The organism is Xenorhabdus cabanillasii, assembly GCF_003386665.1.
GTDB lineage: Bacteria > Pseudomonadota > Gammaproteobacteria > Enterobacterales > Enterobacteriaceae > Xenorhabdus > Xenorhabdus cabanillasii.
Window position 1 is genome coordinate 979,670 of record NZ_QTUB01000001.1, and the last position, 115,343, is coordinate 1,095,012.

107 protein-coding genes and 10 pseudogenes (2 of these 117 running past the window's edge) are annotated in these 115,343 nt (G+C 45.6%); 77 read left to right on the forward strand and 40 right to left on the reverse strand.

Translation table 11 applies throughout. From position 1 onward, the window contains the following. The 6 genes from BDD26_RS04865 to BDD26_RS04890 all read right to left on the reverse strand — a co-directional run. Positions 1-1,383, reverse strand: the 5' portion of a protein-coding gene (locus tag BDD26_RS04865) for an NAD-dependent succinate-semialdehyde dehydrogenase (RefSeq protein ID WP_115825687.1). 90 nt of this gene lie to the left of the window's left edge; 1,383 of the gene's 1,473 nt are visible here — the first part of the coding sequence; its start codon is at positions 1,381-1,383; the stop codon falls past the left edge of the window. 66 nt (positions 1,384-1,449) lie between these two features. Next, on the reverse strand, positions 1,450-1,848 hold the full coding sequence (locus BDD26_RS04870; RefSeq protein ID WP_038261978.1) for a 5-carboxymethyl-2-hydroxymuconate Delta-isomerase: 399 nt from the start codon (positions 1,846-1,848) through the stop codon (positions 1,450-1,452). A 12-nt stretch (positions 1,849-1,860) separates the two neighbouring features. After that, a complete protein-coding gene (hpaD, locus tag BDD26_RS04875; protein ID WP_115825688.1) occupies positions 1,861-2,736 on the reverse strand; it encodes a 3,4-dihydroxyphenylacetate 2,3-dioxygenase in 876 nt (291 codons plus the stop codon). 106 nt (positions 2,737-2,842) lie between these two features. Next, a complete protein-coding gene (gene hpaE / locus BDD26_RS04880; protein WP_038261983.1) occupies positions 2,843-4,309 on the reverse strand; it encodes a 5-carboxymethyl-2-hydroxymuconate semialdehyde dehydrogenase in 1,467 nt (488 codons plus the stop codon). Continuing rightward, positions 4,306-5,070: a fumarylacetoacetate hydrolase family protein gene (locus tag BDD26_RS04885; protein ID WP_115825689.1), complete on the reverse strand. Its 765-nt coding sequence runs from the start codon at positions 5,068-5,070 to the stop codon at positions 4,306-4,308. The genes hpaE and BDD26_RS04885 overlap by 4 nt, the downstream gene beginning before the upstream one ends. Continuing rightward, positions 5,067-5,714, reverse strand: a complete 648-nt coding sequence (locus BDD26_RS04890) for a fumarylacetoacetate hydrolase family protein (protein ID WP_115825690.1) — start codon at positions 5,712-5,714, stop codon at positions 5,067-5,069. Before BDD26_RS04890 ends, BDD26_RS04885 begins: the two co-directional genes overlap by 4 nt. 395 nt (positions 5,715-6,109) lie before the next feature. Here BDD26_RS04890 and hpaR point away from each other — a divergent pair, with 395 nt between their 5' ends. After that, positions 6,110-6,559 (forward strand): homoprotocatechuate degradation operon regulator HpaR, encoded by a 450-nt coding sequence (gene hpaR / locus BDD26_RS04895; RefSeq protein WP_038261992.1) that lies wholly within the window; start codon positions 6,110-6,112, stop codon positions 6,557-6,559. Positions 6,560-6,868: 309 nt separating this feature from the next. On the opposite strand, the gene BDD26_RS04900 is transcribed toward hpaR, so the two are convergent. Then, positions 6,869-8,044: an MFS transporter gene (locus tag BDD26_RS04900; RefSeq protein ID WP_115825691.1), complete on the reverse strand. Its 1,176-nt coding sequence runs from the start codon at positions 8,042-8,044 to the stop codon at positions 6,869-6,871. Between the two features lie 207 nt (positions 8,045-8,251). Further along, the gene (locus BDD26_RS04905) at positions 8,252-9,085 is read right to left on the reverse strand and encodes a MurR/RpiR family transcriptional regulator (protein WP_038260550.1); all 834 of its coding nucleotides are present in this window, start codon (positions 9,083-9,085) and stop codon (positions 8,252-8,254) included. 271 nt (positions 9,086-9,356) lie between these two features. Between BDD26_RS04905 and BDD26_RS04910 the strand changes: the two genes are divergently transcribed. The 8 genes from BDD26_RS04910 to iolB all read left to right on the forward strand — a co-directional run bounded on the left by BDD26_RS04910 (position 9,357) and on the right by iolB (position 20,998). Beyond that, the gene (locus tag BDD26_RS04910) at positions 9,357-10,868 is read left to right on the forward strand and encodes a CoA-acylating methylmalonate-semialdehyde dehydrogenase (protein WP_115825692.1); all 1,512 of its coding nucleotides are present in this window, start codon (positions 9,357-9,359) and stop codon (positions 10,866-10,868) included. Between the two features lie 4 nt (positions 10,869-10,872). Beyond that, the gene (gene iolD, locus BDD26_RS04915) at positions 10,873-12,837 is read left to right on the forward strand and encodes a 3D-(3,5/4)-trihydroxycyclohexane-1,2-dione acylhydrolase (decyclizing) (RefSeq protein ID WP_211305453.1); all 1,965 of its coding nucleotides are present in this window, start codon (positions 10,873-10,875) and stop codon (positions 12,835-12,837) included. A 403-nt stretch (positions 12,838-13,240) separates the two neighbouring features. Then, complete coding sequence (gene iolG, locus BDD26_RS04920) at positions 13,241-14,227, forward strand: inositol 2-dehydrogenase (RefSeq protein ID WP_115825693.1); 987 nt, start codon at positions 13,241-13,243, stop codon at positions 14,225-14,227. Positions 14,228-14,328: 101 nt separating this feature from the next. Next, positions 14,329-16,017, forward strand: a complete 1,689-nt coding sequence (locus tag BDD26_RS04925; RefSeq protein WP_115827495.1) for a solute:sodium symporter family transporter — start codon at positions 14,329-14,331, stop codon at positions 16,015-16,017. A 65-nt stretch (positions 16,018-16,082) separates the two neighbouring features. Further along, entirely contained in the window at positions 16,083-17,216 is a 1,134-nt protein-coding gene (locus BDD26_RS04930; protein WP_115825694.1) for a Gfo/Idh/MocA family protein, read from the forward strand. A 56-nt stretch (positions 17,217-17,272) separates the two neighbouring features. Continuing rightward, positions 17,273-19,213: a bifunctional 5-dehydro-2-deoxygluconokinase/5-dehydro-2-deoxyphosphogluconate aldolase gene (locus tag BDD26_RS04935; protein ID WP_115825695.1), complete on the forward strand. Its 1,941-nt coding sequence runs from the start codon at positions 17,273-17,275 to the stop codon at positions 19,211-19,213. Between the two features lie 28 nt (positions 19,214-19,241). After that, a complete protein-coding gene (gene iolE / locus BDD26_RS04940; protein ID WP_115825696.1) occupies positions 19,242-20,132 on the forward strand; it encodes a myo-inosose-2 dehydratase in 891 nt (296 codons plus the stop codon). 35 nt (positions 20,133-20,167) lie between these two features. Further along, positions 20,168-20,998, forward strand: a complete 831-nt coding sequence (iolB, locus tag BDD26_RS04945; RefSeq protein WP_038260539.1) for a 5-deoxy-glucuronate isomerase — start codon at positions 20,168-20,170, stop codon at positions 20,996-20,998. Between the two features lie 56 nt (positions 20,999-21,054). On the opposite strand, the gene BDD26_RS04950 is transcribed toward iolB, so the two are convergent. Continuing rightward, positions 21,055-22,338: a cytosine permease gene (locus BDD26_RS04950; RefSeq protein ID WP_115825697.1), complete on the reverse strand. Its 1,284-nt coding sequence runs from the start codon at positions 22,336-22,338 to the stop codon at positions 21,055-21,057. Between the two features lie 21 nt (positions 22,339-22,359). After that, complete coding sequence (locus BDD26_RS04955; RefSeq protein ID WP_115825698.1) at positions 22,360-23,055, reverse strand: helix-turn-helix transcriptional regulator; 696 nt, start codon at positions 23,053-23,055, stop codon at positions 22,360-22,362. Positions 23,056-23,466: 411 nt separating this feature from the next. Between BDD26_RS04955 and BDD26_RS04960 the strand changes: the two genes are divergently transcribed. Together BDD26_RS04960 and BDD26_RS04965 are read left to right on the forward strand one after the other, a co-directional pair. Further along, positions 23,467-24,081: a helix-turn-helix domain-containing protein gene (locus BDD26_RS04960; RefSeq protein WP_038260533.1), complete on the forward strand. Its 615-nt coding sequence runs from the start codon at positions 23,467-23,469 to the stop codon at positions 24,079-24,081. Further along, on the forward strand, positions 24,065-24,922 hold the full coding sequence (locus tag BDD26_RS04965; protein WP_038260531.1) for a queuosine precursor transporter: 858 nt from the start codon (positions 24,065-24,067) through the stop codon (positions 24,920-24,922). The genes BDD26_RS04960 and BDD26_RS04965 overlap by 17 nt, the downstream gene beginning before the upstream one ends. A 628-nt stretch (positions 24,923-25,550) precedes the next feature. Here the strand turns inward: BDD26_RS04965 and BDD26_RS04970 are convergent. Further along, positions 25,551-26,087, reverse strand: a complete 537-nt coding sequence (locus tag BDD26_RS04970; RefSeq protein WP_115825699.1) for a TetR/AcrR family transcriptional regulator — start codon at positions 26,085-26,087, stop codon at positions 25,551-25,553. 254 nt (positions 26,088-26,341) lie between these two features. On the opposite strand from BDD26_RS04970, the gene BDD26_RS04975 reads away from it, so the two are divergent. The 3 genes and pseudogenes from BDD26_RS04975 to BDD26_RS04985 form a co-directional block, all read left to right on the forward strand. After that, positions 26,342-26,821 (forward strand): nuclear transport factor 2 family protein, encoded by a 480-nt coding sequence (locus BDD26_RS04975; RefSeq protein ID WP_038260527.1) that lies wholly within the window; start codon positions 26,342-26,344, stop codon positions 26,819-26,821. A 291-nt stretch (positions 26,822-27,112) separates the two neighbouring features. After that, positions 27,113-28,276 carry a TonB-dependent receptor plug domain-containing protein gene (locus tag BDD26_RS04980; RefSeq protein ID WP_115825700.1) on the forward strand — a complete coding sequence of 388 codons (1,164 nt, stop codon included), beginning with the start codon at positions 27,113-27,115 and terminating at the stop codon, positions 28,274-28,276. A 19-nt stretch (positions 28,277-28,295) separates the two neighbouring features. Beyond that, a pseudogene (locus BDD26_RS04985) lies at positions 28,296-29,366 on the forward strand (TonB-dependent receptor domain-containing protein); the annotation flags it as partial. A 165-nt stretch (positions 29,367-29,531) separates the two neighbouring features. On the opposite strand, the gene yegD reads toward BDD26_RS04985, so the two are convergent. The 4 genes and pseudogenes from yegD to BDD26_RS05005 all read right to left on the reverse strand — a co-directional run bounded on the left by yegD (position 29,532) and on the right by BDD26_RS05005 (position 33,902). After that, positions 29,532-30,884 carry a molecular chaperone gene (gene yegD / locus BDD26_RS04990; protein ID WP_115825702.1) on the reverse strand — a complete coding sequence of 451 codons (1,353 nt, stop codon included), beginning with the start codon at positions 30,882-30,884 and terminating at the stop codon, positions 29,532-29,534. Between the two features lie 229 nt (positions 30,885-31,113). Next, complete coding sequence (gene fghA / locus BDD26_RS04995) at positions 31,114-31,965, reverse strand: S-formylglutathione hydrolase (RefSeq protein WP_115825703.1); 852 nt, start codon at positions 31,963-31,965, stop codon at positions 31,114-31,116. 96 nt (positions 31,966-32,061) lie between these two features. Further along, entirely contained in the window at positions 32,062-33,171 is a 1,110-nt protein-coding gene (locus BDD26_RS05000; protein ID WP_115825704.1) for an S-(hydroxymethyl)glutathione dehydrogenase/class III alcohol dehydrogenase, read from the reverse strand. A 33-nt stretch (positions 33,172-33,204) separates the two neighbouring features. Then, a pseudogene (locus tag BDD26_RS05005) lies at positions 33,205-33,902 on the reverse strand (IS1 family transposase). A 98-nt stretch (positions 33,903-34,000) separates the two neighbouring features. On the opposite strand from BDD26_RS05005, the gene BDD26_RS05010 reads away from it, so the two are divergent. Beyond that, positions 34,001-34,333 carry an NUDIX domain-containing protein gene (locus tag BDD26_RS05010; RefSeq protein WP_115825705.1) on the forward strand — a complete coding sequence of 111 codons (333 nt, stop codon included), beginning with the start codon at positions 34,001-34,003 and terminating at the stop codon, positions 34,331-34,333. Between the two features lie 72 nt (positions 34,334-34,405). Here the strand turns inward: BDD26_RS05010 and BDD26_RS20770 are convergent. Beyond that, positions 34,406-34,549, reverse strand: a pseudogene (locus tag BDD26_RS20770) (IS3 family transposase); the annotation flags it as partial. Positions 34,550-34,613: 64 nt separating this feature from the next. Between BDD26_RS20770 and BDD26_RS05020 the strand changes: the two are divergent. Beyond that, positions 34,614-34,951: pseudogene (locus BDD26_RS05020) on the forward strand (IS1 family transposase); the annotation flags it as partial. A 275-nt stretch (positions 34,952-35,226) separates the two neighbouring features. Here the strand turns inward: BDD26_RS05020 and BDD26_RS05025 are convergent. Continuing rightward, positions 35,227-35,792, reverse strand: a pseudogene (locus tag BDD26_RS05025) (transposase); the annotation flags it as partial. Between the two features lie 20 nt (positions 35,793-35,812). Between BDD26_RS05025 and BDD26_RS05030 the strand changes: the two are divergent. The 6 genes and pseudogenes from BDD26_RS05030 to BDD26_RS05055 all read left to right on the forward strand — a co-directional run. Then, positions 35,813-36,031, forward strand: a pseudogene (locus BDD26_RS05030) (IS110 family transposase); the annotation flags it as partial. A gap of 857 nt (positions 36,032-36,888) precedes the next feature. Further along, entirely contained in the window at positions 36,889-37,116 is a 228-nt protein-coding gene (locus BDD26_RS05035; RefSeq protein WP_115825707.1) for a hypothetical protein, read from the forward strand. 173 nt (positions 37,117-37,289) lie between these two features. Continuing rightward, entirely contained in the window at positions 37,290-38,975 is a 1,686-nt protein-coding gene (locus BDD26_RS05040) for a type VI secretion system baseplate subunit TssF (RefSeq protein ID WP_244922653.1), read from the forward strand. Between the two features lie 33 nt (positions 38,976-39,008). Next, positions 39,009-41,072: a type VI secretion system Vgr family protein gene (locus BDD26_RS05045; RefSeq protein WP_115825708.1), complete on the forward strand. Its 2,064-nt coding sequence runs from the start codon at positions 39,009-39,011 to the stop codon at positions 41,070-41,072. Beyond that, positions 41,072-41,851: a DUF4123 domain-containing protein gene (locus tag BDD26_RS05050; RefSeq protein WP_244922654.1), complete on the forward strand. Its 780-nt coding sequence runs from the start codon at positions 41,072-41,074 to the stop codon at positions 41,849-41,851. Before BDD26_RS05045 ends, BDD26_RS05050 begins: the two co-directional genes overlap by 1 nt. Before the next feature lie 21 nt (positions 41,852-41,872). Beyond that, on the forward strand, positions 41,873-42,790 hold the full coding sequence (locus BDD26_RS05055) for a glycoside hydrolase family 19 protein (RefSeq protein WP_115825710.1): 918 nt from the start codon (positions 41,873-41,875) through the stop codon (positions 42,788-42,790). On the opposite strand, the gene BDD26_RS05060 is transcribed toward BDD26_RS05055, so the two are convergent. From BDD26_RS05060 to BDD26_RS05095, 9 genes are all read right to left on the reverse strand, one after another. Then, on the reverse strand, positions 42,746-43,282 hold the full coding sequence (locus BDD26_RS05060) for an IS630 family transposase (protein ID WP_084766466.1): 537 nt from the start codon (positions 43,280-43,282) through the stop codon (positions 42,746-42,748). The genes BDD26_RS05055 and BDD26_RS05060 overlap by 45 nt on opposite strands. Further along, positions 43,276-43,749 carry a helix-turn-helix domain-containing protein gene (locus BDD26_RS05065; protein WP_051502334.1) on the reverse strand — a complete coding sequence of 158 codons (474 nt, stop codon included), beginning with the start codon at positions 43,747-43,749 and terminating at the stop codon, positions 43,276-43,278. Before BDD26_RS05065 ends, BDD26_RS05060 begins: the two co-directional genes overlap by 7 nt. Positions 43,750-43,873: 124 nt before the next feature. Further along, positions 43,874-44,410 carry an IS630 family transposase gene (locus tag BDD26_RS05070; protein ID WP_099119571.1) on the reverse strand — a complete coding sequence of 179 codons (537 nt, stop codon included), beginning with the start codon at positions 44,408-44,410 and terminating at the stop codon, positions 43,874-43,876. Next, the gene (locus tag BDD26_RS05075) at positions 44,400-44,741 is read right to left on the reverse strand and encodes a helix-turn-helix domain-containing protein (protein ID WP_244922655.1); all 342 of its coding nucleotides are present in this window, start codon (positions 44,739-44,741) and stop codon (positions 44,400-44,402) included. The genes BDD26_RS05070 and BDD26_RS05075 overlap by 11 nt, the downstream gene beginning before the upstream one ends. Next, positions 44,701-44,877, reverse strand: a complete 177-nt coding sequence (locus BDD26_RS19980) for a hypothetical protein (RefSeq protein ID WP_244922656.1) — start codon at positions 44,875-44,877, stop codon at positions 44,701-44,703. Before BDD26_RS19980 ends, BDD26_RS05075 begins: the two co-directional genes overlap by 41 nt. Positions 44,878-44,934: 57 nt before the next feature. After that, positions 44,935-45,087: a histidine phosphatase family protein gene (locus tag BDD26_RS20775; RefSeq protein WP_115825712.1), complete on the reverse strand. Its 153-nt coding sequence runs from the start codon at positions 45,085-45,087 to the stop codon at positions 44,935-44,937. Further along, positions 45,084-45,329 (reverse strand): acyl carrier protein, encoded by a 246-nt coding sequence (locus BDD26_RS05085; protein ID WP_115825713.1) that lies wholly within the window; start codon positions 45,327-45,329, stop codon positions 45,084-45,086. Before BDD26_RS05085 ends, BDD26_RS20775 begins: the two co-directional genes overlap by 4 nt. A 16-nt stretch (positions 45,330-45,345) precedes the next feature. After that, positions 45,346-46,359 carry a beta-ketoacyl-ACP synthase III gene (locus BDD26_RS05090; RefSeq protein ID WP_115825714.1) on the reverse strand — a complete coding sequence of 338 codons (1,014 nt, stop codon included), beginning with the start codon at positions 46,357-46,359 and terminating at the stop codon, positions 45,346-45,348. 7 nt (positions 46,360-46,366) lie between these two features. After that, the gene (locus tag BDD26_RS05095) at positions 46,367-47,224 is read right to left on the reverse strand and encodes an AvrD family protein (RefSeq protein ID WP_170140373.1); all 858 of its coding nucleotides are present in this window, start codon (positions 47,222-47,224) and stop codon (positions 46,367-46,369) included. A 98-nt stretch (positions 47,225-47,322) separates the two neighbouring features. Here BDD26_RS05095 and BDD26_RS05100 point away from each other — a divergent pair, with 98 nt between their 5' ends. The 3 genes and pseudogenes from BDD26_RS05100 to BDD26_RS05110 all read left to right on the forward strand — a co-directional run bounded on the left by BDD26_RS05100 (position 47,323) and on the right by BDD26_RS05110 (position 50,429). Next, positions 47,323-48,360: an IS5 family transposase gene (locus BDD26_RS05100; protein ID WP_099119548.1), complete on the forward strand. Its 1,038-nt coding sequence runs from the start codon at positions 47,323-47,325 to the stop codon at positions 48,358-48,360. Positions 48,361-48,519: 159 nt separating this feature from the next. Continuing rightward, complete coding sequence (locus tag BDD26_RS05105) at positions 48,520-49,146, forward strand: LysR substrate-binding domain-containing protein (protein ID WP_115825716.1); 627 nt, start codon at positions 48,520-48,522, stop codon at positions 49,144-49,146. A gap of 56 nt (positions 49,147-49,202) precedes the next feature. Beyond that, positions 49,203-50,429 (forward strand): annotated as a pseudogene (locus BDD26_RS05110) (IS256 family transposase). Between the two features lie 406 nt (positions 50,430-50,835). Here BDD26_RS05110 and BDD26_RS05120 read toward each other — a convergent pair. Beyond that, the gene (locus BDD26_RS05120) at positions 50,836-51,639 is read right to left on the reverse strand and encodes a glutaminyl-peptide cyclotransferase (protein WP_244922658.1); all 804 of its coding nucleotides are present in this window, start codon (positions 51,637-51,639) and stop codon (positions 50,836-50,838) included. A 355-nt stretch (positions 51,640-51,994) separates the two neighbouring features. Here BDD26_RS05120 and BDD26_RS05125 point away from each other — a divergent pair, with 355 nt between their 5' ends. The 6 genes from BDD26_RS05125 to BDD26_RS05150 are packed head-to-tail and all read left to right on the forward strand — an operon-like array spanning position 51,995 to position 62,287. Beyond that, a complete protein-coding gene (locus BDD26_RS05125; RefSeq protein WP_115825718.1) occupies positions 51,995-53,713 on the forward strand; it encodes a non-ribosomal peptide synthetase in 1,719 nt (572 codons plus the stop codon). A gap of 32 nt (positions 53,714-53,745) precedes the next feature. Further along, positions 53,746-54,180, forward strand: a complete 435-nt coding sequence (locus tag BDD26_RS20470; protein ID WP_115825719.1) for a condensation domain-containing protein — start codon at positions 53,746-53,748, stop codon at positions 54,178-54,180. Then, positions 54,152-59,806 carry a non-ribosomal peptide synthetase gene (locus tag BDD26_RS20475; protein WP_115825720.1) on the forward strand — a complete coding sequence of 1,885 codons (5,655 nt, stop codon included), beginning with the start codon at positions 54,152-54,154 and terminating at the stop codon, positions 59,804-59,806. Before BDD26_RS20470 ends, BDD26_RS20475 begins: the two co-directional genes overlap by 29 nt. Then, complete coding sequence (locus BDD26_RS05140) at positions 59,793-60,188, forward strand: RidA family protein (protein WP_115825721.1); 396 nt, start codon at positions 59,793-59,795, stop codon at positions 60,186-60,188. Before BDD26_RS20475 ends, BDD26_RS05140 begins: the two co-directional genes overlap by 14 nt. Further along, positions 60,181-61,059: an alpha/beta hydrolase gene (locus BDD26_RS05145; RefSeq protein ID WP_115825722.1), complete on the forward strand. Its 879-nt coding sequence runs from the start codon at positions 60,181-60,183 to the stop codon at positions 61,057-61,059. The genes BDD26_RS05140 and BDD26_RS05145 overlap by 8 nt, the downstream gene beginning before the upstream one ends. Positions 61,060-61,108: 49 nt before the next feature. Beyond that, positions 61,109-62,287 (forward strand): MFS transporter, encoded by a 1,179-nt coding sequence (locus tag BDD26_RS05150; protein ID WP_115825723.1) that lies wholly within the window; start codon positions 61,109-61,111, stop codon positions 62,285-62,287. Positions 62,288-62,289: 2 nt separating this feature from the next. Here the strand turns inward: BDD26_RS05150 and BDD26_RS05155 are convergent, their stop codons facing one another. After that, positions 62,290-62,475 carry a hypothetical protein gene (locus BDD26_RS05155; RefSeq protein ID WP_115825724.1) on the reverse strand — a complete coding sequence of 62 codons (186 nt, stop codon included), beginning with the start codon at positions 62,473-62,475 and terminating at the stop codon, positions 62,290-62,292. A gap of 1,055 nt (positions 62,476-63,530) precedes the next feature. Here BDD26_RS05155 and BDD26_RS19360 point away from each other — a divergent pair. From BDD26_RS19360 to BDD26_RS05180, 5 genes are all read left to right on the forward strand, one after another. After that, on the forward strand, positions 63,531-63,728 hold the full coding sequence (locus BDD26_RS19360; RefSeq protein WP_147298998.1) for a hypothetical protein: 198 nt from the start codon (positions 63,531-63,533) through the stop codon (positions 63,726-63,728). A 456-nt stretch (positions 63,729-64,184) separates the two neighbouring features. Then, positions 64,185-65,102 (forward strand): integrase domain-containing protein, encoded by a 918-nt coding sequence (locus BDD26_RS05165; RefSeq protein WP_115825725.1) that lies wholly within the window; start codon positions 64,185-64,187, stop codon positions 65,100-65,102. Positions 65,103-65,347: 245 nt separating this feature from the next. After that, entirely contained in the window at positions 65,348-65,758 is a 411-nt protein-coding gene (locus BDD26_RS05170; RefSeq protein WP_115825726.1) for a hypothetical protein, read from the forward strand. Positions 65,759-66,232: 474 nt separating this feature from the next. Then, on the forward strand, positions 66,233-68,167 hold the full coding sequence (locus tag BDD26_RS05175) for an SIR2 family protein (RefSeq protein ID WP_115825727.1): 1,935 nt from the start codon (positions 66,233-66,235) through the stop codon (positions 68,165-68,167). A 422-nt stretch (positions 68,168-68,589) separates the two neighbouring features. After that, complete coding sequence (locus tag BDD26_RS05180) at positions 68,590-69,093, forward strand: glutathione peroxidase (protein WP_115825728.1); 504 nt, start codon at positions 68,590-68,592, stop codon at positions 69,091-69,093. Between the two features lie 708 nt (positions 69,094-69,801). Here the strand turns inward: BDD26_RS05180 and BDD26_RS05190 are convergent. Both BDD26_RS05190 and BDD26_RS05195 read right to left on the reverse strand, forming a co-directional pair. Continuing rightward, positions 69,802-70,269, reverse strand: coding sequence for a hypothetical protein (locus BDD26_RS05190; RefSeq protein ID WP_170140374.1), 468 nt, complete (start codon positions 70,267-70,269; stop codon positions 69,802-69,804). Next, positions 70,251-71,000, reverse strand: coding sequence for a hypothetical protein (locus tag BDD26_RS05195; RefSeq protein ID WP_115825731.1), 750 nt, complete (start codon positions 70,998-71,000; stop codon positions 70,251-70,253). The genes BDD26_RS05190 and BDD26_RS05195 overlap by 19 nt, the downstream gene beginning before the upstream one ends. 677 nt (positions 71,001-71,677) lie before the next feature. Here BDD26_RS05195 and BDD26_RS05200 point away from each other — a divergent pair. The 17 genes and pseudogenes from BDD26_RS05200 (at position 71,678) to BDD26_RS05270 (ending at position 84,580) form a co-directional block, all read left to right on the forward strand. After that, positions 71,678-72,127: an antirestriction protein gene (locus tag BDD26_RS05200; protein ID WP_115825732.1), complete on the forward strand. Its 450-nt coding sequence runs from the start codon at positions 71,678-71,680 to the stop codon at positions 72,125-72,127. Beyond that, positions 72,117-72,395, forward strand: coding sequence for an antirestriction protein (locus BDD26_RS19995; protein WP_244922660.1), 279 nt, complete (start codon positions 72,117-72,119; stop codon positions 72,393-72,395). Before BDD26_RS05200 ends, BDD26_RS19995 begins: the two co-directional genes overlap by 11 nt. 6 nt (positions 72,396-72,401) lie before the next feature. Then, on the forward strand, positions 72,402-72,578 hold the full coding sequence (locus BDD26_RS20000) for an antirestriction protein (RefSeq protein ID WP_244922661.1): 177 nt from the start codon (positions 72,402-72,404) through the stop codon (positions 72,576-72,578). A 161-nt stretch (positions 72,579-72,739) separates the two neighbouring features. After that, positions 72,740-72,952, forward strand: a complete 213-nt coding sequence (locus tag BDD26_RS20005; protein WP_244922662.1) for a hypothetical protein — start codon at positions 72,740-72,742, stop codon at positions 72,950-72,952. Beyond that, entirely contained in the window at positions 72,942-73,238 is a 297-nt protein-coding gene (locus tag BDD26_RS20010) for a hypothetical protein (protein WP_244922663.1), read from the forward strand. The genes BDD26_RS20005 and BDD26_RS20010 overlap by 11 nt, the downstream gene beginning before the upstream one ends. Next, positions 73,238-73,534: a TA system toxin CbtA family protein gene (locus tag BDD26_RS05215; RefSeq protein ID WP_115825733.1), complete on the forward strand. Its 297-nt coding sequence runs from the start codon at positions 73,238-73,240 to the stop codon at positions 73,532-73,534. Before BDD26_RS20010 ends, BDD26_RS05215 begins: the two co-directional genes overlap by 1 nt. 92 nt (positions 73,535-73,626) lie before the next feature. Then, a complete protein-coding gene (locus BDD26_RS05220; protein WP_115825734.1) occupies positions 73,627-74,550 on the forward strand; it encodes a DUF1281 domain-containing protein in 924 nt (307 codons plus the stop codon). Positions 74,551-74,669: 119 nt separating this feature from the next. Further along, the gene (locus BDD26_RS05225) at positions 74,670-75,356 is read left to right on the forward strand and encodes an N-6 DNA methylase (protein WP_115825735.1); all 687 of its coding nucleotides are present in this window, start codon (positions 74,670-74,672) and stop codon (positions 75,354-75,356) included. 214 nt (positions 75,357-75,570) lie between these two features. After that, positions 75,571-76,482 (forward strand): TraI domain-containing protein, encoded by a 912-nt coding sequence (locus tag BDD26_RS05230; RefSeq protein ID WP_115825736.1) that lies wholly within the window; start codon positions 75,571-75,573, stop codon positions 76,480-76,482. Positions 76,483-76,672: 190 nt separating this feature from the next. Further along, complete coding sequence (locus tag BDD26_RS05235) at positions 76,673-77,680, forward strand: tyrosine-type recombinase/integrase (protein WP_115825737.1); 1,008 nt, start codon at positions 76,673-76,675, stop codon at positions 77,678-77,680. A 486-nt stretch (positions 77,681-78,166) separates the two neighbouring features. Beyond that, entirely contained in the window at positions 78,167-79,054 is an 888-nt protein-coding gene (locus BDD26_RS05240) for a ParA family protein (protein WP_115825738.1), read from the forward strand. After that, complete coding sequence (locus BDD26_RS05245) at positions 79,051-79,440, forward strand: hypothetical protein (protein WP_115825739.1); 390 nt, start codon at positions 79,051-79,053, stop codon at positions 79,438-79,440. Before BDD26_RS05240 ends, BDD26_RS05245 begins: the two co-directional genes overlap by 4 nt. Next, on the forward strand, positions 79,424-80,800 hold the full coding sequence (gene dnaB-PI, locus BDD26_RS05250) for an SPI-7-type island replicative DNA helicase (RefSeq protein ID WP_115825740.1): 1,377 nt from the start codon (positions 79,424-79,426) through the stop codon (positions 80,798-80,800). The genes BDD26_RS05245 and dnaB-PI overlap by 17 nt, the downstream gene beginning before the upstream one ends. A gap of 3 nt (positions 80,801-80,803) precedes the next feature. Further along, positions 80,804-82,390, forward strand: coding sequence for a ParB family protein (locus tag BDD26_RS05255; protein WP_115827497.1), 1,587 nt, complete (start codon positions 80,804-80,806; stop codon positions 82,388-82,390). A gap of 59 nt (positions 82,391-82,449) precedes the next feature. Beyond that, positions 82,450-82,964: pseudogene (locus BDD26_RS05260) on the forward strand (DUF2857 domain-containing protein). Position 82,965: 1 nt separating this feature from the next. Next, on the forward strand, positions 82,966-83,247 hold the full coding sequence (locus BDD26_RS05265) for a ParE family toxin-like protein (RefSeq protein WP_230585819.1): 282 nt from the start codon (positions 82,966-82,968) through the stop codon (positions 83,245-83,247). A 100-nt stretch (positions 83,248-83,347) separates the two neighbouring features. Continuing rightward, on the forward strand, positions 83,348-84,580 hold the full coding sequence (locus BDD26_RS05270) for an STY4528 family pathogenicity island replication protein (RefSeq protein ID WP_115825741.1): 1,233 nt from the start codon (positions 83,348-83,350) through the stop codon (positions 84,578-84,580). Between the two features lie 193 nt (positions 84,581-84,773). Here the strand turns inward: BDD26_RS05270 and BDD26_RS05275 are convergent, their stop codons facing one another. Continuing rightward, on the reverse strand, positions 84,774-85,415 hold the full coding sequence (locus BDD26_RS05275; RefSeq protein ID WP_038265553.1) for a hypothetical protein: 642 nt from the start codon (positions 85,413-85,415) through the stop codon (positions 84,774-84,776). A 259-nt stretch (positions 85,416-85,674) separates the two neighbouring features. Here BDD26_RS05275 and BDD26_RS05280 point away from each other — a divergent pair. The 6 genes and pseudogenes from BDD26_RS05280 to ssb all read left to right on the forward strand — a co-directional run bounded on the left by BDD26_RS05280 (position 85,675) and on the right by ssb (position 89,954). Continuing rightward, positions 85,675-86,399, forward strand: a pseudogene (locus BDD26_RS05280) (PFL_4669 family integrating conjugative element protein). Position 86,400: 1 nt separating this feature from the next. After that, on the forward strand, positions 86,401-88,395 hold the full coding sequence (locus BDD26_RS05285; protein WP_115825742.1) for a DNA topoisomerase III: 1,995 nt from the start codon (positions 86,401-86,403) through the stop codon (positions 88,393-88,395). Between the two features lie 92 nt (positions 88,396-88,487). Then, a complete protein-coding gene (locus tag BDD26_RS05290) occupies positions 88,488-88,679 on the forward strand; it encodes a hypothetical protein (protein WP_115825743.1) in 192 nt (63 codons plus the stop codon). Beyond that, positions 88,672-89,136, forward strand: coding sequence for an STY4534 family ICE replication protein (locus BDD26_RS05295; protein ID WP_115825744.1), 465 nt, complete (start codon positions 88,672-88,674; stop codon positions 89,134-89,136). The genes BDD26_RS05290 and BDD26_RS05295 overlap by 8 nt, the downstream gene beginning before the upstream one ends. Positions 89,137-89,214: 78 nt before the next feature. Continuing rightward, a complete protein-coding gene (locus tag BDD26_RS05300) occupies positions 89,215-89,424 on the forward strand; it encodes a hypothetical protein (protein ID WP_115825745.1) in 210 nt (69 codons plus the stop codon). 17 nt (positions 89,425-89,441) lie between these two features. Next, a complete protein-coding gene (gene ssb / locus BDD26_RS05305) occupies positions 89,442-89,954 on the forward strand; it encodes a single-stranded DNA-binding protein (protein ID WP_115825746.1) in 513 nt (170 codons plus the stop codon). 120 nt (positions 89,955-90,074) lie between these two features. On the opposite strand, the gene BDD26_RS05310 is transcribed toward ssb, so the two are convergent. Beyond that, the gene (locus BDD26_RS05310) at positions 90,075-92,564 is read right to left on the reverse strand and encodes a BsuBI/PstI family type II restriction endonuclease (RefSeq protein WP_244922664.1); all 2,490 of its coding nucleotides are present in this window, start codon (positions 92,562-92,564) and stop codon (positions 90,075-90,077) included. A 504-nt stretch (positions 92,565-93,068) separates the two neighbouring features. On the opposite strand from BDD26_RS05310, the gene BDD26_RS05315 reads away from it, so the two are divergent. The 7 genes and pseudogenes from BDD26_RS05315 to BDD26_RS05345 all read left to right on the forward strand — a co-directional run bounded on the left by BDD26_RS05315 (position 93,069) and on the right by BDD26_RS05345 (position 99,071). Beyond that, the gene (locus BDD26_RS05315) at positions 93,069-93,350 is read left to right on the forward strand and encodes a helix-turn-helix domain-containing protein (RefSeq protein WP_115825747.1); all 282 of its coding nucleotides are present in this window, start codon (positions 93,069-93,071) and stop codon (positions 93,348-93,350) included. A 108-nt stretch (positions 93,351-93,458) separates the two neighbouring features. Then, on the forward strand, positions 93,459-93,989 hold the full coding sequence (gene pilL2, locus BDD26_RS05320; protein WP_115825748.1) for a PFGI-1 class ICE element type IV pilus protein PilL2: 531 nt from the start codon (positions 93,459-93,461) through the stop codon (positions 93,987-93,989). After that, positions 93,986-94,684 (forward strand): TIGR03759 family integrating conjugative element protein, encoded by a 699-nt coding sequence (locus BDD26_RS05325; RefSeq protein WP_115825749.1) that lies wholly within the window; start codon positions 93,986-93,988, stop codon positions 94,682-94,684. Before pilL2 ends, BDD26_RS05325 begins: the two co-directional genes overlap by 4 nt. Next, positions 94,663-95,202 carry an integrating conjugative element protein gene (locus tag BDD26_RS05330; protein WP_115825750.1) on the forward strand — a complete coding sequence of 180 codons (540 nt, stop codon included), beginning with the start codon at positions 94,663-94,665 and terminating at the stop codon, positions 95,200-95,202. Before BDD26_RS05325 ends, BDD26_RS05330 begins: the two co-directional genes overlap by 22 nt. After that, positions 95,199-97,262: pseudogene (traD, locus tag BDD26_RS05335) on the forward strand (type IV conjugative transfer system coupling protein TraD). The gene BDD26_RS05330 and the pseudogene traD overlap by 4 nt, the downstream one beginning before the upstream one ends. Positions 97,263-97,271: 9 nt before the next feature. Continuing rightward, on the forward strand, positions 97,272-98,030 hold the full coding sequence (locus BDD26_RS05340; RefSeq protein ID WP_115825751.1) for a TIGR03747 family integrating conjugative element membrane protein: 759 nt from the start codon (positions 97,272-97,274) through the stop codon (positions 98,028-98,030). A gap of 186 nt (positions 98,031-98,216) precedes the next feature. Beyond that, a complete protein-coding gene (locus BDD26_RS05345) occupies positions 98,217-99,071 on the forward strand; it encodes a hypothetical protein (RefSeq protein WP_147299000.1) in 855 nt (284 codons plus the stop codon). Positions 99,072-99,188: 117 nt separating this feature from the next. Here BDD26_RS05345 and BDD26_RS05350 read toward each other — a convergent pair whose 3' ends face one another. Then, positions 99,189-99,881 (reverse strand): DUF5710 domain-containing protein, encoded by a 693-nt coding sequence (locus tag BDD26_RS05350; RefSeq protein WP_115825753.1) that lies wholly within the window; start codon positions 99,879-99,881, stop codon positions 99,189-99,191. A 148-nt stretch (positions 99,882-100,029) separates the two neighbouring features. Between BDD26_RS05350 and BDD26_RS05355 the strand changes: the two genes are divergently transcribed. From BDD26_RS05355 to BDD26_RS05400, 10 genes are read left to right on the forward strand one after another with little or no spacing between them, the layout of a single operon-like run. Continuing rightward, a complete protein-coding gene (locus BDD26_RS05355; protein WP_115825754.1) occupies positions 100,030-100,359 on the forward strand; it encodes an integrative conjugative element protein, RAQPRD family in 330 nt (109 codons plus the stop codon). Next, positions 100,356-100,592, forward strand: coding sequence for a TIGR03758 family integrating conjugative element protein (locus BDD26_RS05360; RefSeq protein WP_012989740.1), 237 nt, complete (start codon positions 100,356-100,358; stop codon positions 100,590-100,592). The genes BDD26_RS05355 and BDD26_RS05360 overlap by 4 nt, the downstream gene beginning before the upstream one ends. 35 nt (positions 100,593-100,627) lie before the next feature. Continuing rightward, the gene (locus tag BDD26_RS05365; protein WP_115825755.1) at positions 100,628-101,005 is read left to right on the forward strand and encodes a TIGR03745 family integrating conjugative element membrane protein; all 378 of its coding nucleotides are present in this window, start codon (positions 100,628-100,630) and stop codon (positions 101,003-101,005) included. Between the two features lie 9 nt (positions 101,006-101,014). Then, positions 101,015-101,371, forward strand: coding sequence for a TIGR03750 family conjugal transfer protein (locus tag BDD26_RS05370; RefSeq protein WP_115825756.1), 357 nt, complete (start codon positions 101,015-101,017; stop codon positions 101,369-101,371). Then, the gene (locus BDD26_RS05375) at positions 101,368-102,024 is read left to right on the forward strand and encodes a PFL_4703 family integrating conjugative element protein (RefSeq protein ID WP_115825757.1); all 657 of its coding nucleotides are present in this window, start codon (positions 101,368-101,370) and stop codon (positions 102,022-102,024) included. The genes BDD26_RS05370 and BDD26_RS05375 overlap by 4 nt, the downstream gene beginning before the upstream one ends. After that, positions 102,021-102,854, forward strand: a complete 834-nt coding sequence (locus BDD26_RS05380; RefSeq protein WP_115825758.1) for a TIGR03749 family integrating conjugative element protein — start codon at positions 102,021-102,023, stop codon at positions 102,852-102,854. Before BDD26_RS05375 ends, BDD26_RS05380 begins: the two co-directional genes overlap by 4 nt. After that, entirely contained in the window at positions 102,844-104,274 is a 1,431-nt protein-coding gene (locus BDD26_RS05385; RefSeq protein WP_115825759.1) for a TIGR03752 family integrating conjugative element protein, read from the forward strand. Before BDD26_RS05380 ends, BDD26_RS05385 begins: the two co-directional genes overlap by 11 nt. Beyond that, on the forward strand, positions 104,274-104,630 hold the full coding sequence (locus tag BDD26_RS05390) for a hypothetical protein (protein WP_115825760.1): 357 nt from the start codon (positions 104,274-104,276) through the stop codon (positions 104,628-104,630). The genes BDD26_RS05385 and BDD26_RS05390 overlap by 1 nt, the downstream gene beginning before the upstream one ends. Beyond that, on the forward strand, positions 104,618-105,019 hold the full coding sequence (locus BDD26_RS05395) for a TIGR03751 family conjugal transfer lipoprotein (RefSeq protein ID WP_115825761.1): 402 nt from the start codon (positions 104,618-104,620) through the stop codon (positions 105,017-105,019). The genes BDD26_RS05390 and BDD26_RS05395 overlap by 13 nt, the downstream gene beginning before the upstream one ends. Next, positions 105,019-107,784, forward strand: coding sequence for a conjugative transfer ATPase (locus BDD26_RS05400; RefSeq protein ID WP_115825762.1), 2,766 nt, complete (start codon positions 105,019-105,021; stop codon positions 107,782-107,784). The genes BDD26_RS05395 and BDD26_RS05400 overlap by 1 nt, the downstream gene beginning before the upstream one ends. A gap of 155 nt (positions 107,785-107,939) precedes the next feature. Here BDD26_RS05400 and BDD26_RS05405 read toward each other — a convergent pair whose 3' ends face one another. The 7 genes from BDD26_RS05405 to BDD26_RS20020 form a co-directional block, all read right to left on the reverse strand. Continuing rightward, positions 107,940-108,575 carry a GAD-like domain-containing protein gene (locus BDD26_RS05405; RefSeq protein ID WP_115825763.1) on the reverse strand — a complete coding sequence of 212 codons (636 nt, stop codon included), beginning with the start codon at positions 108,573-108,575 and terminating at the stop codon, positions 107,940-107,942. Beyond that, positions 108,575-109,945, reverse strand: a complete 1,371-nt coding sequence (locus BDD26_RS05410) for a polymorphic toxin type 15 domain-containing protein (protein ID WP_115825764.1) — start codon at positions 109,943-109,945, stop codon at positions 108,575-108,577. Before BDD26_RS05410 ends, BDD26_RS05405 begins: the two co-directional genes overlap by 1 nt. Before the next feature lie 10 nt (positions 109,946-109,955). Beyond that, a complete protein-coding gene (locus BDD26_RS05415) occupies positions 109,956-110,312 on the reverse strand; it encodes a DUF4150 domain-containing protein (RefSeq protein ID WP_115825765.1) in 357 nt (118 codons plus the stop codon). After that, positions 110,305-111,531, reverse strand: a complete 1,227-nt coding sequence (locus BDD26_RS05420; protein ID WP_115825766.1) for a DUF2169 family type VI secretion system accessory protein — start codon at positions 111,529-111,531, stop codon at positions 110,305-110,307. The genes BDD26_RS05415 and BDD26_RS05420 overlap by 8 nt, the downstream gene beginning before the upstream one ends. Positions 111,532-111,542: 11 nt before the next feature. Next, on the reverse strand, positions 111,543-113,384 hold the full coding sequence (tssI, locus tag BDD26_RS05425; RefSeq protein WP_244922665.1) for a type VI secretion system tip protein TssI/VgrG: 1,842 nt from the start codon (positions 113,382-113,384) through the stop codon (positions 111,543-111,545). 36 nt (positions 113,385-113,420) lie between these two features. Then, the gene (locus tag BDD26_RS20015) at positions 113,421-113,939 is read right to left on the reverse strand and encodes a type VI secretion system baseplate subunit TssF (RefSeq protein ID WP_244922666.1); all 519 of its coding nucleotides are present in this window, start codon (positions 113,937-113,939) and stop codon (positions 113,421-113,423) included. A 76-nt stretch (positions 113,940-114,015) separates the two neighbouring features. Next, positions 114,016-115,179 (reverse strand): type VI secretion system baseplate subunit TssF, encoded by a 1,164-nt coding sequence (locus BDD26_RS20020; protein WP_342353458.1) that lies wholly within the window; start codon positions 115,177-115,179, stop codon positions 114,016-114,018. 77 nt (positions 115,180-115,256) lie between these two features. On the opposite strand from BDD26_RS20020, the gene BDD26_RS20780 reads away from it, so the two are divergent. Then, positions 115,257-115,343, forward strand: the start of a protein-coding gene (locus tag BDD26_RS20780; protein WP_425330421.1) for a hypothetical protein. It continues 210 nt past the right edge of the window; the window shows 87 of its 297 coding nt (coding positions 1-87); its start codon is at positions 115,257-115,259; the stop codon falls past the right edge of the window.

The window sequence follows — 115,343 nt, forward strand, 5'->3', positions numbered from 1 at the left end:
GCCTCCGAATGGCACAACTTCGTTAGAAATCAAACCTTCGTTAATACCGACCATGCCGCTTTCCAGGGCTTCCGCCACCCGATAGATCCTGCCAAGATCGCGGGAGTAAAAGTAAGCGGCCAGACCAAATTCCGTATTGTTGGCAAGGCGGATAGCTTCTTCTTCATTACGGAATTTGAATAGGGCGGCCAAAGGGCCGAATGTTTCTTCATGAGTGATTAGCATTGTTTCGTCAACATCAGCCAGCACGGTTGGTTCGAAGAACAATCCACCCAGTTTGTGTGAGCCACCACCAGTAAGGAGTCGTGCACCACGGGAAACCGCATCATTAACATGAGCCTGTACTTTATCTACCGCTGCCTGATTAATCAGAGGCCCTTGTTGTGAGGTGCTGTCATTAGCCGGCCCGACCCGTAGTTGTTTAACTGCCTGAGTCAGACGTTCAGCAAATGCCTCATAAATACTTTCCTGCACTAAAATCCGGTTGGCACAGATACAGGTCTGCCCGCTATTACGGAATTTTGTAGTCATGGCACCTTCTATCGCAGCATCCAAATCGGCATCATCAAAGACGATGAAAGGTGCATTGCCACCTAATTCAAGAGAGAGTTTTTTCACCGTATCGGCACTTTGTGCCATCAGTAATTTACCTACGCGAGTTGAGCCGGTGAAAGAGAGTTTGCGCACGATAGGGCTAGAAGTCAGCACTTCACCAATGGCTTTGGCATCCATCCCCGTGACAATGTTAAAAACACCAGCCGGAACACCCGCTTGCTCTGCCAGTGCAGCCAGTGCCAGTGCAGAAAGCGGAGTTTCTGCCGCAGGTTTCAATACAATAGTACAACCTGCTGCCAGTGCCGGGCCGACTTTACGAGTGATCATGGCATTGGGGAAATTCCACGGCGTGATAGCCGCGACAACTCCGATAGGTTGTTTGATGGTAGAAAGACGACGTCCTGGTATCGGGGAAGGGATAGTCTCCCCATAAATCCGCTTACCTTCTTCTGCAAACCATTCGATAAAACTGGCACCATAAGCTATTTCTCCCATTGCTTCAGCATGAGTTTTTCCTTGCTCCATACTTAACAATTCGGCCAGAGTTTTCTGGTTATCCATAATCAGATTGAACCATTGTCTGAGTATCTGACTACGCTGTTTAGCGGTTAAAGCGCGCCATGCAGGAAGCGCGTTTTGAGCCGCTTCAATAGCGTGATGAGTTTCTGCTGCTCCCATATCACTGACATTGGCGATGATGTCACCATTGGCAGGGTTGGTAACCGCAAAAGTTGCCTGATTATCCGCATCAACCCACTGCCCGTTAATATAAGCCTGTTGGTGCAGTAATAAGGTATCAGGTATTAAAGTATCGAAATGGTTTGTCATGACTCTCTCTCCATTTAACAAAAGTGAACTGGATTTTCTGGATTAATTAACCTTAAGTTATGCTGTTCATAATGCCTGATCGTTTGTCTTAAACAGCTTATGAACGTTATTGGACTTATAATTCAGTATCGGATCAAGTTCTTCCATTGTGAAAGAGAGGCCAAGGTAACGCTGCGCCATTAAATCAGCAAAATGGGTTTTAATCAGCGAAAAAAGCATCTCCCCGACTTTCTGGCGATCTTCAAGGCTGCGTCCCGCACCGATTTTTAGTGTCATGTGAACAAAGGCATAGTCTTGTTTGCCATCCGCCATCTGCCATGTATCCAGCCAAATTGCCCGGCTGCGGATACCACCCAGAGGGAAAATGCCTGAATCTGCAAGAGATTGATTTACTTTGGAAAATAGTTCCGGTAAGTTGGCTTCTTTGCGAATGTTTTCGGTACATTCAGCGTAAAAATGTGGCATGGTTAGCTCCTGTCAGACGGTAGTTGCCTGATGAACAGAATTTGGTAAAGGAAAAACGGCATTCACTTGTCCTGTCCCTGAGCTGGCAAATAATTCGGTAAGAAACTCGACCTTACCGTCGTATTTATCCCAACCAAGTAACCCAAGTAACATTACGGTATCGTGCATATTGCCTTCACCACGGCAGTAGTGGGCATATTCAGGCAGCATTTTGCAGAATTCCCTGAACTTGCCTTCCTTCCAAAGTTCCACGACCCGGCGATCCATTTGTTCATCAAACTCACGGGTATAACTGTTCATTCCTTCTTCAGCACGTTGATCATCGATGAAACTGTGAGACAGCGAGCCACTTGCCAGAACTGCGATTGTACCATCATATTTTTCAATCGCTCGTAAGATAGCCGCACCTAATTTACGGCTGTCTTCAAAAGCATGAACGGTGCAAAAGGCAGAAATCGAAATCACTCTGAAATGACGGTCACTATTCATATAGCGCATTGGAACCAATGTGCCATATTCCAGTTGCAGGCTTGGGATTTCATGTGATTGCGCGCGAACGCCCATCTTACGGGCTTCTTCTGCAATAATTCGTCCCAGTTCGGGATTGCCGTCATACTCGTAACTCATATCGCGAATAAAGTGCGGCAATTCGTTACTGGTGTAAATACCGGAGAAATGCTCTGCGCAATTAATATGATAGGCACTGTTTACCAGCCAATGGGTATCGAACACAATGATGGTATCAACACCCAACTCTCGGCAACGTCGGCTGATCTCTTTATGCCCGTCAATTGCACTCTGTCTGCAACCGTGATGTTTGCCCGGCAATTCGGACAGGTACATAGAAGGTACATGTGTAATTTTTGCTGCTAACGCTAACTTGCCCATAAATCCTCACTTAATATCAGGATGGTGAAACGTGGTTAACGCTGGAATTGATTACACTTTTCCCGTATCAAAAACCTCAGTCCGGGTTAAAGCTTTCAATTCTGAATCAAAGCCCCCAGCGAGGAATCGAATGATTTCCCATTGAAATACAAACGTTTTTCACTTCGGCAAATACTTCAAAACTGTACTCGCCACCTTCGCGCCCTACACCTGAAGCTTTCACGCCACCAAATGGCTGACGCAGATCGCGTACGTTCTGAGAATTGACAAATACCATGCCAGCTTCAATACCATGGGCCAATCGCAGGACTTTGCTCACATCCTGTGTCCAGATATAAGATGCCAAACCGTATTCCACGTCATTGGCCATGCGCAGCCCGTCTTCTTCGCTCTTGAATGGCAGCAGACAAGCAACAGGGCCGAAGATCTCTTCTTGCGCTATACGCATCCGGTTATCTACATCTGCCAGTACAGTCGGACGCAGGAAATGACCATCTTTCAGGTGATCAGGCAGATCGGTGGGTTTATCCGGGCCTCCTGCCAGCAGGGTTGCTCCTTCTTCAATGCCAAGGCGGATATAACCGGAAACCTTTTCCCAATGTTGTTGACTAATCAGGCTGCCGACTTGTGTATTCAGATCCTGCGGATCACCGATACGCAGCCGATTGGCGCGTTCAGCAAAGCGCTTCACAAATTCAGGATAGATACTTTCCTGAATAAAAATACGGGAACCTGCCGTACAACGTTCACCATTAAGCGAAAAAATCGTGAATAGAGCGGCATCTAATGCACGTTCAATATCGGCATCTTCAAAGATCAGTACCGGAGATTTTCCGCCCAGCTCCATTGAATATTTTTTCAGCCCTGCATTTTGCATAATCAGGCGGCCAGTCGCTGTTCCGCCAGTAAAAGAGACGGCACGAACATCATGATGTTTTACCAGAGCGTCCCCTGCCGTATTGCCGTAGCCCTGCACCACATTCAGCACCCCTGCTGGAATACCCGCTTCCAGAGCCAGTTCGCCTAATCGGTCGGCTGTTAGTGGCGAAAGTTCGGACATTTTCAAAACTGCGGTGTTTCCCAGCGCCAGACAAGGAGCGACTTTCCATGTAGCGGTCATAAAAGGCACATTCCACGGGGAAATCAGTGCACAAACACCCACAGGTTGGAGCAGTGTATAATTGAGCATCTTGTCATCAACGGGATAAGTTCGCCCGTTCATCTGCTGACAAGTTTCAGCAAAGAAATCGAAATTGTGGGAAGCGCGTGGAATAAGTACATTTTGTGTCTGGTGGATTGGCAGACCAGTATCCTTGGTTTCCATTGCAGCAATATCAGGAACATTCTGGTCGATTAACTCACCTAAACGGCGCATCAGGCGTGCACGTTCTTTCATTGGAGTATTTGCCCATTTGGGAAAGGCTTCTTTGGCGGCGGCAACAGCCTGATCAATCTCTTCTTTTCCTCCTGAAGCAACTTCTGCCAACACATCTCCGGTTGCCGGATTTGTCGTTTCAAAATAAGTTTTGCTGCTAACGTTCTTGCCGTTGATCCAGTGGTTAACGATGGTCATGATAAACTTTCCTCATATTCTTGCTGGCTGACAATATGATTTACCAAGCGTCCGATGCCTTCGATTTCCACAATAACTTCGTCTCCGGGAACGACATCGGATAGCCCTTTAGGGGTGCCTGTAGCAATCATGTCCCCCGGCTGTAACGTCATAAAGTCACTTAAGTAGGCGATCAGAAAGGGAATATCGAAGATCAAATCTGCGGTTGTACCACGCTGGCGTAGTTCACCATTGACCCAGGTGCTCAAGGTTAGGTTATGAGGATCGGCGATTTCATTTTTATCAACAATCCACGGGCCGATTGGAGTTAATGTATCGCGGCTTTTTACGCGCAGATTAGGGCGATAATAATTTTCCAGATAATCCCGGATAGCGTAATCGTTACACAGGGTATAACCTGCAACGTAATCCATCGCATCTGCTCTGGAAACCTGATGGGCAGATTTACCAATCACGACAACTAATTCTGCCTCATAATGCATATATTCCACATTGTCAGGGCGGACAGAAACCTGACGATGGCCTGTGAAACTATTGGCTGCCTTAATAAATACCAGAGGTTCTTCTGGCGGTTTAAATTCCAGTTCGGTTGCGTGATCGGCGTAATTCAGACCCAATGCGAATAGTGTGCCATTGGCAGGGGGAAGCCACAAAACATCAAGTTCGCTGACTTTGCTACCATCGGGGAGCAACACATTTTCCTGTTCATCAACAGTGACATGAAGATCCTGGCCTTGGTAATGAATTCTGGCGTGTCTCATGCTTGACCTCCAGCCAATACAACTGTGTTTTGTAAAGTCGGGAAGCCATCAGCGTTGATAGTAACGGTATCATTGGGATGGAAGGTAACACGCTGATGTGGTGTTCCCAGCAGAATGACATCACCTTCTTTCAAGGTGGCAAAATCACTTAATGCGGACAAAAGTTCTGACGGTGAGCGTACCAGATCTTTTGTTGACCAACGGTCAACTTCCTGACCGTTGATTTCGGTTGTGATCTCAAGTGAATCGACGTTTCTTGTACTGATCATCTGGCCGATTGGGCAAAAGCCATCCCGGCATTTAGCTTTTATGGCGGGGCGATAAAATGACGTTTCTGGCAAGCTGACTTCATTTGCCAATGCATAACCGGCAATGTATTGCTCTGCGTCTTTAACGGAAACTTTGCGGGCGGGTTTGCCTGCCTTGTCTGTACCGATAAACAGCGCCAGCGTTGCGCCACTTTGTACAGTTTCTCCAATAGGATGGGGAACGATATCACCGGAAGCGATAACAGTGTTGCGAGGTTTGATAAACCAAATTGGAGTTTGAGGCAGTGTGTTATAAGGTGCTTCATGAAATGCCTTGCGCCAAAAATCAAGCTGACTATTGTGGTTGAGAGCGACGGCAAAAATGGTGCCTTTCATTAACAACTCCTTGAAAGCTGAGCGATGTAGAGATGTATCGCAAGAACAATTATTAATATATTAATAAACTAAGTTCTGATAACGTTCAATATGTTAAGCTAATTGTTAATTTTAATTGTGATCTCTGTAACAACATTCTGCCTGTGATTATTTTTAACACATAAAGATCAAGCCGTTATATTATCTATCAAGGTCATTTGGTATTTCATTTAACTTTTTGTTAACTTTATATGGCAAAATAATTTTATTTATTTGTTAATATTGAATTCTTTTCCCTTTGTGGATAATTATGAGCATGTTAGTCTTTTTACCGTTAATGTTGTCTATAATCGGTAGCGTGCGCGTTCAACTTATAGAGAATTACCCGTGGTTAACTTTAAGAGTCACCTTTAATTATGTATGAATCCTTGACAATAGCATTGCTTCAAGCTCGGGAAACCGCGATGAGTTTTTTCCGTCCGATATTGAAGAGTTATAATCTAACTGAGCAGCAATGGCGCATTATTCGCGTACTTGCGAGTAGTCGTTCGATTGATTTTCATGATTTGGCTAATATTACCTGTATCTTACGTCCTAGCTTGACGGGTATTCTGACTCGCATGGAGCGTGATGGTCTGATCTTTCGTTTAAAGCCTATGAATGATCAACGAAAATTATACGTTTCGCTGACTCCGGCGGGTCAGGAACTGTATGAAGAAGCAAAAGGAAAAGTTGATGAGGGTTATGAGGCAATTGAAGCTGCTTTCTCTCCAGAAAAATTAGCTCAACTTTTAGGGTTATTGGATGAATTTATTTCTATTGGCAATCGTTCTCAGGACGATATAGATGAAAATGAAGAACAATAGAGATAGATGCATATTAATATATTAATTAATTGATGCTTTAATGATAAGAGAAAGAGCACCGGAATAAACTGGTCGTGATTTTCTGAGTAGTTTATTGCGGTGGTTTCTCTGTTTTTTGGGAAATTGAACTAATTGTTAGAACTTATTGATTTTATTTATGGTTAATAAAATATATTTATGTTAAAGCTTTCCTATACTATATGGAATAAATCATATCCAATATTTGAGTTGAATATGTGAATCCAAGCAAACTTTTTATTTATGATATTTATTTTAGTTTAAACATTTTTTATCACATATTTTGTGAAATTATTTTCTCAATATCCTTGTGTACGTTTTCTTATGGGCGAGGAAACCTGAAATGACGGCCAGTAACAATGCCATAGAAGCTAGTAAACTGCCAGTCAGATTGAGAGTAGAATAACTATAATTAGCTGTGATAATGACCCCGCCTAACCATGCGCCTACAGCATTACCCAAATTAAAAAAGCCAATATTGACAGAAGAAACGAGATTAGGTGCACCGGCTTCCTGGGCTTTATCCATCACCAGACGCTGAATTGGTGATACTGTGGCAAAACCAAGTGCAGCCATAAGGAATATACTCAAACAGGCAATAAATGGATTGTCACCGGTGAGCCAGAACATAAATAAAACTAAAGCTTGTAACCCCAGAGTCCAATATAGCAATGGCATCATGGCCTTATCTGCCAGTTTTCCGCCAACAATATTGCCAAAAAAGAATCCCAACCCTAGTATTACAAGGACCCATGTGATTGCATTTTCAGGTAATCCCGCAACATTGGTCATTAATGGTGCGATATAAGTAATAGAAGTAAAGAAAGCAGCAGGTCCCAGAACAGTGATCCCCATAGCCAGCAGGACGTGAACATTGGTAAAAGCTAACAACTCCTTTTTGATACTGGCAGGAGCTTGTTGACTGAATTTAGGCAGTAATTTTAAGATCCCAAGTAATGCGATAACGCCGATAACTGTAATGATGGCAAACGTGACCCGCCAGGAAACCACTTTTCCTATCCATGTGCCAAGAGGTATCCCAACCAAATTAGCAAGCGTCATGCCACTGAACATAAATGCGATAGCGGTTGTCTTTTTATCTTTCGGCACCAGTTCTGCCGCAATAATCGCCCCTATCCCCATAAAAGCGCCGTGAGTCAGTGAAGCAATGATACGACCAATAATAGCCAGATAAAATGTAGGGGATAAAGTCGTCAGCATATTTCCGATAATGAATAATACCATTAACATAGCGAGCATCTTTTTTCTCTCTATGCGTCCACCCAGAATAATCAAAACGGGTGCCCCAATAAATACACCGAGTGCATAACTGGTGACCATATATCCTGCTGTGGGTATTGATATACTAAAGTCAATGGCAATTTCCGGAAGCAAACCAGCGATAATAAATTCAGTCGTGGCGATCCCAAATGTTGCTAAAGCTAGAACCCAAATAACTGCTGGCATGGAGTGCTCCTGATCAGAGAATGAATAATAGGGGTATATTAAAACCAGTTATTATTATCACAGTGTGTGTTTATTTCTGAATGCGAAGAATGCCATATCAATATATTCATATAGTATTCAATTTGGAAGTAGCTGAAAAATTTTCTGTTCCATCCGTCACTATATTTCAAGTTGCCACCAATAAAGCGGCAACTTGAAAGAAATCACTTATCCTGCATTTTCTTTCCTGTAAGCCAAAGCAACAGCCAATGATTGCGTCAGACATAACGTGGCTGATTGAGAACGGAATGCATCGACTTTTGCCTCCTTTACTACAAAGCAAATGTCACTGAAACTTGCCAGTGGGCTGATCTGGCTGTCAGTAATCACAATCTGCTTTGCTCCGGCCTGTGCTGCTTTTTCACTGACCATTACCGTTTCTTCGGCATACGGTGTAAAACTGATGGATACCACAACATCATCAGCGCCAATCATATTCATCTGTTCGCGAAACATTCCACCCAAGCCATCCACCAGCATGGGACGGCACTCCAAATGACTCAGAGCATAAGTAAAGTATGACGCGACGCTGAAAGATCGGCGTAGTCCGATAATGTAAATATTGTGAGCATTTGCCAATAAATCTACGGCCTTATTTAAATCCTCCACAGGAGTGCGGGCGGCAAGTTGCTGAATGGCCTGTGCATTAGAATGGGCAAACTCCTGCAAAATATGTTGTGGATCTTCCGGTTTCTGCTTATTGCCATCCAGTTCCTTGAACAGGCGAGCCCTATCTGTATAACTGGCTGTCTCTTCTACCAGATTCATACGAAATAATTGTTTCATTTCATTGAACCCGTTGAAATCAAAAGCATTGGCAAAACGAATAAGTGTGGAAGGTGGAACATTGGCCTCTTTTGCGATCACCGCAACAGTATCAAATGCTACGCTATTGGTATTATCCAAAACATACCTTGCAACTTGCTGTAACCGTTTACTTAACTCATCATAACGCGAGCGAACTTGTTCTTGCAGTTCATGCAGATTCGACGCAGCAGACATAATGCCTCCCTAAAAAATTGTAATGAAATGGATAATTCATTCATCGTCAGGCAAGCCTGTTAAATGCAGGCGAAGATGTTCGCAAGTTGCCACTGTCTAATGAATGTAATTGCACAAAAATAGCGTATTGATCACATTAATAAAATGGTATTCCAATTCTGATTGAAAATGAAATATATATTTCATATATCTGTAGCATCGTGATTCAATTCATAATGATTCAACTCATCTTCAATGGTTAACCTTATAATTGTATTGAGAGAGGCTCAGAATGGAACAGATTAAAAATTTTATTGGCGGGCAACTCATTGGTAGTCAAAGTGATCGTATTTCATTCGTGTCTAACCCGGCGACAGGACAGTTAATTCGTCAGGTTGCTATGAGCACAGCCCAAGAGACTAAATCAGCTATCGGATCTGCTCACCAGGCCTTTAAGGAGTGGTCTAAAACCCCTCCGTTGAAAAGAGCCAGGATCATGTTCAAATTTAAGTCACTACTTGAAGAAAATCAGGATAGGCTGGCTTGTCTGATTTCCGAAGAACATGGAAAAATCTATTCTGATGCGGTGGGGGAATTGACTCGTGGACTTGAAGTTGTCGAATTTGCCTGTGGTATTCCTCACTTACAGAAAGGAGAACACTCTGCCAATGTGGGTACAGGAGTTGATAGTCATTCCCTGATGCAGCCACTGGGTGTTTGTGCAGGAATTACTCCATTTAATTTTCCGGCAATGGTATCTATGTGGATGTTCCCGATTGCATTAGCGACGGGAAATACTTTTGTCCTGAAACCTTCTGAAAAAGATCCTTCTCTCTCAATCGAACTGGCTAAATTATTGCAGCAGGCCGGTTTGCCGGATGGGGTATTTAATGTTGTACAAGGAGATAAGGAAGCCGTTGATGTATTGCTGACTGATCCTCATGTTGAGGCGGTGAGTTTTGTTGGTTCTACACCGATTGCAGAATATGTTTATACCACGGCATCCGCACATGGCAAGCGTTGTCAGGCATTGGGCGGCGCGAAAAATCACAGCATTCTTATGCCGGATGCCGATATGGACATGGCTGCGAATGCTATTATCGGAGCAGCCTTTGGCGCAGCAGGAGAGCGTTGTATGGCATTGTCTGTTGTTCTGGCAGTTGGGGATGACATTGCAGATGAACTGGTAGCAAAACTCCGAAATCAAATTGACAAAATGGTAGTCGGTGCTGGGATCACCGAAGGCAGAGAAAACGACATGGGGCCAGTCATCTCTGAGCAACACAAGGCTAAAATCTGTAATTACATTGACAGTGGCGTAGCTCAGGGAGCGAAATTGCTGGTGGACGGGCGTGAATATCAGGTTCCTGGTTATGAAAACGGCTATTTCGTCGGGCCGACCCTGTTTGATTATGTCACGCCAGATATGAAAATCTATCAGGAAGAGATATTCGGGCCAGTATTATCCATTGTTCGCGTACCGGATTATGCAACAGCCCTGAAACTGATTAATCAGCATGAATATGGTAATGGGGCTGCTATCTTTACCCGTGATGGGGAAACCGCCCGTCAATTCAGTGAAGATGTATTGGCTGGCATGGTCGGCGTCAATATACCTATTCCTGTGCCGATGGCATTCCATAGCTTCGGGGGCTGGAAGCGTTCCATTTTCGGCCCGTTGAATGTGCATGGTGATGATGGTGTGCGTTTTTATACCCGGATGAAAACAGTAACCAGTCGCTGGCCGGCCAGTGTGCGTCTGGAGCATCATGACAGCAGCTTTATCATGCCAACGATGGAGTAATATCATGGATACATCAATAACGCGTGCGCAGGCAACGAATACACAAAAGATGACAATGGCTCAGGCTCTGGTCAAATTTCTCAATCAGCAATATATCAACGTTGATGGGGAAGAATACCCCTTTATTTGCGGCATTTTCACCATATTTGGTCACGGTAATGTGGTGGGATTGGGGCAGGCGTTAGAACAAGAATCGGGGCATCTCAGAGTTTATCAGGGGTGTAATGAACAGGGTATGGCGCATATTGCCACTGGTTTTGCCAAGCAGAAAAAACGCCGACAGGTTTTGGCTGTAACCTCTTCTGTCGGGCCGGGGGCGGCCAATATGGTTACGGCTGCCGCTACAGCAACTGCGAACCGTATCCCGTTACTATTATTACCGGGAGATACTTTTGCGTGTCGTCAGCCCGATCCGGTTTTACAGCAGGTTGAACAGTATGGTGACGGCACCATCAGCACCAACGATTGTTTTCGCCCTGTTTCGCGTTATTGGGATCGCATTTCCAGACCTGAGCAATTGATGAGTGCAATGATCCACGCTATGCGGGTATTAACTGATCCGGCAGATACAGGTGCAGTTACCATCTGCTTACCGCAGGATGTGCAGGGGGAAGTATGGAATTACCCTGATTACTTCTTCCAGAAACGAGTACATCATCTTGAACGCCGACCTGCTTCTTTGCCCCGTATTCAGAGTGCTGTAGAACTCATCCAGCGTAAGAAAAAACCGTTGCTGGTTTGCGGGGGCGGAGTCCGTTATTCCGGTGCTCATGAGGCTTTCCGTCAGTTCGCTGAAACGTTCAATATTCCATTTGCTGAAACACAGGCAGGAAAAAGCGCTATTATCGCAGCACATCCCTTGAATTGTGGCGGACTCGGTACAACGGGTTGTCTGGCTGCAAATTTGCTGGCTAAAGAGGCTGATCTAATCATAGGTGTTGGTACACGTTTTACTGACTTTACTACTGCATCAAAATCTTTGTTCCAAAATCCAGAAGCTGAATTTCTTACGATTAATGTAGCGGAATTTGACGCCTGCAAGCTGGATGCTGTCGCAGTTATTACTGATGCCAGGGAAGGGCTGAATGCGATTACTCAGGCATTGATGAAAACAGCATGGCGTTCTGACTGGCAGCAGGAGATTATGCAGGCGAAAACAAGCTGGCAACAAGAACTGTCACGATTGTTTTCCATACAGTATCAGATCGGGGACAAACCGGAAATTGCGGGGCATCTGGATGATAAATTACATGAATACAGTGAAACATTGCAAACCAACCTGACTCAGACACGGGTACTAGGCCTGATGGATCATCATCTGGAACCTAATGCCATTATTGTTGGTGCAGCAGGTTCCTTGCCGGGAGATTTACAGCGGTTGTGGCAGCCTAAAGAGCCTGATACTTATCACCTTGAATACGGTTATTCCTGCATGGGGTATGAAATAGCAGCAGCACTGGGGGCAAAACTTGCCTGTCCGAACCAACCTGTTTATGCAATGGTTGGGGATGGATCTTATATGATGTTACACAGTGAATTACAAACGGCGATTCAGGAAAACATCAGGATTACCGTGTTGTTGTTTGATAACGCCGGTTTTGGTTGCATTAATAACTTGCAGATGAGTCAGGGTATGGGGAGTTTTGCGACAGAAAATCGCTATCGTAATCAACAAAGTGGTCAGTTAGATGGCGCACTTGTACAGGTAGATTTTGCTAAGAACGCAGAAAGCTATGGCTGCAAAAGTTACCGGGTACATAACGAACAGCAACTGATTGCTGCTTTGCAGGATGCCAGAACACAACCCCGCGCAACTCTAATCGATATTAAAGTGCTGCCAAAAACTATGACTCACGATTATGAATCATGGTGGAGAACAGGAACAGCACAGGTTGCAGACAGCCTTGCTGTTACAACGGCGGCTGAAAACATCAGGCAGTATGTGGAGAAATACACTCGTCAATATTAATCTTCTTGCTATGTAGTCCCTGCAATATGGTTTGATGCTTCCTGCCTGGTGGTGAAACGAACCATTTTATGTTGGATATGGAAATTTTATTTCATATCCAACCACGTCACTATCATTGTTTGTTGATCACGGTTTATTGATCACATTGTATTCTTTTAACCATACCTTAGTGGAATGATTGTTTTATATTATTCTATGATTTTAAAGTAAATTTATATTGATTATCCAATGAAATAACCCTTTTTTCGTGATAGATATAACACTAATTGCAGCTTTTTCATCACAAAATGCTAACCACTTCTAAAAAATAAAATTTTCAAATAAACATAAATTGAAATAAATATTTTGCTTGATATATTTTTATCCACCCAAAAAGCAGGTACAGAGGTATCAAGGAGCATTTATGTTCAATATTGCATTATTTGGCGCAGGTAGGATTGGGCAGGTTCATGCGGTTAATATTGCCAACCATAAAGAAACTCGCCTTTACTCCGTGATTGACCCTTATCAGGCAAATGCTGAAATACTGGCACAGAAATATCAGGCTAAAATACAAACGACGGAAGCAGCGATGGCCGATCCCAATGTGCATGGTGTTCTTATTGCATCAGCAACAGATACACATGCTGATTTGATCGAACTGGCGGCTCAGCACAATAAAATGATTTTCTGCGAAAAACCGGTTCATCTTGACCTTGAACGGGTTCGACAGTGTCTTGCTATAGTCAAACAGTTTCAGGTTCCTCTGTTTGTTGGTTTCAACCGTCGTTATGATCCTCAGTTTCGTCGAATGAAAAATTTATTCCATTCCGGCAAAATTGGTAAAGCAGAGTCTCTGCTTATCACATCCCGCGACCCTTCTCCTCCGCCTGCTGAATATATCCGGGTTTCTGGTGGTATGTTCAGGGACATGACCATCCATGATTTTGACATGGCTCGTTTTATTCTCGGTGAAGAACCCTGCGCTGTTTATGCACAAGGCAGTAATCTGGTTGATCCGGCCATTGGCCTGACCGATGATATTGATACGGCGTTTATTGTTATGAAGTTTCCTTCAGGAGCTATGGTAACCATCTCCAACAGCCGTCGTTCAGGGTATGGCTATGACCAACGTCTTGAACTACATGGTGAAAAAGGTTTACTGACGGCGGGTAACATTAAGGAAAACAGTGTGGAATTTTGGGGAGAAAATGGATGCCTGTCTGCCAAACCTGAACACTTTTTCCTGCAACGTTACCATGAGGCGTATATCGCGGAATGGAGCCATTTTGTCGATGTTATAGCAGGCAGGGTCACTCCCGAAACCACCGGTTTTGATGGTGCACAAGCATTGTACCTTGCTGATAAGGCTCTTGAATCCTTACTGACTGGTAAGGAAATTAAATTATAAGCAACAGAATTTTATAAAAATAAGAAAGATTATTTTTTCAGGAAAACCGTTTTCTTGTCGGCCTGTTGATGCCTTTTGGCAGCAAATCAGGGGAGGAATATATGTCAGCTTTTCTTTCTTTTATTGGTTTTACCCTGCTGGTTGCTGGGATTGCTTATTATAAAACAAGGAACAAACATTTAATTGATTCCACTGAAGGGTATTTTCTAGGTGGACGTTCTCTGACCGGGATTTATATCGGCAGTTCCATGTTATTAATGAACCTATCCACAGAACATCTGGTCGGTTTGAATGGATTGGCATTCAGAACAGGGTTTATTGTTATGGCATGGGAAGTTATAGCAGCGTTAACTATTGTGTTGTTTGCCATTTATTTTTTACCAAAATATTTAAAATTGGGTATCTCAACAATTCCTGAATATCTGGAGCGGCGATTTGATAAAAATACATTGCTGATTACCTCAATTTTATTTCTGGCAATGTACGTTATTTCGTTACTGCCTATTGTTTTATATACCGGTGCTATTGCACTGGAAAGTTTATTTCAGGTTTCTCAGATATTTCAGGTCGATAAAACCACTGCATTATGGATTATGGTCTGGGGTGTTGGTGGGCTTGGCGCTATTTATGCTATTTTCGGCGGAATTAAAGCAATTGCAGTTGCTGATACTCTTAATGGTATCGGATTAATTGTTGGTGGCGGGATTGTTACTATTTTCGCTTTATTATACGTAGGTGATGGCAGTGCATGGAAAGGTCTGACCGACGTTTATCAGGCACATCCTGATAAATTTAACTCCATTGGCAGCGAAGATTCACTTGTTCCATTCTCAACCTTGTTCACAGGGTTGATCATTTCTAATATGTTTTTCTGGTGTACTAACCAATCTATCGTACAAAAATCACTGGGTGCAAAGAATCTGGCAGAAGGGCAAAAAGGGGTGATGTTATGTGCTGTGTTGAAGCTTATTATCCCGTCTATCATTATCTTACCCGGCGTTATCGCATTTCATATCTTCAATGGGCAAATAGATAACCCGGATAATGCCTATCCTGCATTAGTGCAATTAGTTTTGCCTAAAATACTGGTTGGCTTTTTTGCCGCGGTTGTCGTCGGGGCTGTATTCTCAACATTCAGTGGGGGGCTGAACTCTTCTGTTACTCTGTTTACTGTCAATATTTACAAACAACGAATTAATCCAAATGCCAGCGAAGCACGGACGGTCGCAGTGGGTAAATATCTGGGCATTGGTCTGGCATTGCTAACCATGATTATTGCGCCACTTGTTGCTAATGCGCCGGATGGTTTGTTTTACCTTATCCAGCAATTACAGGGTATTTTCAATGCTCCGATTCTCAGTGTAGTGCTTGTCGGGTTAATGACAAAACGTGTTCCCCCGATTGCCGCAAAACTGGGGCTGTTGTTTGGTATGTCGGCTTATATCATCTGTAACTTTATCCTGCACATCAATATCCATTTCTTTCATCTGGTCGGTATCCTGTTTGCACTGAATGTTATTTTCATGCTGACGATTGGTTATTTCTTCCCTGCTGAGATTTATCAGGAAGTGTATACAAAACAAGTGGATATTACACCGTGGTCAATGGTGAAACCAATGGGATGGCTGATTACTCTGGCGGCAATATCAATGTATGTTTTTCTGGCACAGAACGTGCCGCTGTATGTAATGACACTCTACTATGTGTTTGCTGCCGGGATCTTGGGTTACGTCTTTTATCAAATCAGTAAGGCACTGTTTAAACGCCCTATTCACAGGAAAAGTGCATAGAAAAAACCAGACCCAGACAAAAAAGACATAAAAAATCTGAATGATGTAACCGGAGAATAAATAACATGAAAGAGATTCGGATTGGGTTGATTGGCGCGGGTTATATCGGACGCTCCCATGCCATCGCTTATGCACAAGCTCCCACAGTATTTCCACTAAAAGGGAAACTGATACGTGAAATGATTGCAGGAATAACCCCGGAACTTGCCCAGGTCCACGCAAAAGAACTTGGTTTTCTGCGTTCAACCGGAGACTGGCGGGAACTGGTTGCTGATCCAAACATTGATGTTGTTGATATATGTACGCCTAATTTCTTGCATAAAGAAATGGCATTAGAAGCTATCAAACATGGCAAACATATCTATTGTGAAAAACCACTGGCCCTGAACTCCCAGGATGCCAAAGAAATGATGGTAGCAGCGACAAATGCGGGAGTGAAGACGTTGGTAGGTTTTAACTATATGAAAAACCCTACAGCGAAGTTAGCAAAAGAAATTATCTCGAAGGGTGAAATCGGTGAGGTCGTGCACTTTTACGGCACACATAATGAGGATTATATGGCAGATCCGCTGAGTCCGATTCATTGGCACTGCTTTAAGGATAGAGCAGGTTTGGGAGCACTTGGTGATCTCGCCGCTCATATTATCAATATGGCGCAGTATCTGGTAGCAGACATTATGACTGTTTGCGGAGATCTGGAAACAGTAGTGAAAGCACGCCCTGAAAAATCCGGTTCTCCAGTGTTAGTTCCCGTTGAAAATGAAGATCAGGCACATGCGATAGTACGTTTCGATACAGGAGCAATGGGTGTGATTGAAACTTCCCGTATTGCCTGTGGCCGCAAAATGGGGCTGAGTTATATCGTGACAGGTACGAAAGGAACTCTGAGCTTTACTCAGGAACGAATGGCTGAATTGAAACTATATCGACATGATGAACCGGCAAATCGTCAGGGGTTCAAAACCATTCTGCTTGGGCCTGAACATCCGGATTACGCTCCTTTCTGTAATGGTGCCGGGCATGGCATTGGTTTCAATGACCAGAAGACGGTGGAAGTCAGGGATTTGATTGATGGTATCGCTCAGGATCAGGCTATTTGGCCTGATTTTACTGAAGGCTGGAAAGTCTCCCGTATTTTAGACGCGATTGTACGTTCTCATGATCAAAAACGTTGGGTTAACGTTTCTGAAATTAATTAAATCTCGCGGTTAGCAAAATTGGTTTTCAAAACGCGCACTTGTTAAGAGGCAGAGTGATGGAGCAACATAAAAAGTTTGATGTTATCTGCATGGGGCGTATTGCAGTTGATTTATATGGTCAGCAAATAGGCGCCCGTCTGGAAGACATGAGCAGTTTCTCTAAATACCTTGGTGGTTCTTCCGGGAATGTAGCTTACGGCACTGCGCTTCAGGGATTAAAATCATCCATGTTGGCCAGAGTTGGTGATGAACATATGGGGCGTTTCTTACGTGAAGAACTGGAGAGAGTGGGATGTGATACCAGCCATTTAATCACAGATAAAGAGAGGCTCACGGCTTTAGTGTTACTCGGTATTAAAGATAATGAAACTTTCCCGCTGATTTTCTATCGTGATAACTGTGCTGACATGGCTATTACCCGCGATGATTTCAGCGAAGACTATATTGCATCCGCCCGTTGTCTGGCAATTACGGGAACCCATCTTTCCCATTCGCAAACCCAGGATGCGGTGTTGACAGCATTACAATATGCCCGTTGCAATGGGGTAAAAACGGTACTTGATATCGATTACCGCCCCGTGTTATGGGGGCTGACGTCACTTGGTGACGGAGAAACCCGTTATATCGCTTCAGAGCAGGTCACAGCACAATTACAGAAAGTGCTTGCTCAATTTGATCTGATTGTAGGAACTGAAGAGGAATTTCATATTGCGGGCGGCTCCAAAAATACTGTTGACGCTTTACGTTGTGTCAGGGAGTTAAGTAAAGCAACACTAGTCTGCAAACGTGGATCATTAGGCTGTTCCGTGTTCACCGAAAATATTCCTGATATCCTTGATGAAGGTATTACAGTACAGGGAGTTAAAGTAGACATACTGAACGTCTTGGGGGCTGGTGATGCCTTTATGTCTGGCTTGCTACGGGGATACCTTAATAACGAAAGTTGGGAGCAGAGCTGTACTTATGCGAATGCCTGTGGTGCATTAGTGGTTTCCCGCCATGGTTGCGCGCCAGCGATGCCAGATAAAACTGAGTTGGATAATTACCTTGTACGATCTACGGAAGTTCATCGCCCTGATTTAGACATTCATCTAAACCATCTCCATCGTATTAGTGGTCGTCATAAACAGTGGCAAGAGTTGTGTGTCATGGCATTTGATCACCGTATCCAGTTTGTTGAAATGGCACGTAAGGTTAATGCCGATCCTGATCGCATTCCACAACTGAAAAAATTGTTATTCCGCGCCAGTCAGGAAGTGAGGGCAGAAGCCTGTCAGGAAGGTCATGCCGGAATATTGTGTGACAGCACTTTCGGGCAGGATGTTCTTAATGCAGCGACTGGAAAAGGGCTATGGATTGGGCGTCCGATTGAATTACCGGGGTCCCGTCCACTGCGCTTAGAGCATGGTGATATTGGTTCCCAGCTTGTCAGTTGGCCGAGGGAACATATCGTGAAATGCCTGGTATTTTTCCATCCTGAAGATGCTCATTCTTTACGTTTGGAGCAGGAAAGAACAGTTCAGGAAATTTATGCAGCCTGTTGCCAGTCTGGTCATGAATTATTATTGGAAGTGATCTTACCATTGGATATGACGCATTCTGATGAGTTTTACTTGCGCGTACTCCAACGTTTTTACAATCTCGGCATTAAGCCGGATTGGTGGAAATTACCCCCTATGCAGCCTACGACCTGGGATCAAATTGAAGAATTAATTACTCAGCGAGACCCTCATTGTCATGGAGTTGTGCTCCTTGGCCTGGATGCTTCCGAAGAGCTATTAAAAGCAGGTTTTAACGCTGCGGCGGGTAAATTTATTGTCAAAGGCTTTGCTGTTGGGCGCACGCTGTTTGCTAAACCATCCCTGAAATGGCTGGCTGGTGAAATTGATGATCAAACACTCATTCTGCAAGTAAAAACGAATTACAACAACCTGATTAGCTACTGGCGCCAACGTGGTAGTGAACAAAAAAACTGGAACATAACTGACTCTCACTAATTTACTCTCACCTTACAGGAGAACCATCATGACTGTTCAACTTGGCATTAATCCTCTGACATGGACTAATGATGATCTACCTTCTCTGGGCGCAGAAACCCCGTTGGAAACTTGTTTGGCAGAAGGGCGTCAGGCAGGATTTGCGGGTTTTGAACTTGGTAATAAATTTCCCCGTCATTCACATATATTAGGGCCGATTCTGGTTTCCCATGATTTGCAATTGGTGTCTGGCTGGTATTCAGGGAATTTATTGACGCGCAGTGTTGCAGAAGAAATTATGTTCGTTCAGCCACATTTAACCTTGTTACGTGAACTGGGTGCAAAGGTGATGGTCTTTGCAGAAGTGACCAATTGTATACATGGTGAACAGGATAAGCCGGTGCATTTAAGGCCTATCTTCCCGGCAGAACGCTGGCAAGAGTATGGAGAAAAGTTGACAGAATTTGCTCATTATACTCAATCTCAAGGTGTTCAGATTGCCTATCACCATCATATGGGCACAGTGATTGAAAGTGCAGAAGACATTGATAATTTGATGAAAAACACAGGTGAAGAAGTGGGACTATTACTGGATACCGGGCATTTAACTTTTGCCGGAGATGACCCGTTAGCCGTAGCAAAACGTTGGAGTAAACGAATCAATCACGTACATTGCAAAGATATACGCCTTGATGTGCTGAAAGATGTCAAAAATCGTAAAATGAGTTTCCTCAACGCAGTATTAAGTGGCGTCTTTACTGTACCTGGTGATGGTTGTGTGAATTACCCGGACATTTTTAACGTATTAAAAGCTAATGACTATCATGGTTGGCTGGTTGTTGAAGCAGAACAGGATCCTGCTGTTGCTCATCCACTGACTTACGCCACACTGGGGTATAACAATTTGTCACGCTTCGCCAGAGAAGCCGGGTTGATTTAAGACACTGACATTAAAAATGACCTTGAGGTAATCACATGTCTCATTTGCTATCAAAGTATCATAAGCCTGATCAGCACAAGCGGACGCAACATATCACGCCGGAAATAGCGAACTGGGGATATGTTCATTTTGATGTTTATGAACTGAATGCGGGAGAGTCAATAACATTAGCGGCTTCGAAAAATGAAACGTGCTTAGTATTGGTTGCAGGAAAAGCGACTGTGGTTACTGCCCAACAAAGATTCGAGCAGATTGGTGATCGTATGAGTCCATTTGAGCGTAAAAAACCTTATGCTGTTTATGTTGCGCCGCATGAAACAATGGAAATTATCGCTCAGACTCATCTTGAACTGGCTGTTTGTCAGGCAAAAAGTAAAGGGAATTATTCAACCCGATTGATTACACCACAGGATATCGGTGCTGAACAACGTGGTAACGGTAACAACCGTCGTTATGTTCATAACATCCTGCCGGATAATCAGCCTGCTGATAGTTTATTGGTGGTTGAGGTTTATACTGATGAAGGCTGTACCAGCTCTTACCCTAGCCATAAACATGATACTGATAATGAACCACAGGAAACCTATTTAGAAGAAACTTATTATCATCGATTAAATCCACCACAAGGTTTTTGTTTACAGCGTGTCTATACTGATGATCGCTCACTGGATGAAACGATGGCAGTATACAATAAAGATGTTGTTATGGTGCCGGAAGGGTATCACCCGGTAGCGACTATTGCCGGGTATGACAGCTACTACCTGAATGTGATGGCAGGGCCAACTCGTAAATGGCTATTTACTTGGGAAACAGACCATCAGTGGGTTAATGATGAAGTTTATGCCGAAAAGCATGCCAGACGTTAGGGGCTGGGATTCAATTATTGCTCCCCGTTTGGGGAGCAATACATCAAGAATTATCATTATGGGAGGCGTTTGAAGGTACATTTAATTAACCAATAAACTATACTTGCCATCAATAATGAATTAATTGCTGGCACTCCCCATTCAATAGTTAAGCCAATAACACTACCGACAATACTGGCGATTATTGCTGCCCAGCCGATAGTCGGAGTTTCATTTGGAAGATTACCTCTCTGCTTGCTTTCATCTAATACTTTGCGATAAGAGCGCAAAATATAATAATCAACTAACATTACTCCCAATATTGGTGGGAAAACAACACCAAGTACAGTAAGAAAATCTACAAATCGGTCTAAGATGCCGAGAATGGAAAACAAAGTTCCCAATATTCCAATTATGATTGTTGTTGGAGGATAGCGTAATTTTTTACCGGTGATACCTTCGACTGCGTTAATAATTCCCAATGATGAAGAGTATAAATTCAGATCATTAACTCTTAATGTTGAACATACGACAACGAATAAACCTGCACCACCTGCGGCTTGTGACATAATGGTAACGACATCAGCAGTATTTAATGCTTTCGTGATTAAAATTGCCAGACCATTAATGACAAATTCACCAGCAATAATTGTCAGCAAAGTGATCCCAAAAACATGTTTTCCTGATTTAGTATAGCGTGTCAGATCCGGAGTCATCAGACTGGCAACGATCGCACCCCCAACAACTATCGTAATACCTGCACTGATAGACAGAGTTTCATCTGAATGAGGCAGCTTTAAAAGCTTATACCAACGTTGACCTGAATCGCCTGATAATACGATGGTGGAGATATAAGCAACCAGAAGAATAAACATAGGTACAGCAATTCTGGCAGTAAACCGTAATGCCCTAAAACCAAAAGCGACTAATGTCGTCAATAACGTGCCGGATATTGCCGCAGATAAACCAAATCCAAGTTTATTCCCGGAAGCAAAGTTAAGAGATTTAGCAAAAATAGCATTTTGGATGCCAAACCAGCCTAATAGGCTGACAGCAATAACGAGGCCAATTAATACCGAACCTATTCGACCAAAACCACACCATCGTGCCAGTAAACTACCGGATAGCCCTTCTCGCATACCTGCAAAGCCAAGCCCAAAAGTAACAATACCAAAGATCAGGCTGCCAATAAGAATAACAACAAATGCATCTGTCAGTGTCATGGAGCTGCCGAGGACAGCTCCAAGCATAAACTGATCTAATGCTGTTAACATGCCCATATGGACGACAGCCACGCTCAGCAGAGACAGACGCTGTTGTTGTGGCATTCGACTTAATGGACAGTGTTCAATTTTGAGCACTATCACCGTTCCTTGATTTTTTTAGAGAAAGAGGACACCTTTTTCAATTAGACGTTCGGGAATATAGCTGTCTAATTGTAAATCCCTGCAAAATTCTTCAAATTGCTGGAGTGAGTGGACATTAGCTTTCTGATAAATGTTGTATATCCGATTTTCTATCGTTTTAGGACTGACACCGTAAATTTGAGCTATCTCCTTATTTGAACGCCTTTGTAGTATCAAAAAGATAATATCTAGTTCTCCTTTAGTAAAAAGATCTGTTTTAGTCTCTGTTGTCAAAACACTGGGTTTTTGCCGATTAATATACTTGAGAGGGGAGAGGCTACTTAGTGGTCTAGCATTCCAAACAATTCCGATACACTCTTTTTCATCGTTATACACAGGAAACTTTTCGCTGATAAAAGGAGCAAGGTTATTCTTTCCATACCAGTAGTGTGTTTCGATAATAGAAACTCTGTCTTTTGACTCTTCAGTCCTCCGGTCATGTTCTTTCAGATCTTGGGAGAATTGATCTTCAGACCAATGAGCAGGAAATTCACAATCAAGCTTACCCTCTACGTCAAAATTTTTAGGTGTATTGGTGTATAGATAAGCGGCTTTGTTCATATAAATATGGCGGGACTCCAAATCCTTAATGCCCCAAGGATCGCTCAGATGCTCCATCATGGCGATCAACCCCTTTAGATAGGGTTCATTATTTTTATAGGTTGAGCTCATTTCTATCTCATATAGTTTACAAATGGTAAATATGGTTAAGTAAATAATAACCAATGTATCTATATGTTATTCCTCATTAACCTTTAAGTATGAATAATAATTTTGGCTAAAATTAAGGTGATTTAAGTTAAAAAATATCAACATAAGTCATATTTCCTCTATTTGATATTATTTTCATGTTCTTATTGTTTGTTTATTAGTGATGTAAATCAAAATATAACCTATCGAATTAATATTTTCTATAAAAAATCATTTAGTTGTATGATTAAATAATCAGGTGGAAAAATAAATTGCTACCATTTTTTTTGTTTTATGGCAAGGGTGTTTTTCACTCTTTCTAAGTTTGGTAAAACATGTTTATTCTAAAAGTTAATATAAATTAGATGGTTACATATTTTTCTAGGCATTGCTATGTATAAAAAACAAAAAATGGAATACCTGAGAAAAAATCTACAATATTTACTTGATTCCAGAGGGGAAAGCAGAGTATCACTTTGCGATCGGACCGGGCTTAATCGTACAACTATCTACAATATCTTAGATGGTCGAGTACAAAGTGTTCACTCTTCAACTATCCAGAAAGTATCCAACTTTTTTGGTGTTTCGTATAGTGAAATAGAGACAACTAATATCGCAGAAAAAGAACGTATTGATGCGATTGTTTCTTATGAAGGTAATATGAACCCCAGCGCTGTGCCGTTGTTTAGGCAATCTGAATGTGTTACTGCTGAATTCTTTGAAAGTAAAATTGGTTCCCTGATTGTTGGAAGAGAGCTAACTTATTATTTTGGTTTTGGCCCTAATATCGTCGCCATTTTACTTGAGAATGATTTTTCAGGTAAATATAATTCTGGAGATTTATTAATAGTTAGAAGAGGTAATTATCAGAGCGATAATCCTAAGTTATGTTTTGATCAAAAACGGAAAAAGTTTCATATCAATGAGTTTTATATTGAAAATTCAGAAGATTCGGTAGTGATTGGAGATATAATGGAAGAACGGTTTGGGTATGGGAAAAAAATATAAATTACTGGGATTTAACAGTCAGGATAATACAGCAAATGTATTGATTTCATCAACAGGAAAAGTTTTAAGGATTAATGTAAAGGAGTTAGAAAAGAGTGAAATAGCGGATGATTTTGATAGTCATGAAACAAAATCACTCTACAGAAAGATATATTCCAGCTTTCCAAATTCTCCCTCAATCTATGAAATTGAAGAACGAAATGAAAATTCTTGGGTTGTTTATTCACTTCTCGCCTTATTACTGACAATTTTTTATACTTTCAGTAATATAGCGGCAGCCAAGCCTGTTTATATCGAATATTTTGATATCATTGTTACTCCGGGTACTTTCATTTACCCTTTTTCTTTTTTAGTTATTGATTTACTCAGTGAATTTTATGGGTTCAGATTAGCAAGAAAAGCAATATATATGTCGCTGGCTTCTAACCTGATTATAGTCTCATTATTGAGTATATCGACGAGTTTACCGGCTATTCCAAATTGGAGTTTGAATGATCAGTACAATGCTCTGATGAACCATATCTTATCAGCGATTTTTGCTTCCTCGTTGTCATTCTTGGTATCTGAATTGGTCAATTCATATGTCTTGTGTAAGTTAAAAGACATGACACATTCCCGATTCTTAGCACTAAGGGTATTTTTCAGTACTTTTATCGCGTCAATCCTTGATAGTTTTGTTTTCTGTTTTGTTGCGTTTTACGGGAAACTTCCAGTAAATCAAATTATTGGAATGATGATTATTCAGATATTAATTAAAATTTTCTTTGCACTATTTAATGTCTTTCCCGCTTACGGTTCGCGTTACTTATTTAATCATTGGGTTGTTAAAGCCGCACATTAATGAGCAGCATGGAGAGTTTTTCTCCATGCTATTTCCTCGATTAAATCCTATCTTTATGTTGTATAACATCTTGCGATGCGAATGAAGATAGTTGCTGGCTGGTACGTTTTGAAGTCAGATCGTGACTAGAAGGCTGCTACAATTTCCGTACAGTTATACAGTAGCTCTTTTCATATTCACATCATCTATGTAAGAAATTTTATCAGATGCGTTTGTTTTTTTATATTTATTGGTTAATGCAGCAGATTTTTACTTTACTTATTAAAATCAATTGAATATGTGATTTTGTACTATGTTTTATTTTTATGTCTCGAATAATGACGTCGAGATTGAGTAGAAAAATCAACATTTGAGCTTTTATTTGTTGATTTTATCGTGCGTCTGGTGTATTAATTTGTCTGTAAAAATATAAGTTATAATTAAGATTTTGTCTGAGTGTCAGGTAGTGAATCATCACTGCCTTTTATATAGACAAATATTTTCATTATTTTGAATAGTTAGTTTTGACTCGCCCAACACCAGGGTAATCTTAGAACATGTTTTGTTCTTAATACGGTAATCAGTCTCTTAGCCAGCTATGTTGGTTAAGAGACTGAATAACCTTAATTTTAGGAATGAGTTTCACATCTTAAATCAAGCGGTAAGCCATCGTGCGATAGCACTCCTCATGACCTGTAACCTCACCGAATTCAGCCCTAACTATCATTCCCTCAATAAATGTTATCAACGCTTCTGCTTTGGATTCCGTATCTTTCGAGACTGTTAAGAAAACTGATAATAGCAGTGACTTTAACCATGTTTTGTGCTGTTGTGCTTGTTTAACTATAGCCCCATCATGGCCTTTGAATTCAGCTAAAGCATGCATAAACAGGCACCCTTGAAAATCTTCTGTAGCAAACCATGAAAAATGCCAATTCAGGATAGCATTGAGTTTGTTTTCAGTTCCTTCAGTTGAAGAAACAACAATGCTGAGTTCTTTCTCAAGCCTCTGATGGCGTCTGGATAATACTCCTTCGATCAGCTTATTTTTGGAACCAAAGTAACGGTACATGGAGGTTTTTGATACATTTGCCTGATCTCTTATCAAATCAACACCGACAGCGTTGTAACCAAATTTATTAAATAGTGACTCGGCAATATCTAGGATGTGTTCTTTTTTACTCATAATATTTTCTTATTAGTTATTCGATATAGTTCTATAAAAGCTGGTTTTTAGGGTAAATCTGAGGTTGTTTTTGTGTGTACAGATCTGTACATTTGTTCGGGTGTACAAGATTGTACACATAGTATCATACCTATTGGACTTTATTGCAGGTTGTCAATCTGAAAGTGGAATAATCCATTTACTGCGGATGACGTAAAAGAGACTGGTAAAGTTATCAATTTCTTTCCATAACATGTTAAATATTTGGAGAAAATATGTCTGAATCCTTTGAAAAAAGAATCCCCGTCCCGCCATTTACTTATGAAACTGCAATGCAGAAAGTCCGTATTGCTGAAGATAGTTGGAATACGCGTGATGCAGCCAAAGTTGTTCTGGCATATAGCAAAGATACCAAATGGCGAAATAGAGCAGAGTTCGTAAATGGCCGGGATGAAGCAAAAGAATTACTGATCCGAAAATGGAGAAAAGAGCAGGATTATCGTTTGATTAAAGAGCTATGGGCCGTGGAAGGGAACAGAATTGCTGTAAGATATGCGTATGAATGGCATGATGATTCAGGAAATTGGTTTCGTTCATATGGTAATGAAAATTGGGAATTTGATGAAAACGGTATGATGGTTAAGCGTTTTGCTAGCATTAATGATACCCCTATCAATGAGGATGAACGTAAATTCCATTGGCCTTTGGGACGTCGGCCAGATAACCATCCGGGACTCAGTGAGTTAGGGTTATAGATTGCAGTAACATAATTACCAAAGGAAACTGGTGGGTATGTTTGGAAGAATACACTTCAAATTTCGTCGCTATTGTAAGTAATTATCACTGATAAGTACGTTAAGCCTCGTCCTTTTAGTTAGGGCGAGGTAGGTAGCGCAAGAGGGCGTCAGCAGGCTTATGAGGAGTCTGGGATTCTTACACCACTGTAGAGGAGGGTTATCACATTACTACTCTAAGGATAAGTTGCACAAAGAGATTTTTTAAATATAATGATAACGATTTGCATTATCATTGTATTTGGCTAACTTATGAATAATTCATGCTTTTTTATAACTCTTTTTGCTGTCAGTCCGTTTTGTTCTTTTGCTGCGGATGAATCAACTTCCGATAATTCAAGCGATACTATCTATGTTTATTCTTCATTAAATTTAAAGAAGAATAATGAAATATTATTAGACAGTGAAGAATTGAATAAACAAATAATTATTAACCCTGCTGATATATTTAAAAGCACACCGGGTGTTTTATCTGGTGAGTCTAGATCATCTGGAGCAATTGATGTCAATATTCGTGGCTTACAAGGCCAAGGAAGAGTTTCTACTAGTGTCGATGATACTATAAATCAAACAGCCTTATATCGAGGTTATCAGGGGGTATCTAACCGAACTTATATTGATCCAGATTTCATCGGAGAAGTAGATATAAAAAAAGGATTTTATGGAGGTTCCGGTATTACAGGGATAGGTGGCACTGTAAATATGAAAACAATATCTCCTTCTGACATATTAATCCCGGGGGATAATTTTGGTATTCGCCTAAAAGGTAGTATTTTAAGTAACCATTCAGACTATAATCGTTACACATGGAATGATGAACCATCACCAAAAAAAGAAAGTATATTTAATGGAAAAAACAGTACTGGAAGTATAGTGGTTGCTTATGCCGATGAGAATTTTGAGCTTTTAGCCGGGGTATCAAAACGTGTCAGAGGGAATTATCATTCAGGGAAGAAAGGATTTGGTGCAAATAGTTATAAACTGCCCGGATATTTATGTCGGGATGAATATTATGATGATAATGGCGATATAGCTCCTTGCCCCGTAACAGCTGAAACTGTACAGGATGCTGGTTATACAATTTATCCTAAAGGCGCAGCTGTACCTAATACATCCGAAAATACACGTTCTTATTTATTAAAATCTAGTGCCTGGATTAATGATGAGCACAGAGTTAGTGCTGTTTATAGTCTATATGATAGTACTTTTGGTGAAACGTATGTTGCAGATACAACAACTATAGATAAAGGAACTACGGTCTCAGTATCACAAGGACCAAATGCTTATATCCGTTTAGCAAGATATAAACTTGGTTATGACTGGAAATCGAGCAACCCATTAATTGATCTTAATTTTTCTCTATGGCGTTTAGATTTAAGAGACAGACCTAAAACTTCTCAAAAATACATTAGGTGATGAAAAGAAATCAGACACATGGGGATTTAATGTGTCTAATGGTTTAGAATTCGATATGTATAATAAACTAACGAATGTACTTTTAGGGGGGAGTTATCTTGCCGAGAAAACGGGGCCAGCCAAAGGCTTTTGGACTCAAAATCCTCATCAGCGAGAAGGAATAAAAAAAGAATACCGTATTTTTGCTGATGGAAAATATGAATTAACCAGTAAAATCAATTTACTGGCTTCTATTGAAAATAAAGGTTATTCACTAGAAGATAGAGGTGATACTCCATCAATACCTAAGAATGAAACTGCTTATGGATATAGTGTGGGGGCCGAATATAAACCGATAAAACAAGTAATGCTATATAGTCGTTATTCTCAAAGTCCGAGGTTTCCTTCATTAGTTGAGGGAGCAAATGGTTTTTTTATGAAAGCTGATGATAATTTACAGCATGAGACTATGAAAAATATTGAAATAGGATCTTCATTTGGCTTTGAAAACTTAATGGCAGATGATGAATTAAAATTTAATATCGGTTATTTTAACTCTAATATTGATAATTATATTAGCCGTAGCTGGCAATGGGATAAATTCTCAATGCATATTGACAATATCGATAGAGCAAAATTTGAAGGTGTTGAACTGGAGACAAGCTATAAGATTAATAATTTTACAGTAAAAGCATCGGCTAATTACTATATAGGTATTGAGTTTTGCAAAAAAGGAAAGGAATGTGTTAATGAGAACCTTCCATCTGATTATGCAACAAATCACATTCCGCCTAAAAAAAGTTATTCATTAGATGTCAATCAGGAATTCTTTAATAACAAATTGTCTATTGGAGGAAAAGTATCTTACTTTGATAAAAGAACTATACCAACCGCTATGGTTGGACGAGGTTCTGCTCCATTGTTAGCACCTGTTGACTATAAACCGGCAACAATTGTCGATCTTAGAAGTTCATTAATTATAAATAAAAACCTAACAGCAGATTTTACTGTAGACAATGTTTTTGACAGGTATTATATACAGCCAATTAATGTGGGTTATATTCCCTCTCCTGGCCGTACATTCAGGTTGGGTATAACAGCGACTTTTTAATTAAATAGTATTTAAAAATTATCGGACACTTCCTTACTCCTCGCGGCGCGAGGAGTAAGGGGTTCTCAAGCTTAACTGTCTTATTATTATGAAAAAACGCCTTATTGAAAAAATGGGAATTTAAAAATTCCTTGTCAGATTAAGTCTGAATTGCGCATATCAAACTCAAGAAAAACAAATTTTCGCCCAGCGTGCCAAGCCCGTTGTGACAGAACCAAAGTAGTTACCACTAACCAATGGAACGTCTGGCAACACTTGTTCAACTGCCTGTTGCAGAATAGGAGAGCTCGCTGAACCTCCGGTCATAAAAATAACGTCCGGTTTAACGCCTCCCTGAATTACGGCTTCACTAACCAGTTTGGTCATTTTCGCTTTGGTGGATTCGATAGCTGCAATCATCTGCTCACGCTGAATCTCAACTTCAATTATCTCTGATAATAAGTTTAATTTAACGCGATATTCACTGTCTTTTGACAGCGCGATCTTAGCCTCTTCGGCACTGCGTACCAGGCTGTACCCCAGTGTCTCATGATAAACTTTCAATAACCGTGCTAATTTTTCCGGCTCTTGCGCATCTTTATGCAGAGATTTTAACGTGGTTAAGTTCTGCTGAGAGTAGAATTCTTTTTGTGCCTGTATGTCATTGATAGCAATTGGATTCCAATATTGGATGAGTGGCATCTCAATACCCGATGCAAACTTGCTGCCCAATCCGAAAGGGTGCATCAATTGCTTAAACGTCAGGTTAATATCCAGATCGTTGCCGCCAACACGTTGACCAGTATGTGCCAGTAGGCTGTCGTTGCGTTCGGATTTTCCACTCCAGTCTGGCCCCATTTGAATAAGAGAACAGTCCGTTGTTCCGCCACCAATATCAACAACCAGAACAATTTTATTCTCTGTCAGTGTGGCTTCATATTCCAATCCTGCTGCCACAGGCTCAAATTGGAATTCTATGTTACGGAACCCCGCCCGTTTTGCTGCTTGCAGCAGAATTAATTCAGCCTGTTGGTTCGACTTTTCACCACCACGCCCGTGGAAATTTATTGGTCGTCCAATGACTACTTCTTTAACACATTGTTGTGTCTTGGTTTCTACCTGTTGTTTAATGTTTGCCATCATGGCGCAAACCAGATCTTCAAAAAAACTGATTTGTGCTTCTCTCAGTCCCATTGCACCAAGGAAGGATTTCGGTGATTTCACATAGTAGGTATCTTGAGGATCTTCCAAATATCGAGTCAATGCAGCTTGCCCGAATACAATGTCTTCCGGCAGAAGCTCTATACCTTCCTCACGATTTGTAGTAATTGAGCTACGGAGCAGCTGTTCTCCGGCTGGAGAAATCGGGCTGATTTTTCTGTGACGAAATAGGTGCTCAGAAACTGATTCTCGGGTCGGTGCGGCCAGAGCAGAAGGCATATAGAAGTTGTCATTTTCGATAGCAATCAATTGTGGCGTATTTCCGATCATTTCCGCTACTGCGCAATTTGATGTGCCATAGTCAAAACCGATGAACATATGTTGCCTCTTCTTCAATCGTGGAGATATCGTCAAAAGGGCGCAGATGCTATCGCAAATTAGATTCAAACGCGAGTAGCTTTCAATAATATAATCTGAGACGTTTCTTATATGATTGGTTTCCAGTTCATTGAACAATAAATTAAACGTAATGCTCTGGAAACCAATTCATAATTAGTAAAAAAGTAATTTACAGTTTTTGCTAGTGACATCGGATATTTTTTTAAAATTATCGCTTTTTAGCATATTCTTGCATTGCTTTTGCATGGTAAGCGATATGTTCACCAATAAAACTAGCAATAAAATAGTAGCTATGGTCATAATCAGGACGAAAATTTATTGTCACAGGATAATTTGTTTCATCACAAATATTCTGTAATAAATGGGTGCATAATTGGTTATCCAGAAACTCATCATCAGTTCCTTGATCAATCAAAATTGGGAGCTGTTCTGTTGCTTGAGTAATTTTAATCAATTCTACCGTGTCATACTGTTTCCAGAGCGACCTGTTTTCTCCCAGATAGGCGGAAAATGCCTTTTCCCCCCAAGGAACCTGACTTGGTGCCACAATAGGAGAAAATGCCGATACACTGCAATAACGTTGCGGATTTCTCAGCGCAATAACCATCGCACCATGTCCACCCATAGAGTGCCCACTGATTGCCCGCACACCAGTGACAGCAAAATATGCTTCAACCAATTCAGGCAATTCTGAAACCACATAATCGTACATGCGGTAATGTTGCTCCCAGGGTTGTTGTAATGCATTGAGATAAAAACTTGCCCCTTTTCCAAGATCATAAGAAGGAGCATCAGCGATATCATTCCCTCGAGGACTGGTATCCGGAGCGACAATGACAACACCATGTTCAGTTGCGTAGCGTTGGGCTCCGGCTTTTGTAATGAAATTCTGCTCAGTACAGGTCAAGCCAGAGAGCCAGTACAATACAGGTAATTTCTTTTCTTTAATCTGAGGTGGCAGAAAAATCGAAAATTTCATCTGACAATTCAGGGAATTGGATTCATGTTGATAGACATCCTGCCATCCGCCAAAACAGGCACGATGTTCAATTCTTTCCATTGCTTTTCTCTCTAAAATTGTAGGTTCAGGTTCTTCAACTGTATGATTTATATCTTATATGGTTTATATCTGGCTGTTCCTGTAATAGTCGTTCAATTAATAATGAATCACTGTCCGAATAGATTTGCCTTCGTGCATCAGATCAAAGGCTTCATTAATGCTTTCCAGTGGCATTTTATGGGTTACGAAAGGTTCAAGTTCAATTTTCCCTTTCATCGCATCTTCCACCATTCCCGGTAATTGACTACGCCCTTTAACTCCGCCGAAAGCCGTTCCTTTCCATGTCCGCCCGGTAACAAGCTGGAATGGACGAGTCGAAATTTCCTGTCCGGCACCAGCAACACCGATAATGACTGATTGTCCCCAGCCACGATGTGCACTTTCGAGAGCTGCACGCATTACATTGACGTTACCAATACATTCGAAAGAGTGGTCAACTCCCCATTTTGTCATATCCAGAATAACCTGTTGAATTGGTTTGTCGTGAGCATTGGGGTTAATGCAGTCAGTGGCACCGAATTGTCTGGCCAGCTCAAACTTAGCTGGATTGGTATCAATAGCGATAATACGCCCGGCTTTAGCCTGACGAGCTCCCTGGATAACGGCAAGCCCAATTCCACCCAGACCGAAAACTGCCACAGAGTCTCCCGGCTGAACTTTGGCAGTATTATGCACAGCTCCGATACCAGTCGTGATGCCACAACCTAACAGGCAAACATGTTCATGATTGGCTTCTGGATTGATTTTTGCCAGTGAGACTTCAGCAACTACCGTGTATTCACTGAATGTAGAACATCCCATGTAGTGGTAAACAGGTTGTCCATTGTAAGAAAAACGAGTTGTACCATCGGGCATCAAACCTTTTCCCTGTGTATCGCGAACGGCAATACAAAGGTTAGTTTTACCGGATTGGCAAAATTCACATTTACCACATTCAGCTGTATATAACGGGATGACATGATCACCGGGTTTTACGCTGGTTACACCTTCACCGACCTCAATCACTACACCGGCTCCTTCATGCCCGAGAACAACAGGAAATATTCCTTCAGGGTCATCACCTGAAAGAGTGAAAGCATCAGTATGGCAAACACCTGTGTGGCTGATTTTTATCATTACTTCACCGGCTTTCGGTGAAGCTACGTCAATTTCAACAATTTCGAGAGGTCTGTTTGGGCCAAAAGCAACGGCAGCACGCGATTTCATAGAATTCCTCTTTTTTTGGGTCATGATTCCAATTTATTGATAGTGATGAATGTTCAGATAATACCCTATAATTCTGTCATGCATTTCTATGGATTTTGAAAAAGACAATGTCTTGCGAGTCAGTCTTGCCAAATGCTGACGAAGATTCAGGTTATGCCTCTCTATGCGTTGGGTATAACGTTTGCTGACCACATGGAGTTTCCCCGCCAAGGCTTTTTCATAACTTTTCCAACCCTCTGTCATATAAATAACAGTGTTGAAAGGGGCCAGCAAAGCCATCAGGCGCATTAATGTCTTTTTTGTCCCTGGACCAAAAACATGGGCGATCACTTTTCGTCTTATCCTGTCGTAGGCATAAAAGAGCCAACGGGGCTGCTTCTTTGGCTTCACGTACGACTACTGTTCATCCATTTCACAGCAGACAATCACTTCGGTGCCGGGAGAAATGGCTTCTGTTACCGATTTGGGTTTGAGCTTTTTAAATGACGAAGCACGGTATTTAGGCCAATCCCCATCACCCGTGCTGTCGCCCGACATCCCATCCCATTCATGGCCATATCGACGATTTGCTTATGGGTGCCGGGACGACAAGCGGCATAAGTGAATTCAAGTTGCCAAGAGTGACGACAGGACTGGCAAAGATAACGTTGGTGACCCGAACGTGAACGCCCATTGCGATGGCTCCCTTTAACTGCACAACAAGCAGGACAAGTGACATCAATCTTTGCCATTTGAATGTTCTCCAAATAGACAGACTATACATGATTCAATAAATTGATGTCACGACCCAAAGTTACAACCCAGTTGGCAAGCAGGGAAACTTAATGGAATTGGTGGGAAAATAGAAACAGGCGAAACGGCTCAACAGTCAATGGCAAGAGAATTTGCTGAAGAAGCAGGTATTGAGACAAACCCTGATGAGTGGAAGTTATTTACTGTTTTAACCCGTCCTGATGTTTATCAGGTTAATTTTCTCTATACGCATGATGACAGAATTTATTCTGCCAAATCTATTGAAAAAGAAGTTGTTAATATATATGAAACAGATGCACTACCGGGTAATGTTATCTACAATTTACGTTGGTTAATCCCGCTGGCGCTTGATGAACATTTACGTTTTGATAAACAAATAGAAATTAGAGAAATCAGGGAAGGTTTCTAATCTATTTTGGGTTACGGTGGGCCTTGTGGCTCGCTCTTTTAATGAACCTAATTCCAACTGAAGTGGTCGACAAAAATTGGTCATAACCTGAGAGGATTGCCAAAATAATCGTTCTGATTCGTTTGGGGCTAGCCCATTGTTATACCAGTGAGGACGAAGCTGGCTGTAATAACCTGTTATATAACGCGTGATTGAGTAGAGGGCCGCCATAAAATTCAGTTGTGTATTCAAAGCGTTGTTATTCAGGTATACTAGCCATTCTTTATGGGGAGAACTTTTAGTGGCAAAAGTGGAAGTAAAATGCCGATTTTGTGACCAGACAAAAGAGGTGAAAAAGCATGGTAAAGGGAAAGGCGGTCATCAGCGTTATCGTTGTTTGTCCTGTAATCGTACTTTCCAACGGGATTATTCTTATCGCGCCTGTCACGCCGGGATAAAAGAACAAGTCGTTGATCTTGCCATGAATAATTCAGGTATTCGTGATACCGCACGGGCATTACATATCAGCATTAATGCGGTTGTTCGCACCCTAAAAAACTCCGCCCAAGATGGGTAACAACACTTCCACTGGATAATTTGGAAATTCAGCTTATCTGTGAAGTTGACGAGATGGGGTCTAATGAGCATCGTCGCTTCTAATGGTGCTAATGTATTAGATATAGAACCATCAGATATGCTGACCCTAACAAGTTCTTCAATGAATTGTTTCATCCAGTTAAAACCTCTTGTAACCTCCTCTCCTAACTTGGCATTCTCTATAATACGGCGATCCCTAGCCATTTGGCCAATCAGACAACCGCGTTCAATATTTCTTTCTTTATGAAGAAGAACCACTAATTTCTCATAAGCACTTTTATCTGTGTTTAAAATTGACTCACTAGAACTAATGAGCAACTTGCCGTTAACGTAGCCATATACAGCATTCGCCGCACCATGGCTCTTCCTCCAAAGATCGTTCGTTTTCCACGGAAGAACCCAGAATCTCGATTGAACGGTGCAACACCAATCAAGGCGCTAATCTTACCCAGCTCTGGTACGTCAGCAATCAAGGTAGCTACCGTGGCAGGGCCAACGCCTTTTACTGTGGATAATAAATCGAGTTTGGCACGATGAAACGTTTTGATATGTTTAGATAATGCAGCTTCAATGACTTTAAGCTGTTCTTGTATGAAGCCTGATCATCAAAGTGATACTTTCTCGAATTTCTGGATGGCAACTTCCCAGCCTTTGGCGTTCTGAGATGGAAAGTGTAACCAATTGGCGGCGACGCGCGATCATGGCTTGTAGCACCTGTTGCTGAGTAGATGGTAATACCCTGGCTATTTTATTGGGATAAAACCAGAGCCAATTGTGCCAACATCTGAGCATCTATTTTATCGGTTTTGGCTAAGTAACCCATTGCTTTAGCAAAGTCACGGGCTTGTCGGGGATTAACGATAGCAACAGCCAGCCCCAGAGTCTGCAAAACACAGACAACGGGTATCTCATAAATTTGTCCGCCCCTTCGTTAAAAGTAACAAGAACGATTTTATTGATGCGGAAGCCATCTGCGAAGCAGCCTCTCGACCTTCGATGTGATTTGTCCAACCCCGAACGGTAGCTCAACAGGCCATGCGGGCACTTCACCGGGTCAGAGAGTCTCCGGTTCGGGATAAAGTGAAAACCACCAACCAAATGCACGCTTTCCTGCTGGAATTCAATAACTGAACTGCTAAGTGGACGACTATAAATCCGCTTAGCATAGTGCCTGTATATTTCAAACTCATTTGAATCCATGTCTACTAAACTGAGAGTTAAACCATTTGGTTGGTCAAGGCACAGTGAATCCTGTCCTCAGTGATTGCACAAACTCAGGGGAAGAATACGGACGGCTAAATCAATCTTTGTTGTTTATTCTCGTTCGTGATCGCTTCGCTATCCGTATTTCCCCTGTGTTTTTCAGACTTATTTTACTCATTTCGAAACATTCCCTGCGTGTCGGTTAGGTTCACCGTTCCGTGGTGCGTCAGATAATGTGTAGCAGGGCGAGGGTTGTGTTGAGTTTTTGCAGGAGTTCGCTACGCGCATGCCAAGCACGGCGATGGTGTACTCCCCGTTCAGTGCCTGATCTCAGTCAGGATGAACGCCTCATTAATCGTGACGTGATGTGATTTCTCCTTTTTTACTGCATCGGCCTGTTGCAAGGCAGAGGGTGAAAAATAAACTAAATAAGTCGGTGCGAGGTGAAAAAATGTCTGTGAAAGCGCTGTCACCCAGTAATACAAAGTTCAAATCGGTCGAAAAGCCAGTCTGGTTGTACTCTGGACGCTGGTCGCCCAGCGGCGCACTTGGTAATCGCTCCGCTTAAACGCAAGTGACGCCGCGCAGTTTTCGGGACGTTTATCGTGTGTTAATCAAAACGTGGATTAAGATCGTGCAAGGTTAAATTGTAATGATAAACGTGACAGGGATACTGCTCTGTGTGAGTGATAAGCCGGTAAATCAAGAAACCGGATAACTTTCATCGCCGGACGGAAGGTTGTTGTCCAGCGATATCTGCTTCCAAAGGTGCGCAGATGTACCGCAATATTGGCTCTCCCTTTCAGGCTACGGGAGTTTTAATTCGCCACCGGAAGGCAATCCTGACAGGCGATGGATCGTTTTTTGTAGAAAAAAACATTAACGGTCAGGCCGGATGGAGTCAAACTGTGGCTATTTTGCCATCCTTATTTTTTCCTGAATTCCCGTGCAAATTCCGCCGACAGGCCGATTTCCCACCAAAACCAGACAAAAATTGGATTTAATTGGTTAATTAATTTCACTGATGAATGTGTACAATTATAGACCTAACACCTCCTATTAATTCAGTACTATTCCGATACCTGACGGGTAAAAATGTAAGTGAAATTCAATGAAGAACAACAAGGAATCGCTGTACCTGCAAGAACGCGCCTATCTGCGGGAGCTGGCATAGCGTGTGGCAAAAGAATCCCCCCATTTAACGGACTTTCTGGCAACGGCCCATGATCCCGATATTCAACGTCTTTTCGAAGCGTTTGCGTTACTGATTGCCCGCTTACGGGATAAACTGGAGGATGATTTCCCCGAAATTACCCACGGTATTCTGTCCCGTATCTGGCCGTTAGTGTTGTGCCCTGTCCCGCCCACAACAATCATGCAATTTTTCCCCACTGATGGTGAACATCAGGGCGCTGCTGATATTCCCAGAAACACGGCTGTTTCTGCGCAGGCGGAGGGGCAATTACTCACTTTCAAAACCTGCCGCCCGCTGCATATTGAGCCTTTAGTGGTACGGGATCGCACGGTGAAAAAAACCGGCACCCACAGTGAAATTATCCTGACCCTTTGTCAGACGGGAAGTCCTTCACCCGTCTGGAAATGCGGAGCGCTCTCTTTTTTCCTCGGCACGGATACTGAACAGGCAGCACAGCTCAGCCTGTGGCTTGACCAGCATATCTGTGAGATGAGCGTCAGAGCACAGGGAGAACAACGTAAGCTGAGCTGTTTTCCTTATGGCTGGCATGACCTGCTGGATAAGCCTATCCTGCCGATGAAAAAGAGCACCTATACCGGCCTGCAAACACTGGTTGAATATTATGCGCTGCCGCACCTGTATAATTTTGTTACGCTGGATATCAGCCGTGATCGCAAGGAAATTCCGCTCAATGCGGACGGCACGTTTGAATTGATTTTTCGTTTTGAAGGCGAACTGCCGCTGGATGGTGTCGGTGATGCCTTTATGCTGGGCTGTGTGCCGGCCATTCATCTGGAAAAACGGCTCAGCCCACCTGTCCTGCTGGGTGCCGAAAATCACTGTTATCCCTTGCCGCTGGGGGATTCCGTAAAATTGTTCCGGTTGCATGACGTTCAGGTGGTGCAACAACCCGATGATGACGCCCAACGGGGCACGCCTTACCGCTATCTGCCGATAGCGCAGTTTACGCCCGCAGCGGAACTGCTGGCCGGGGAAGAGCCGGATTATTTCTACTACCAGCTTCGCACCGAGCGTGATTTGCTGGATCGCATTCAACACCGGTTGCATTTTTTTGACCTGACAGGTAAATCGGCTCGCAACCTGCCTGAACTCGCGGTCGCCTGCGATTTCACGGGCTACCATGAACCCGCAATGGCACTGGAGCAAGGCACCATCAGTGTGATGCAGGAAGGTTCTCCTTCACATCTCAGCGTGCACAATATCATGCCAGTAACCCCCGATTATCCGCCGATGTTACAGGATAATTCCGGCTGGCCGTTGCTTTCCTGCCTCGCCAGCCCACCCATTTTGTTGTTTACCACAGAACGGATGCGGCATTTTCTTCGTCTGTTTAACCATTATACCGAATTTAACCGCCCCCTGAGCCGCCATATTCAGCAGCAAATCGACGGCATTATGCAGGTGGAAGAGAGCCTGATCGACCGGATGAAGCTGGGCTGCCCTGTCCGTGGGTGTCTGCTGTCACTGACCCTGAACCCCGATTGTTACGCCAATCCGGGGGAGATGTACCGTTTCTGTCGGTTAATTCATGAGGCAATGGCCTGTTTTGTCAGCCAGTCCACCTTCGTCAAGCTGGATGTATCTACCCCGAATCAAAAAATTCTGTGGGAATTCAAAGAAGTTTATGGGGCACGCATGGAGATGTAACTGTTCAACAATTATGACAAGGAGCAAAATAGGATGAATATAATGAACGGGCTGGCGGCGGCCAAAAGCGGATTACGCTTCACTTTTCAGATAGCCGGCCTGCCTGAATCTATCTTTGCTGTGGGTGAGTTTTCCCTTCAGGAAGGGTTATCTGAACTGTTTACCCTCAATCTGACACTGATTCAGTCCCTGCCTGATAATCCCTTTCGGCCGAAGCCGGAAATCGATTTGACCGCGCTGCTGATGCAGGAAGCGGTGTTGCAGGTGTTTAATGGCGCAACGCTGCAACGCAAAATCACCGGCATTGTTTCCCACGCTGACTGGGCAGGCACCGATGGTAATAAAACCCTGTATACCGTGACGGTTCGGCCTGCACTCTGGCGTCTGACGCTTAATCAGGACAGCCGGATTTTCCATCAGCAAAATGTGCCTGCCATCCTGAATAGCCTGTTGAAAAAGCATAAAGTCCGTGCCGATTCGAAGCTCTACGATCCGCATCAGGACAGGGAATATGTCACTCAGAAACGGGAGTCTGACTATAGCTTTTTCAGCCGTCTGGCGGCGGAAGAGGGGATCAGTTTCTGGTTTGAGGATGAAACCCTGTTTTTCAGTGACAGCCATCTGGGGATGACAGCAGGGCTTCCGCTACTTTACCAGCCCCAGCCGGAAACCGCACACGGGACAGATACCATTTATCAGGTACGGCTGGGTGTGGGAATGAGTCCGCAACGCAGTTTTCATAAAGATTTCAATCCGGAGAACCCGCGCTATCACCTTTCCCATATGCAGAGCAGCGAAGGTTTCCGCGATTTCGGCAGCAAACCCCCCTACACCGTATTTGAAAGTTACGGCCGTTTTCAGAAAGATGCCGCCGCTAAACCGTTTCTCAAATACCGCCATGAAATGCTGGATAACCAGAAAAAAACCGGCAGCGGCAACAGTAACTGCATCAAACTGATGCCGGGTAAAATTTTTGAGATAAAAAGCCACCCACACAAACCGCTGAATGCCCGCTGGCAGGTAGTCGGCATCAGTCACCACGGGCGCTGCCCGCAGGCACTGGGTGATAACAGCGGAGAAGGTACCACGCTCCGTAATCATTTCAGTTTTATCGATGGCCTTGCCGACTGGCGTCCGCCTTTCCACTACAAACCGCTGGCCGATGGCGATGAAACAGCGATGGTCGTCGGGCCGGAAGGGGAAGAGATTTTCGTTAATAAAGAGGGCGCGATTAAAGTTCATTTTCACTGGAACCGCTATGACTCGCCAGATGATGGGGCTTCGTGCTGGGTTCGCGTGGCGCAGGGCTGGAACGGCAACGGCTTCGGTTTTATGGCCATCCCGCGTATCGGTCAGGAAGTGATTATCTCTTACCTCAATGGGGATATTGACCGTCCGATAGTCACCGGCTGTGTTTACAACGGTCTGAACCGCCCGCCGCTGGATTTACCCGCCCAGAAAACCCGTACCACCTTTAAAACCAAAACCCACAAGGGTAAGGGCTTTAACGAACTGCGTTTTGAAGATGCCAAAGACAGCGAAGAAATTTATCTCCACGGCCAGAAAGATTTGACCGCTCATATTGAAAACGATGCCCTCTGGCATATCAAACACGACCAGAAACAGCGTATCGATAACAACCGTTATCACGAGATACTCGCCGATGACCATCATCAGGTGGCCGGTTCGCGCAAAATCACCACCGAAGGCGATGTGTCTCATCGGATTGCAGGCAGCCAGCATATCCAGACCGGCGATGCGACCGTGATTGACAGCGGGCAGGAAATCCACCTGAAAAGCGGCGGTAAGGTGGTGCTGGAAGCGGCAGCAGAAATCACCCTGAAAGTGGGCGGCAGTTTTCTGAAAGTCACCCCGGCGGGCATTTTATCTTCCATGATTAATGTCGGGCAGGGTTCCGCGGGCAGCGGGCGTGGAGTTTCACTGCAACTGCCGGAGGGCGTAGCGCCACTCCCACAAGTAGGGCAACTCCCGATGGCGGAAGCACTTCCTGTAACCGAATTTTCGGCTAAACCACCTTGTGCCATCCTCGCACAGCAAGAGGAAAACTGGGTTATCACGGGAGCAGAAGAAGAATGATGGAATCGAGCAATTGGAAAAGCTGGCTGTCACATCAGGACAAAGGAGAGTGTTATTTTCTGATCAATAGTCTGGCGGAACCGAACCCGGTTCAGCTCTTTTACCTTAATGGCTGGACAGAGCAGGCGTTTCCGCTCTACAGCGGTACGCCGATGAATGCCATGCTGGAACAAAGCCCGTGGCTGATTCAACCCAAAACCAAGTGCTTACCGGAACTGGCTTTACTGCTGGATAAACACGCATTCAGCGATGCCAGTTGGGGTTGGGGCTATCGCAGTACGTTACCGTGGTCATTTCAGTTAGAGCACTGGCGTTTACATCAGCAGGTTTTACTGCGCGGGCAAGTGGTGGTTTTACGTCTGATGGATAACCGTGTTTTCACACCCCTGCTGCCAGCTTTACAGCCCGGCGATTGGCGTGAACTCTTAACTCCGGTCAATGAGCTGATGATCGATACGCCCGAACCGTATTGCTATTACCGGCCGGAAAACTGTCCTCAGGTATTAACAGAAAATTTATTTGTGCTGGGTGATCACCTGATTGAAGCCCGTTACTCAACCGATACCGCCCTCAAGAATCTGGCCTACTCCTTAAGTTGTCAGCTTTGGGAGGAAAACCCCGAATTGGCGCTGAAACTGGATGAACCGGAAGGACAATTGCAAAAAAGCCTTGTGGTGTGGCTGAAGCAGGCGAGAGATGAAAAACAGAACTTGAACAAACTTACCGCTGAACGCTTTATTGCCGATAACCCACAGGTTGCGTTTAGCAAGGAAATTTAAGATTAATTTAGGAAGAAAAGAATGAGTCAGTTAGAACAAACAGATTGCATTAATTGCCCAAATATATTGAAACAGTGGATTGAATTTCAACTTGTAGATGAAGAAGACAAGCCACTGGTTGGAATGCCTTATAAATTGAAAAGCCGATTGAACCCAAGTATTGAGCGAACAGGTACGACAGATGGGAATGGAATATTACGTGAAGAAGACCTTCCGCCAATGCCAGTTATTTTATCCATATCAGCACAACCACTGGCGGATGAAATTGTCAAACGGACACCTCGTCAACAAACTGGAGAAGCCAATTCCCATGTTAAGCCAACAGCCATATTGGACGGGCATGGATATCAATACACCACATTGGGTATGCTTAGTGATGGGTATCCTACAATTAGCGGGTGGCAAGAGCAGGAATTACAGAACTCAGAACATTTCCGTGGCTCGACCTTACAGGGATTGTCAACCCACCAACTCAAGCGACGGCATGTGCTGGAAATAAGGGTGATTCATGGATGTGCATGTGATAGAGACATTACTTTAGCTGAACTACAAGAGATATTGCCCAATGCACCACAAACAAGACTTCAAAACAATTTAGAAGCATTTAATCAGGGTTTTAATAGGTTTGGTATTACTACATGCCGAGGCAAAGCCCATTTTTTAGCGCAGGTATGCCATGAAAGTGGTGGATTACAATATACGAAAGAAATTGGAGGGGAAAGAAAGAATTATAACCCTTGGTATGGTCGAGGCTTAATACAATTGACATTTGAAGGGAACTATACAGCGTATGGTAATTATATTGGTGAAGATGTAACTTCTTCTGCTGAAAATAGGGATAAATTATTGTCTCCACCACATAGTGTGTTATCTGCATTTTGGTTTTATAAGTACTCAAGAAAAGTTAATTGCAAATTGGTCGCCATAACCTTTCAATAAAGTATTTAATTCATGCTCCATTGTATTCTGAGTCCAAGTGATAAAACGTCGCCAATGGTATTTGGCCTGTTTCCAGACGATCTCAATCAAATTCAGCTCTGGGCTGTAAGCGGGAAGATAGAATAAAAACATGTTGTGTTCTCGTAACCAGCCATTTCTGATTTGTTCTTCGATCCCGTGATGGATACGCGCATTATCCAACACTAAAAATGTCAGGCGGTTGTCCCCTTGTTTGGCGACCTGCTCTAAAAAATCAATCACGTCATCGCGCGTGATACTGCCTGACGTTGTCTGGTAAAACAGCGTGTTATCCGTGTAATTTAACGCCCCCAGAACTGACCGTCTGTCATGCTCTCGAGGCTCAGTTTTATGGGGCTTACCCCGTGGACTCCATCCATATTGCACCGGAGGAGACGCGGCAAAACCCGCCTCATCGAAATAGAGCAGACGGTAATGGCCTAACTGTGCTCCAGCCTTAATTTTATTCAGCAAGGCGGATTTTTTAGCAAACTCCGTTTCGTTACGCTTTTTTTAAGCGACAGTCGGGTTCGTTTATAGGTGAGCCCCTGCTTTTTCAGGGTATTTGCCAGCGTTTCAAGCGTACAAGGCAGGGCACCATGCTTTGCCTCAACGCACTGAGCTATCCGGGCGAGTGTCAGGGACTCTGCGCTGGCCGCTTCGACCGCAGTGGCAATCATGTCAGGCGTCATGGCGAGATACCGGCCTCCGGCATGACCACCTAATAATCCCGCTATCCCTGAATTGTGCCACATGTGAACCCAATTATAGATAACCCGGAGACTGCATCCGATTTCAGCGGTGATCTGGGACGGCTTGATCCCTCTGGCAAGCATGAGCAAACCCGTTCCTCGCGTACGAATGTCCCGATGTGGATGATTCAAAGCAAGTTGTTGCAATGTGATTCGTTCAGGCTCAGAAAGTATTATCTTCGATTTCATAAGAACAGGCAGAGAATCAGGTTATCGTGTTATCGATTGTAACAGTAATGCAGATAATTTATCTGATTAACTTAGATTGATTTATTGCTCAAATTATATTAGAGCAATTCAGACGGCTAAGTACTCAAGAGAAATTAATTGCAAATCGGTTACCATAACCGCCCAATAACGTATTTAATTCATTCTCCATTGTCTCCTGAGTCCAAGTGATGAAACGTCGCCAGTGGTACTTGGCCTGCTTCCAGACGATTTCAATCAGATTCAGCTCTGGGCTGTAGGCGGGAAGGTAAAATAAAAACAGGTTGTGTTCGTATAACCAGCGCTTTTGAATTTCTTCCTCTATCCCATGGTGAATAGGCGCATTATCTAACACGACAAATGTCAGGCGATCGTCCCCCTGTTGGGCGACCTGCTCTAAAAAATCAATCACGTTAGCCCGCGTTGTACTGCCTGACACCGTCTGGTAAAACAGACTGTTGTCCGTGTAATTTAAGGCGCCCAGAACTGACCGGCTGACATGCTCTTTCGGTTCAGTTTCATGGGGTTTACCTCGTGGACTCCAACCGTATTGCACCGGCGGAGACGCAGCAAAACCGGCTTCATCAAAATAGACCAGACGGTAGTGGCCTGACCGGGCTCCAGCCTTAATTTTACTCAGCAAGGCGAATTTGTGAGCAAATTCCGTTTCGTCGCGTTTTTTTAAGCGACAGGCGGGTGCGTTTATAGGTGAGTCCCTGCTTTTTCAGGGTATTCGCCAGCGTTTCAAACGTACAGGGCAAGAGACCATGCCTGGCCTCAACGCACCGGGCTATCCGGGCCAACGTCAGGGACTCTGCGCTGGCGGCTTCGACCGCCGTGGCAATCATTTCAGGCGTCATGGCCGGATACCGTCCTCCGACATGGCCGCCTAATAATCCCGCGATACCGAAATCATGCCATGCGTGAACCCAATTATAGATAACCCGGACACTGCATCCTAATTTCAGCAGCAATCTGGGGCGGTTTTATTCCTCTGTCCAGCATGAGCAAACCCGTCCCTCGCGTACGGATGTCCCGATGCTGATGATTCAAGGCAAGTTGTTGTAACGTGATCCGTTCAGGCTCAGAAAGGACTATATTTGATTTCATGAGTGGAAGCTATCAGTCAGGTTATCGTATTGCCTATTATAACAAAATGCAGATAGTTTATCTGATCAACTTAATACCAAAATCTCTCATTTTAGGCGCAATACTTCTCACATTTTTGATACCAGTTTCACATAAGGGAATATCAGTTTGCCCTAACATTCTCCCCATCAAGTTGTAACTGGTACTTCCATGCCTCATTAAATAAATCATGTTGCATTAACATTATTATTCAAAATTGTATCTATCGATTCGTCAATAGACATTTCTGAGGAAATAAGCCCATCGGGAATTATAAGGTTAAATTCTTTTTCTAGTATTACTGAAATTTCTAACAAAGTTAAAGAATCCAGTTCAAGGTCTTCATAAATGACATCTTGAGTCACGTTGTCAGCTGAAACATAGTACTTATCTGTAAGAAGAGACTTAATACGATCAAAAAGAATAGTTTTCATACCTCACTCCATTTAGTCAGTTCAAAACCATGGATTTAAATACAGAATTAGGCCATTTAATAACAGCGGCTCCCCATGTAATCCCTCCACCAAATGCAGTAATAACAATTTTATGACCAGATTTTATTGTATTATTTCTGGCATAGACAGCTAGTGTAAGTGGTATCGATGCAGCTGAGGTATTTCCGAATTCTTCAAGACTCATTAATGCTTGTGTTTCTTTCAAATCAAATAACTGAGTTAATGTATCTATTATTCTCTTATTTGCCTGATGTGGGACAATATAATCTATTTCATTTGTCTCAGTATTACTGAGTTCCAGAACTCTTTGAACAGAGTTTTTCATATGTGAAATGGCTTTTAAAAAAACCTCTTTACCCTCCATTTTGAAATATGAAGATGTTGAAATTTTGTTTTTGTTCCCTGAAAGCTTAGATTCACTTCCACCATTAAAGATAGTAATCAGATTTTCATATTCACCGTCACTTCCTGTATAAGTGGAAAGAATATTTTCTTCATCTCCTTGCTCAAGAATTACAGCTCCCGCACCATCACCAAATAACGGGTAGGTTGCTCTATCACTTTTGTCCAGGATTGTAGTAAAAACATCTGCACCAATAAGCATTAATCTTTTAGATTTTCCAGATCTTATAAATGACTCGGCTAGTTCAAGTCCATATACAAAACCAGTGCAAACTGCATTTATATCGAATGCTCTAATTTTTCCTAATCCTAGCATTGTTGCAACTTTAGGAGCCGTAGCTGGGCATAACCTGTCAGGTGTTGAAGTAGCAACAATTAACGTATCAATCTCAAAATTATTTTCACGATTCATACTAGATAATGCCGCTTTCCCCGCTTTAAAAGCCAAATGACTTGTATGCTCACCTTCAGTTGCATGAAATCTGTTTTTTATTCCTGTCCTTGTTGTTATCCATTCATCATTGGTATCCAAATACTCTGAAATGCCTTTATTTGAAACTTGATTTTTAGGTAGTGATGCCCCTAATCCAACAATTTTTACTGCCATAACTGCCTCAATGATTTAGTTGATGTGCGACAGAGCATCGAACCTGAATATTATTAAGGTTCGCAACAATGTCAGCGCTTCTCCACTTATAGTTTCCTTTGGATATCAAATTCGTATTCTCCAAAGTTACTTCTAATGTTCCAGAATTTTTGTGATTATATGCATCAGTTTCATTTAATTTTATGTTACGCATCCAGAGATTGTTAGATTCTTCCCTGGTAATACCATCTAATTCATACAGAAGAATTTGTCCAATCTGTAAACTTGAAACGAAAGCATCTATATAATCAATATAATCGGTTTTTCTCCCCAAAATAGTCTTGACTACTAAGGCTTCACTTTTGTATTTACCCTCTAATAAAATATCCTTTATTTCATGATTTACACTTTTAAATTCCTTACGGCTAAAAACAGGAGTTAGTAATATATCATTATCTTTTTTCCTCTCAACTTTCAGTTGAGATTTCATATTTCCAACTTTTCCCTGTAAATAAATAACACCTTCTTCCTCGCAATAATTCAGACCGAAATTAATTGGTATATTTGTCAGTCTTTCAACAGGGGTATGCGATGCACAGATCATCATAGAAGTTATTTTATAATAAGAGTTTTCAAATTGATTAAGTAATTTTCCACTTGCATAAGCAGACATTAATATTACGTCCACACTACTTAAGTGAGGATTGAGATTTTTTTTATTTTTGATAGACCAGTCATCAGGATAAATCAGTGTCAGCATAGAGTTGTATTCATTGCCAAGTATAATTTCATCTTTTATTTCATAATCAACTTTCTTATAACCAGAACTAAAGAAGCGTGTTTTTGAAGATCCTAAATAAGAATCAGCATTGATCAGTTTTTTCATGGGATAACCTTCTTTAGGGAACCTCCAAAAACTTTTCACAGCCACAAAATTGAGTAAAATGTAGACACAGTACATCTCTGCAAGGTAGCGCCGTCATGATACCGCCTCGTTCTGCTTTAAAAAAAGACAAGCTGGCATCCGAATATCACCGTCGAAAACTCGATGAATTAGGTGATCCACTGCTTGTTCTTGATAAATATGTTGATTTCTCGGCACTGGCTGACACCGTAGACCGTGTCGCGCCACGGATTATTTCTCCCAAAGGCGGACGCCCGCCATTCCCGACTGAGGTGATGGTTCGCATCATTATCCTGAAACATTTCCATAATCTTTCTGATGAAAAGATGGAATATCAACTGCTTGACCGAATGAGCTGGCAACGTTTTTGTCGCTTGACCGATGTCATTAATATTCCAGACCGTAACACGATTGGGTATTTCGAAAAACGGATTGGGCAGGAAGGGGCCAAGGCATTGTTTGAAGAAGCGAAGCATCAGCTTTCGGCACAGGGATTCATTCCCCGAGGTGGCCAAGTCATTGATGCCACGTTGATTCCGGTTCCTAAGCAACACAATAAGAAAGAAGAGAATGAACAAATTCGTCAGGGTAAAACCCCTGATGACTGGACAGCAAACAAACGATGCCAGAAAGATACCGAGGCAACCTGGACGAAAAAGCACGGTAAAAGTTATTTTGGCTATAAACTTACCATTAATGTCGATACAAAATATAAAGTGATTCGCAACATCGCGACAGGAACCGCCTCCGCACATGATAGCCAGTTTTTTGAAGCCGTTTTGGAACGGTCAAATACAAGCCGGGACATTTATGCGGATAAAGGGTATGCCAGCCAGATGCGTGAACACGCGCTGAAGGAACAGGGCTATCGTGTTCATATTCAGAGAAAAGCGTTACGAAAGAAGCCATTATCAGCCTGTCAGAAAAGACGAAATAAGAAAATAGCGAAAACCCGGGCACGGGTAGAACATATCTTTGGTTCATTCTCCCAGATGGGTGACAAACTCATCCGAACGGTAGGCCGGCTGCGAGCCAATTTTGCGATGATTCTGAAGGCCACTTGTTATGATTTACAACGTTTGGTTTATTTTGGAAAATCCGGCCTTCATGCCTTTTAATTTCGGTATATGATGAAAAAGCGATGAGTTTATTTTTCCCCCTGAAAAAGCAAGAAAAAGTCATACACAATAAGGTCATTTATTGATGAGTGCAACATTGACCTTATTTTTTGTATTGAGAGTTTTTAGAGGTTCCCTAAAGATGACAAAACACTTTCATTGACAACAACAAATGCGTTTGCTTCATATTGGTTAATGCCGAGAATGGAATTATTCAGACAAACTTTCCCTGAAATCACACTGTATATTCACACTAGCGATACTATTATTTCATTAGAAGAGAATAACATTGATATTGCTATCCGTTACGGCGATACACCCGATGAGCAAATGACGTCATACCTGCTTTCAGAGGATTCATTTACTGTCGTTGCAAGTCCTCAGTTGAAGATAAACAGCCTGGATGATTTACTGAATTTTCCACTTATCCATGTCAAGGAAAGACGCTTTCCAAAATATCCGGTTGATTGGGAAAAATGGCGCTCAATATTTGGTCCTTCGAGTTTAAACGTTGACGAAGGTGTACATTTTACTGACGAGGTTCATGCTATGCAGTACGTAATTGCCGGTCAGGGCGTATTCATTTCCAGCAGGGTCATTGCGGATGATGCTATAAATAATGGTTTGTTATATCAGCCGCTTGAGCAAAAGCTAACAGGATGTCGTTATTATTTCATTGAAAATAAAACGGGTGTTAAGAAAGAAATAATCACTCACTTTAGAAAATGGCTTATAGAACAAATTCAATTAAGTAAAAAACAATATATCACGGACAATGAATTTTAGGGGAGTGTTAGAAATTCTGTGTCATTCCAGTAAAATACCTCAAAAAGGAATGAAAAATGACTCAACCCTTCGATTTTGATAAAGCGTTAAAAGCACTTCAGGCAGGTCAGGCTCTGACCGGTAAAGATGGCATCCTGACCCCACTCATTAAGCAGTTGACTGAATTTGGCCGCTGAACTCGATCCCCATTTAGCTCAGGATATTCAAACCAACCGAAAGAACGGGTCGACTAAGAAGCGCATTAAAGCCTCTACAGGCGGTTTCGAACTGGCGACACCTCGTGATCGCAACGGAACCTTTGAGCCACAGTTGGTGAAAAAGCACCAAACCACACTCTCGAATGAGATTGAACAGAAAATTATCCGCCTGTTTGCGTTGGGGATGAGTTATGGCGATATCCGTCGAGAAATTGAAGAAATGTATGATGCGGATGTTTCACCCTCACTAATATCAAAAGTCACCGATGCGGTTAAAGAGCAGGTTCTGGCATGGCAAAACAGACCGTTAGAATCACTTTATCCCATTGTTTATCTTGACTGTATTGTGGTCAAGGTGCGTCATGAAGGCAGTATCACCAATAAATCTGTTTTCCTTGCATTGGGCATCAATCTCGACGGGCATAAAGAACTTCTGGGGATGTGGATAGCCGAAAATGAAGGCGCCAAGTTTTGGCTCAATGTGCTGACCGAACTGAAAAACCGGGGATTACAGGATATTTTAATTGCCTGCATTGATGGACTGAAAGGGTTTCCTGATGCCATAAACAGCGTCTATCCACAAACCCACATCCAGCTGTGCATCATTCATATGGTGCGTAATAGCTTGAAATATGTCGCCTGAAAAGACGACAAAGCGGTAACGGCGGGATTAAAGACAATTTAAGCGACAACTAACTTGAAAAACAGCGTTATTACCTGATCTCTTTCATGGTAATACGCACCTTGAACGCGTTGGATAAATTTGCGGAAATCTGGGATGAAAAATACCCTCAAATCAGCAAAAGTTGGCACACGCATTGGGAAAATCTCAATACCTTCTTTGCCTATCCCGCCGATATCTGCAAGGTGATTTATACAACGAATGCCATAGAATCACTGAATAGTGTTATCCGACATGCTATCAAAAAGCGTAAGGTATTTCCTACCGATGACTCGGTGCGTAAAGTGATTTATCTGGCCATTGAATCAGCCTCAAGGAAATGGAGTATGCCAATCTAAAACTGGAAACAGGCAATGAGTCGTTTTATTATTGAGTTCGGTGACCGATTAAACGGCCACCTTTAATCAAAGGGCAAATACACGGAATTATTTACAGGCTCAATCGCCGTAAAATGGTCTTAGAGGGAGTTAAGTGTTCTGTGGCCGTTATCTTCTACAATCGAGTTCTTCAATCAGTACCCGCCTGGCGCTTTCTGATACCTGCGCTACTGCAGCTGCTACTTTAACATTTCCTATCAGCCACAATCGCCTCATATGTGATTTTATTACCTCTGACGTTAAGCTGCTTAACAATGATGAAGGCTTTGCTTAAAGCTTCCGTTACGACTTTATTGGCCTCTTGTTCTTCAAGCTTTTCAATATTTTTAGCCAGAACAGGATAATGGGGACCAATATTAGGGTGCTAGAACATTCTCAGCAATCACACCAATACAACAGAGCACTATATCCGTTTACTCTCAACTATCAATAATCATTTATACGGGTCATTCCCAGTGAATTTAACTTCAAATATATTTGACCAATTTTTCCCCGTCACGTAAATTTTATCGGAGATAGGATCATAAGCGATTCCATTCAATGTGTTGGTATTTTTATCAAAAATATCAAGACTAAATTGTATACCAGCCAAGTCAATCCATTTAATGACCTTCCCATTAGTAGGGTCGATAACAAGTATGATGTCGGTGTACCAGACGTTGGCGTAAATCAGCCCCTTTATCCATTCGAGTTCATTTATTTTCTCAATTTTCTTACTGTTGTAAGTAACTTGAATGCTTTTTTCCACCGAAAAATCTGAGGGGTTACGATAGAATAACTCAGCACTTCCATTACTCATGATAAGGTTTTTACCATCAGTCGTTAAACCCCATCCTTCCCCCTCATAGTTAATTGACTCAATGATATGAAAATTGTCAGTATCCAATACTAACAGTTTATTTTCCTTCCAAGTTAGAACGTAATACCTCCCGTTCAGTTTAGTTAATCCCTCTCCCCATACATCTTTAGGTAATTCTTTAGATTTGAGTAGAGTTCCATTAGCAGAATCGATAACGTTTATTTTTGATTTATTATAAAATCCAGTGGATTCTATAATGTTATTTCCATCTGAAATTAATCCTTGTGTAAATGATTCTTGGTTGTGAGGAATTTTACGAATGATTTTGTATCCATTTTTTTCCGGAATAGCGCAGGAATAGCTAGCCGTGAAAATCATGAAAATAGATATGGCCATAATAACATTACAGTTTTTAAGAAAATATTTATATTTACTCATATCGTGTTCATATAATAATCTATCATCTTGATTGTTAAATATTGATAGCGTTGTTATTTATAATAATGAGATTTTTAACTTAGTCGTGTTTCTAATGCAATAATTTTCTTAACCTCATCAAACTAACTGGTGATATTCATCACATAAATAATGAATAATGAAAAACACCACTTTACTTCTTCATTAAATTATTTATTTATGTATAAAAATATTTGTATCTTTTAAAAAACAACAACCCATTCGATATAGTTAAAGTTTAAATAATATAGAATGAAAATAAATTATTATTGGATGATGAATTAATGGGTTTATATCATGTGGATATTAAATAATTTCAAATGTGAAGGAGTTTCTAGTGGATAATAAACTAGGGGAAATGATACAAAGTGGTTTAAGAAAAAATCCAGAGAATATTGCCATTCAATCTGAATTTTTAAAATTAACTTATAAAGAATTGGCTGATAAAGTCGAGGGTGTATCTAATTTGTTAATTAATAAACGAATTACAAAACATTCTTGTGTGATAGTTGAGTTAAAAAGAAATATTGATTGCATATGTTACATATTAGCTTTGGTAAATATTGGTTCTGCTTATGTTCCTGTAGACCCCGCTCATTCTAAAGAAAGAAAGGAATTCATAAAACAAGATGTTGGCGCCGACTTTATTATTTCAACAAATAGCATATCTAATAATATAGAAGTAATGCCACTAATAGCAAAAAACAACATGGCAATTGATAATAGTCAGTTACCACATATCGCATATATTCTTTATACATCTGGAACAACAGGAAACCCTAAAGGGGTAAAAATTAAATCATCTGCCGTAGCCAACCTTCTCAGCTGGATGACTGAAACTTATGGTTTTAACAACGAAACCAGAATTATTAATAAAACGGCATTGACATTTGATGCTTCCGTGTGGGAAATATTTATCTCATTTTTTTGTGGCGGTACGCTTTTCTTGGCAGATCCTGATAAAGATAAAATTCCTCGCTATCTTGCTGAAACAATTAATAAATTTAATATAAATACTGTGCAGTTTGTTCCAGCCATGCTAAAAAAAGTTCTTAAAGAACCAGCCTTCAAAGAATGTAGATCGCTGAAAAACGTCTTTACAGGAGGAGAAACTCTAGCAAGTGAACTTGCCAAGTCTTTCTTTAATCTTTCTGACGCAGCCCTTCATAATCTTTATGGGCCAACAGAAACTACCATACAGGTGCTAACTCATACAGTGACGAAAACGGATTTACTAGGTGAAATTCCTATCGGAAAACCTGTTGCAAATGTTCTGGTTTATATTGTGACACAGGATGGTAAAGAAGCCGCTGTCGATGAAATCGGTGAGCTTTGTATAAGCGGTATTGCACTTGCCGAAGGATATGTTCATCGTGAAACTGAAGAGAGTCAAAAATTTGTCAGTATGTATTCCCTTCCTGGTGCACCATTTGTTTACAAAACCGGTGATTTTGCTTATCGGAACGCTTTTGGAGATATTTTTTTCTGTGGTCGCATCGATGAACAGATAAAAGTTAACGGCTACCGTGTTGATTTGAATGAGATAGAAACTGTCTTAAACAATCATACCTCCATTGACACTGCAATTGTTACTAAGGAATCTAGAGGAGAATTTACGTTCTTGATTGCATATCTTAAATGTCATCAAGAGAATGGAATTCTTTTTGAGCAGGTCAATGAACGAATACAGAATACACTTCCACACTATATGTGGCCATCTGATTACTATCTTATTAATGATGTGCCATTAACTGCACATGGAAAAATTGATCGTAAAGCTCTTTCCGTAAAATTGAATAAGATAAAGCTCACTCCTACAAAACATAAAGTCACTGATTTAAATAATGAATTAAAAATCTCCGTATTGAAGATATGGCGTGATGTTTTAAATAATGATGAAATAGAACTGGATAGTGATTTTTATTCTTGTGGAGGAAACTCTATTGAGGCAATGATTATTTCAATGAAATTGAATGAACAGCTAGGAATAAATTTAACTTTTGAAGATGTGCTCAAGCTTAGAAATGTTATCAACATTGTAGATAGTGTTTCCTGAGTTCAGATGTAATTTTTGCAAAGGAATATTAAATGATTAAAGCAACGCTTACAGTAGAAAGTATCTGGAAAGCCGATCTCAAAACACATAAAAATAGTACCAGCTACAATGAATATAGAACGGTGTGTATTCAGGGGCCAATATCAATTGCTAAACTTTCTACTGCAGCAGAGAAAGTTCTAGCGCGTCACAGTGCTTTTTCTATTAAATATATGTATGAAGATGATGGATTATGGATTGAAAATAGTTATCCTATTTCTGCTAAGGACATCTGTGTCATTAAAGCTACTTCAGAAAAACAGGCACAATATCTGTTAGAGGAATTTATTTATAAAGCCTTTGATATTCAGTTAAGTCCATTATATCGATTCACCATAATACACTGCGAAGAAAATGAAAAGGTGTTTGTGAACTTGACTGCACATCATACCATCGTTGATGGATGGTCTTTCTCTATATTTTTTTAAAGAGCTGGCTGAAGAGTACAAGAAAGACCATAATACCGAGAAAATTCAGCTGCAAGTTGGAACCAGAGATTTCAGAAAGGCAGCTCAAGCTGAACTTGATAGTCTCGTGAACGGAAATATTAAAGAGTCTCTTGACTACTGGAAACTACAACACCACGTTATTGCTGATAATTTAAAGCTTCCTACTGATTATATACGTAAATCTTCGATAGAGCAGGAAGGTTCATCTATTGAATTTGTATTGAATAATGATATTTCACAACAAATTAGAGAACTATCATCTAAAAAAAATATTTCTGTCTATACCATTTTCATGGCCTTATATTCTGCCCTGCTATACAGATATACAGAACAAAGCGAAATCAATATAGGAGTACCGGTGCTGAATAGGCACAATCTTGAAGACATGTCAGTGATTGGGTGTTTTGTAAATACCCTAGCATTGCATTTCGAATTCAGCCAAGAAATCAATTTCCGAAATATACTAGAAATGACAAGCATAAAATTGAATGAAGCATTATTGCACCAGAGAGTGCCATTTCCATTACTTGTCAAGGAACTAAATATCAAGACTGATCCTAGTGTAAATCCCCTTTTTCAGACTATGCTCACTTGGCTTGGTAAAGACAGTATTATTGATTTTGGAGAGGGGCTATCTACAAAAGATATTCACATAAAACGCCGACATGTAAAATTTGATCTCCTTGTCAACATTCGGGAACAACATAGTGGACAGTTCATTCTGGATATTGAATATAATTGTGCTGTTTTTAAAAATTCAACCATCAATCGTATTTTCAATCATTTTGAAACCCTGTCAGCGTCAATCCTGAGTGATGTAGATGCACCGATCAACCACGCTGAGCTTCTCTCTGTTAACGAGCGTCAGGAAATACTGGCCTGGAACGCCACGAAAAAAACTTATCCAAAAACGAATGTTCTGGAAATGATCATCTCTATTATGAAAGAACGTAGCTCGTCAGTTGCGTTGGAATTCGGTAATAGTACTCTCACTTACGGAAGGCTTAATTCTCTGACATCAGACATTGCTCAATGGCTATTTGCTAAAACTAAAAGCGAGTTCATCGGTGTTATTATGGAAAGATCCTTCGATATGACTATCGCTCTGTTAGCCATCATGAGGTCAGGTAAAGCTTGGGTGCCGATCGATCCAGAATATCCTCAAGATCGTATTGATTATATGATTCAGGATTCTGGTGTAGAATTAATCCTTACGCAGGATAAATTCTTTGGAAAGCTAAAAAACTTTCGCGGAGAAGCCATAACACTTGAAAAAGCTTTAAACGATGTACCTGATTCTGATTCCAGTGGCCCCTCAATAAACCTGACGCCGGATAGCAGAGCCTACATGATTTATACGTCTGGCTCAACAGGCAAACCAAAAGGAGTTATTAATACTCACAAAGGTATGTTCAACCGACTCTACTGGATGCAGGAACAATACAGATTAACGCCAAAAGACCGTGTTCTTCAGAAGACACCATTCAGTTTTGATGTTTCTGTGTGGGAATTTTTCTGGCCGCTTATGTTCGGAGCCCGTATTGTCATAGCAACTCCCGGGGGACACAGAGACACTACCTATCTAAAAGATCTAATCGCAGATAAAAGAATAACTATCCTCCATTTTGTTCCTTCAATGCTCAATGCGTTCCTTAAAGAAGATGATCTCAGCATAAAATGTTCGAGTCTGATCAATGTTTTTTGCAGCGGTGAAGCTCTCTCTGCGGAGATAATAAAATCATTTTACTCCCAGCTTTCCTGTAGTCTTCACAATTTATATGGCCCTACTGAAGCTGCGATCGATGTATCTTTCTGGAAATGTGATAAAAATTACAGTGGAAATGTTGTTCCTATCGGCAAGCCTATCGCGAATACTCAACTTTTTGTTTTGAACAAAGCCCTTAGAATGCAGCCCGTAGGTATTGCTGGAGAACTATTTATTTCAGGTGTGCAACTTGCAGAAGGATATAATAATAAACCTGAGCTGACAGATAAGGCCTTTATTGATGTAAGAAGTGAAGATGGCAAACATACTAGGATGTACAAAACCGGAGATTTGGCTCGATATAATTCGAGTGGAAATATTGAATATATTGGAAGAGTAGATCATCAAATTAAACTCAGAGGTTTCAGAATTGAGCTTGGTGAAATTGAAGCTGTTATTTTAACTGTAAATAAGGTTAGGGAAGCTGCCGTTATTCTTGACGAATCCACTGGAATCAAGAGACTAGTGGCTTATTTGTCCCTGAATGCCAGTTCCAAAAATAGTAATGAACAATATGAAATATCTAAGATTAAAACCGAAATATCGCAAAAATTGCCCGGATTTATGGTTCCGAGTCATTTCGTTTTTATGGAAACACTCCCCCTCTCAGCAAATGGAAAACTAGACCGCCGAGCTCTGCCTGTACCTTTAGCACACCATACTGAACCGAAAGAAATTGAGTTCAATAGCGAAAAAGAAGCTTTATTCCATAGAATAATCAGCAAATTAATTCCATCCAGTTCTTTCAACCTTGGTGACAACTTCTTTAACATAGGTGGTGATTCGATTCTAGCTCTGAGATTAATCTCAGAACTTAAAAAGAATGCATTAACGCTTACGCTTAGAGATATTTATGAAGCGAGAAACATTTCTGAAATGGTTCTAATGGCTTCGGATTTAAATTTCCATCGTGTAAAAAAGATGGAACCTTATTATTTAATTGACTCAGCAGATAAAGCAGTAGTCAGCAACAAAGGAATTGATGCATGGCCTATGAGTGTTCTGCAAAAAGGGATGGTCTACCATTCTTTACTTCACGAAGAATCATCAGTTTACCATGATATTTTTTCCTATGAAATTGATGATGCATCTGTAAGTGAACTCACTACAAGAATAGAAAGAGCATTTAAGCGTAACGAACAGCTGCAATGTGTCTTTGATATGACAACCTGCAGTGTTCCTATACAGATATGTTTAGCAGAGCCTGTCAAGGACATCACCAGAATCCAGGTCATAGGTGATCTCAACGACCATCTGGTTCACTGGGAGTATAAGCGCAAACAGGTACCTTTTGATTTTGAATCTGGTCCGCTAGTTCGCTTCACCCTGCACACCGTTGATGAGAGTGTAAAAGCTCTGTCATTGGATTTCCACCATGCGGTGCTCGATGGCTGGAGTGTAGCCACATTGATTAATGAAATAGTGAACGGTACTGTTGTTGAACCTCAATCAGAAGTTGAAAATCTAAACAACGGTTATGCAACTTTTGTAGCAGCTGAATCTGAAGCTGTGAATTGCCGGGACAGTGAAGCTTACTGGATGAATACCATCCAACAGGAAACCTGTAAAGGTTTTGGATTAGATGTTGATGTTCATACAAGCAAATCAGAATCTATTATACTTTCAGATGATTTTGTTCTTACACTGCGTGAACTGAGTAGGAAACATTCAGTGCCTTTGAAAACGGTCGCTCTATATTTCCACTGCCTCACCTTGCGTACTGTGAGTGGTCAAAAAAACATTTGCTTTGGTCATGTCGTTAATGGCCGACTTGAATATGAAGGGGCCGAAAAATCGCTGGGATTGTATCTGAACACTGTTCCATTTATTGTGAAAGAATCGTCTATTTCCGAAAGCGATCTCCTCAATGATATTTTTAACACCGAAAAGTTCAGCCTTGATCATCGCAGATTTCCACTTGCAAACATGCTGAAAGCAGCTAATCGTGACAACGTCTTTGACGTGGTATTTAATTTCACCGATTTTCACGCCTATGCTCTTGAAAAGAATTTCATCAGGCGAGCGCGTTACTACGAGCAGACTAACTTTCCGGTGATGCTCCATTTTGCCCGAGATCCGTTTACCGGGGGCTATTCCGTAACGTTGAATTATCATGACACTGTTAAAAATAGTACATTTGTCAAAGACTATATTTCAAGTTTTAACCAGCTACAGATACCGGAAAGGGGGCTTCCAGTACCTGAAGATTTGGTAACCATTTTCCACAACGTCACAAAAAACCACTTCGGGATAGATGATAATTATCATTCCCGAGGAGTGGATTCAATCTCCGCACTGCGTATAGCCGCATTGCTCAAAAAAGCTGGTTATTATGCCAAACTTAGAAATATCGTTGAGTCAACTAGTCTGACAGAATTCTGGGCGTCCATTCAGAATAAAATGGAAGAGCAAACAGATGCTGAAATTCCTCAATTCACATTCGATATCCCTGCCGCCCTGAAGGAAGATCAGACGGCAGAGGACTATTATCCTCTAACAGACACACAGCTGTTAATGATTGAGGCTTATCACGAGGAAGCAAACTTTTCAACATATCACGACATATTTGGGTATGAATTGAGTCTCCGCTGTGTGCCTGAATATATTGAAAATGTTCTGGAGGGACTAATCGCTGCTCATCCAGTACTCCGTACAAGCTTCGTTATAAATGAAGGAACCATTCCTCTGCAGAAAGTACATAAAAAAAGCTTTTTGAACCATCAAAATTCAGATTTTAGCCAATCAGATAAACTTAACGCGTATCATAAATACCTCCGTTGGTTTGAAGCTGAGAAAGAAAAGCCTTTTGATTTCAGTAAACAGGAACTGGTACGATTCTATAGCCATAAAATTGGAGAGGAACGTTTCTATCTCACTATCAGCTTCCATCACAGTATTCTGGATGGCTTTAGTCTATCCCAGTTAATCAGGTCGTTTGTGACGGACTACCAAAATTTGCTGAACAAGAAACCCATTCTGAGAGAAGAATTACCGATACCCACCTTCAGGGAGTATTGTTTGCTCAGTAAGGCTGAATCACTCTCGCATGAGGCAAAAGCTTTCTGGAAAGAAGTGCTTTTTGAAGAACCTATACTTAAGCTGCCATTTACTTTCAGTGAAAGTGGCCGCAAATGGTCAGAGACGAAAATCACCTTCGAGTCAGATCTTTCCCTAGGACTCGCTGATGTAGCCCAGAAATCCGGAGTTTCACTGAAACATCTTCTACAGGCGGTACACTTCACTGTCCTCAAAACTCTTTTTAATACTCCTGAGCTGATTTCGAGTATGTTCAGCGGGGGAAGAACGGACTGCCTTCACTCAGAGAAAACCTTAGGTATGTTTTTGAATTTTCTTCCTGTCAGATGCAACCTTTCAGATTTGACTATCACTGAAGCAGCCCATCAACTCAGGGATTTCGAAAATAGATCTCTTCCTTACAAGCGCTTTTCCTTAAGCGAAATTAATTCACTGTCTCGTCATAAGAGTTATCTGACTACATGTTTCAATTTCACCCGATTCTCAAACTATCAGGCAATCTCGAATCCTCAGACGAGCGGAAACGATGGAAGCCCCTTGGTTCGAACCTTATGGTTTGAGCACACCCACTTTGGCCTGCTCGTTAATGCAGGATTTGATCTTTCCCTTAATGAAATAGTCATCACCCTAAATGCAAAAAGCAAAGTAATTTCAGAGTTTGAATTGGAGCAGTTAGCACAGATGTACATGAATACGGCACGCGCAGCAGTATCTATTCATAACCTTGAAAGCATCACCATCCACTCTCCCAACGTAGATATCAGCTCAGCACGCGAAATAGGAAAAGCATATGAAGCTAATTAATCCTACTGAGATCCATCCTCCCATAGGGGAATATTCCCATCAAGCATTGCTCGGAAGTAATAAATCACTGCTTGTTATCTCGGGTCAGATAGGTATGTACCAAGACGGCTCAGTCCCTGACGATCAATCCCAGCAGTTCAGTTTAGCGCTTAACAACATTCGTATAAATATAGAAGCGCAAAAGCTAAACATACAAGATATTGTCAAAATGACCTTTTACTGGAGTGGTGAAATATTGGAAGCCAGAAAGCGTAACCACATTTTGAATACATGGCTTGAAGGACATCGACCATGTATGACCATGATGGTAGTCAAGGCATTGGCAAGATCAGATTTGTTAATTGAAGTTGATGCTCTTGTGATAGGAGTAACACATGATTAGTAACTTCAATGAATTCGGAAATTCGACAATTCACACTCACACGTCATCTGATGGCTATACGCTTCATTATCGTTCCTGGGGCAATGAGTGTGCAAAAGACATCATTGTAATGTTACATGGCGGCGTGAGTCATTCGGGATGGCAGTATCCGCTAGGGAATAGCTTTACTAATCGTTCTCCATACCGCTTTGTGGCTCTAGACCGTAGAGGGTCTGGGCTGAACGCCGAGAAAAGAGGGCATATTGTATCTGTTCAGCAGGAGCTGAACGATGTAGCCTCTCTACTATTAGATCTTGTGCAAAACGGAGCCAAAATACATTTGGCCGGTTGGTGCTTCGGCGGTCAAATTGCTGCACTGGTTGCAGCGCAGTCTGAACTTAAGGGCAAGATTTCCAATCTGATTATGATCACTCCGGGTTTCTGGTTTACAGAGCGTTATGGCGATATTCTTGTTAGGACAACCCATAGCGTCAAACAGGTGCTGAGTAATATTAACTACGAGTTATCCCATGATATTGATTATTTTCCGGTGCCATTGGCAGTAGAAGACTTTACTGATGATCCAGACCTTCAGAACGCTCTGATATCAGATTGTCTACTTTTAAGGAATGTCACTCTGAACACCATTGATGTGTGGCAGGAGCTTGCCGATCTGTCCCGAACTGATCTAATTTCTTCGTCAAGAGGAATACCGGTCATGTGCATTCTTGCCAATCGGGATCGACTTGTTGATAACCATGCTGTCGCTGAATATTTGATTAGTAGGTATGGAAAAGAAAATACAGACGTTATTTGGCTGGATGGACCTCACGCCATTCAGTTTTCTGAGGCAGATCGGATAGTAAAATATATCTGTTCTTTTCTGCGGTAAGAATATCAATAGCTGGCCATTGTGCCAGCTATTTAAAACAGGTGATAATATGGAAAAATTAGGAATCAGGGAATTAATCCTTTATTCAGTTAGTGTTTTGACAATAACAGGTACGACAATTATAGCGCCTTCACTTCCTGAATTTAACTTTCAAAATTTATTTTCAGGAATTAAGGCCGATTTTCTTTATCGTGTAACTCTAACTTTACCGGCTTTTTCAACCGCGCTGACAGGCCTATTACTCGCCATTCTAAAGAATGTTCCTAATAGAAGAAATCTTTTGATTGTTGGACTTTTATCTTATGCATTTTTTGGGAGTATGGGTTATTTTACGAATGATGTCATTAAACTTATTATTTCTAGGTTTTTTCTCGGTGTCTCAATTGCTATTCTAATGTACAGCGTAACATTTTTTCTGGCTGAAGGTGATAATCTTAAAGATATACGTAAAAAATTCTACGATCAGTCAGCTTTCATGGGAGGCGCAAACATATTCGTTTCATTAATTAGCGGATTTTTGGCGACTATGGAATGGAAATATCCTTTCTTTATTTACTTAGTTTCATTAGTCTTAATACCGGGTGTAATCATAACCCTGAATAAAACGCCTCTAAGAGCAGGATTCCTGCCTCAGAATGTTGAGAAAAAGCCTAAAAATCCACCGACTAGAACAGTGTTACCCCTAGTCTTTTGTGTGTTAGCATTTTTAAATATGGCCATCTATTTTACGATACCGTCGCTTCTACCCTATTACATCATGGATATTAACTCTAAAGTCTTGCCTCCTGTTGGTATTTACCTTTCTTTTGTTTGTGGCATATGGTGTTTATCTTCTCTATATTTTGGTCGCAGTAGAATTTTCGCCAAAGATTTCACATCTGTAATTTTTGGTTTTATAATCTTGGGGCTAGGACTATTCATTCTTGGTAACAGCCATTCTACTTGGATGATTTTTATTTCGTTATTTTTCATTGGAGCTGGATTGGGGTTAAACGTCCCAGGATTTAACATTTTAATTATTTCGGCATCCGATGAACGTTCTCTACGATTTATTATACCTATATTAATAACCGCAATATATCTGGGCCAATTTCTCGCGCCTACTTTAGCAGAACCAATCATTGATATATTAGGTCTATCTCTGACTTTCAAAGTCTATGGAATCATTTCGAGTGTGATCGCTATATCTGGATTCACACTCTGGAAGTGGAATTTGTTGAGAATGTAGCCTTAAAAAATGCTGCTGATTAACCCAGGTGGTGAAATGACAATTAATTCTTTCTGGGGAATTATTTCCTTATGGAAGCGTTTGTTCTCATGCCAGCCACACACAGCGCTATCCCCGTTGACCTCAATAACCGTCATTTCTTTTTTTTTGAGGTCATTTTTCATTACTACAGTGCTACCAACTATCATATAGCCTCCGGAAAAGTAAAAAGCGAAAAGTGAGTTACTAATCTCTTCATGTTGCGAGGATATCTTATTTTTAGTGATTATTAGATAATAGTAGAATTTTTTTTAATTTTTAACGAAAATTTCTAATGAAAAGGTCGCCAGCATCAGTGAATAACCATCTTATTTTCACCCTTTTCCAGATCCGGACGAGTGTGATTCATTTACTACAATTCAGCTTTAATATCTCGGCTGATGCAGAAATATGGAGAAAGTCTGGGAGCTAAAGAAAAAGCGGGAATTTTTATCAGTAAAATGCCCCCATAACATGGCAAGAGGCCATTATTCCTTTAATAATGAAGGGAAAGAGACTGACTTGGATGCAATGTTCGAAGACCTGAAATTAAGCTGACAAAATTTTGGGCGGTTTCGGCTTACACCCCCAGAACAACGAAGGCCATAGCTATAAAAATTGAGACTAAAAATTTATCATCGACGCAGCAGTAAAGTTCTTCTAAATTATACATGCCTGAGGATCTCCACTATTTTGTTTTCTTTAGTAAAAACTTTGCTCGTGCCTCAGGCACTTTAGTTCCCTTCTTAAGCGAAGCTCAGGTTAATTTAATCAACATACTGATGCAAGTTCAGGGGTATGAATATGGTTTTTTTACGGTATTAGGTGTCCGCCCTTTATCACAACGCGGTAACCCGAAAAGCACATCCATTTATGTCGTGCGGTGCCGATGTGGTAAATACGCCGTCAGATCACTCAGGGCCATCAGAAACCCGGCGAATATGAATGATATGTGTGAGCATTGTCGTCACCTGTACAACATGAGGCGCAGAAACCACTTTCTTACTGAAGGGAAGGATGTTGATTTGTCAGAATTAACCGGCATTACCGATAAAAAGCCCCTGGACATTAAAGAATACAGGAAGGGTATTACACTTGAGTATAAGTCTCTGGACACGTAAAAATCGTGGGGCAGAGATCATCGCACTGACATTGACCCGGTTTGATGCACACGCTACCATCGAAATGTAATTATCAGTGATCTGTTCGCCTGTGAGGATCACCCATGCGATGGCGAAACAAAGCTCCCGTAGCCTGCAAGGGAGCGCATTACTTTGCGGTACATCTGCGCACTTTTGGAAGCAGATATCGTCAGACAATAGCCCACCGTCCGACGATGAAAGTTATCCGGTGTCATTCACGACCGGCTTATCACGCAATACGAACAACGCAGGCTTTGCGTTGTCCCGAATACCGACGATAAACGTCCTGAATGTTGTGCGGCGTCACTTGAGTAAAAGCAGCGCGATTACCAAGTGACGCCGCTAAGCGGCTAACGTCCAGAGCACGTCCGGCCTGCCTTTACGACCCATTTGATCCCCGTATTACTCAAAGTCACCCGTTGTTACGGGTCTTGTTCTGTCTGAATCGACTTGCTTCGTTTGTTTTTTAACCCACTGCCTGACAACAGGCTGATACCGAAAAAAGGAGAAATTCCCCACGTCACGATAATGAGGCGTTCACCCTGATTGAATCAGGCTCTGAACGGGGAGCATGTCATCGCTGTGCTGAGCACGTCGCGAGCTCCTGCAAAAACTCAACACAACCTCGCCCTTGCTACACATTGTCTGACGCACCACGGAACGGTGAACCTGAACCGACACGCAGGGATTTGTTTAAAAATGAATAAAATAAAAGCAAATGCTCAGGAGATGCGAGGATGGCGCAGAAATCGACACGTTCTAAAATCGAACGGTTCAGAAAAGAATTTATGACCCATGCCCGGCAAGCGGGCGGGAGTTTTGCGACGGTGGCGGATCGTGAGCGGATTGCCCGGCAGTTTCTTCACTTTCTGAAAGACAAGGGCATTAAGCTCCGGCAGATGGACAGCCTCAAAACAAAATATATCGAGCACTACATTACACAGAGAAAGGCTGGCCCTATCAGCCACCGAACCCTGCAAAATGAGATGGCGGCACTGCGAACCATTTTAGCGCAGGCCGGGAAACACAAGCTGGCAGCAGCCGATAATCCGCGATTGAGCAACCGGGCACTGGGGATTGCCGATATAGATCGCAGGGGAACAAAAATGGCATTAACCCCGGCAGAATTTCAGGCGGCTTTTCAGCAGGTCGAGCAAAGAGATCGGGGAGTGGCCGCAGTGATGCAGCTGGAGTATGTATTGGGACTGCGCACCAAAGAAGCGGTGGAAGCTTACAAATCCTTAGCTACATGGAAAAAAGCGCTGGAGAATGGTCACACCTCTGTGCGGGTGGTGTTTGGCACCAAAGGAGGGCGGCCGAGGCAGACGGTTATTCTGGATCGGAAGGCGCTGCAACAGGCTATTGACTATGCGGAGCGAGCAAAGGCAGAACGCAGTGGAAAGTTGATTAATAAGCCCACGCTTCATCAGGCGATAGATCGTTACCGTTATGTGGTCAGACGTGCCGGACTGGTGGGTAAACAAGCGCCACACAGCATGCGCTACCATTTTGCACAGCAATCTGGCGCACATTATAAAGCACAGGGTTTTAGTGAGCGGGAAGCGCTGGCACTGGTGTCAATGGATTTAGGGCATGGTGATGGGCGGGGGCGTTATATTCGGCAGGTGTATTACCAGAATATTGAGGGTGAATAATAGTTGTATTAATTCACGCGAGATCTGATGCGTTCACTGATCTTAACTCACAGCCAGAAGCGGGCATATCAAAATTTCCATTTTATCGGTCTTACCTAGGAGTGACTTAAGCATTCAGATTATTCTGTCTAGTTCTGCTGGCTGTTCAGCCACTAGCCTAGTAGACTGGTGAACGCATAACTCAGCTAAAAATTAATCTTACGTTTAATCAACAATGACACAGCCAAATTAGATACGGATTGACCATGCCAATAATTAAATCTAAGCTAATGCCTAGTGCGCAGCCTTCTGAAGAAACCAAAGCTGAACTTCTTGAGCAAATAAATGCTCCCGCAGGAACTAACATCCAGTTAATGGTGCTTGAAGTAGATTATGATCGTAAAAAGCTATATGTATGCTTATCAGGCGGAAATATTGTAGATGGGGAGCCCCACTTTACCGTTACAGGCAAAGCTGCATTTGAAGCTCTTTGCAATGTGCAAACCATTAATGAAAAACTAACAATACAGCAAATCGTTATCGGTGAAACCCCTTTAAAAAATAAGGTTAAATCCACGCTGAAAAATGCGCCTGCAAATTCGTCCATCTGCTTTATAGGTGATATGCAGGGTGAACTCGATGGTGTATTGATAGACATATTCAACATTTCTAAATAGTATGCGTCCGCGAACGCAACCACACTCAACCCGGCGAGTTGCATTTTGTGTATAAAGAAGCCATTCCCGAATCTGAGGCTGCGTAAGTGGCCTTTTTAACGCTTCCCGTTACATCATCGAGCCTGCCTGAACAATACAGTCAGTCTCTCCAGTTGAGTGGGATAGTGCGCCCACTATTTGCCAATAACAGACATCACTGACGTTACACCACGTTAGGCCTGAAATCTAAAAGCGTATGGTTCATTTGGGAGGACTGACATTAGCATCTGAAGGTCTAGCTTATTCACTATATGGGGATAATAGAGCGCAAAGCGAAGATGGGTGTATGCAGCAGAACGTTTTGAAACTTAGGTATCTAATGTAAACACCACACAATTTAATCTCATGTTACGCATTTGCACTCTTTTTGACGATTTGAATTACCAGAAAAATTAAGGCATTAATAGCACATCTACGCAGCCCAGAGGAAAAACTATGGAAATGGATGACTGGTGGTTTGATTGGAAGGGGTTCACGCCCGAGCGACCCTGCCCAGGCAAGGTTGTGTTGATGGTTGGCGCGGGGATTTCGATAGAGTCCCCCACGCAGCTACCTGGGGGATGCGATCTAACTGAAGCGCTGCTCGACCATTTACTTGACAACAGCGCTGCCTCCGAAATAAAAACTGTGTTTAGCCAATGTGAGCAGTGGATGGGGCGAAGCCTGCCGCGCTTGGAACATGTGCTTGATAAAGCGTTTGAACCTTCAACCATTGAAGGCGTCGAGCGTAGCGGTGCCGCACGGGAACTGCTGCGTATCTTTTCCCAGCGTCCTCCGAATGCGAATCACCACCTGATTGCCGATTACCTGATTCAGCAACGTGGCTGGTGTATTACCACCAATTTTGATGATTGTATCGAACAGGCTGGTCGTCATCAGATCCCTGTGCACGTTATTGACCCTGATACCAAAACCTTTGACATTATGCACCGGGAATACGGCGAAGACTGGGGTATCATCAAAGTGCACGGTACCATAGAACACGGCTGCTCTGGGCTTGGCGCAACACTTGCAGACTTGGAGCACGGGCTGCCAGAAGCATTCAAAATACAGCTCGAACAGGTTACAAATCAGGCCGATTTAATGGTGGTCGCAGGCTACAGTGGCACCGATCATTTCGACATTAATCACTGGATCCGTGAGCGCTGGAATGGAGATCGTTCGACCCGGTTGGTATGGATTGATCACCGTCTTAAAGTAGAGGAAGAGTTCTGGCTACTCAGCGATCAGGAAAATCGCGAGCCGAAAGTCTATTGGCAAGGTGCCTTTGGCGGTATGAAGATTCAGTACGGGCCAACACTAGAACTGCTGACCGCCCTACTTGGAATTTCCAGTAGGACGTTGGCCGATACTGGAGAGGGTAAAGATTGGTGGCGAACTGCTCTGGCAGAATATTACACCCCGACGGAGAAAGAAAAGTACCTTACCGGTACACGCTTAGCCAGTTCTATGGGTCTTGGCCAACTAGCCGAGGAGCAGCTCCGTTATTTGAAACGCCGGCTGGAGAACGATAATTTGTTAGCGCCTTTTGAAGCTGAGATTTATTACTCCCGTGGGTTTATTGCCGGGGCGCTATTGATACAAAACTATCTAAAACCCCCGCACGAAAAAGTCAGAAAAGTGAACCGTACAGGCCTTATTCGCGCTAAAGGTAAACCTGCAAAAGCACTCTTATTTTATCTTACGCAGTGGTTAAGGAGCCCCCACAGCCTCTCACTTGATGAGCAAATTGACGCGTTTGCCTGTCTGCTCGATATCGCTGAACGGAGGCAGCAATGGCAACTCTGGCAAAGTAAACCTTTTCGGCGTTTGGGCGAAAAGATATGCAGCGTTTTCCGTCAGTATTTCATGAAACTTGAGAATAAGAAGTTGCCTCTGTATCTGCATGGGAGGATACAAATGCAGTCCATTCGCGTGGGCACCCTGTTTTACGATGAACAGGTTTTTCCCTTCGGAGAGGTCTGGAATTTACTATACAGTGAGAGCAGTCCTCCGAATTTTTATACCCCGCACGGCCCAGCAATCCCTGGTTTTTATCTTATTGAACGTAGCACTGCCCGTGAAGAAGATCGCATCGCAGACTTGGTGCTGGCCAATATTAATTACGTCAATATCCTGCTTTCCGCGCTGCGGCGTCGCTGGCCTAAGGGCAGCCAAAGCGTATTTAAGGAAAGGCAGAAGAGCGATGGATATTTGGATTCGGGAGAGTATGCTGTAACGTATATCGTGCAACTGTTAAACGAAAGCTCGCAGATCGCTAGCGCTCTGAATGCACCACATTTGCAGATTCTGATCGCCAGAGCGTGGATTAGGGCGGACAGCATTTTAGGTGGTATTGAATATTGGAAACAGCAGCGTCTTTATCTGTAGCTCGGGAGTGCTAGAAATTCTGTTGTCAGGCCGTATCAAGCAGGTCGAATCGGTTCCTTCGGAAGAAAAAGATGATAATGAAGCCTGTGATCACAAAGCCTGACTGCTCCCCATTGCTCAAGACACTTGATATAAGTATGCATTCCGAACTTCCGCTTCTCGCTCAAATCAGACTACCGATGACAAAATGATTAGTTTCGTACTAAAACACACGTAGTGCTGATGTCATAATATTTTAATCAGCGGGAGGTTGCTTAAAGCTCGCCTGTTTGTTGCTTTTTTCTTTAGAATTTGCAAAGGTAAGTCGCATACGATTTCAGACCTGTCACGCAATCAGAAACAGGGTTGACTTTCCACGCCCTATAACTCGACAGCTATGTGGTAATGTCGATGCCGACTGGTTCTGTTTTGAGGATTAAAATATGACCACCTTTTATCAATTGACAGCTACAAGTCTTGGCGGTCAGCTCATCTCTATGGCTGACTACGCTGGTAAGGTGGTTCTAGTCGTTAATACAGCGAGTCATTGTGGCTTTACACCACAATACGGCGGCCTTGAAGCGCTCTACAAGAAATACGCTGCTCAGGGCTTTGTAGTGCTTGGTTTTCCCTGCAATCAGTTTGGAAAACAGGAACCTGGCGGCGCTGAGGAAATCGCGCAGACCTGCTACATTAACTACGGTGTGAGCTTTCCGATGTTTGAGAAAGTAGAAGTTAATGGAGCCTCAGAACATTCGATATTTCGTTACCTAAAAAACGAGCTGCCTGGTCTGCTGGGTAAGCGGATCAAGTGGAATTTTACTAAGTTCCTGATCGGACGTGACGGTGAACCGCTCAAGCGCTTTGCACCTAATACTACCCCCAAAAAAATGGAAGCCGCAATCCTTACGGCACTTTCGAGAAACTCATTATCCGTAAATGGGTGAGGTTCGCCTCTCGCCCATAGCGGACCGTTAACAGATCTACCGACAGCCCTGCGGGCGCTAAATTATCTCTTTTTTCGCTCTCGCTTGAGGTTGAAGATCTGCGTGACTAAGCCAGATTCCGACTGGATACTCCCTGTTGTCATTTAACCCTAGCCACAAGGCCCGGAACGCCTGCGGTCCGACGGAGCTTACCTGCACTGTCGGTTAACGCTGTGGGGCTATATCAAAATAGGTCGTAAGTTAAGATGACCTATTTTTAATCAGTTAGAGGGTCAACCTGATTTTCCCTAATAAGATTTCGCAACGCAGTACGAGCAGCAGCGACTTCTGTCATCCCATTAAGAACCACGTTGGACTGCCCTCCTCTAATCCCAAAGACTGTAACCATACCCTCTTCACAGAAATACTCTGCTTCATACTGAAGGCCATCTTTTTCTACGCGAATGTATGACATAACAACCTAATTTAATTATCTTTTGTTTGAATAATATCTTCACAAAATGATTTAAGCAATCTAGCCCAAGAATACACGCTAATCTTGCCTTGTAAGCATCCCGCTTAACAGAACCATTCGCTTTTAGAGGATTTCCGGCGAACGGTTTAGGTATCCTATAAGACCAATGCCTGCCCCCTGACCGACTTCTCCGTGCCAAGAGCTGATGTTACTAACAACAGTTTGTGTTACCTCATGGTACGCAGGTCAACACCTCAGTCTACTATACGAATCATATACACATAGTAAATTTTGAATACTTTTTTTGTCCCAGGATCTCGCTCAACATGCAACATGATCGCCATCATTCTTTTAGTTGATTCACCTGAGCTTTCAATACCTCTTGTAAAGATATTTGCTGTATCAACGACAGCCTTCATGTAATCACATCCCTTAATATCCAGAACTGACTCAATGCCGTCGCGACATTTTATTTTCAACTCAGTCCCCAAAAGAGAGACAACTTCGAAAAATGCAATATCCAGCCCCTCACGATTGATAGGAAGCTCACCTTCGAGATCCTGTAATCTATTTGATACATCCACAGGGCTATTGATGAATTCCTGAAGCGTTTCACTCCTGATCACATATGACGATTCCTCATCCAGCTTTTGTAAATGCTCTCGTAATTGTCTAACAGCTGCATCTCCGGGGGATTCACCGTTCAAATGATGCGCCAGCATCGATACTGCAAGGAAATGGCAGCCGGTGTCATCATCCCCCAATAGTAGTCACCCTGATTTTCAAAAAGGTCCCGTCTTGGTTCAAGCAAACGTCGAGATCCTCCTGCCATATCTTGTATAATTACAACACGCACATCATCAAATATTTTCATTGTGTATTCAAAATTGGGCTTATCCTGAAAATGCATTGTAGGTCTCGCATAGGCAGTAAGCTTATTTTTGATAAATTTTTTATTAGCGTTCCCCTCCGTCTGAAACATACCCAGCTCAATTTTATCAAGAATAAATTTTTGTTTTTTATTTTTGTAAGCGTTGTATTGTCGACTTGATGTCAAAGCAAACCAGTAAAACTTCTCACAGGGTGATAAATTGAACTCTTTGACAATATCTTCGGCTGAGAAGAAATAATGAAGCGGCTCCTCTTCCTCGTCATGAGAATGCAACATGCAGAAAAAATCTTTACGAGGGATTCCATCATCAAGAACATAAGACTTCTGAACATCAACGCGATTTGAATTTTCAAAATACTTCGACTGGATAATGCCGAAAATATCGATGCCATGGGCGCGTTGCCGAAGTGCCTCCAGGCTGTCTGAACGACGCTGCACAAGAAAATCAGCACCGTCAACATCTGCAGATCGCTTCATAACCCAAAATCTCGACAATAGAATAGACTGCGTTAAAGATTCACCTTTTGCTCCGTTTTCTTCCCGTTTTGCTAAAACTGACATGATGCGTACCTGTATCATAAATAGTCGAATGGTTGTCCTGAGGAAAAATACCTTAAGCAGGTTAAAATCACTCTGAAAACATTACGTGTATGATCTCCCCGAAAGTTAAGCGCCAACGCCTGAAAAAATAATGAACTTACAGAAATCGGCTTTGTTTCTCAGGCAATATCTAAACGTACAGCTTTAATCGAAGACAAGGTAAGTGACCTGCTCCACGTAACCAATGTAACCATGCATCTTATTGAGTATTCACTTTAACCGGAAGCATTTATCTTGGGGCAGTTATGTCCACTTCTCGCGCACAACTGACTGCTGCGTATTATCATCAAAGCAAATCATCCTAATCCCATCCTGTCTCCAACCTTATTTTCTATCCCCAAAAATGAATTACCCATTGACCTGATGATGTCCGTTGATTAGCGTAGTCAGACTTATCAACGATCCGGTCGCTTGTGAGGATCACCTTCGGGCAGCGACAGCAACACTCCTGTAGCCTGCAAGGGAGTACACACCCGTGTGGTACATCTGCGCACCTTTGGAAGCAGATATCGTCAGTCTGATGACGATGAAGGTTGTTTTATCTACTCTTTTCCATCATGGCCAACCGGCCAGTCACCCAACGGGGAACACGTTTCCCATTGGGTCGGTGTTCTCCGTTTTTTATTCAGGAGAATACCATGCAACAAAATATACCCCCGACCACGGTGCACACTGCGCTCGTGTCTGAACATTCCTCTTTTGCTGACCTTTTTCCGCAAACCAGTTCACTGGAGCGGATGCTGTTGGAGCACACGTTCGTTAAAGCTGCCGCTGTGCTATGTGAAAACTACCGGCGTGATCGGTGGCAGTGCCGAAAGGTGTCAGATACCGTTGCTTATGTCGTACCAACACGGTCGGATGCCTATGTTGTCAACGTCAAGACGACGGGCTTTAACGGCGAAGTCTCCGCTGATACGTTCGGGTTGATGGTGACCCTGACCGTATTCGGTTATCTGGCCGCACTCATGAAGCAAGGCGAGTATGCTGAGCAGTTTTGTGACCTGCGGGAATATGCGGCGTTGCAGCACCCCCAGGCTCAGTGCATTCGGGCGGCTTTGGGCTTAAAGGGAGGCTGTGGTGCCAAATAATGAACACATTATGCTGGACAGTCTTGCGCTGTCGGCTGTGTTTCCTGACAAGACTCCGTTGGAACGGTTGTTTCTGGGGTTCCTGTTGGCGAATACTGCGTCAACGTTATGCGGTGATTATCAGCCGGAACAGTGGGTAAGCCGACAGATCTCTGAATCGCTGACTTACCTGGTGCCGACACGGGCGGAAACCTATTCTGTTTACCTGCCGGACACACAATTAACGGTGACGCTTTCCGCTGATGCCTTCGGACTGGCGGTTACCTAAATCGTATTGGCCCGTGTTGCGGTGCTGGATGAACCGAATGAGGAAGCGTATCGGTTCTGTGCATTGCAGGAGTACGCGCAGCAGCACCCGGAAAACTACCTGATAAGAACGGTCATGACACTGAAGCCTGAAGAAGCGATTGTCAGTCCGTCATTTCTCCATAACAACAATAATCATCACTGACGTTATCAGCACATGAGGCTGTTAACGCTTTTCTTAAGCGCCTGACCAGGGAAGCCAAAACACCTTCCCGGTTCCGGGCGGGTGTTTTCTTTATTTAACGTGAAATCAAGGAACACCATCATGAACCCTATTTTTTTACCGGCACCGTATTACATGAAGCATTGTTTACCGCCCAGGTAACCGGCCTGAGACAACATCCGACAGCGTCACAGTTATTGCTGACGGACACCCTGACAACAGGGGAAGCCTCTACCATTACAGAGGTAGTACAACGTCTGAAGGTCATTCATTTGCTGGGGGATTGGCCGGCACTGGAGACGTTATCCGGTCAGTGTGAGCGGGCTTTTTTTTCCGCTGACCGTCATGGTTGTTGACGCGCAGGACAGAAACGTGCTCGGTGGTCGGTTTGGTGACGAAATTGTCTGGGCGCAGCCGGTCACATTGACGTCGGAGCGTCTGTCGCTGGAACGACAGCAGCAGCGGTTATGTCAGGCCGCAATGCTTGAACAGAGTTGGCAGAATGCGCCGGCGGCACGTGCGTTATGGCATCAGGCACATCTATTGTCACTGCATCGGGTTTCATCCCGTTGTCAGCAGTGCAATGAAGTGCGGGATATTCTCCGGCACGGTGCATCGGTCAGTATTCCGGCGGCCGCGTGATGACCACAATACGTTTAACGGTTTGGCAGGTGATTGCTGCGGTGTTGCTGAAACGGCATTTTGGCCTGAATCTGACCGATACGGCCCTGTGTGAAACCGATACGGTGGCAGCACTGATAGCCCGCGGTGTCCGGCCTTCAGAAGCCATTAACGAATTGGTGGATAAATACGACTTAATCCGGCTGAACACGCAGGTTGTCCTGCGCAGTACGCCTTATCTGGATATCCACGATGAGCTGACGGTTATTTTTGACAGTGGTTTGGCTGACAGGCTATTCAGGCAGACCGGACAGTAATCCTTTTTGTTCAATCTACCCATCGGGGGAACTGTGCCCTGGGTGGGCCGTTCCTCCTGTTTATTCTTATCATTCAAGTGAGGAACTTAACCATGGCAGAATGGTGCACCAATCAACTGGAAATCACCGGCAAATCCGTCTGTCTCGATGTGATGCAACAGTGGGGGGTCTGCGGGGAAGAAGTCCCCCGTTACCGTCAGGCGGTGTTACAAAGCCTGCGGTTATTTCTGGCGGGTTGTGCGGGAATACTGAAACCGACCAAACCACAAACCTACACCCCGTATCCGGTGTTAGTACGCGGCACGGCTGCCCCGACCGCACAGCATCTGGCGTTTGAGCAGTGGCTGCTGCTGTTGCAGAATAATGTGCTGTTGAATAATGACAATATAAAACGCATCGATAACCTGTACCGGCAGTCCGGTCTCAGCCTGATGTCCTGGGACAAGGTGCCGGAAGCGGCGCGTGATATTATCGCCCGTCTGCTGACCCGCCAGTATACCGACTGGTTCGGCATGGTGGGCTGGTCTGACACACCCGATATCGGGGCCTGCTGGGATAAGCTGAATGCGTACCCGCAGGCGGCACAGCCCTGCGATATGCTGATGATGATGTCAACGAATCTGGCGACTGAAATCAACGGCAACAGTGGCTTACTGAAAGGCATTCCCACCACGGCGCAGTTTTACGAAGCGCAATACGGGCTGGAATGGCCATTTGGTCACCATGTCCGCTGGGAACGCCGCAATGTCAGCAGCTTAACCGTGCGGTTTGATTCGCCCTGGGCACCGCCTTCAGCGGAGCTGATGGGGGAACTGTCCGCGATGTTTGACTGTGAAATCCGTCACTGGTACAGCGACGCGTCAGGCAGTCTCAAAGGCTACGACTGTTATGACCAGGGCGAGCATGTGGACAGCGGCTACGGGCAATCAGGCCAACACCGACCGGCACTGTATCTGGTCACCAATGAGCAGGCGGAAACGGCTCCGGCCTTGCCGGCGATTGCCGTCGGGCAGTAACCGGTTATTTTACTGATTCACTTTATACGCATTGACCACGTCAACCGAAAGGGGAACCGTTTCCCTTTTCGGGGCGTGTTTTCCTTTTTTCACTTTTTGTTCTGCAAGGAAAACACGTAATGGCATCCCGTACGGATCATCAGAAAGCCTTTATTTCACTGTTTAAGCAAACGGCCCGTTATCAGACCCGGTATCAGGTTTTCCGGGATTTTTGCAACTGCGCCATGGCGGCGATCCACAATCAGTATTGTTTCAGTGAAGAGCTGGAGCAGTATTACCTGAAAACCATTAACAGGTACGAGCGGGCCGATATGAACCGGATCGTACAGCTATTTTCCCATGTGGTACTCGGACTGGCGCAGGAACCCAATGATTTTCTCGGCAGTGTGTTTATGCAGCTGGAATTGGGTGATAAAGATCTTCAGCAATTCTTCACGCCCTGGAGTGTGGCCAGAATGATGGCAAAACTGGAGATGGCGGATATTTCTGCCTTATTGCAGGAAAAACCGTTTGTCACATTACAGGAACCGTGCTGCGGTGCGGGCTGTATGACACTGGCGGTGGCTGAAGAGCTGAGAGCGCAGGGGCATGATCCGTTGTGCAGCCTGTGGGTTCACGTCATTGATATTGACCCGTTGGCAGCTGTGATGGCCTACATCCAGCTCTCGCTGACCGGCATTCCGGCCAGAGTCACTATCGGGGATGTCCTGAGAGAGCCGGACAGTTCGCGTCACCGTTATACCCCCGCCCATTATCTGGGTAACTGGTCTCAGCGCTTGCGGGAAGCGGAGCTTATCGCCGCCTGAACGTCTTTTTTCAACCATCACGCCTTTCGGGGCGTTTTTTATTTTTAAATGACGTTAAACCCGATGGTGATGATGAAAATTAAGCAGATGGGTTAAGTGGATCAGGGGATGAATCGAATCCGCTTAATTTTCATTTCCGTAAAAAGAGTTGTGACTTGTTTCCGACCGGGATTCACCGACACTGAGCCACCTTTGAACCGAAAGAGGAAGCATGATGTTTCAGCGTTTTAAATCCCGTTTTACCCGTACTCCCTTCCTGTCACAAGCAATACCTGAACATGTACCTGAAATAGTACGTGATAAGGGCGGCTATTTTCGTCCGCAGTCAGCAGAAACGCTGCTGGCAACCTCCGAGCGTGACCAGTATCTCCGGCAACTGTGGGAAAACAGTGCGCTGCCTGCTGGGCTGTACCAGCAATTTTATCTGGCGCTGCTCCGGCAATTATGCGCCCGCGTGCAGCATGTCCCCGCTGTACAAGAGGGTGTCTGGTCTTATCGTAGCGGGTTTATTGACCTGACTCTGCAATTCACCGCCTGTGCCGTGCGGCTGGCGAAAGGACATATGCTGCCGCCGGGAGTGGCGCCGGAAACACAGGCAACGCAGAGTCTGCTGTGGCAGGCAGTGGTGTTTTGGTCGGCACTTTTTTATCACTTGCCCCTGTTGCAACAACTGGAAGGAGAGCTGGAAGACGGGCATCACTGGCAACCGGGATTGTGGATACCTGAACGCCGTTTCCGTTTCCGGTTTCAGACCTCGCGATGTGAGTCCCCGATTTCCTATAAAACATTGCTGGCTGCCCGTTTGTTACCGGAGGAAGCAGTTACCTGGCTGTCTTTAGTGCCCGGTGCATGGCAGTGCCTGATGTTGCATCTTGGCGGACACCCGTCCTCTGTCCCGTTGACAGACTCCCTGCTTCAGTCAGCCGCTGAGCAGGTGCAATCGCCATTGCTGAACCCTGTTGATTCTGCTGAAACGAGGGCTGCTGCCGTTCAGTCACCAACGGAGTCCGAGCCAGTTATTCCGGCTGCCACACCGGGAACCGCGTTTGTACCCGACGTCGCTGAGGATACCCGGACATTACTGTCATTGTTTCAGATACAAACAGAAAATTCTGATAAGAAATAATGCAAAGCATAACAATAACGATTTGAAATTACCCAAATGCACCGTATCAGCGCCGGAAAGCCTTGTTTCCGCAATGTGCAAAAGGTCATTATATGAAAAACAAAATAATTCAATGTATTAATCAATTTTGCAGTTTATCAATGGGGCGTTTCTGTACCGGGACACAACTTTACACACTAAGGAAATCATAATGTTAAATAATGAGGAAAAAATGAGCTGGGATGTGTTGCTGGACGAGTATTTTTTCTCGCGGATGTTACGGCCGGCAACCGAATGGAGTTATCGCAAGGTGGTGCGGGTCTTTATCCGGTATATGGGGGAAACGAGGTCGCCGGAGAGTGTGACCCACCGGGATGTTCTGCGCTGGCGACGTCATTTGCTGATAGAGAACAATCAGTCCGGCTATACGTGGAACAATAAGGTGGCGCACCTGCGGGCCATTTTTAATTTCGGCATGGAAAGAAAACTGTTGTCACACCCCAAAAATCCGTTTAATGACGCCGCGGTCAAAAAAGAGAAGAAAAAGAAGAAGACCCTGAGTAAGGCGCAAATAACCGGGATTTACCTGCGGATGCAGCAATATGAAGAGGAAGAGCGTCTACAGGTCACTCCCCGGGGAGGACGCTGCGCTCTATACCCGACGGGGTACTGGCTGGCGGTACTGGATACCTTCCGGTTGACGGGGATGCGCCTGAACCAGTTGCTGCATCTGCGGTTACGAGATATTAATCTGGACAGCGGCTACATTGAATTGCGTGTGGAAGGCAGTAAAAACCACAGTGAGTGGCGGGTGCCGATGATCCCGCAACTGAAACCCCGGCTGACGCAGCTGGTTGAACAGGCAAAAGTGTGTGGTGCGAAAGAGAATGATCAGCTGTTTGATTTAACCCGCCTGCGTTTTCGTCATCACGGACGCAATGTCAGTCATCAGTATCATCATGACAGAGAAAAGCAGCATCTCCGTTCTTTCTTTAACCGCTTGTCGAAAGAATGTGGTTTTGCTGTGTCTCCCCACCGCTTTCGCCATACGCTGGCAACCGAGCTGATGAAAGCGCCCGACCGTAATTTACAGCTGGTCAGGTGCCTACTGGGGCACCGCAGTGTGGCGACCACGATGGAGTATATTGATATCGATATGGACATCGCGGGTAAAACGTTGGCGAATGAATTGGCGTTTTATCTGGATATTGCAGTGTAATCCATTAATGTGAGGTAAAAAAACAGGGCAAGATATCAGTAGGATTGCCCTGACTGTGTCACGGGATAATAAGATGGTTTGGAGGAAGGGACACAAAACGAAGAAACCAGGAAGTTGACTCAAAGGCCAATTCTGAAATCACCTGACTTGACATCAGAATCAATTACTGAAATCATTACTTTCAACGCAAAAAAGGCGAGCACAAAAATGTGATCACCTAAATTCGTAAAGTGGCTGTTTTTAGTTTATTAACTTACGCAATGCATGAATACACATTCATTAACATTCGCTTAACAGCACTGATTTCTGACTCATCTGTTAAGTTACTGATATCACTTCAACAAATGAGTTTTAAAATTGGTGCCCGGAGGCGGAATCGAACCACCGACACGGGGATTTTCAATCCCATCGTAAGTTAATAAAATGTAAAATTCACTAATTTGACAATTTGTACACTTAACTAATTGAATTTATTGAGTGTGCAAAATGATAATTCTTCCTATAATTTCCCCCAAAGGGGGCGAAGGTAAATCGACCCACGCCGCTAATCTGGCCGGTTTTTTTGCCGATGCCGGTTTACGCGTTCTCCTGATTGATGCGGATTATTCGCAACCCACGTCCAGCAGTATTTTTTCCCTGAGCTATGAAGCGCCCGCTGGTTTATATGAGTTGCTGATGCAGACGGTGGATCTGCGCCAGCCTGAGCAAATCATTTCCCGTTCGGTCATCAAAAACCTCGATATTCTGATCTCCAACGATCCGGATGAACTTCTGCCGACGGCAATGCTGCACGCGCCCGACGGGCGTTTGCGTCTGCGCAATGTCCTGCAACATCCCCTCTTCAGTCAGTACGATATTATTTTCATTGATTCCAAAGGGGCGACCGGCGTGATGAGCGAGCTGGTTGTACTGGCGGCCACGCAGGGCGTTCTGGGGGTTATCAAGCCTATTTTACCCGACGTCCGTGAGTTCCTGCGCGGCACCCTGCGGATGCTGACCCGGCTCCGGCCCTTTGAAAACTACGGTATCCGGCTGCCGGCTATTCAGATACTGGTCAACGGGATTGAAGGAACGAATCTCGACCGGGATACGCTGAGTGAACTGACCGACATTATCGATAACCGACGCTATGACGCTTCCGCACTGGGCGGCAGGCAGGTTTATCAGTTGCTGGAAACCCGGATAGACCTGCTGGATATCTACAAACTGGGGCATGTCCGTGCCCAGCCCGTTCATCGTCTTGAGTATAAAACCACCCGAAAAAGCCCGGCTGCCGCGCAAACCATGCACCGCCTCGCCTGTGAGTTAGTGCCCTTATGGGCGGAAAAATTCGATGCGGTACTGACTGAACAACCGACGGGAGACGCGCAATGAATGTTATCTGGCGGGCGGTCTGTTTTCGTTATGAGCGTGTTGAATTACTGTTCAGTGATGATGAGTGGTTTGTTTTTGTGGATGCGCCGGATCGTGAAACCGCGCAGGCGAAACTTCAGGTCTTATTGCCGGCTATTCTCGACGTTTCCCCGGAAGGGGTAGAGCACTATTATCCCCGCAATGAAGCGGAGCTGCGCAGGCAGGCCATGCGCCCCGATGCGTCTCCGGATTTGGCGTTGCTGGAATGTGGCTGGGAAAATGACCAGCCGCAGTATCTGACCGAAAAAGAAGTGCTGTTCTGGGTTTCTTCCCCTCATCTGCAACAGCGTTTAATCGCTGCCCTGAATGCGCTCAGCAGGGAGGTCGCCGATGAATCTGCCGCATGAACATTTACAGATCATCAGTGAAGAGGTGCCCAGCTATGCGTATGCCGAAGTGGGGGTATTGGGGGGGCTGATACTGGAGAATGAGCGCTGGGATAGCGTTGTCCAGCTATTGGCTGCTGATGATTTTTACTTTCCGGCCCACCGGATCCTGTTTCAGGCCATCGCGGAACTGAGTGAACAAAACTGCCCGTTCGACCTGATCACCCTGACCGATATACTGACCCAACGCGGGCACATCGACCGGGCCGGCGGGTTTGCCTATGTGGCAGAAGTGAGTAAAAACACCCCGAGCGCGGCCAATATTGAGGAATACGCCCGTATTGTGGCGGAAAAAAGCCGGTTACGTCAGTTAATGGCACTGGGGCATTCCCTCAGTGCGGATGTCCTTCAGCCGAACAGCCAGTCAGATACGCTGATTGCGCAGGCGGAAAGCCAGCTGTTTACGCTGGCGGAAAAAGGCACGGCCCGGCAGCAGCAGGAAATGACCCTGTTGCAGGGGGCGGAAAGTCTCATCACCCATCTGGAGCGCATACAGGGCAGTAACGGCATTACCGGGACGGCCACCGGATTTCAGCTTCTCGATGAGAAAACCTGTGGCTTGCAGGCGGGGGACCTGATCCTGCTGGCCGCCCGCCCTTCCATGGGAAAAACCGCACTGGGACTGGCCTGTTGCCTTGGTGCCCTGCGACAGCGGGAGGAGGCCGTAGTACAGATTTTCAGTCTGGAAATGTCAACGGCCCAGCTGATGTTGCGGTTTACCGCCATGGAAGGTGGCGTGTCTCTGAGCGCACTGCGCAACGGGATACTGGATGATGAACAGTGGAGCCGCATCAGCCAGAGTCTGGCGCAGTTCTCCCGCTGGGATCAACGACTGATTATTGATGATTGTAGTTACCAGACACCCGCATTACTGCGGGCCCGTGCCCGCCGCTATACCCGCAAATACGGTCAGCCCGCCCTGATTATGGTGGATTATCTCCAGCTGATGAGTGCGCCCGGACAGGAAAACCGGACGCAGGAGATTGCCGATATTTCCCGCAGCCTGAAAGCGCTGGGCAAAGAGCTGGACTGCCCGGTGCTGGCACTGTCCCAGCTTAACCGGCAGCTTGAAAGCCGCTCTAATAAACGCCCCAATAACGGTGACTTACGGGATTCCGGCTCGCTGGAGCAGGATGCCGACCTGATATTGCACCTTTACCGTGATGAAATCTATCACCCGGATACGCCGGAGGCGGGGATAGCCGAAATCATTATCGGCAAGCAGCGGCAGGGACCGACCGGCACGGTACGGGTGCGGTTTGACGGGCAATATACGCGCTTTTCAGACTTATCAGCAGGCCACTCTGGTGGCGGGAATTAAATGATGACACGGCAAAATCTCAGTCTGGGCAATGCCCTGTTACAACAAGGCCGACAGGCCGTCGCCACTCTCAATGACAACCCGCCGATGGCCGAAATGCCGATGGTTCTGACGCTGGATCAACTGCGTCCCAATCCGGATAACCCCCGTACCGGGCGGAATCCGCGTTACGACGATATCAAAGCCTCCATCAAAGCGCGCGGGCTGGATACGGTACCGAAAGTGACCCGGGATCCGCAGGGTGAGGATGTCTATATTTTCAGCGATGGCGGTAACACCCGCTATCAGGTTTTATCTGAACTGTGGCAGGAAACCGGCGATGCGCGTTTCTACCGCATTCACTGCCTGTTTAAACCGTGGCCGGGCCGTTTGCAGTGTGTCATCGGGCATCTGGCAGAAAATGAACTGCGCGGGGAACTCAGCTTTATTGAAAAGGCACTGGGGGTTCATAAAGCCCGAAGTATTTATGAAGAACAGCAACAGCGAAAAATCCCCATGCGGGAGCTGGCCACCCTGCTGAGTCAGGCGGGATTTCCGGTGAGTGCCAGTCATATCAGCCGGATGGAAGATACCGTGGAATACCTGTATCCGTGGATCCCCAACCTGCTGGGATCGGGGCTGGGGGTTTCACCTGTCCGGACGTTGCTGGCTTTGCGGCAGGATGCGGAGGCTGTCTGGCTGCAACATGTTGTCAGTGCAACATCAGAGCCCGTCTGTTCCTTTGGCGCGATTTTTGGTGCCTGCTGTCGCAAATTTGACGCGCCGGAAACCTGGTCACCGGACATGTTCCGGGATGAACTGATTGGCGATTTATTACAGGCACTGCCGCACCCGCAGCTGAATTATGACCGCTGGATACTGGAACTCGATCCGAAGGAAAGTAACCGCCGGCAACTTTTTGGCGAACAGTCCACGGCGGTTGATGGTGTGCCCGTGCCGGAAGATGCGGAAACGAAAAGAACGGATATACCTGAAACGGATCGGATTCAGTCGCCAGACAGGGGATCGCATCCGCGAATAAGGGTTCAACCTGTTACGGAGGCGGTGTCAGCATCGGAGACAACGCACGCGCCGGTCGATAACATCCCCGTCCCGTCCTGCCGGAACACGCCGGTGATTCCGCCTTATCAACCGGCTGACCAGACTGAACCGGCTCGCCCTGAAGCCGAAACTTTGGCTTTTGCCCGGACCGGTCTGGAGCCGGTCAGTTCGGTCTGGGAAATCTCACCCATGCAGGATGATATTGATCACCTGCAAAACATGGTATTTCGCCTCGCCTTTGAACTGGCAGAAACCCAGCAGTGTGAAAATGCGGTGATGCCGGCATCGGATGTCCAGTCGGTGGGATGGCTGGCTGAACCGCTGTCTGCTCAGCCTTTTGCTCTGCTGCTGTTGTCCCTGAGCGGTGAAATGCCACTGACAGCCGCCCCCCTGACACTGACCGACCTGTTACTGGGGAGCACTTTGCCGGACGGTTTTCCCTTACTGGATGACAGCCAGACGGTGAAGTTTTTACGTCTGATACGCCTTATCCGCCGCCTGCGCGAGCTTCAGCGCAGGATGTCACCTGACAGCCCTGAGGGGTCATGATGCGCGTTTTCCGAATATATTCCTGTCGTTCTGACGGGCCTGATAGTGGGAGGAAGTGTATGAATCATTTATCGCAAGCCACCAATAACCTGCTGATGCAGATGGTGATGGATTTAAAGAACGGGTATATCCGCCGGTGTGAATCGCTGGGCATGACCCCGACGGAAATGCAGATGTTACAAAGCCTGACTATTGAGGATTTGCACTATTTAGGCAACAGCCCGGTATCGGTGCTGACGGTGCATATTCACCACAGCAACCTGGCCCGTATCCTGCATCAGGCCCGGATTGAACAGCAGCGGATGCAGCGCATTGACCGGGCGCTGATGCTGGGCGGTTCGATTGAAATGATGCGGTATTTTTTCGGCTTATCCAGTCTGGAAATCGCAGCGCGCCGGCGGATTGCCGGTATTGCGGTGCGTGCCGGACGGGGGCTGGTGCTGAGCGACTGGATATGATGATGGCGGTGGCAGAGCGTAATGACGTGTCATTAACGTCTGTCTGGAATGCCGTGCGGGAGTGGTATCCCGCCGGGTCAGCGGACACCGGCCCCGCCGTTCGTGAGGGAGCATAAGATGGTGCAGAAAATTGCGGTGTCAGGACGATTAAGGGAACTCATCCCGGGGCTGGGGCTGTATGTCCCGCCGCGGGTGCCGGTGCTGTACTGCCAGAAAGCCTGCCATCAGGTGCGGCGATTCCGGCGGGGCGAGCGGAATTACATCCGGCTGAAAGAAAAGGGCACCGGTTACCTGAAAATCAATATCAGCCTGTCATGGCGGTTGTTAAGCCGTGATGCCGGTCAGCACTGGGAACTGATGCACCACGAGCGCTACAACAATGAAATCCGCAAGGCCTGAATTCTGAAGTGTTGTCATTCTGCATCCGGCCGCGAAGTGAAGACCGGGTGCAGCCCTGAGAATATTTTTTGACGTATTAACCCCGGAGATAAGCAAAACCATGGCCCTGCCCGCAGACAGTTTACTTGCCCATACGATTGATAAAATGAAAAACCGGCTGGCCGCGCGGGCGGACGACGATGTTTCACAACTGCGCAGTGGTCTGCTGTTTATGGGCAACATTCAGGATGCCTATCCCCGGCGTTTGTTGCTGGATAATCGTTTGTCCCCGCTGGATAAAACCGGCTGGATGATGATACGCCTTTATGCGCAGCAAAATGAGGGCGCGGTTTTTCCCAGTTACGATGAATTGCAGGTGTTGCTGGCGTCACCCTATAAAGGGAAAGCGTCCCGTGAAACCGTCAGCCGGGTGTTACTGATGCTGCGAATAACCGGCTGGCTGAGTCTGTGCAAACGGATCCGTGATGACAACGGGCGGGTCAGGGGCAATATCTATGCCCAGCACGATGAACCGCTGACCTGCCGCGATGCGGAAACCTTCGATCCCGGCTGGCTGGAGACGGTTTCTGAAGCCTGTCGCAGTAAAAACAGAACCCTCAGCCAGACCGCCCGGGATGTCCTGACGGAAATCAAAGCTGACCCGCAGATGCGCCATCGCCACAGTCATATCAGTTTGCTGGAAGCAAGGCTGGGGGCCGCGCAGACGCCACAGCAGGCGGTGATGCGTCAGACCCTGAAAACAGCGTCATCCGATGCTGACATTCAGACCGAACGCCGTCAGTCAGTACCGGGTCCGGCTGCCGGACTCAGTCAGCAGGCACCCTCAGAGACACAGAATTCGGAAACCGAACTCAGTCTTAAATCAACAGGTTATAGTCAAACCACTAAACCGAACTGTTATGTACGTTCTTTCACACAGAGTGTGAATAAAAAAACATACGTAGATCAGTCATCCGCTATTTTTCTGCCCGAAGGGCTGTGCCGGCAACTGGAGTCGGACGATGTGACCATGCTGACCAGTCAGTTACAGGCGCTGCCTGCTGAACAGGCGCAAACGGTACTGAGCAGTCTGGATAACGCCCTGCGGACAGGCAGCATCGGCAATCCGGTGGGCTGGCTGCTGACCGTCATGAAACGGGCACGGGAAGGGAAATTATTTGTGCAGCCGGGGCAGACCGGTGTTCCCGCCACGGTGGCAGTCCCCGCAAGACGACCGACTGAGCCTGAACAGCCTGTTTCACGTCCGGTGCAACCAGCTTCACCGGCACATGTCCGCAACGTGGTGAGTGAGATCCGTCAGCAGATGAATCTGGCGAAATACTACCAGAAGTAGTATGTATGAAAAATGTACTGTGTTGGAGGGTCCAACACAGATTAAAAATCATACTGTGTTGGAGGGTCCAACAAAGTGTAAAAAACACACAATATTAACAGGTTCAACAAGCTGGGTAAAAAACTGGCTTTGAAGGGAATAAAAATGTGAATGTTATCTGTTTACATCAGAGCGTTATCAGCATTGCATATCTTCAAGGTAATCCTACGAAGCCAACAGGGAGATTACGTGGAATGTATTCTCTCCATAACACTGCTCCATTTTCCTCCCAGGGGGGAATAGTAGGCTCCAAATTTTTCCAAAACTGTATCTTTCTTTTGACTTGAGGGTGCTCCTTATTTCTGAAGATCCACCTTAATTCACTTGCTGTTACATTTGATTCAGCTCCTGGGTATTCCTTTTTCTTCACGACATATTCCATGTCTATATCATCAAGTATGAAATGAATATGCATATCTTCGGTCAGATTGTTATTCCCTATGGTTATCCATGATAATGAACCCTTACATTTTCTGCCTGATATACGGGATGGATGTTCATTGGGATATGTTAGTGCAGTACGGTATTTGGGATGTTCTGATAGGTGGGAAAGAAAATTTTGAAAATAAGGGAGGTTTTGGGGCAGAGTCATATTATAAAATTGGCGTTGTCCCGTTTTTATTATATCAACCTCCCGTGGAACTACATATTGATCAACTATTGATGCTCGTACATTGTACTGATCTAATCTTATCTCAATACGTAATAATCTAGCATATATCGTCCTTTGAAGTTGTAAACCATATATTAAATCACCAGGTGAAAATTTTTGGGTGAAAGGGGGCTTAAATGGCATTTGTCTTCTCCTTGTAAATTCAGGATGAAACTCAACAGATAATTAAGTCAGGTAGTATTATCCTTTAGACATGAATCCAGAATGGATCATTATCATACAATGTTGGCAGTGCCAATACTGGCTAAAAAGACACCTTTTTTGACAGTGAATAAAACCCATCATTTTTCTCTTTTTTCATAACTGGTTATCTATTGAGTCTTTGTCTCCTCTGCCCTGATAGTTTGACTGACTTATCAAGGCCAAACAGGAGTCGTTGTACATGTCTGATGCAGAAGATAAATCATCATCCCAGTCACATTTACGCGCCGGGGTATTAACCTCTTCATTAACGATTGAACTTCACACCCACTACGCCATCCGCCTCTGGGCAGGGCGTAAAAAAGAAGACATCACCGGCCGCCGTCAATACCCGGACATTATCGGCATGCCGCAGGTAATTAAACGGGCGGGCACCATCAGTGAGGATGCGGCTGCCGATAACCCGTATGCCGACAGCTGGCTGATGAAACTGGAACAGGCCCTGGTGGCGGCCTCGGCCAGCCTTCAGCAGAGTATTGCCACCTTGCAGGAAACACTGAACGCCCTGCCGGCACAGGTGACGTTATCCGCGGTTTCCTCTGTTGAACCGATGAATATCGGGGTCTACAGTCACTCCCCGCTGGGTTACCGCTGTGTCTGGCTGTTGTCGGTTTCGACCAGCTGGCGATGAAAACCTTTCAGGAGTTTCATTACGGTTTTATTTCTCGTTCAGAGCGGGATGCGTTGCTGCATAACGGCAGTCGGGTGATCCGCCAGATTTATGGTCTGGTGCGTTCTTACCGCCCTCTGAAGGTGACCCGTGCGGATATTGAGGAAAAAACGCCGGCAGGCCTTGAAGCCATTAAATGGCTGGGCGAACCGGACCCCGATATTCTGTCGGGCCGGCTGCGTTCTGATTTTTCACCCCCCCTGCGCACGGTGGCTCAGGATGCAGGGAGGGGGTGATATGCCACTTTATTTATGTGAAAAGCCCTCTCAGGCCAGAGATATCGCCCGGGTGCTGGGTGTGAAACAGCGAGGGCAGGGTTATCTCTTTGGCGGCAGTATTACAGTCACCTGGGCTATCGGGCATTTACTGGAAATGGCCGCACCGGAGCACTATGGTGAACAATTCGGCCCGCCGTGGCGCATGGAACCCCTGCCGGTACTGCCTGTGCAGTGGCAATGGACAGTGAAGAAAGAGACTGCCGATCAGTTTGCTGTGATCAGACAGTTACTGAAACAGGCCAACGAAGTGATTATCGCCACCGATGCCGACCGTGAAGGGGAAGTGATCGCCCGTGAACTGCTGGAATTCTGCCGTTTCACCGGTCCCGTCAGGCGGCTGTGGCTGTCTGCACTGGATGAAACCAGTATCCGGCAGGCTCTGGCCGCGTTATTACCGGGGAAACAAACGGAACCGCTTTATCAGGCCGGGCTGGGTCGGGTACGTGCTGACTGGCTGATGGGCATCAATCTGACCCGCCTGTATACCCTGAAAGCACAGGCACAGGGATTTGGTGAAGTGTTATCCATCGGACGGGTTCAGACGCCGACACTGGCGCTGGTCGTAAACCGCGATAATGCTATCGGCCGGTTTGAACCCAAGCCTTACTGGCAGGTGATGACCACATTACAAAAAGAGAATATGACCTTTCGGGCCAAGTGGCTGCCCGCCCCCGATGCGTGTGATGAAGAAAAACGCTGTAGTCGGGAGGATATCGCACATCGTGTGGTCAGAGCCTGCCAACAGACACAACATGCTGTGGTGACAGAACTCACCCGGAAACGGGAGAAAACCCCGCCGCCGCTTTGTTTTGATTTGGGGACACTCCAGCAGGTGGCTTCCCGCCAGTGGGGCATGGGGGCCGGTCAGGTGCTGACGATTGCCCAGTCGCTGTATGAAACCCATAAAGCGACCACCTATCCGCGCACGGATTGTGGTTATCTGCCGGTTTCCATGCGGGCAGATATTCCGGCGGTTTTTACCGCACTGACCCGTACCGACCCGGCGATGAGCGGCATTATCAGCCAACTGGATGCCAGCCTGCTTTCCCGTGTCTGGAATGACAGCCAAATCACCGCACACCATGCCATTATTCCGACCCGCCACACGTTTGATATGACAAAACTGACGGCAGACGAATTAAAAGTCTATCAGTTGATCCGCCAGTATTATCTGGCGCAGTTTCTGCCTGCGCAGGAAACGGATGTGACTAACGTGACATTGAATATCGGCGGTCAGTTATTTCAGGCGAAAGGGCGGGTGGGTGTGGTCACAGGCTGGAAGGCCTTGTTTGCCGATGAAAAACAGGTGCAGGAGCAGGACGACAATACCGCTCTGCCTGCATTGAAAAAAGAGGAAATCTGCCCGGTACTCCGTGCAGAAATACAGCCCCGGCAAACCCGGCCGCCTGCGCCTTTTACCGAAGGTACGCTGATTGCCGCCATGAAAAATGCCGCTGCGTTTATCCACGATCCGAAGCTTAAAAAAGTGCTGCGGGAAAATGCCGGGCTGGGCACGGAGGCTACCCGGGCAGGTATCATTGAAGCCCTGTTTAAACGTCAGCTGCTGGCGCGAAAAAAGAAAAACCTGCATGCAACGCAGCTGGCGCAGGAGCTGATTGCCGGGCTGCCGGACGTCCTGACCCATCCGGGCATGACGGCACTCTGGGAACAGTCACTGGACGACATTGCCCGGGGCCGGGCCACACTGGATGGCTTTATGCAGAAACAGGCGCAATGGCTGGTGCATTTAGTGGAAAAGGGCAAAACACAGCCGATCCGGTTTACCCTGCCGAAAACCCCGGCGTGCCCGCGCTGTGGCGGCCCGATGCAAAAACGGGCGGGAAAAACAACCCCGTTCTGGGGCTGCACCCGCTATCCGGCATGCAAAGGGATGCTGAACGCTAACGCGGTGACCGGCTCCCGAAAAACCCGGCGGGGAAATTCGCCGGACTGAAAATGGGATTAAGGATTGACCGCACGGACTGGTGCTTTAAAAATCATGCTGTTTTAGCCGAAAACTCCCGTAGCCTGAAAGGGAGCGCATGATTGCGGTACATCTGCCCACCTTTGAAAGCAGATATTGTCAGTCCAGTGGCAGTGAAGGTTTTTTATTCTTTATCAGCACGTCAACAACGTATGCGTCTGACGCCCGGCGGGAAAAATCATTCCCGTCAGGGAACCGGATTTTCTCCGTCATCCCTTATTTTTTTACCTCCATGGAGAACATCGAATGTCTGAGAACACCGCATCCTTAACCAAAAACGACTATTTCAACCTGAATATTAAAGGACTGGGTTACCTGCATAATATCCGCCATGTCAGCACCGCCAGCGGGACGTTCCTGAGCTGTGTGATCAATGCGCTGAACGGGCCGGGTGATAGCCCGGTCTATGTGCGTTTTGATATCACCGTGGTCGGCAAGGAGGCGACCAGTCTGATCGGTCGTTGCCAGAAATCTGTAGACGAGGACAAAAAAGTGTTGCTGGGCTTCACCTTAAGCAATCCCTCCACCGATATTTTTACCCTGAAACGCGGAGATCATGCCGGTGAACAGCGCGTCAGCCTGAAAGCCCGTCTGATCAAGGTTGACTGGATTAAAATCGGTCAGGAGAAAGTGTATCAGGCCGAACAATCCGACTCGATGCCGCCTCAGAACGGCATCACGCAAAAAGAATATGCAGAGAACTCTTTCTGATATTCCTTTGTTATTCCGCTGACCTGCCCTGAGTTTTCAGGGCAGTCCCTTTATTATCAAAGACAACAGGATACCACTATGAATGTTGCACCGATTGGGGTTCTGGCCCTGCAATATTGCCATAAACAATTACCGTTAATCGTTTTGCGCCGCCGTGCGGGGTTTTATATCGGCACGATGGATGGAGGTACTCTCTGCTCCCGTGAGTCGGTAGAATATTTTGTCCGACGTGAGCAGGCGGAATTTGCCCTGAAACAGGGACAATGGACACAACGTCAGTCAGTTTAACCGATAAGGAAATGGGTATGTCTTCACGCGGAATCAACAAAGTGATTTTAGTCGGCTATCTGGGGCAGGAGCCGGAAATCCGTTACCTGCCTGCCGGTGGCACAGTGGCAACGCTTTCTCTGGCCACCTCAGACAGCTGGCGGGATAAACAAACCGGTGAAGTCCGGGAGAAAACCGAATGGCACCGGGTGGTAATCTTCGGCAAGTTAGCAGAAATTGCCGAAGAATATTTGCAGAAAGGGGCACAGGTCTATATTGAAGGCCAGCTGAAAACCCGCAAATGGCAGGATAACCAGGGCCAGGATCGCTATTCAACGGAAGTGGTAGTGAATGTGAATGGTTCGATGCAGATGTTGGGAAGTCGTGGGGATTCGAAGCACGCGGCATCTCAGCAGGCTGGGCATAAGCCGGCACAGAAGCAGCCATCAGCTCAACCTGTTAATCAGGAAAGAAAAAAAACACAGCCAGTACAGGTCTCAGTGTTACCGGAAAAGGATGACACCGACTGGGATTCGGAAATTCCGTTCTGAACGGTGTTTTCTTCATTAACGTATTGCCCTGTTATCACAGGGCTTCTTAAACTGGCTAAAGCCATAAAAATGGAGTCGATGTTCGGGTTCCATTAATCATTGTATGATTAGTTCGTTTGCTTAAGTGTGTGGGCCAAGGAATCGATCGCCATTCAAATGTATCATGTGAGTCGGAGCATCAGCGACCCAAACCTCCGTTTCCCACGATAGATCCATAAGATACTTTGCCATCGTTTTACGGTCAGGGAATGCGGTGACATATACCAATCCGGGTTTAGAATTTGCAAATAATTTTGCTAATTCGCCGTGGCGTTTTCCATCAACTGGACCATGAGATGTGACAGACTCGATTAACAGTAACCAATTACGCTCTTTCCAATAAAGAACAACATCAGGCAATTTTCCTTTACGGTCAACAATGACGCCCAACTCAGCAAGTCGCTCCTTACGGAAATGAGCTTCTTTCGCACCGGTATCTCCGATATATATAACTTCGGCTTCTGGGGCGAAGCGAGGTCCAAACTCAACAATGATATCCTTGATCAGCTGGCTATGGGCTCCAGGGCTTAAGATTAAATCCGTACCATCGTTCAGCTTTAGAGGGATCATTTCCATTTTTCTCGCCATAGCATATTGTTCAACCAAGGTGGAAATATTGTCCATATGCTCCTTAATTGATATATCCCATTCAGGAGTACCGTAAGTTAACAGTACAGCGTGTAATTCAGATGCTAATTGATAACAGGATTTAGGTGAGTTAACAGCCCGATCAGGTTCATCAGGATTGTATAAAGCGATTCCGCCATCACAGAATTGGTGAAGTGTTTGTCGGCGGAAAGTTTCACGTGTGTTCGGCGCATATTCTTTGCCGTATACATCTCTGCACCAATCCATGATCGGAGTAACACCTAACATAGGCCTTCGTATTTTTTCCCAACTCCCATCAGGATGAAGGTCAAGTAGCGCGAGTAAGGTCAGAGCTGAACGTTCATTTATTTGAGCACGAGGCATTCCCAGTAAGCGCAATATTTCAAGAGATTGCTCGATTTTTTCTTGCGCTTTAAGTGGATCAGTAGTTTTTCCTTCTGTCATCAAGTCTAACTCCCTATTAATGATTTCATCAATGTGGTTACTATTAAGAATTTCATCGCCCACCTCACGGCCCATTTTCCGTAAAACTTTCAGTGAAGGATAGTGAATTGATCTCAAATCTGTGGCATTTACTTGGGTATGCCCCCCAAATTGGCGGTAGTATTTGTCCAGTAAAGTGCAATTCAAATAGGCATAAAGCCCACGTGCAAGATCTGCATCCATACCAGTTTTTTTAATATGGAAAACGTTGGTTTTATTTTCAAAACCGATCAAATCACCCGGAAGGGATGAATCATACAATGTAGCCATGATTCGCTTTTTTTCATCCTTGCTACTAAACCTTTTTATAATCAAGAAGTAACCTTCATTCTTCCAAAGCCATGGCCGCGATGAATCGGAGACCCTTATAGCATTTGGTTTTTTCCCGTCGAGAGGCCAATGAACTTTCCCATTTAAATGCTGGGGGAAAATAAGCGGCACTGATTCAGAGTCCAAATTTTCGCGGAGGTCGTCTCGAAGTCGGAAGTTGACTACCGGCCCTGTGCTAACCTGAATTTTTAGATCATCTAAAGTTGATGTGAAAGGTGACAATCTTTCAATAATATGTTGTTCTCTTGGGCTTGCTGCGATATGAATGAATTTTTGTTTATCCGCAGGATTTACTATCTTGTCGATGGAAACCTTACGTTGAGTCATATCCGTTGCTGTTATTTGCCCAGTCTCTTCATCAAGATGAAAATCGGATGTTGGGCTTGAAGTGATTGTTACTTCACCCTGTGAAACACCTTTGATACAGTGAATGATAATATTTTCTTGAAGAACTTTATCTTCTGCAAAAGCAGTATTACGAGAGTCAAAAATATGGATGTGCTTGATGGACGTTTCTGAAAGTAGTTGTTCACGGAAAGGTTGATAATACGGGCCATTACAGAAAGACCGTGGAATGATTGCCACCAACTCGCCCCTCTGCCTCAACTGTTTTAAAGCTAAGGCAACGAATCCTGAGTATAAATTAACCGTTTCTATGCCTGCATTGCTCAGCGAAATTCGATGAGCGCTGGAAGATAGAATTTTTTTGTATGGCGGGTTCATAATTACATGACTATACGTTTCAATCTCTTCACTATTGGAAAGGTTTTTCACGAATAGACTTGTATCAATAATGTAGTCTGTTTTGTTAACCTTATATGAAAAATTTTTCCCAAACTCCTTACTACAGGCTTCCAGTGTTTTATCTAGGAACGGTAACATCACATCTTCGATGTCGTAGACATCAAGCTCTACTCTTTCGACTCCCAGGCTCAACGCTCGATCGATAAATGCAGCAGAAAGCGACCCCACGCCACAGCCGGGGTCAAGTAGCTTTACGTTACTCTTGATGTTGTCGAATAGACTTGCCAAGAACAAACAAATTGGTGCAGGGGTCATAAATTGACCGAGCGCTGATTTGGTCTTAGGATTGAGCAGCTTATTCGCTTCTTTTCTGTTTTGTTCAGCCAATTTCAACAGGCGCATCATATTCCTACCTAGTTACAAAAGTTCAAAACTACAAATTGTTCTTTCCCAGAGATGATCCCGAGAGTCAACACGCTTCACTGGATGGCAATGTTACTACAAATAGATAATAGAAGAAGATTGATCTGACCCAAGATTAGACACAACGCTTAATTAGTAATGTCCTCTTTTGGTTGTGAGTTCAATTGGCTCATGCAACTTAAGTGTTTTATTTAAACAGCACCAGTCATTCAAATAATTCAATTTACTTGTAAAACTTACACGTTCAATTATTGAATTAGATAACGTAATTCGTTAAAGTAGAAATGCTATCGGCAAAATCCGATAGTCAGGGATTAGCAACCCTGAGAAACACTCCACTGGTAGGATATTTCTACCAGTGTGTCTGCTATCACCCTTTCAATGGTGGTTCAGGCAGGGGAGACTCACGTCTCGCCGGTCGAGTGTTTCCGGTATTGCTAACCCTGTCTGAACTACCACCAATAATCTACAGAAAGGGAAGCAGGTATGACTATGACTCACACTCAGAAAGACTGGCACCCAGCCGAAATTATTTGTGCATTACGCAAACGTGGTACAACCCTCGCCGCCGTCTCCCGCGAAGCCGGATTAAGCTCCTCAACCCTTGCCAATACCCTGTCACGCGCCTGGCCAAAAGGGGAATGGATCATTGCAAATACCCTTGAGATCCATCCTTCCGAAATTTGGCCAAGTCGTTATTTTGATCAGGAAGGGAAATTGATTGAACGTACAACACGCAAGACGGTGTCAGTAAAAATCGCAGAATAATAAGTGATAAGATTTTTATTTCCTAAAAGGCAGTTTCAGTTGTTGATTGAATAAATCCTGTTATTTCCTGCACATTGAGGCTTTTATTGCCGGGCAGGAATAACAGGAATGAGAATAACCCTATTAATGGGCATATTGGCCACTCTCCTGACGGGATGTCATTCCCCGTCCAAACAACCCCAACCCATCTCCGAACAGGTGGTTTCTGCAACGCAGGTCACGCGCACTATTCAGCCTGTTCCTTCTGATATTTATCAATCCACGCCGGAAGTTATTCGTCATGACCGATATCTGTTGATCAGTATCGACCCGACAGCCGCACAGCGTGACCCGCTTTCCCAGTTGATTGAGGTGCGTCTCCCTGCTTCCCAGAAGCCTACGGTGGGCGATGCCCTGCGTGATGTCTTGCGCCAGTCGGGCTATACCTTGTGTGCACCTGAAAAAACCAATGACATTTTATATCGTCAGCCGTTGCCGTCCGTGCACCATCAGTTCGGCCCTGTCCGGCTGCATACGGCTTTGCAGCTTATGGCAGGCCCGGCCTGGCAACTGGACGTGGATGCGGTACAACGTCAGGTTTGTCACCATCTGCGACCGGGTTATCAGCTCCCACAGCCCCCACAAGGAAAGCAGCCATGAAATGGTCTCAAAGGGGGCTGATGGTGTGGGTCGTACTCGGCAACCCGGCATGGGCAGATGCACCGACACCTTTAACGTCACAGCAGACGCAAACGGTGGAAAGCCAACCGCAAACGTTGAAAACACCAGCCGGGCAATGGGGACTGAAGGCAGATGAATACCAGCGTTATCAGCATCTGATGATGGGGCCAAGAGGAATTCAATCGCCGGGACTTGATCCGCTGACAACCTTGGGCATTGAGGCTGAAAATGAGGCCGAACGCCGTCGTTATGCTGAACAGTGGGTCAAAACAGAATTCGCTCGCACTGAAAAAGAACTGCGCTTTCAGCGAGAAGTGAATGCGGCCTGGCAGCGGCTGTTTCCTGATGTTCTGCCCGTTAACATGGAAAAATCACGGGAGATAAACGGCCGTCTGGCCCTGTTTGTCAAAGCGAAAGATTGCCTGTCGTGTGAAACCTGCTTGGCTGAAGTGTTGGCTGCGAAGCAATCTGTTGATATCTATCTGGTCGACAGTCAGGGGAATGATAGCTTGTTGCGGCAATGGGCCAAAAAACATCAGATCCCCGTTGAGTGGGTACGCAGCCGACAAATCACCCTGAATCATGATGCGGGGTACTGGTTCCGGTTTGGCAAGGGTCGGATGCCGGTCTTGTTGCGGCAGGGAGAGCAGGGATGGCAGATCACCTCATTATGAAACCGCTGAACTTATTCCCCGTTGTGGGTTTATTATGGATGACAGCTTGCCATGCCGAACTGAATGTCATTGCCGATTTAGGCGGCAAAGATGCCTCGCCCTTTTATGACAGCATTAATGCCGAACAACATGATGCGTCTCTACCATCGGCACCGTCTTTTTCTCCCGAAGTAATAGGTGAATCTGTCATGTTGCCTGTCAGCACACCGGAACTGTCACCGGGGAAAGTCGCCAGCAGATCACTGCAATTGCCGGGGATTGGCGCTCTGTTTCTGATTGGGGATGATCCGGACTCACGCCAGTGGTTAAGCCAATATGCGGCCACATTGATGAAACTGAATGCCGTGGGTCTGGTCGTCAATGTCAGGGAAATGGCGGGTTTACAGGCATTGCGCGCATTAGCCCCGGGGTTACTGCTGTCACCGGCTTCCGGCACCGAACTGGCCCGTCGGTTGCAGTTGCAACATTATCCGGTGTTAATTACCGACACCCAGCTTGCTCAGCAGTTATCACCATGAACCGCCGTTATGTGGTTGAAGCCTTGCTGCGTCCGGCCGTTGAACTGAATACGGCGCTGGTCGCCGCCGTTGCGGCATTTGTCTGTATCCGGGCTCCCTAGGCCATTGCACTGACACCTTCAGTCAGTTACGTGATGGCGGGCAGTTTTGCCGCACTGGCGATAGTGCGCACCTGGCAGGGCATTCAGGTCATCCGCTATCGCAGAAACCTACGCCGCCTGCCGCGTTACCTGATGAGTACAAAGCACATTCCTGTCAGTCACCGGCGATTGTTTTTGGGGCGGGGATTTCGCTGGCAGCAGAAGCATACCCAGCGTTTGCAGGATACACGACGACCGGAAGTGGAACGATTCGTGCAGCCGCCCCGGGTTTATCAGTTTGCCCGCGAACTGGAACGCCGAACTGAATACCGCTGGCCGACATTATCTGCGCTGTTGCGCAAGGATTCGTTGTTTAATCCGGTGCGCCCGCTGCCCCCGGTGGGCGGCAATCCGGCACTCCACGGCATTGAGCCACAGGAAGCGGACGTGTTTATGGACTTGCGCGAACGGGTTGGGCACACCTTGGTGATGGGGACAACCCGGGTAGGAAAAACCCGGTTGGCTGAACTACTGATAACGCAGGATATCCGACGCGGCGAGGTGGTGATTGTGTTTGATCCCAAAGGCGACGCTGATTTGTTAAGGCGCATCTGGGCAGAGGCGCACCGGGCAGGGCGTGGTCATGAACTGTCCCTCTTTCATTTGGGCTGGCCGGAAATCTCTGCCCGTTATAATGCCGTCGGGCGGTTCGGCCGGGTATCCGAGGTGGCCTCCCGTCTGGCGGGGCAGCTCAGCGGCGAAGGCAACAGTGCTGCGTTTCGTGAATTTGCCTGGCGGTTTGTCAATATTGTCGCCCGTGCACTGGTGGCACTGGGGTACCGGCCGGATTACCAGCTGATTACCCGCTACGTCAATAATATCAGTGAATTGTATCAGCGTTATGCCACTAGAGTGATGGAAGAGAGGCAACCGGAACTGCTGGCGCAAATCAATCACTCTCTCAGCAAACTGAAAGAAAAAGACATTCCGCGCAATATGCAGGGGCAGCCCGATGCCCTCCGGCTCTGGGCCATGGAAATGACGTTGAGTTCTGAGGCGGGCAAACAGCTCTATGACCCCATTCTGGACGGGCTGCGTTCTGCCGTGCGATATGACCGTACTTATTTTGACAAAATTGTCGCATCCTTATTGCCGTTGCTGGAAAAACTGACTACCGGCAAAATCGCAGAATTATTATCACCGGATTACCTCAATATGACTGACTTGCGACCCATTTTCGACTGGGAGCAGGTGATCCGCAAAAACGGGATTGTTTATATCGGGCTGGATGCGCTGTCTGACAGCGATGTGGCCTCCGCCGTGGGCAACAGCATGTTTGCCGATCTGGTCAGTGTCGCGGGGCAGATTTACAAATATGGTATGAACGCGGGGTTACCGGTTCGCCATGACGGCAAGCTGGCGATTAACCTGCATTGCGACGAATTCAATGAATTGATGGGCGATGAATTTATTCCGCTCATTAACAAAGGCGGCGGTGCGGGCATGCAGGTCACGGCGTACACCCAAACCTCTTCTGATATCGAAGCCCGTACCGGCAGCCCGGCCAAAACCGCACAAGTGGTGGGGAACTTCAATACCCTGATTATGTTGCGGGTACGGGATAACCGGACGGCGGAGCTACTCACCAGTCAGCTGCCGGAAGTGGAAATCTACAGCAAGACACTGGTATCGGGGCATTCTGATATTGCCGATGTTGAACAGGGGCAGGATTTTACCTCGTCCACTCAGGACAGGGTCGGCACCGTCAAAACCCCGCTGGTGACGCCGGCGGAGATGATTAACCTGCCGAAAGGGCAGGCATTTGCACTGCTGGAAGGCGGGCAGTTGTGGAAAATCCGCATGCCGTTGCCCACAGGCGATGACGATGATGCCCTGATGCCGGCCAGTTTGCAGCACATTGCCGAACAGATGCGCCGGCACTACCGCACCAGTGAAAACTGGTGGGAAGAGAAGGGGTAGTTTCCGGTTATGGCACAGTCAGAAAAACAATCCCGCCAACCTTCCCAACTGCCCCGCAAGTATGGCCTGCTTTATCGTCTGTTATGGGAATGGCCGTGGCAACTCATTGGGTTTATTGTGATGTCCTGGCTATTCAGCCTGTTACTGGAATATCTCGGTATGGCTTTTTTCTGGCTGGAAGAGGGTGCGACTCACAGTCAGAATATGATGAAAATTGAACTTAAATTTTTATCCACGGAATTTACCCGAAGCCTGTTGTTGGCTGAGCCTTCACAAACCGTTTCGGCAGGGTTGGCGCAAACCTATAACTGGTTGTTTGTAGACAGTGGTTTTATGAGCTGGGTTCAGGGACAGTCGCAATACCAGTTCAATAGTCGTAATGATTTTATGCGTGAATTCAATACGGTATTACAGGGTATATCGGGGCATTTGCGGGAGTATTGGCTGGCCACGGTGTTTATCACGATGGTGACGTTGACCCGGCTGGTAATTTTGTTGTTATCCGTCCCCTTGTTTGTGATGGTGGTGATAGTTGCACTGGTTGATGGGCTGGGGCGGCGGGACTTACGACGTTACGGAGCCGGGTATGAATCGAGTTTTGTTTATCACCATGCCAAACGAGGGATTAAACCGGCCTGCACCATTCCTTGTGTGCTGTATTTATCGTGGCCGGGTGTGGTGTATCCTACGGTGATATTGTTGCCAGCAGCGCTACTTTTAGGTATGGCAGTGGTGATCACCACATCGATGTTTAAGAAATACCTTTAAGTGCGCTGGGCAATGGAGTGCAAAACGTTTTTTGTTTTGTACTCCATTGCTAGCAGACAAGCCGCACAGCGGCGCGTCAGTTTGCAACAGATATTAGTTTTTGTGATAAAGAAGATATCAACAAAAATGAAAAAATATTTAAATCTTATGGATGGCTTTTATTAGGAAAGATTTTTGGAAATGGATATGAAAAAACCGAAGAATATATATGTCGTGACATACTCTGAGACCGGGACTGATGGATGGGCATATGGAAGACCTTCTGGTATTCAACCCTGGCAATGGCCAAGAAGCCGGGTTAACGGTGTACCAATGGCACATATTTTTACCGTGAAAATTCCTGCTGAATATAATGTGAGAAGTTCTGATGTAGAATATTTATCTGTTTTTCAGGGCGATGATTTTGAAGATGACGATAAAGAAGGTGTAAATGAGTTTTTAGAGGAAGGAGGAGAAGCTTTAGGCGATGACGCTTTTTGGCAGGAATTGATCCTATACCGTAACAATAGGCATCTGCGTGAAGTGTATCAGGTTGACGATATAGGTGGAAGTTGGTGTTTTATTTATCTGACCGAAGAGGAATGTTCGGGAAAACAGTGCGAATTACCCAGTAAAGATTGCATGCCTGTTGATTATGAATCAATGCATGAAACCCATTGTTTCTCCTCTGATCAGCCAGCAAAATATTTCAGTTTAGTACCACAGTCTGATGATCCTAATGTAGGAATAAAGCCAGAAGAATATCCGGATTGGTTAGATGCTATTGAAGATACAGAAGCTATTGATAGCTTGAAAGTAGAAGATATTCAGGGGTATATACCGATATTTCATGGAGTCAGTGGGAAACTGAATCTTAATTTAGATAAGTATTTTTATGATCACCATTTTGGTGGGACTGCACACCCAGCGCAATCTATTCCGGATGACTTGAGCGAGTTTTATTTTGAATTTGATGAAAGTCTGGGTGATCCCAATCTAGGCGGGGATGGTGTAGCTCAAATAGATTTGTTAACGAATAAAATTCATTGGGCCTGTGCTTAACAGTAATTATGTCAGTTACTATTTGAATATATGATTAACCCAGTGGCGGTCTTTATCATTAAAAACTAAGATTTGATGTGGCTACAAACCGCATCAAATCTGGATCTGAATGCAGGACTAATGGCGATATACGGATGGGGTGTTAACCACTTGCGCCATCCATTCAAACCAGTCACAAGCCTGACAGGCTCGGCTGCTTCCCTTCGGATCGAAATAGTAGTGATGATCCGAAATATCTTCACAATACCCGACAAACGGCTGATCGATACGATGCAGCTGAATAGCTGCCGCTTGCTCTTTGGAAGCAGGAAAGAACGCCCCATTGATTTCGGCAAACAGTTCGGTATCATCCTGCTGTACGTCACAGTGTTCGCAGTGGTTTATCCAGTGCTGCCGTTGTAGTGGCTGGTTGACGACTTTGCGCAGGCGGTGGTGAAAGCCGGGCAGCACGCTACGCACAAGGGTGGGAAGATCGGCGAGATAAAACAGGAACGCCGGTCTGTCCTGCTCGGTATAATCAATTTCGGTATCGGGTTTATCGTTGCTGTCCACTTCCAGCAGCTGATGACCGGCAGGCAGCATAAAAGCCGTCGCTATGGTGTTTCCCTGACAGTGCGGGCAGGTAGTCTGAGTCTGGGCGAGATACCAGTATTCCGCATGAACATTGTAAAACGGCAGCCAGTTGATAAACGGCGTCGGGTCAATGCTGTTATCGATATACCAGATTTGTTCAACGGCATCCCAGTGCGCACCCAGCTTCCGTGCCTTTTCGTATTCATCATCGGGGACGTTTAAATCAATCCGCAGCATGTGTTTTCCTTCATCATTAAGTTTTGGCTGAATAAGTTAGCCAGACTATTTAGCTAATTTTCACCAAAGCAGAAAGAGTTTATTGCTGATTTGACCTGAAAAACCCCGCATCCTCGGCCTCCTGAAATCCATAACGAGGTAAGTGTTGATGCGTGGTGACTTTTCTTTGTCCCGTTCTGCCTGTCTGCTGGGGATGATTGTATTGTGTATACCGCTTGCGCAGGCGGCTGAAAAAGACGAACTGGCGAGTGCAAAGCGTTTGATTGAGCAGGTACAGATAGCATTGGAGCGCGCAAGCCTCGCCGAAAAGCAGTCTGACACCCCAACCCGCCCTCGCTATGACTTTGATTACCTCCGTATCAAAACGGATCTCAACACCATCAAAGCCGGTATTGATCACTACCTGACCCCTTCCCGCGCCCAGCAGCAGGCGTCAGGCAGTGTATCCGGTCATTACCGGCAGGAACATCCGCAATGACCGAAGCACAACGCACTGCCTTTACCGTGGCCTCGGGGCACTTTGATATCACTTTTCTGTATCTGGTCTGCGTCGGATTTTTCTTAGCCACCCTGTTTCTCTGGGCAGCCTGGGCCGCGGTCGATGTCTGGAACGGCTGGGCGAATGAAAAAGTACGTAACCAGACAATCAGCCAGTTTGCTATGCGAACCGCCATCTTACTGGTGGTTGCGGTCTGGATGTTTGCCAGCTGATGCAACGAACATAATGAAAAAGGAATGAATTGAACATGAAGCCAATTTTTACCGTTTGCCGTCGTATCAGTGCGAATCTGATAACCAGAATAAGTACCGTTTTTTTGCTGTCCGGTCTTTTCTGTCAATCAGCCCGGGCCGATTTGCCGGCTATCGAACCGCCAAAAAGTGGTGGCGGGGGCGGATTACTGGGACAGGTGAAGGGCTATGCCCAGGATGGTATTGTGATTGGTGGGCTGATCCTTTCGGCAGTGGCGTTTTTTAAGGTCGCCTCGGCGGCGGTTGAAACCTTTTCGGAAGTGCGGGACGGCAAAGCCACCTGGACACAGTTTGGCTCGATCATCGTGGTCGGCGTGGTGCTATTGGTTGCGGTGATTTGGCTGCTGGCGAAATCGGCCGGCATTATTTTTTAAGGGGCGCACATGCAGACGATCCCGTTCTTACCCGATCGCTTAAACGCCGAACCGGTGGTCTTTCGCGGCTTCACCACCCCGGAGATGGGGCTGGCGGCAGTAGCCGGAATAGGCGTCGGGCTGATGGTGAGCCTGCCTTTTATCCCGTTAGCGGGCTGGGTGATGATCCCCACCGGCATGCTGGTCATGCCTTTGTTGTTAATTAGCTTTGGCGGGCGCTGGCTTGCGCAGTTTAAACGCGGTAAACCGGAAAATTATCTCTGGCTGAAATTGGAAGAAAAAAAACGGCGGTTGGGGATCGGTGATCCGACGTTGGTTATTGCGGCGCAGGGCTGGTCATTACGGCGCAGCAGGAGCGCACGATGAGCCGGTTTCGACATGCACTGAAAAACCGTGACCAGCATATTCTGACCCTGCGACTTGCCTGCGGGGTACTGGTGCTGGTCTTATTGATCTCGCTCACGGGCTGGATGACGGCACCGCGCAATCTCACCATTCATAACCCGCCGGATTTACGCAGTGGCAGCACCCGGGCGTGGTGGGAAGTTCCGGCACCGAGTGTCTACAGTTTTGCGTTTTATATTTTCCAGCAACTGAATGCCTGGCCGAAAAACGGGGCACAGGATTATCCGGCCAAAATTGTGGCCTTATCGCCCTATCTGACCCCTGCCTGTCAGGATTTTTTGCAGGAAGATGCCAAAATCCGGGCCGACAGTGGTGAGTTGCTCGACCGGGTGCGGGTGGTATACGAAATTCCCGGTCGGGGCTATGAGACAAACAGTGTGACGGTACACAACCGGGATAATTGGAGGGTGCGGCTGGATTTGGTGGCGGATGAATATTATCACGCCGAACCCGTTAAACGAGCGCTGGTGCGTTATCCCCTGAAAGTGGTGCGTTGGGAGGGGGATGCCGAGCGTAACCCGTTCGGGTTGGCACTGGATTGTTACGATGGGATGCCACAACGGTTGGAAGCCATGCCGCAACCCGTGGAAGAGAAAAAAGGGATGTTTCAATGAAAAGGTTGCCTTCTCTCTTTACCTGTTTGGGACTGATGCTAAGTAGCGTGTTGTTGTCCAGTTTTGGAGCGAACGCAGATGAATTGCTGACCTGGGAACGCATTCCGTTACCGGTGACGCTGCAAGTCGGTCAGGAACGGATTATTTTTGCTGACCGGAATGTACGGGTCGGGTTGACGCCGTCACTCAGCGATAAATTGCGGGTGCAGAGTGCAGGCGGGGCGATTTACCTGAAAGCCCGTCAGGCTTTTCCGCCGACCCGTCTGCAATTACAGGACAGTGAAAACGGTGAAATTATTCTGCTGGATATCCGTACTGCTAAAACGGCCCCGGACGAGCCGGTACGCCTGATTTACGCGGATGAAAAGTCGACTGTGTCAGCCGAAAAATCCCCTTTGCAGAGCCAAGACACATTATCTGCGCCCGTGCCGGTGGTGTTAACCCGCTATGCCGCGCAGCAGCTGTATGCACCGCTGCGCACCCTTGAGCCGGTCACTGGCATTCATCCGGTCAACCTGCACTTACCTTCGATCATCACGACACTCTATCTCTCAGCGCCGATAGCCATCTCTCCGCTGGCAGGCTGGGCTGTTAAAAATTATTCCGTCGTGGCGCTGAAATTGCGCAATATCGACAAACGCACGCTCACGCTCGACCCGCGCGCCTTGCAGGGGCAATTTGTGGCCGCGACGTTTCAGCATCGCTGGCTGGGAGCCGCCGGGACACCGGAAGAGACCACGGTGCTATATCTGGTGGTCAAAGGGCAGCCGGAAAACGCCTTTATCCCTGAGCCAGCTTTGAAAAAATCTGGAGTCCGCCATGCAGATTAAGTCCAACAGCCTGGTGAAAATACTGGTGCCGGCGGTGCTGATGATCGGCGGGTTTATCGGCATCAAAAGTTGCAGTTCAACAGACACGGTTGCGCCCGCGACACCGCCCAATCATGCCCTGGCCTCGCTGTCCCCGGAGGAGTTACAGGCACTGGGGATTGGCGGCGATACGCCGGAAGATACCCTGCGAACGCTGGTCGGCACACTCAATCAAGTGCGGACAGAACAACAGCGGTTAACTCGGCAGAATGCCGATATCCTGAAAGAAAATGACCAGCTCAAAAATCAGCATCACGATGTGGCCAGTCAGATAGACGCAGCGGTTGCCACTATCCGGCAGGATGATGAACAGCGCCGGCGCGACCTACAGGATGAACAGCAGGGATTACTGGCACAGATTGATTTACTGACCGAGCGGCTGAATTCAACCCCGCTGACTACGCCCGACAGTCCGGTACCGCTGGGCGCGGGAAGCCATCCCTATTCAGTAAATACAGGCACCGGGCAGGATGACCTTATCTGGATAACGCCGGCCGATGAAAAACCGGCAAACGGGCAGGGCATCGGCCATGGCCATACCTCGGCACAATACCCGACCTCATTTTTAAGTGAACAGCCCACTGCCGGGCAAAATAAATCCCAATATGCTGCGCTTCAGAACCCCCCGAAGGAAGAAAACGAAAAACCGGTCTATACCCTGCCGGAAAATGCCACGTTAGTGGGCAGTCAGGCGATGACCGCGTTATTAGGCCGGGTGCCGGTCAATGGGACGGTGACTGACCCTTATCCGTTCAAAATTCTTATCGGCAAAGACAACCTGACGGCCAACGGCATTGAACTGCCGGAGGTGGAAGGGGCGGTGGTGTCCGGCTCGGCCAGTGGTGACTGGACGCTTTCCTGCGTGCGCGGTCAGGTTAATTCCATCACGGTTGTCTTTCAGGACGGCACGGTGCGTACCCTGCCGGGCGCAGGGCAAAACACCCACAGCAGTGCGGACGGCATCGGCTGGCTGTCCGATGAAAACGGCATTCCCTGTATCAGCGGTGAACGCAAATCCAATGCCAGCACTTATCTGCCGACCCTGTTTGCCCTCTCGGCCATGAATTCGGCCGGCGATGCCCTGAGTGAAAGTCAGCATACCGCCCAGACCAACGGCACAGGCGGTATCACGACCGCGTTAACGGGCAATGCCGGACAGGCCGCATTAGGCAAAGCGATGTCAGGTGGCATGAATGACATGAGTGAATGGCTCAAACAGCGCTACAGCCAGACGTTTGATGCGGTTTACGTCCCGCCCGGTGCCCGTGTTGTGGTGCATATCACACAACGCCTGGCGATTGATTATGAAACGAAAGGACGTAAGGTGCGCTACGGCGTGAGTGAGCCAGCCCAACGTGATAATCAGGAAGCATTAGATTAATGGAAAAGACCCCTTCTCAGTGGATATTCAGTGCGGGTTCCCCGTATTGCCTGCAAGTGTCGGTGATGTCACTGACTGAACCCGCACGGGTGCAGCTTTACTGGCGTGCGGTGCGTAAAAAAGAGTGCCGGTTGTACCTTTCAACCGGCAGAGAATGTCAGCCGTTGAGTGACGGAGATTTTACTGTCTTTCGTCTGACGGAAACCCAGTGGCAGGCGGTGGTAGAAGGCAAAGCCAGCATGGCACCTGAACAGTGGGTGCCTTTGCCCTTTACCTTATCAGAATTGGCAGTACATCCGGAATTTGCCATGTTTACTGCTCTTGGTATCCCGGAGGCCGCCGTATGCGGAAAATAAAATATTATTGGCTGTTGGGGTTGGCAGGGCTATTAGTCGGATGTACCACTTCGAAAGACGCCTTACTCCCTGCCGGAAAGCAGACAGTACTGGCAATGTGGCAGGGGAATAAGGCAGGTCATGCCACCGAATCGGCAAGGGAAACACTGCGCCGTTCTTTAACTGTATCTGAACGGCTCAGGGCTCTGGAAGAACCTTATCATTACAGCCGTTCAGCCGCGCAGGAAATCAGCCAGCAGTTTCCCCGCTTACCGAATCCCGATATGGTGATGTATATCTTCCCACATCTGGTTGCCGGCAACACGCCGATACCGGGCTACAGCACGGTATTTCCGTTTTATCAGCAGGTACAGTATGCCCTGCCGGGTGAACGCACGGAGGCACTGTAATGGAAAAACTCAAGGCACTGAACCGCCCCGGCAAACTGCGTGAAGCGGATGAAGCCGCCATTTATCAGGCCAATCCTTCTATTATCGATTACCTGCCCTGGGTGGAATATCTGGAAGACGGGCAATGTTTATTGTTGGATGACGGGATTTCCGTCGGCGCGGTCTATCAGATTGAATCCATTGCCACCGAAGGCCGTCCCGCTGAGCGGTTGACTGAAATCCGGGATCAACTGGAAGATGCGATCCAGGACAGTCTGGAAGAGGACGATATTTCGCCATGGGTGGTGCAGTTTTTTTGTCAGGATGAAGATGATCCTGCTGACTATCTCAACACCTTGCGGGGCTATGTGAAACCCTGGGCACAGGGAACACTGTTTACTGACGCCTTTCTGGCGGAATCTGAGCATCACCTGAACAGCATTGCCCGGCCTGACGGGATATTTCAGGACATCTTAATCACCGGGCAACCGTGGCGGGGCCAGCAGCGCCAGACCCGTATGGTGGTTTACCGGTGGCTGCCTGACGGGCGCAGATCCCCTGTCAACCATCTGACCTTATCGGCGGTGGCTGCGCTCAATCAGGTCTGCGAGCGGCTGGTTTCATCACTGGCTGCTGCCGGTGTGATTGCCCGCCGACAACATGGCGGGCAGATCCACCGTTGGTTGCTGCGTCATTTTAATCCGGCGCCGGATTGGGGGATGGCAAAAGCCGATTTTTACCGTACCGTCAGTTATGAAGCCCCTACACAATCGGATCTCCCCGTCAGTAATGACTTTGCCGAAAGCCTGTGGTTTACTCCGCCGGTGTCTGATCCCGATGCAGGAGTCTGGTGGTTTGACGGCCTGCCGCACAAAGCGGTGCCGGTCGAACGTCTGCGTCGTCCGCCGGAGCCGGGTACGCTGACCGGCGAAGTGAAACGGGGTGACAATATCAATACTCTGATGGATATGATGCCGGAGGGCACCGTGGTCTCACTGACGATTGTGGCGCAGGCACAGGACTGGCTGGAAGAGGATTTTACCCGGCTGGCGAAAAATGCCGTGGGGGAAAACACCGAATCACTGCGCGTCCGGCAGGATGTGCAGGAAGTCAAAGCACTACTGGGTCGACGGCATAAACTGTACCGCAGTGCGCTCACGTTTCTGGTGCGCGGCAAGGATGTTTCTGATCTGGACCATCGGGTGCACCAGCTGTCTTCCACCCTGTTGACGGCAGGGTTACAGCCTGTCCGACCGGAATTCAGTGTCTCCCCGCTGAATGCCTATTTACGGGCACTGCCGATGTGCTTTAATCCGCTAAAGGATAAAAAACACTGGTACAGCCGGTTGACCTGGGTACAGCATCTGGCCGGGTTGCTGCCGGTCACGGGGCGTTCGACCGGCACCGGGCATCCGGGGTTCAGTTTCTTTAACCGGGGCGGGGCACCGCTGACCTTCGATCCGATGAACAAACAGGATCGCACCCAGAATGCCCACCTACTGCTGTTTGGCCCGACCGGTGCCGGGAAATCCGCCACGCTATGCGCCTCGCTTATCCAGTTAATGGCCATACACCGGCCGCGCCTGTTTATTGTGGAGGCGGGCAACAGTTTTGGTCTGCTGGCCGATTACTACGAAAGTCTGGGGCTGACGGTGAATAAAATTGGCATCAGACCGGGCTGTGGGGTCAGTCTGGCGCTGTTTGCCGATGCGCATCAGTTGCTACAACTCAGCCCCAGGCAATTGCGCATTCATGAAACCGACATTCCTGATATGGATGGGCAACCGGAAGAAGAGGGGGATGAACAGCGCGATATTCTGGGCGAGATGGAAATTGCTGCCCGGCTGATGATCACCGGCGGTGAAAAAAGAGAAGAAGAGCGGCTGACCCGTTCTGATCGGGAGCTTATCCGCGAAGCCATTATGCAGGCGGCTCAGACCAATTTTGCAGAGTCACGCCAGATGGTAGCATCAGATTTGCAGAATGCATTGTATGCCACCGCCCGCAATCATCAGCTGGATGAACATGGGCAGCCATTAATCACAGCCCACCGACGGGCACGAGCCGATGAAATGGCCAGCGCCATGTCAATGTTTACCCAGGGATTTGAGGGAGAACTGTTTAACCGTCCCGGCACGCCATGGCCGGAAGTGGATGTCACCCTGATTGATTTGGGCACACTGGCGCGGGAGAACTACTCGGCACAAATGGCACTGGCGATGGTGTCACTGATTAATAAAGTCAATAACCTCGCCGAACGGGATCAGTATCAGGACCGCGAGCTGCAACTGGTGATTGACGAAGGCCATATCACCACCACCAACCCGTTGTTATCCCCCTATATGACCAAGGTGGTGAAAATGTGGCGTAAACTGGGGGCCTGGCTGTGGCTTGCCACGCAAAACCTGGCGGATTATCCGGATACCGCCGAAAAGATGCTGAATATGGCAGAATGGTGGTTGTGTCTCACTATGCCACCGGATGAAGTGGAACAGATTGCCCGGTTTAAGAAACTGACGGAAGAGCAAAAAGCGGTACTGCTTTCCGCCAGTAAATTGCCCCGCTGTTATACCGAAGGGGTGGTGCTGGCGAAAAAAATTGAAGCCTTGTTCCGGGTAGTGCCACCGAGCTTGTATCTGGCACTGGGGATGACGGAAAAAGAAGAAAAAGCGGAACGGAGGGCGTTGATGCGGAAGCATCAGTGCAGTGAACTGGACGCCGCTGTTCTGGTTGCAAAGAAGATGGATGTGGCTCGGGGGTTGCGGGCTGATCCTGATACTGCGTGACCCTGTAAATAATTCTGTGTATTTACTTTGAAGGGCGTCTGTCTAATGTGATAACGACTAAATTATCGTGACACAGAATATTGAACGCCCTCGAAAAAACAGAACTTCAGGTGATGGCTTAAACCGATCTCAGGTTAATTATATAGATGACATGATCAAAACTCATGTATATCAGGTTCGGAGAATTGGCGTAAAATATCAAAATGAATATGCATATTCAGTTTTCTCACGTTTTCAACTTTGATCTCACCACCTAAAGAAATTGCTGGTTCAAAACCAAATATTTCATTTTCATTTAATAAACCATGATTTTCTATAGCTTTTGAAAAAATACTTGTGTTTGATTCTTCGGTTAGGTCAAGTGAATCTATATTTTTACTTGAAAAAAAAGTGGAAATATCAAAATCCAACTCTTTTTTTGTTTTCTCTGATGAGTCTTCTTTATCATAGAAAATAGTATTAAAGATACATGATATTGACAATATTGTACCAGTCTTTTGCCCGCAGAGATAAAGTTCACCAAAACCGCTTCTAGCGATAACATGATAGGAGTCCATGGATTCAAAGGGGGTATCTTCCAGCCACATATCAACAATATCTTCATAATCGTCAGGATTGACAATGCTGAATAAGCCATTTTGATAACTGTTCCAACCTTCTGTTTTCCAATAGTACAATAGCTGCCCAGGTAATTTTCCCAGCCATTTCTCTATAGATTCAACTGGTACAGCTCTATGTTGAGTTGCTTCTCCCCATTTTTTTATAAAATACTCAAAATCTTCATCACGCATTATTTATTCCTCTTCTTACGTTTTTGAGGTTTCTTTTTATTATTTCGACACACTTCTAATTGAACATTCATCTTAGCGTCACTCAAACCACTGTCAATGGCTTCTTGGGCTGCTTTATCTAATGTTGATATACGATAAGACCAACTTTTCCCAATAGCGCTGTTCACGTTAGTACTACCGGCTCTTGTGGGCTTAGGATGATTTTGCCCTCCCGCCGACATATCCGGTTCGTGCAAGGCAGCCAGCCCATCCATTATTTTATCAGTTTTATTTTTTGCTAGTTCTTCTGCTTTATTTGGTAAAACGCCTTTATTTCTTTGACTCTTATATATTCGTTTGAATATTTTATCGCTTAAAGATTTTCTAAATTTATCCTGTGCAGGAGCAGCTGCCGTATTACGACCAATACCTTTGTTACTATCCTCTTTTGCTTGTTTAAAGGCTTTTCTAGCAGCCTGAAATTCAGCAGGTGTCATTTCATTAATTGCATCCTGCTGCCTGCGAAGTTGAGCCTCATACTCTTGTACATAGGCTTTTCTTTCTTTGTCTGTTTTTAATGATTTATAATGCTTTCCATTATAGGGGTTAAAACAAGAGGGTTTTGTTTTCTTAACGCCTTTGATCTTACCCCCTTTATTTTGCTGGCTCTCTTTTAGCTCCTTTTTAAGCTCTTCTGGATTTTTTTGGGGTGTTTTTTCATCTCTTTTCTCTGCTCTTTCCTGTCTTCGCCTGGCTCGGGAGTTCTTCCGCGCTTCTCCCTTGCCGGAGAACATTGACATCACTTTTGACCCGCCCTTAGCGATACCTTTAACCATTCCCTTGACTATTCCTTTCGGGTTTAAATCACCCAGTACTGCACCGAGTTCCTGCTCAGGATTATCTAATGTCATCCTGAGTACATCAAGATTACCGGTGGCTGCCATTTCCCTGGCCTCTTCAGCAGCTTCCGATAACACCTTTGCATGCTCTTTATTGCCGAAGAGTTTATACCATCTTGCCGCGTCTTCCATATCACGAGCTGCCTCCCGTTGGGCAGCCGGATACGCAAGTTCTGCAATATCAACCCCAAAATTCCAGGTATCTTTTGCCGTCCCTTTGCCCATTTCGGCAGCACTTTTACCCCCCTCAACAACCGCATTTTTCGCGCTGTCATAGGCGCGAGCGGAAAAACTTTTTTCGGTTTGTGTGCCGGATTTGAGGATTGGACTTGCTTCACCGGGGGCTTTAGTGACCTGAGGAGGTTGCCCGACAATTTCACCTATTGTGTTGCCTTCCCCTGTTGGGGAATCATTGCGCGCCTTTTTCTCCAGCAAAGGCTGATCACTCACCGTAGGCGGTGTTTTTTTTGTTTTTTGTGGTTTCTTGGCCATAGCCGTATCCTTATGCGCCGTTCATCCAGAATTTGTCACCGTGTCGCAGTAGAAGCCTGTTGCCTGCCCGGACACTTTTTGAGTGCTCTTTAGGATGGCACTTGCCTCCCACGGTGCCGCTTTTGATGCCATTGGCAACGCCGGGTTGGTCGCCCAGTGTCTGGGGCACAAAGCTTTGTGCGAAAACCACCAGGGGTTTGCCGTTTGCTCGCACAGATTTGACCGGCACAGAGCTGTCTGCCAGTTTGGCCACGACCGGATAGGGAATGGGTGGCGTTGAGGCACCCATCGGTGTTTTGCACACATCCGGCACTATACTGACGACCATCCATTGCGTTGCCGTTCGGGCGAAGTAGTTATCAGCCATAATGCAGCTCCTTGCCATCGCCTAAATCGATCCTGACCAGAGGGGCATCCGGCTTCATTTCAAACCGCGCCTCCATCAATCTGATAGACTCGTCAATTTCGGCGTGATAGCGGTAGGTCATGGAAAGGGTGAGCGCTTCGCTGTCGATAATTAAGGTATCCAGATACATCAGGTCAGGTATCATTTCGCCATTCATCATTCTCAGTAGCATAAAGGGGCGGTGTCCCGGTAGCTGCACTCGCAGTATGCCTTCACGGGTTAAGTGGAACAGGCTGATACGGATATTGTTATCGGGATGGTCGATTTGCTGGTCTTCCGGCGCGTTATTCCAGTAACCAAAATCAAAATCGTCAGGCAAATACGGATGACGCTCTTCCAGCCAGGTTTCATCATAGGTGCCCGCTTTGGTTCGGCGGGGTAACCAGGGACGGCCAATGATACCGAAACCCGCAGGTTGGCAGCTGGGGTCGGTGATAGGCGTTGGCGGTTCTGTGTTGTAGGAGAAGTTTTTCCCAGTGATAGGTGCATCCGGGTATTCAATACGGGGTGCAGGGTAGCGGGAAAGCGCTTTCGCTTCCGCATACCAGGGGGTGACAAATCCTGTACCAATCGGATTGTATTCGAAAGTGGCATGAGCTATCGGAGGTGCATCTTTTTCCGGATGCAGTTCCCGTTGCTCAGCGGACAACCTGAATTCAGCAGCTACGGCAGCGGCTGTCTCATCGTCATCATAGATTCTGCATTGCCCTCCAAAGGCGTATTGGTAGTCTATCGGCAATTCCGTGAATTTTTGCGGTGATGTCAGTTGCCATTCGTCCTCTGACGTACGTTGAAACTCGCGTTCTCCCCAGACCAGCAACGTTTTGTCGATAAGGGGCTGCCGGTCTGCTGTGGTGACGAGTAATCGTATGGGGACTCTTTCGGCGGGAATGCCGCCCTGCGCATAGGCCACGCCGTTGACAATGACATCACATTTCGGCTTTAACGGTGCCAGATCGCTTTCCTGTAGGACGGAGGACTGGTTGAGTTCGCCACTGAATTCATCCTGCAATGCCAGCTCACCAAATGGTTCGGTTAAGACGGCCTGATAATACGGTCCGTCGCCGATAGGCTGGAGCTGATAGACGATTTTCATCGCCACAACATGATATTCTTCGTCTTCGGTATCGAGCATCTTGTAGTGCATAACCGAAAAAGGGGTCAGATTTTTAAATTCCATCTCTAAGCTCCTTAGTTCAGGTCGATGTCCTGCGCGCTGATTTGAATGGCATCACTGGCCTGGAACAGGAAATTATTCCCCTGAATGGTGACATTACCCAGTTTGTCCATGCGCAGAACACTGCTGCCACAACGCAGTTCAATAACCGTACCTGCGGTAATGGATAAAGACTCACCGACGTCAAGTGTATCCGTCAGGCCAATGGTCTCTTCTCGGTGTTCATAGACTTCAATGTTCTGATTTTTCTCGATAGTTTCAGAATGGTTTGCCAGCACATGGGTATCACGGTCATTGAGTACTTTGGTATTCATGTCCTTCTGGGCATGGATAAACACTTCTTCACTGCCTTTCGCATCCTCAAACCGCAGTTCGTTAAAGCCTTTGCCTTTGTGGGTTTTGGTCTTGAACGTGGTGCGGGTTTTCTGCGAAGGCAAATCCAGCGGCGGGCGGTTCAGACCGTTGTAGACACAGCCGGTGACTATCGGGCGGTCAATATCGCCGTTCAGGTAAGAGACAATCACTTCCTGCCCGATGCGCGGGATGGCCATAAAACCAAATCCGTTTCCGTTCCAGCCCTGAGCCACGCGTACCCAGCAGGAGGCACCGTCATCCGCTTTGTCATAACGGTTCCAGTGAAAATGGACTTTTATCGCGCCGTCTTTATTGACGAAGATTTCTTCCCCTTCCGGGCCAACCACTGTGGCGGTTTCATCGCCATCGGCCAGTGGCTTGTAATGGAACGGCGGACGCCAGTCGGCAAGACCGTCGATAAAACTAAAGTGATTGCTCAGTGTGGTGCCCTCGCCGCCGTTATCGCCCATGGCTCCCGGACAGCGGCCGTGATGGCTGATCCCGACAATCTGCCAGCGGGCATTGAGCGGAGCGTGCGGGTGGCTGTTGATTTCAAAGATTTTGCCCGGCATCAGTTTGATGCAGTTACTGCTGCCGCTGCCGGTCTTTTTCTGGTTATCCAGTGCCTCATGGCGGTATTTGAGGAACGGTTTGGCTGCCGCATCTTTTTGAAAACGCCCGTAACTTTCAAACACGGTATACGGGGTTTGGCTGCCAAAATCGCGGAAACCTTCACTGCTTTGCATATGCGAGAGGTGATAACGCGGATTGTCATAGTTAAAGTCTTTGTGGAGGCTGCGTTGCGGACTCATGCCGACACCCAGCCGCACCTGATAAATCGTATCGATGCCGTGGGCAGTTTCCGGTTGTGGGCTGTAGGTCAACGGTAATCCTGCGGTCATCCCTAAATGGCTGTCACTGAAAAAGGCCGTTTCATCCTCAAACCAAAAACTGATACCTTCTTCCGCCGCCAGTCGGCTGAAAAATCCATAGTCAGATTCGCGTTTCTGGGTCACGTATTCCCGGTCTTGATGAGGATCGTAGAGTTTCGAATCCGCCCGCACGTAATGTTTTTTCATCAAATCCGTCAGGATGGCAGGCACATTTTGCTGATGGAATATCCGGCTTTCCTGATTCAACGTCAGGCGCCAGAGTGCCGGCCGCACGGTCAGGGTATACAGGGTTTTATTGCCGTCGGTGCCGGCCCAGTCAGCATGAGAGATGATGCCGGTGATTTTGCGTTGCAGTTGTACGCCTTGGAAAACTTGCAACACCGCTTCCTGCATCAACAAGGCGGTTAAATCGATTTCTGGTTTAGGCCGAAAGGGGTTATCGGGCAGAGACTGAACCAGTGTCAGATTGAGGGTAAACAGTTCAGATAATCCCTCTTGCAGGGAAAACTCCCCTACCGCAAACGTTGATTCAGGCAGCCCCGCGACCTGAAACGTAAACCGCAAGCCACTTTTGGCGGCAGGCAGCTTATCAATAATATTTTTCATCATAGTGTGTTTTGTTCCTTATTGTGATGAGTCAATGGCTTACATCTCCCTGCGTGTTCCGTAGACTTCCCGGAAAGCCCACAACACGCCGCGCGTGTCCGGGGTAGACACATCCAGCTTGACGAAGGTGGACTGGCTGATAAAACACGCCATGGCTTCATGGACTAACCGGCAAAAGCGGTACATTTCCCCCGCGTTGGCGTAACAATCGGGGTTGAGCGTCAGCCCTACCCAATGTCCGCGGACAGGGCGGCCGTATTTCAGGCGATCAGTGAGGTGTTCATCTGTCCGGACAATGCCATCGATATGTCGGCGGATATGGTGGCTGAGCGGGCGATTGAGTTCGGCGTAAGGGTCAAACTGGCGGAGAAACTGTTTCAGGCCGTCGGTGGCAAATAATAACACCGGCGGGCTGGAAAGACAGGAGAGCAATGGCCAACTGGCATTATCTTGCAGCAAGGGCGGATAATCGTCAGAGACCGGCAGAATATTGTGTACGCTGAGGTGGGCGGGTGAGCCTTCCTGTGTGATGGTAATGTCGCCGGGTTTTAAGGTCATGGCCTGCGTGTGGTAACCCAGAAAATCACCGACAACAGCGAGTTCAGGTAAGTGCAGTGCGGGTTTGCCGGTCAGATCAAAAAAAATGCAGCTGGTGTTTCAGCCTGCCCAGTAGATCCCGTTCACGGTGGTACAGGTAATAAAACGTCTCGGGTTCCCCTTCTTCCGCCAGTTCGGGGGTTGACGGCGTAAACTGGTCGATGGGCAGATAGCGGTAGGGTGAGCCCCGTTGCTGGGTTTCATCAGGTTGCTGAACGACCTGAATATCACGCAGCCGGAATAACTGTACGGATTCACCCAGGGACAACGGGTAGCGATGGTCGCCCTCACCCAGCGGCAAGGGTTGGCTGATCAAGGGTTCCAAATGAATAGCCGGCACACAGCCCAGCATAAAAGCATCGCTGACATCATCCAGTGGTAATTCGCCTTTAAAACGGAAAACCAACTCAAAACTGCCGTCGTCATTGAGCGGGACTTCACGACAACTGTCGCTGATATCTACCGTCATAAAGTTATACAAATGAGGCAGTGCATAATATTCCATCAGCAGTTGCATACCCGCGTAAGTGCGTTTTTCCATCGGCAGGATCGGAGTATCAAACAGGTTATGCCAGCCATACGGAAAGCTGCTCAGTTTGCGCTGTTCGCCTTGGGTTCTGAGGCTCATCTCACAGATATGTTCGTCCAGCCACAGGCTTAATTGTGCTGCCCGCGCATTGTCCGTGCCGAGGAAAAAAGACAGCGCCCCGCTTGGCCAGACGGAAGAAGAAATACCCGCCTGGCAAAGCGTCAGCACGATTTCGCTGTGCGTACCGATTTTTTTGACTACCTTGCTTCGTACAATAAGGGGTTCGATATGCAGAGGGCGGCAGGTTTTAAAGGTGAGCAACTGGCCGTTGACTTCCGCAGAAATTGGCGTGCTGGCCGGAATGTCAACAGTGCCCTGATGTTCGCCGTCAATGGGATGAAACTGCATAATGGTTGTGGGCGGAATGGGACTCAGGGCAGTAGGCCAGATACGGGACAGGATGCCGTGGGAGATTTCGGGGCAATCATCCTCAATTTTATCCCGTAAGTTGGCAATCAACAGGGCAAAAGCCTCGAAAACACGCTCAATGTCGGGATCATGGGAAGCAAACAGAAAATCAGCCAGATGAGGCGATGTTTTCGCCACGTATTGAGCCAGTTCGCGCAAATAGGTTCTTTCCCGCAGATACATGGACTCCTTGTTGTTTTTCATTGGCTTTCTCTTTTTATCCTAATGTACCGATGAATAGTTAATCGGCATGTTATGCATAAAGTTTACATAAAATCAGTATGATGCTCGTAGAGGAAGGGTATTGTACGAAATTACTCATTAATATGTTTAATGCTATTCAGTTTTTTAATCATTTAGGAAAAGTC

Coding starts and splice junctions, on each gene's coding strand:
- BDD26_RS04870 (WP_038261978.1), bottom strand. CDS start 1,848: ATGCCACATTTTTACGCTGAATGTACCGAAAACATTCGCAAAGAAGCC.
- hpaD (WP_115825688.1), bottom strand. CDS start 2,736: ATGGGCAAGTTAGCGTTAGCAGCAAAAATTACACATGTACCTTCTATG.
- hpaE (WP_038261983.1), bottom strand. CDS start 4,309: ATGACCATCGTTAACCACTGGATCAACGGCAAGAACGTTAGCAGCAAA.
- BDD26_RS04885 (WP_115825689.1), bottom strand. CDS start 5,070: ATGAGACACGCCAGAATTCATTACCAAGGCCAGGATCTTCATGTCACT.
- BDD26_RS04890 (WP_115825690.1), bottom strand. CDS start 5,714: ATGAAAGGCACCATTTTTGCCGTCGCTCTCAACCACAATAGTCAGCTT.
- hpaR (WP_038261992.1), top strand. CDS start 6,110: ATGTATGAATCCTTGACAATAGCATTGCTTCAAGCTCGGGAAACCGCG.
- BDD26_RS04900 (WP_115825691.1), bottom strand. CDS start 8,044: ATGCCAGCAGTTATTTGGGTTCTAGCTTTAGCAACATTTGGGATCGCC.
- BDD26_RS04905 (WP_038260550.1), bottom strand. CDS start 9,085: ATGTCTGCTGCGTCGAATCTGCATGAACTGCAAGAACAAGTTCGCTCG.
- BDD26_RS04910 (WP_115825692.1), top strand. CDS start 9,357: ATGGAACAGATTAAAAATTTTATTGGCGGGCAACTCATTGGTAGTCAA.
- iolD (WP_211305453.1), top strand. CDS start 10,873: ATGGATACATCAATAACGCGTGCGCAGGCAACGAATACACAAAAGATG.
- iolG (WP_115825693.1), top strand. CDS start 13,241: ATGTTCAATATTGCATTATTTGGCGCAGGTAGGATTGGGCAGGTTCAT.
- BDD26_RS04925 (WP_115827495.1), top strand. CDS start 14,329: ATGTCAGCTTTTCTTTCTTTTATTGGTTTTACCCTGCTGGTTGCTGGG.
- BDD26_RS04930 (WP_115825694.1), top strand. CDS start 16,083: ATGAAAGAGATTCGGATTGGGTTGATTGGCGCGGGTTATATCGGACGC.
- BDD26_RS04935 (WP_115825695.1), top strand. CDS start 17,273: ATGGAGCAACATAAAAAGTTTGATGTTATCTGCATGGGGCGTATTGCA.
- iolE (WP_115825696.1), top strand. CDS start 19,242: ATGACTGTTCAACTTGGCATTAATCCTCTGACATGGACTAATGATGAT.
- iolB (WP_038260539.1), top strand. CDS start 20,168: ATGTCTCATTTGCTATCAAAGTATCATAAGCCTGATCAGCACAAGCGG.
- BDD26_RS04955 (WP_115825698.1), bottom strand. CDS start 23,055: ATGAGCTCAACCTATAAAAATAATGAACCCTATCTAAAGGGGTTGATC.
- BDD26_RS04960 (WP_038260533.1), top strand. CDS start 23,467: ATGTATAAAAAACAAAAAATGGAATACCTGAGAAAAAATCTACAATAT.
- BDD26_RS04965 (WP_038260531.1), top strand. CDS start 24,065: ATGGGAAAAAAATATAAATTACTGGGATTTAACAGTCAGGATAATACA.
- BDD26_RS04970 (WP_115825699.1), bottom strand. CDS start 26,087: ATGAGTAAAAAAGAACACATCCTAGATATTGCCGAGTCACTATTTAAT.
- BDD26_RS04975 (WP_038260527.1), top strand. CDS start 26,342: ATGTCTGAATCCTTTGAAAAAAGAATCCCCGTCCCGCCATTTACTTAT.
- BDD26_RS04980 (WP_115825700.1), top strand. CDS start 27,113: ATGAATAATTCATGCTTTTTTATAACTCTTTTTGCTGTCAGTCCGTTT.
- yegD (WP_115825702.1), bottom strand. CDS start 30,884: ATGTTCATCGGTTTTGACTATGGCACATCAAATTGCGCAGTAGCGGAA.
- fghA (WP_115825703.1), bottom strand. CDS start 31,965: ATGGAAAGAATTGAACATCGTGCCTGTTTTGGCGGATGGCAGGATGTC.
- BDD26_RS05000 (WP_115825704.1), bottom strand. CDS start 33,171: ATGAAATCGCGTGCTGCCGTTGCTTTTGGCCCAAACAGACCTCTCGAA.
- BDD26_RS05035 (WP_115825707.1), top strand. CDS start 36,889: ATGTACCGCAATATTGGCTCTCCCTTTCAGGCTACGGGAGTTTTAATT.
- BDD26_RS05045 (WP_115825708.1), top strand. CDS start 39,009: ATGAATATAATGAACGGGCTGGCGGCGGCCAAAAGCGGATTACGCTTC.
- BDD26_RS05050 (WP_244922654.1), top strand. CDS start 41,072: ATGGAATCGAGCAATTGGAAAAGCTGGCTGTCACATCAGGACAAAGGA.
- BDD26_RS05055 (WP_115825710.1), top strand. CDS start 41,873: ATGAGTCAGTTAGAACAAACAGATTGCATTAATTGCCCAAATATATTG.
- BDD26_RS05065 (WP_051502334.1), bottom strand. CDS start 43,749: ATGAAATCGAAGATAATACTTTCTGAGCCTGAACGAATCACATTGCAA.
- BDD26_RS19980 (WP_244922656.1), bottom strand. CDS start 44,877: ATGAAATCAAATATAGTCCTTTCTGAGCCTGAACGGATCACGTTACAA.
- BDD26_RS20775 (WP_115825712.1), bottom strand. CDS start 45,087: ATGATTTATTTAATGAGGCATGGAAGTACCAGTTACAACTTGATGGGG.
- BDD26_RS05085 (WP_115825713.1), bottom strand. CDS start 45,329: ATGAAAACTATTCTTTTTGATCGTATTAAGTCTCTTCTTACAGATAAG.
- BDD26_RS05090 (WP_115825714.1), bottom strand. CDS start 46,359: ATGGCAGTAAAAATTGTTGGATTAGGGGCATCACTACCTAAAAATCAA.
- BDD26_RS05095 (WP_170140373.1), bottom strand. CDS start 47,224: ATGAAAAAACTGATCAATGCTGATTCTTATTTAGGATCTTCAAAAACA.
- BDD26_RS05120 (WP_244922658.1), bottom strand. CDS start 51,639: ATGAGTAAATATAAATATTTTCTTAAAAACTGTAATGTTATTATGGCC.
- BDD26_RS20470 (WP_115825719.1), top strand. CDS start 53,746: ATGATTAAAGCAACGCTTACAGTAGAAAGTATCTGGAAAGCCGATCTC.
- BDD26_RS20475 (WP_115825720.1), top strand. CDS start 54,152: ATGGATGGTCTTTCTCTATATTTTTTTAAAGAGCTGGCTGAAGAGTAC.
- BDD26_RS05140 (WP_115825721.1), top strand. CDS start 59,793: ATGAAGCTAATTAATCCTACTGAGATCCATCCTCCCATAGGGGAATAT.
- BDD26_RS05145 (WP_115825722.1), top strand. CDS start 60,181: ATGATTAGTAACTTCAATGAATTCGGAAATTCGACAATTCACACTCAC.
- BDD26_RS05150 (WP_115825723.1), top strand. CDS start 61,109: ATGGAAAAATTAGGAATCAGGGAATTAATCCTTTATTCAGTTAGTGTT.
- BDD26_RS05155 (WP_115825724.1), bottom strand. CDS start 62,475: ATGATAGTTGGTAGCACTGTAGTAATGAAAAATGACCTCAAAAAAAAA.
- BDD26_RS19360 (WP_147298998.1), top strand. CDS start 63,531: ATGCGATGGCGAAACAAAGCTCCCGTAGCCTGCAAGGGAGCGCATTAC.
- BDD26_RS05165 (WP_115825725.1), top strand. CDS start 64,185: ATGGCGCAGAAATCGACACGTTCTAAAATCGAACGGTTCAGAAAAGAA.
- BDD26_RS05170 (WP_115825726.1), top strand. CDS start 65,348: ATGCCAATAATTAAATCTAAGCTAATGCCTAGTGCGCAGCCTTCTGAA.
- BDD26_RS05175 (WP_115825727.1), top strand. CDS start 66,233: ATGGAAATGGATGACTGGTGGTTTGATTGGAAGGGGTTCACGCCCGAG.
- BDD26_RS05180 (WP_115825728.1), top strand. CDS start 68,590: ATGACCACCTTTTATCAATTGACAGCTACAAGTCTTGGCGGTCAGCTC.
- BDD26_RS05190 (WP_170140374.1), bottom strand. CDS start 70,269: ATGCTGGCGCATCATTTGAACGGTGAATCCCCCGGAGATGCAGCTGTT.
- BDD26_RS05195 (WP_115825731.1), bottom strand. CDS start 71,000: ATGTCAGTTTTAGCAAAACGGGAAGAAAACGGAGCAAAAGGTGAATCT.
- BDD26_RS05200 (WP_115825732.1), top strand. CDS start 71,678: ATGCAACAAAATATACCCCCGACCACGGTGCACACTGCGCTCGTGTCT.
- BDD26_RS20010 (WP_244922663.1), top strand. CDS start 72,942: ATGGTTGTTGACGCGCAGGACAGAAACGTGCTCGGTGGTCGGTTTGGT.
- BDD26_RS05215 (WP_115825733.1), top strand. CDS start 73,238: ATGACCACAATACGTTTAACGGTTTGGCAGGTGATTGCTGCGGTGTTG.
- BDD26_RS05220 (WP_115825734.1), top strand. CDS start 73,627: ATGGCAGAATGGTGCACCAATCAACTGGAAATCACCGGCAAATCCGTC.
- BDD26_RS05225 (WP_115825735.1), top strand. CDS start 74,670: ATGGCATCCCGTACGGATCATCAGAAAGCCTTTATTTCACTGTTTAAG.
- BDD26_RS05230 (WP_115825736.1), top strand. CDS start 75,571: ATGTTTCAGCGTTTTAAATCCCGTTTTACCCGTACTCCCTTCCTGTCA.
- BDD26_RS05235 (WP_115825737.1), top strand. CDS start 76,673: ATGTTAAATAATGAGGAAAAAATGAGCTGGGATGTGTTGCTGGACGAG.
- BDD26_RS05240 (WP_115825738.1), top strand. CDS start 78,167: ATGATAATTCTTCCTATAATTTCCCCCAAAGGGGGCGAAGGTAAATCG.
- BDD26_RS05245 (WP_115825739.1), top strand. CDS start 79,051: ATGAATGTTATCTGGCGGGCGGTCTGTTTTCGTTATGAGCGTGTTGAA.
- dnaB-PI (WP_115825740.1), top strand. CDS start 79,424: ATGAATCTGCCGCATGAACATTTACAGATCATCAGTGAAGAGGTGCCC.
- BDD26_RS05255 (WP_115827497.1), top strand. CDS start 80,804: ATGACACGGCAAAATCTCAGTCTGGGCAATGCCCTGTTACAACAAGGC.
- BDD26_RS05265 (WP_230585819.1), top strand. CDS start 82,966: ATGGTGCAGAAAATTGCGGTGTCAGGACGATTAAGGGAACTCATCCCG.
- BDD26_RS05270 (WP_115825741.1), top strand. CDS start 83,348: ATGGCCCTGCCCGCAGACAGTTTACTTGCCCATACGATTGATAAAATG.
- BDD26_RS05275 (WP_038265553.1), bottom strand. CDS start 85,415: ATGCCATTTAAGCCCCCTTTCACCCAAAAATTTTCACCTGGTGATTTA.
- BDD26_RS05285 (WP_115825742.1), top strand. CDS start 86,401: ATGCCACTTTATTTATGTGAAAAGCCCTCTCAGGCCAGAGATATCGCC.
- BDD26_RS05295 (WP_115825744.1), top strand. CDS start 88,672: ATGTCTGAGAACACCGCATCCTTAACCAAAAACGACTATTTCAACCTG.
- BDD26_RS05300 (WP_115825745.1), top strand. CDS start 89,215: ATGAATGTTGCACCGATTGGGGTTCTGGCCCTGCAATATTGCCATAAA.
- ssb (WP_115825746.1), top strand. CDS start 89,442: ATGTCTTCACGCGGAATCAACAAAGTGATTTTAGTCGGCTATCTGGGG.
- BDD26_RS05310 (WP_244922664.1), bottom strand. CDS start 92,564: ATGATGCGCCTGTTGAAATTGGCTGAACAAAACAGAAAAGAAGCGAAT.
- BDD26_RS05315 (WP_115825747.1), top strand. CDS start 93,069: ATGACTATGACTCACACTCAGAAAGACTGGCACCCAGCCGAAATTATT.
- pilL2 (WP_115825748.1), top strand. CDS start 93,459: ATGAGAATAACCCTATTAATGGGCATATTGGCCACTCTCCTGACGGGA.
- BDD26_RS05325 (WP_115825749.1), top strand. CDS start 93,986: ATGAAATGGTCTCAAAGGGGGCTGATGGTGTGGGTCGTACTCGGCAAC.
- BDD26_RS05330 (WP_115825750.1), top strand. CDS start 94,663: ATGGCAGATCACCTCATTATGAAACCGCTGAACTTATTCCCCGTTGTG.
- BDD26_RS05340 (WP_115825751.1), top strand. CDS start 97,272: ATGGCACAGTCAGAAAAACAATCCCGCCAACCTTCCCAACTGCCCCGC.
- BDD26_RS05345 (WP_147299000.1), top strand. CDS start 98,217: ATGAAAAAACCGAAGAATATATATGTCGTGACATACTCTGAGACCGGG.
- BDD26_RS05350 (WP_115825753.1), bottom strand. CDS start 99,881: ATGCTGCGGATTGATTTAAACGTCCCCGATGATGAATACGAAAAGGCA.
- BDD26_RS05355 (WP_115825754.1), top strand. CDS start 100,030: ATGCGTGGTGACTTTTCTTTGTCCCGTTCTGCCTGTCTGCTGGGGATG.
- BDD26_RS05360 (WP_012989740.1), top strand. CDS start 100,356: ATGACCGAAGCACAACGCACTGCCTTTACCGTGGCCTCGGGGCACTTT.
- BDD26_RS05365 (WP_115825755.1), top strand. CDS start 100,628: ATGAAGCCAATTTTTACCGTTTGCCGTCGTATCAGTGCGAATCTGATA.
- BDD26_RS05370 (WP_115825756.1), top strand. CDS start 101,015: ATGCAGACGATCCCGTTCTTACCCGATCGCTTAAACGCCGAACCGGTG.
- BDD26_RS05375 (WP_115825757.1), top strand. CDS start 101,368: ATGAGCCGGTTTCGACATGCACTGAAAAACCGTGACCAGCATATTCTG.
- BDD26_RS05380 (WP_115825758.1), top strand. CDS start 102,021: ATGAAAAGGTTGCCTTCTCTCTTTACCTGTTTGGGACTGATGCTAAGT.
- BDD26_RS05385 (WP_115825759.1), top strand. CDS start 102,844: ATGCAGATTAAGTCCAACAGCCTGGTGAAAATACTGGTGCCGGCGGTG.
- BDD26_RS05390 (WP_115825760.1), top strand. CDS start 104,274: ATGGAAAAGACCCCTTCTCAGTGGATATTCAGTGCGGGTTCCCCGTAT.
- BDD26_RS05395 (WP_115825761.1), top strand. CDS start 104,618: ATGCGGAAAATAAAATATTATTGGCTGTTGGGGTTGGCAGGGCTATTA.
- BDD26_RS05400 (WP_115825762.1), top strand. CDS start 105,019: ATGGAAAAACTCAAGGCACTGAACCGCCCCGGCAAACTGCGTGAAGCG.
- BDD26_RS05405 (WP_115825763.1), bottom strand. CDS start 108,575: ATGCGTGATGAAGATTTTGAGTATTTTATAAAAAAATGGGGAGAAGCA.
- BDD26_RS05410 (WP_115825764.1), bottom strand. CDS start 109,945: ATGGCCAAGAAACCACAAAAAACAAAAAAAACACCGCCTACGGTGAGT.
- BDD26_RS05415 (WP_115825765.1), bottom strand. CDS start 110,312: ATGGCTGATAACTACTTCGCCCGAACGGCAACGCAATGGATGGTCGTC.
- BDD26_RS05420 (WP_115825766.1), bottom strand. CDS start 111,531: ATGGAATTTAAAAATCTGACCCCTTTTTCGGTTATGCACTACAAGATG.
- tssI (WP_244922665.1), bottom strand. CDS start 113,384: ATGATGAAAAATATTATTGATAAGCTGCCTGCCGCCAAAAGTGGCTTG.
- BDD26_RS20015 (WP_244922666.1), bottom strand. CDS start 113,939: ATGACCTTAAAACCCGGCGACATTACCATCACACAGGAAGGCTCACCC.
- BDD26_RS20020 (WP_342353458.1), bottom strand. CDS start 115,179: ATGAAAAACAACAAGGAGTCCATGTATCTGCGGGAAAGAACCTATTTG.